The 114,623-nt window shown below is 58.9% G+C and carries 104 protein-coding genes (1 of these 104 cut by a window edge); 48 read left to right on the forward strand and 56 right to left on the reverse strand.

Annotated features, from left to right (window positions below; translation table 11 throughout):
• Positions 1-121: 121 nt before the first annotated feature.
• Genes rpoZ through J5M56_RS09650 form a run of 4 tightly spaced genes read left to right on the forward strand, consistent with a single transcriptional unit; the run spans position 122 to position 3,738 of the window.
• Positions 122-385, forward strand: a complete 264-nt coding sequence (gene rpoZ, locus J5M56_RS09635) for a DNA-directed RNA polymerase subunit omega (protein WP_016394025.1) — start codon at positions 122-124, stop codon at positions 383-385.
• A 59-nt stretch (positions 386-444) separates the two neighbouring features.
• Complete coding sequence (spoT, locus tag J5M56_RS09640) at positions 445-2,553, forward strand: bifunctional GTP diphosphokinase/guanosine-3',5'-bis pyrophosphate 3'-pyrophosphohydrolase (protein ID WP_060477236.1); 2,109 nt, start codon at positions 445-447, stop codon at positions 2,551-2,553.
• A 23-nt stretch (positions 2,554-2,576) separates the two neighbouring features.
• Positions 2,577-2,957 (forward strand): RidA family protein, encoded by a 381-nt coding sequence (locus J5M56_RS09645; protein WP_009684531.1) that lies wholly within the window; start codon positions 2,577-2,579, stop codon positions 2,955-2,957.
• Positions 2,958-3,012: 55 nt separating this feature from the next.
• Positions 3,013-3,738 (forward strand): hypothetical protein, encoded by a 726-nt coding sequence (locus J5M56_RS09650; protein WP_207936616.1) that lies wholly within the window; start codon positions 3,013-3,015, stop codon positions 3,736-3,738.
• A 36-nt stretch (positions 3,739-3,774) separates the two neighbouring features.
• Here J5M56_RS09650 and J5M56_RS09655 read toward each other — a convergent pair whose 3' ends face one another.
• On the reverse strand, positions 3,775-4,632 hold the full coding sequence (locus tag J5M56_RS09655; protein ID WP_207936618.1) for an SDR family oxidoreductase: 858 nt from the start codon (positions 4,630-4,632) through the stop codon (positions 3,775-3,777).
• Positions 4,633-4,823: 191 nt separating this feature from the next.
• On the opposite strand from J5M56_RS09655, the gene exbB reads away from it, so the two are divergent.
• The 6 genes from exbB to J5M56_RS09685 all read left to right on the forward strand — a co-directional run bounded on the left by exbB (position 4,824) and on the right by J5M56_RS09685 (position 11,529).
• Positions 4,824-5,780 (forward strand): tonB-system energizer ExbB, encoded by a 957-nt coding sequence (gene exbB, locus J5M56_RS09660; protein WP_207936620.1) that lies wholly within the window; start codon positions 4,824-4,826, stop codon positions 5,778-5,780.
• Positions 5,781-5,783: 3 nt separating this feature from the next.
• Positions 5,784-6,212 carry a TonB system transport protein ExbD gene (exbD, locus tag J5M56_RS09665; protein ID WP_060477240.1) on the forward strand — a complete coding sequence of 143 codons (429 nt, stop codon included), beginning with the start codon at positions 5,784-5,786 and terminating at the stop codon, positions 6,210-6,212.
• Complete coding sequence (locus tag J5M56_RS09670; protein ID WP_186476162.1) at positions 6,209-6,943, forward strand: energy transducer TonB; 735 nt, start codon at positions 6,209-6,211, stop codon at positions 6,941-6,943. The genes exbD and J5M56_RS09670 overlap by 4 nt, the downstream gene beginning before the upstream one ends.
• A 95-nt stretch (positions 6,944-7,038) precedes the next feature.
• Positions 7,039-7,965, forward strand: coding sequence for a hydrogen peroxide-inducible genes activator (locus tag J5M56_RS09675; protein ID WP_060477242.1), 927 nt, complete (start codon positions 7,039-7,041; stop codon positions 7,963-7,965).
• A gap of 3 nt (positions 7,966-7,968) precedes the next feature.
• Positions 7,969-10,047, forward strand: a complete 2,079-nt coding sequence (recG, locus tag J5M56_RS09680) for an ATP-dependent DNA helicase RecG (RefSeq protein WP_060477243.1) — start codon at positions 7,969-7,971, stop codon at positions 10,045-10,047.
• A 78-nt stretch (positions 10,048-10,125) separates the two neighbouring features.
• Positions 10,126-11,529: an aminoacyl-tRNA deacylase and HDOD domain-containing protein gene (locus tag J5M56_RS09685; protein ID WP_060477244.1), complete on the forward strand. Its 1,404-nt coding sequence runs from the start codon at positions 10,126-10,128 to the stop codon at positions 11,527-11,529.
• Positions 11,530-11,642: 113 nt separating this feature from the next.
• Here the strand turns inward: J5M56_RS09685 and J5M56_RS09690 are convergent, their stop codons facing one another.
• The 4 genes from J5M56_RS09690 to J5M56_RS09705 all read right to left on the reverse strand — a co-directional run bounded on the left by J5M56_RS09690 (position 11,643) and on the right by J5M56_RS09705 (position 13,984).
• Complete coding sequence (locus J5M56_RS09690) at positions 11,643-12,014, reverse strand: hypothetical protein (protein ID WP_060477245.1); 372 nt, start codon at positions 12,012-12,014, stop codon at positions 11,643-11,645.
• Positions 12,015-12,158: 144 nt separating this feature from the next.
• Positions 12,159-12,464 (reverse strand): HU family DNA-binding protein, encoded by a 306-nt coding sequence (locus J5M56_RS09695; protein ID WP_060477246.1) that lies wholly within the window; start codon positions 12,462-12,464, stop codon positions 12,159-12,161.
• A 187-nt stretch (positions 12,465-12,651) separates the two neighbouring features.
• Positions 12,652-13,800, reverse strand: coding sequence for an FAD-dependent oxidoreductase (locus tag J5M56_RS09700; RefSeq protein ID WP_207936622.1), 1,149 nt, complete (start codon positions 13,798-13,800; stop codon positions 12,652-12,654).
• 16 nt (positions 13,801-13,816) lie between these two features.
• Entirely contained in the window at positions 13,817-13,984 is a 168-nt protein-coding gene (locus tag J5M56_RS09705) for a rubredoxin (protein ID WP_060477248.1), read from the reverse strand.
• A gap of 111 nt (positions 13,985-14,095) precedes the next feature.
• Here J5M56_RS09705 and J5M56_RS09710 point away from each other — a divergent pair, with 111 nt between their 5' ends.
• Both J5M56_RS09710 and ubiA read left to right on the forward strand, forming a co-directional pair.
• Positions 14,096-14,653: a chorismate lyase gene (locus J5M56_RS09710; RefSeq protein ID WP_207936624.1), complete on the forward strand. Its 558-nt coding sequence runs from the start codon at positions 14,096-14,098 to the stop codon at positions 14,651-14,653.
• Entirely contained in the window at positions 14,653-15,543 is an 891-nt protein-coding gene (gene ubiA, locus J5M56_RS09715; protein ID WP_186476159.1) for a 4-hydroxybenzoate octaprenyltransferase, read from the forward strand. Before J5M56_RS09710 ends, ubiA begins: the two co-directional genes overlap by 1 nt.
• A gap of 173 nt (positions 15,544-15,716) precedes the next feature.
• Here ubiA and J5M56_RS09720 read toward each other — a convergent pair whose 3' ends face one another.
• Positions 15,717-16,085, reverse strand: coding sequence for a hypothetical protein (locus J5M56_RS09720; protein ID WP_207936626.1), 369 nt, complete (start codon positions 16,083-16,085; stop codon positions 15,717-15,719).
• Positions 16,086-16,260: 175 nt separating this feature from the next.
• Here J5M56_RS09720 and phoB point away from each other — a divergent pair, with 175 nt between their 5' ends.
• From phoB to J5M56_RS09735, 3 genes are all read left to right on the forward strand, one after another.
• The gene (gene phoB / locus J5M56_RS09725) at positions 16,261-16,950 is read left to right on the forward strand and encodes a phosphate regulon transcriptional regulator PhoB (protein ID WP_003253341.1); all 690 of its coding nucleotides are present in this window, start codon (positions 16,261-16,263) and stop codon (positions 16,948-16,950) included.
• Positions 16,951-16,998: 48 nt separating this feature from the next.
• Positions 16,999-18,306, forward strand: a complete 1,308-nt coding sequence (phoR, locus tag J5M56_RS09730) for a phosphate regulon sensor histidine kinase PhoR (protein ID WP_060477252.1) — start codon at positions 16,999-17,001, stop codon at positions 18,304-18,306.
• 127 nt (positions 18,307-18,433) lie between these two features.
• A complete protein-coding gene (locus J5M56_RS09735; protein ID WP_207936628.1) occupies positions 18,434-19,774 on the forward strand; it encodes a hemolysin family protein in 1,341 nt (446 codons plus the stop codon).
• A gap of 39 nt (positions 19,775-19,813) precedes the next feature.
• Here the strand turns inward: J5M56_RS09735 and J5M56_RS09740 are convergent, their stop codons facing one another.
• From J5M56_RS09740 to J5M56_RS09785, 10 genes are all read right to left on the reverse strand, one after another.
• Positions 19,814-20,113, reverse strand: a complete 300-nt coding sequence (locus J5M56_RS09740; RefSeq protein ID WP_060477254.1) for an addiction module antidote protein — start codon at positions 20,111-20,113, stop codon at positions 19,814-19,816.
• Positions 20,110-20,412 (reverse strand): type II toxin-antitoxin system RelE/ParE family toxin, encoded by a 303-nt coding sequence (locus J5M56_RS09745; RefSeq protein ID WP_186476156.1) that lies wholly within the window; start codon positions 20,410-20,412, stop codon positions 20,110-20,112. Before J5M56_RS09745 ends, J5M56_RS09740 begins: the two co-directional genes overlap by 4 nt.
• Positions 20,413-20,453: 41 nt before the next feature.
• Positions 20,454-21,356, reverse strand: a complete 903-nt coding sequence (locus J5M56_RS09750; protein WP_207936630.1) for a M23 family metallopeptidase — start codon at positions 21,354-21,356, stop codon at positions 20,454-20,456.
• 114 nt (positions 21,357-21,470) lie between these two features.
• Positions 21,471-22,370, reverse strand: a complete 900-nt coding sequence (locus J5M56_RS09755; RefSeq protein ID WP_207936632.1) for a response regulator — start codon at positions 22,368-22,370, stop codon at positions 21,471-21,473.
• 164 nt (positions 22,371-22,534) lie between these two features.
• On the reverse strand, positions 22,535-23,305 hold the full coding sequence (phoU, locus tag J5M56_RS09760) for a phosphate signaling complex protein PhoU (RefSeq protein ID WP_207936634.1): 771 nt from the start codon (positions 23,303-23,305) through the stop codon (positions 22,535-22,537).
• Between the two features lie 154 nt (positions 23,306-23,459).
• Positions 23,460-24,293 (reverse strand): phosphate ABC transporter ATP-binding protein PstB, encoded by an 834-nt coding sequence (gene pstB / locus J5M56_RS09765; protein ID WP_207936636.1) that lies wholly within the window; start codon positions 24,291-24,293, stop codon positions 23,460-23,462.
• Positions 24,294-24,366: 73 nt separating this feature from the next.
• Positions 24,367-26,037 carry a phosphate ABC transporter permease PstA gene (gene pstA, locus J5M56_RS09770; RefSeq protein ID WP_186476153.1) on the reverse strand — a complete coding sequence of 557 codons (1,671 nt, stop codon included), beginning with the start codon at positions 26,035-26,037 and terminating at the stop codon, positions 24,367-24,369.
• A gap of 17 nt (positions 26,038-26,054) precedes the next feature.
• Positions 26,055-28,343, reverse strand: coding sequence for an ABC transporter permease subunit (locus J5M56_RS09775; protein WP_207936638.1), 2,289 nt, complete (start codon positions 28,341-28,343; stop codon positions 26,055-26,057).
• Between the two features lie 138 nt (positions 28,344-28,481).
• Positions 28,482-29,480 (reverse strand): phosphate ABC transporter substrate-binding protein PstS, encoded by a 999-nt coding sequence (locus J5M56_RS09780; RefSeq protein ID WP_207936641.1) that lies wholly within the window; start codon positions 29,478-29,480, stop codon positions 28,482-28,484.
• Between the two features lie 225 nt (positions 29,481-29,705).
• A complete protein-coding gene (locus tag J5M56_RS09785; RefSeq protein ID WP_207936643.1) occupies positions 29,706-30,995 on the reverse strand; it encodes an MFS transporter in 1,290 nt (429 codons plus the stop codon).
• A gap of 358 nt (positions 30,996-31,353) precedes the next feature.
• Between J5M56_RS09785 and J5M56_RS09790 the strand changes: the two genes are divergently transcribed.
• Both J5M56_RS09790 and J5M56_RS09795 read left to right on the forward strand, forming a co-directional pair.
• Positions 31,354-31,752: an acyl-CoA thioesterase gene (locus tag J5M56_RS09790; RefSeq protein ID WP_027917060.1), complete on the forward strand. Its 399-nt coding sequence runs from the start codon at positions 31,354-31,356 to the stop codon at positions 31,750-31,752.
• Between the two features lie 71 nt (positions 31,753-31,823).
• Positions 31,824-32,720, forward strand: coding sequence for a D-hexose-6-phosphate mutarotase (locus J5M56_RS09795; protein ID WP_207936645.1), 897 nt, complete (start codon positions 31,824-31,826; stop codon positions 32,718-32,720).
• Between the two features lie 104 nt (positions 32,721-32,824).
• Here the strand turns inward: J5M56_RS09795 and J5M56_RS09800 are convergent, their stop codons facing one another.
• From J5M56_RS09800 to purE, 4 genes are all read right to left on the reverse strand, one after another.
• Entirely contained in the window at positions 32,825-33,358 is a 534-nt protein-coding gene (locus tag J5M56_RS09800) for a DUF3299 domain-containing protein (RefSeq protein ID WP_207936647.1), read from the reverse strand.
• 49 nt (positions 33,359-33,407) lie between these two features.
• Positions 33,408-33,653, reverse strand: a complete 246-nt coding sequence (locus J5M56_RS09805) for a GlsB/YeaQ/YmgE family stress response membrane protein (protein WP_060477266.1) — start codon at positions 33,651-33,653, stop codon at positions 33,408-33,410.
• Between the two features lie 109 nt (positions 33,654-33,762).
• Positions 33,763-34,845, reverse strand: a complete 1,083-nt coding sequence (locus J5M56_RS09810; protein WP_207936649.1) for a 5-(carboxyamino)imidazole ribonucleotide synthase — start codon at positions 34,843-34,845, stop codon at positions 33,763-33,765.
• Positions 34,846-34,855: 10 nt separating this feature from the next.
• Positions 34,856-35,347 carry a 5-(carboxyamino)imidazole ribonucleotide mutase gene (purE, locus tag J5M56_RS09815; protein WP_012312090.1) on the reverse strand — a complete coding sequence of 164 codons (492 nt, stop codon included), beginning with the start codon at positions 35,345-35,347 and terminating at the stop codon, positions 34,856-34,858.
• Positions 35,348-35,617: 270 nt separating this feature from the next.
• Between purE and J5M56_RS09820 the strand changes: the two genes are divergently transcribed.
• A complete protein-coding gene (locus tag J5M56_RS09820; protein ID WP_207936651.1) occupies positions 35,618-36,247 on the forward strand; it encodes a hypothetical protein in 630 nt (209 codons plus the stop codon).
• Here the strand turns inward: J5M56_RS09820 and J5M56_RS09825 are convergent.
• Positions 36,239-37,156 (reverse strand): LysR substrate-binding domain-containing protein, encoded by a 918-nt coding sequence (locus J5M56_RS09825; RefSeq protein WP_060477269.1) that lies wholly within the window; start codon positions 37,154-37,156, stop codon positions 36,239-36,241. The genes J5M56_RS09820 and J5M56_RS09825 overlap by 9 nt on opposite strands.
• 182 nt (positions 37,157-37,338) lie before the next feature.
• On the opposite strand from J5M56_RS09825, the gene aspA reads away from it, so the two are divergent.
• The 4 genes from aspA (at position 37,339) to J5M56_RS09845 (ending at position 42,198) form a co-directional block, all read left to right on the forward strand.
• Entirely contained in the window at positions 37,339-38,763 is a 1,425-nt protein-coding gene (gene aspA / locus J5M56_RS09830) for an aspartate ammonia-lyase (RefSeq protein ID WP_060477280.1), read from the forward strand.
• A 180-nt stretch (positions 38,764-38,943) separates the two neighbouring features.
• The gene (locus J5M56_RS09835) at positions 38,944-39,936 is read left to right on the forward strand and encodes an AraC family transcriptional regulator (RefSeq protein WP_207936653.1); all 993 of its coding nucleotides are present in this window, start codon (positions 38,944-38,946) and stop codon (positions 39,934-39,936) included.
• A gap of 115 nt (positions 39,937-40,051) precedes the next feature.
• Complete coding sequence (locus J5M56_RS09840; RefSeq protein WP_207936655.1) at positions 40,052-41,095, forward strand: histone deacetylase family protein; 1,044 nt, start codon at positions 40,052-40,054, stop codon at positions 41,093-41,095.
• On the forward strand, positions 41,095-42,198 hold the full coding sequence (locus J5M56_RS09845) for a polyamine ABC transporter substrate-binding protein (protein ID WP_186476145.1): 1,104 nt from the start codon (positions 41,095-41,097) through the stop codon (positions 42,196-42,198). Before J5M56_RS09840 ends, J5M56_RS09845 begins: the two co-directional genes overlap by 1 nt.
• 61 nt (positions 42,199-42,259) lie before the next feature.
• Here the strand turns inward: J5M56_RS09845 and J5M56_RS09850 are convergent, their stop codons facing one another.
• Positions 42,260-43,798, reverse strand: a complete 1,539-nt coding sequence (locus J5M56_RS09850) for a PLP-dependent aminotransferase family protein (protein ID WP_207936656.1) — start codon at positions 43,796-43,798, stop codon at positions 42,260-42,262.
• A 90-nt stretch (positions 43,799-43,888) separates the two neighbouring features.
• Here J5M56_RS09850 and J5M56_RS09855 point away from each other — a divergent pair, with 90 nt between their 5' ends.
• From J5M56_RS09855 to J5M56_RS09865, 3 genes are read left to right on the forward strand one after another with little or no spacing between them, the layout of a single operon-like run.
• A complete protein-coding gene (locus J5M56_RS09855; protein WP_186476143.1) occupies positions 43,889-44,518 on the forward strand; it encodes an FMN-binding negative transcriptional regulator in 630 nt (209 codons plus the stop codon).
• Between the two features lie 12 nt (positions 44,519-44,530).
• A complete protein-coding gene (locus J5M56_RS09860; protein WP_186476142.1) occupies positions 44,531-44,977 on the forward strand; it encodes a GNAT family N-acetyltransferase in 447 nt (148 codons plus the stop codon).
• Between the two features lie 7 nt (positions 44,978-44,984).
• Positions 44,985-45,656 (forward strand): GNAT family protein, encoded by a 672-nt coding sequence (locus tag J5M56_RS09865; RefSeq protein ID WP_186476141.1) that lies wholly within the window; start codon positions 44,985-44,987, stop codon positions 45,654-45,656.
• A gap of 175 nt (positions 45,657-45,831) precedes the next feature.
• Here the strand turns inward: J5M56_RS09865 and oadA are convergent, their stop codons facing one another.
• The gene (gene oadA / locus J5M56_RS09870) at positions 45,832-47,640 is read right to left on the reverse strand and encodes a sodium-extruding oxaloacetate decarboxylase subunit alpha (RefSeq protein ID WP_207936658.1); all 1,809 of its coding nucleotides are present in this window, start codon (positions 47,638-47,640) and stop codon (positions 45,832-45,834) included.
• Positions 47,641-47,651: 11 nt separating this feature from the next.
• Positions 47,652-49,067, reverse strand: coding sequence for an acetyl-CoA carboxylase biotin carboxylase subunit (locus J5M56_RS09875; RefSeq protein ID WP_060477607.1), 1,416 nt, complete (start codon positions 49,065-49,067; stop codon positions 47,652-47,654).
• A 204-nt stretch (positions 49,068-49,271) separates the two neighbouring features.
• On the opposite strand from J5M56_RS09875, the gene J5M56_RS09880 reads away from it, so the two are divergent.
• Positions 49,272-50,219, forward strand: a complete 948-nt coding sequence (locus J5M56_RS09880; protein WP_186476455.1) for a LysR family transcriptional regulator — start codon at positions 49,272-49,274, stop codon at positions 50,217-50,219.
• Here the strand turns inward: J5M56_RS09880 and J5M56_RS09885 are convergent.
• Both J5M56_RS09885 and hexR read right to left on the reverse strand, forming a co-directional pair.
• A complete protein-coding gene (locus J5M56_RS09885; RefSeq protein ID WP_186476140.1) occupies positions 50,161-50,379 on the reverse strand; it encodes a hypothetical protein in 219 nt (72 codons plus the stop codon). The genes J5M56_RS09880 and J5M56_RS09885 overlap by 59 nt on opposite strands.
• 140 nt (positions 50,380-50,519) lie before the next feature.
• Positions 50,520-51,386 (reverse strand): transcriptional regulator HexR, encoded by an 867-nt coding sequence (gene hexR, locus J5M56_RS09890; RefSeq protein ID WP_060477609.1) that lies wholly within the window; start codon positions 51,384-51,386, stop codon positions 50,520-50,522.
• Between the two features lie 103 nt (positions 51,387-51,489).
• On the opposite strand from hexR, the gene zwf reads away from it, so the two are divergent.
• Entirely contained in the window at positions 51,490-52,932 is a 1,443-nt protein-coding gene (zwf, locus tag J5M56_RS09895) for a glucose-6-phosphate dehydrogenase (RefSeq protein WP_186476139.1), read from the forward strand.
• On the opposite strand, the gene J5M56_RS09900 is transcribed toward zwf, so the two are convergent.
• A complete protein-coding gene (locus J5M56_RS09900; protein ID WP_347709425.1) occupies positions 52,929-55,256 on the reverse strand; it encodes an EAL domain-containing protein in 2,328 nt (775 codons plus the stop codon). The genes zwf and J5M56_RS09900 overlap by 4 nt on opposite strands.
• Before the next feature lie 273 nt (positions 55,257-55,529).
• Between J5M56_RS09900 and uvrD the strand changes: the two genes are divergently transcribed.
• The 3 genes from uvrD (at position 55,530) to J5M56_RS09915 (ending at position 59,199) form a co-directional block, all read left to right on the forward strand.
• Positions 55,530-57,716 carry a DNA helicase II gene (uvrD, locus tag J5M56_RS09905; protein ID WP_207936662.1) on the forward strand — a complete coding sequence of 729 codons (2,187 nt, stop codon included), beginning with the start codon at positions 55,530-55,532 and terminating at the stop codon, positions 57,714-57,716.
• 109 nt (positions 57,717-57,825) lie between these two features.
• Positions 57,826-58,680 carry a TIM44-like domain-containing protein gene (locus J5M56_RS09910; protein WP_186476137.1) on the forward strand — a complete coding sequence of 285 codons (855 nt, stop codon included), beginning with the start codon at positions 57,826-57,828 and terminating at the stop codon, positions 58,678-58,680.
• Positions 58,681-58,791: 111 nt separating this feature from the next.
• Positions 58,792-59,199 (forward strand): SMI1/KNR4 family protein, encoded by a 408-nt coding sequence (locus J5M56_RS09915; protein ID WP_060477614.1) that lies wholly within the window; start codon positions 58,792-58,794, stop codon positions 59,197-59,199.
• Between the two features lie 18 nt (positions 59,200-59,217).
• On the opposite strand, the gene J5M56_RS09920 is transcribed toward J5M56_RS09915, so the two are convergent.
• On the reverse strand, positions 59,218-60,978 hold the full coding sequence (locus J5M56_RS09920; RefSeq protein WP_060477615.1) for a cation:proton antiporter: 1,761 nt from the start codon (positions 60,976-60,978) through the stop codon (positions 59,218-59,220).
• Positions 60,979-61,311: 333 nt separating this feature from the next.
• On the opposite strand from J5M56_RS09920, the gene J5M56_RS09925 reads away from it, so the two are divergent.
• Positions 61,312-61,797: an acyl-CoA thioesterase gene (locus tag J5M56_RS09925; protein WP_060477616.1), complete on the forward strand. Its 486-nt coding sequence runs from the start codon at positions 61,312-61,314 to the stop codon at positions 61,795-61,797.
• Here J5M56_RS09925 and pdxY read toward each other — a convergent pair.
• Entirely contained in the window at positions 61,794-62,666 is an 873-nt protein-coding gene (gene pdxY / locus J5M56_RS09930) for a pyridoxal kinase PdxY (RefSeq protein ID WP_207936664.1), read from the reverse strand. The genes J5M56_RS09925 and pdxY overlap by 4 nt on opposite strands.
• Before the next feature lie 120 nt (positions 62,667-62,786).
• Between pdxY and J5M56_RS09935 the strand changes: the two genes are divergently transcribed.
• Positions 62,787-63,179 carry a DUF3301 domain-containing protein gene (locus tag J5M56_RS09935; protein WP_060477618.1) on the forward strand — a complete coding sequence of 131 codons (393 nt, stop codon included), beginning with the start codon at positions 62,787-62,789 and terminating at the stop codon, positions 63,177-63,179.
• A 12-nt stretch (positions 63,180-63,191) separates the two neighbouring features.
• Here the strand turns inward: J5M56_RS09935 and J5M56_RS09940 are convergent, their stop codons facing one another.
• From J5M56_RS09940 to zigA, 3 genes are read right to left on the reverse strand one after another with little or no spacing between them, the layout of a single operon-like run.
• Positions 63,192-64,163 carry a CobW family GTP-binding protein gene (locus J5M56_RS09940; protein WP_207936665.1) on the reverse strand — a complete coding sequence of 324 codons (972 nt, stop codon included), beginning with the start codon at positions 64,161-64,163 and terminating at the stop codon, positions 63,192-63,194.
• A 39-nt stretch (positions 64,164-64,202) separates the two neighbouring features.
• Positions 64,203-64,829: a DUF1826 domain-containing protein gene (locus tag J5M56_RS09945; protein WP_207936666.1), complete on the reverse strand. Its 627-nt coding sequence runs from the start codon at positions 64,827-64,829 to the stop codon at positions 64,203-64,205.
• Entirely contained in the window at positions 64,826-66,034 is a 1,209-nt protein-coding gene (gene zigA / locus J5M56_RS09950) for a zinc metallochaperone GTPase ZigA (RefSeq protein ID WP_060477621.1), read from the reverse strand. Before zigA ends, J5M56_RS09945 begins: the two co-directional genes overlap by 4 nt.
• Before the next feature lie 149 nt (positions 66,035-66,183).
• Between zigA and J5M56_RS09955 the strand changes: the two genes are divergently transcribed.
• A complete protein-coding gene (locus tag J5M56_RS09955; protein WP_155500243.1) occupies positions 66,184-66,525 on the forward strand; it encodes a glutamine synthetase in 342 nt (113 codons plus the stop codon).
• A gap of 20 nt (positions 66,526-66,545) precedes the next feature.
• On the forward strand, positions 66,546-67,433 hold the full coding sequence (folE2, locus tag J5M56_RS09960; protein WP_207936667.1) for a GTP cyclohydrolase FolE2: 888 nt from the start codon (positions 66,546-66,548) through the stop codon (positions 67,431-67,433).
• 3 nt (positions 67,434-67,436) lie between these two features.
• Here the strand turns inward: folE2 and J5M56_RS09965 are convergent, their stop codons facing one another.
• Positions 67,437-67,964 carry a DUF3617 domain-containing protein gene (locus J5M56_RS09965; RefSeq protein WP_060477624.1) on the reverse strand — a complete coding sequence of 176 codons (528 nt, stop codon included), beginning with the start codon at positions 67,962-67,964 and terminating at the stop codon, positions 67,437-67,439.
• Positions 67,965-68,093: 129 nt separating this feature from the next.
• Between J5M56_RS09965 and cls the strand changes: the two genes are divergently transcribed.
• Entirely contained in the window at positions 68,094-69,533 is a 1,440-nt protein-coding gene (cls, locus tag J5M56_RS09970) for a cardiolipin synthase (protein ID WP_060477625.1), read from the forward strand.
• Positions 69,534-69,568: 35 nt separating this feature from the next.
• On the opposite strand, the gene cfaB is transcribed toward cls, so the two are convergent.
• Positions 69,569-70,753 (reverse strand): C17 cyclopropane fatty acid synthase CfaB, encoded by a 1,185-nt coding sequence (gene cfaB, locus J5M56_RS09975; RefSeq protein WP_207936668.1) that lies wholly within the window; start codon positions 70,751-70,753, stop codon positions 69,569-69,571.
• 208 nt (positions 70,754-70,961) lie between these two features.
• Between cfaB and lpdA the strand changes: the two genes are divergently transcribed.
• Both lpdA and J5M56_RS09985 read left to right on the forward strand, forming a co-directional pair.
• A complete protein-coding gene (gene lpdA, locus J5M56_RS09980; protein WP_207936669.1) occupies positions 70,962-72,362 on the forward strand; it encodes a dihydrolipoyl dehydrogenase in 1,401 nt (466 codons plus the stop codon).
• Between the two features lie 73 nt (positions 72,363-72,435).
• Positions 72,436-73,344 (forward strand): LysR family transcriptional regulator, encoded by a 909-nt coding sequence (locus J5M56_RS09985; protein ID WP_186476128.1) that lies wholly within the window; start codon positions 72,436-72,438, stop codon positions 73,342-73,344.
• Here the strand turns inward: J5M56_RS09985 and J5M56_RS09990 are convergent.
• Together J5M56_RS09990 and J5M56_RS09995 are read right to left on the reverse strand one after the other, a co-directional pair.
• Positions 73,330-74,100 (reverse strand): substrate-binding domain-containing protein, encoded by a 771-nt coding sequence (locus tag J5M56_RS09990; RefSeq protein ID WP_207936670.1) that lies wholly within the window; start codon positions 74,098-74,100, stop codon positions 73,330-73,332. The genes J5M56_RS09985 and J5M56_RS09990 overlap by 15 nt on opposite strands.
• Positions 74,097-75,395, reverse strand: coding sequence for an MFS transporter (locus J5M56_RS09995; protein WP_186476126.1), 1,299 nt, complete (start codon positions 75,393-75,395; stop codon positions 74,097-74,099). The genes J5M56_RS09990 and J5M56_RS09995 overlap by 4 nt, the downstream gene beginning before the upstream one ends.
• Positions 75,396-75,693: 298 nt before the next feature.
• Between J5M56_RS09995 and J5M56_RS10000 the strand changes: the two genes are divergently transcribed.
• On the forward strand, positions 75,694-77,313 hold the full coding sequence (locus J5M56_RS10000; RefSeq protein WP_207936672.1) for a methyl-accepting chemotaxis protein: 1,620 nt from the start codon (positions 75,694-75,696) through the stop codon (positions 77,311-77,313).
• Positions 77,314-77,507: 194 nt separating this feature from the next.
• Here J5M56_RS10000 and J5M56_RS10005 read toward each other — a convergent pair whose 3' ends face one another.
• A complete protein-coding gene (locus tag J5M56_RS10005) occupies positions 77,508-78,488 on the reverse strand; it encodes a hypothetical protein (protein ID WP_207936673.1) in 981 nt (326 codons plus the stop codon).
• A 27-nt stretch (positions 78,489-78,515) separates the two neighbouring features.
• The gene (locus tag J5M56_RS10010; protein WP_207936674.1) at positions 78,516-79,139 is read right to left on the reverse strand and encodes a glutathione S-transferase; all 624 of its coding nucleotides are present in this window, start codon (positions 79,137-79,139) and stop codon (positions 78,516-78,518) included.
• Between the two features lie 901 nt (positions 79,140-80,040).
• On the opposite strand from J5M56_RS10010, the gene J5M56_RS10015 reads away from it, so the two are divergent.
• Together J5M56_RS10015 and choX are read left to right on the forward strand one after the other, a co-directional pair.
• Positions 80,041-81,203, forward strand: a protein-coding gene (locus J5M56_RS10015) for an IS3 family transposase (protein ID WP_207936675.1) whose coding sequence is annotated in 2 segments (ribosomal slippage) — positions 80,041-80,296 and positions 80,296-81,203 — 1,164 coding nt in all. Because the reading frame shifts where the segments join, the coding sequence is not laid out codon by codon here.
• A gap of 343 nt (positions 81,204-81,546) precedes the next feature.
• Entirely contained in the window at positions 81,547-82,482 is a 936-nt protein-coding gene (gene choX, locus J5M56_RS10020) for a choline ABC transporter substrate-binding protein (RefSeq protein WP_207936676.1), read from the forward strand.
• A gap of 540 nt (positions 82,483-83,022) precedes the next feature.
• Here the strand turns inward: choX and J5M56_RS10025 are convergent.
• A complete protein-coding gene (locus tag J5M56_RS10025; RefSeq protein WP_207936677.1) occupies positions 83,023-83,634 on the reverse strand; it encodes an HD domain-containing protein in 612 nt (203 codons plus the stop codon).
• 6 nt (positions 83,635-83,640) lie between these two features.
• Entirely contained in the window at positions 83,641-84,771 is a 1,131-nt protein-coding gene (locus J5M56_RS10030; RefSeq protein ID WP_243430660.1) for a TauD/TfdA family dioxygenase, read from the reverse strand.
• Positions 84,772-84,860: 89 nt separating this feature from the next.
• On the opposite strand from J5M56_RS10030, the gene J5M56_RS10035 reads away from it, so the two are divergent.
• A complete protein-coding gene (locus J5M56_RS10035; protein ID WP_207936687.1) occupies positions 84,861-85,766 on the forward strand; it encodes a LysR family transcriptional regulator in 906 nt (301 codons plus the stop codon).
• Between the two features lie 903 nt (positions 85,767-86,669).
• Here J5M56_RS10035 and J5M56_RS10040 read toward each other — a convergent pair.
• Positions 86,670-87,722, reverse strand: coding sequence for a N,N-dimethylformamidase beta subunit family domain-containing protein (locus J5M56_RS10040; protein ID WP_207936689.1), 1,053 nt, complete (start codon positions 87,720-87,722; stop codon positions 86,670-86,672).
• Positions 87,723-87,878: 156 nt separating this feature from the next.
• Between J5M56_RS10040 and J5M56_RS10045 the strand changes: the two genes are divergently transcribed.
• Together J5M56_RS10045 and J5M56_RS10050 are read left to right on the forward strand one after the other, a co-directional pair.
• Positions 87,879-88,877 (forward strand): GlxA family transcriptional regulator, encoded by a 999-nt coding sequence (locus J5M56_RS10045; RefSeq protein ID WP_207936691.1) that lies wholly within the window; start codon positions 87,879-87,881, stop codon positions 88,875-88,877.
• 73 nt (positions 88,878-88,950) lie between these two features.
• Positions 88,951-89,874 (forward strand): LysR substrate-binding domain-containing protein, encoded by a 924-nt coding sequence (locus tag J5M56_RS10050; protein WP_207936693.1) that lies wholly within the window; start codon positions 88,951-88,953, stop codon positions 89,872-89,874.
• 37 nt (positions 89,875-89,911) lie between these two features.
• Here the strand turns inward: J5M56_RS10050 and J5M56_RS10055 are convergent, their stop codons facing one another.
• Together J5M56_RS10055 and J5M56_RS10060 are read right to left on the reverse strand one after the other, a co-directional pair.
• Entirely contained in the window at positions 89,912-91,222 is a 1,311-nt protein-coding gene (locus J5M56_RS10055; protein WP_207936695.1) for an OprD family porin, read from the reverse strand.
• Between the two features lie 112 nt (positions 91,223-91,334).
• Positions 91,335-93,044 carry a thiamine pyrophosphate-binding protein gene (locus J5M56_RS10060; RefSeq protein ID WP_207936697.1) on the reverse strand — a complete coding sequence of 570 codons (1,710 nt, stop codon included), beginning with the start codon at positions 93,042-93,044 and terminating at the stop codon, positions 91,335-91,337.
• A gap of 277 nt (positions 93,045-93,321) precedes the next feature.
• On the opposite strand from J5M56_RS10060, the gene J5M56_RS10065 reads away from it, so the two are divergent.
• The 5 genes from J5M56_RS10065 (at position 93,322) to J5M56_RS10085 (ending at position 97,760) form a co-directional block, all read left to right on the forward strand.
• On the forward strand, positions 93,322-94,020 hold the full coding sequence (locus J5M56_RS10065) for an aspartate/glutamate racemase family protein (RefSeq protein WP_207936699.1): 699 nt from the start codon (positions 93,322-93,324) through the stop codon (positions 94,018-94,020).
• Between the two features lie 34 nt (positions 94,021-94,054).
• Entirely contained in the window at positions 94,055-95,302 is a 1,248-nt protein-coding gene (locus J5M56_RS10070; protein WP_207936700.1) for an FAD-dependent oxidoreductase, read from the forward strand.
• A gap of 162 nt (positions 95,303-95,464) precedes the next feature.
• Positions 95,465-96,304 (forward strand): transporter substrate-binding domain-containing protein, encoded by an 840-nt coding sequence (locus tag J5M56_RS10075; RefSeq protein ID WP_207936701.1) that lies wholly within the window; start codon positions 95,465-95,467, stop codon positions 96,302-96,304.
• A 5-nt stretch (positions 96,305-96,309) separates the two neighbouring features.
• On the forward strand, positions 96,310-96,984 hold the full coding sequence (locus tag J5M56_RS10080) for an amino acid ABC transporter permease (protein ID WP_207936702.1): 675 nt from the start codon (positions 96,310-96,312) through the stop codon (positions 96,982-96,984).
• Between the two features lie 2 nt (positions 96,985-96,986).
• The gene (locus J5M56_RS10085; protein ID WP_243430662.1) at positions 96,987-97,760 is read left to right on the forward strand and encodes an amino acid ABC transporter ATP-binding protein; all 774 of its coding nucleotides are present in this window, start codon (positions 96,987-96,989) and stop codon (positions 97,758-97,760) included.
• A gap of 155 nt (positions 97,761-97,915) precedes the next feature.
• On the opposite strand, the gene J5M56_RS10090 is transcribed toward J5M56_RS10085, so the two are convergent.
• The 13 genes from J5M56_RS10090 to atpG form a co-directional block, all read right to left on the reverse strand.
• Entirely contained in the window at positions 97,916-98,305 is a 390-nt protein-coding gene (locus J5M56_RS10090; protein ID WP_207936703.1) for an antitoxin Xre-like helix-turn-helix domain-containing protein, read from the reverse strand.
• An 84-nt stretch (positions 98,306-98,389) separates the two neighbouring features.
• Positions 98,390-100,087 (reverse strand): TnsD family Tn7-like transposition protein, encoded by a 1,698-nt coding sequence (locus J5M56_RS10095; RefSeq protein ID WP_207936704.1) that lies wholly within the window; start codon positions 100,085-100,087, stop codon positions 98,390-98,392.
• 712 nt (positions 100,088-100,799) lie between these two features.
• Positions 100,800-100,931 carry a YHYH domain-containing protein gene (locus J5M56_RS27245; protein ID WP_207936705.1) on the reverse strand — a complete coding sequence of 44 codons (132 nt, stop codon included), beginning with the start codon at positions 100,929-100,931 and terminating at the stop codon, positions 100,800-100,802.
• A gap of 194 nt (positions 100,932-101,125) precedes the next feature.
• The gene (locus tag J5M56_RS10110) at positions 101,126-102,808 is read right to left on the reverse strand and encodes a TnsD family Tn7-like transposition protein (RefSeq protein WP_207936708.1); all 1,683 of its coding nucleotides are present in this window, start codon (positions 102,806-102,808) and stop codon (positions 101,126-101,128) included.
• Between the two features lie 15 nt (positions 102,809-102,823).
• Positions 102,824-104,287 (reverse strand): ATP-binding protein, encoded by a 1,464-nt coding sequence (locus J5M56_RS10115; protein WP_207936710.1) that lies wholly within the window; start codon positions 104,285-104,287, stop codon positions 102,824-102,826.
• Complete coding sequence (locus J5M56_RS10120; RefSeq protein WP_207936712.1) at positions 104,284-106,449, reverse strand: Mu transposase C-terminal domain-containing protein; 2,166 nt, start codon at positions 106,447-106,449, stop codon at positions 104,284-104,286. The genes J5M56_RS10115 and J5M56_RS10120 overlap by 4 nt, the downstream gene beginning before the upstream one ends.
• Complete coding sequence (locus J5M56_RS10125; RefSeq protein WP_207936714.1) at positions 106,446-107,291, reverse strand: TnsA endonuclease N-terminal domain-containing protein; 846 nt, start codon at positions 107,289-107,291, stop codon at positions 106,446-106,448. Before J5M56_RS10125 ends, J5M56_RS10120 begins: the two co-directional genes overlap by 4 nt.
• Positions 107,292-107,573: 282 nt before the next feature.
• Positions 107,574-109,409 (reverse strand): glutamine--fructose-6-phosphate transaminase (isomerizing), encoded by a 1,836-nt coding sequence (gene glmS / locus J5M56_RS10130; RefSeq protein ID WP_207936716.1) that lies wholly within the window; start codon positions 109,407-109,409, stop codon positions 107,574-107,576.
• A 2-nt stretch (positions 109,410-109,411) separates the two neighbouring features.
• Positions 109,412-110,188, reverse strand: a complete 777-nt coding sequence (locus J5M56_RS10135) for a DeoR family transcriptional regulator (RefSeq protein WP_207936718.1) — start codon at positions 110,186-110,188, stop codon at positions 109,412-109,414.
• Between the two features lie 247 nt (positions 110,189-110,435).
• Positions 110,436-111,803 carry a bifunctional UDP-N-acetylglucosamine diphosphorylase/glucosamine-1-phosphate N-acetyltransferase GlmU gene (gene glmU / locus J5M56_RS10140; RefSeq protein WP_207936720.1) on the reverse strand — a complete coding sequence of 456 codons (1,368 nt, stop codon included), beginning with the start codon at positions 111,801-111,803 and terminating at the stop codon, positions 110,436-110,438.
• Between the two features lie 121 nt (positions 111,804-111,924).
• Complete coding sequence (locus tag J5M56_RS10145; protein WP_011536500.1) at positions 111,925-112,344, reverse strand: F0F1 ATP synthase subunit epsilon; 420 nt, start codon at positions 112,342-112,344, stop codon at positions 111,925-111,927.
• 44 nt (positions 112,345-112,388) lie between these two features.
• A complete protein-coding gene (gene atpD, locus J5M56_RS10150) occupies positions 112,389-113,765 on the reverse strand; it encodes a F0F1 ATP synthase subunit beta (RefSeq protein ID WP_060477641.1) in 1,377 nt (458 codons plus the stop codon).
• 27 nt (positions 113,766-113,792) lie between these two features.
• A protein-coding gene (gene atpG / locus J5M56_RS10155; protein WP_054893005.1) for a F0F1 ATP synthase subunit gamma crosses the window boundary here: on the reverse strand, positions 113,793-114,623 show its 3' portion. 30 nt of this gene lie beyond the right edge of the window; 831 of the gene's 861 nt are visible here — the last part of the coding sequence; the start codon falls outside the window, past its right edge; it ends in the stop codon at positions 113,793-113,795.

Raw genomic sequence — 114,623 nt, forward strand, 5'->3', positions numbered from 1 at the left:
AATGGCTTGCGGGAGTCTCGATAAAACAGCGCTTCCCTATTGGCTGGTGATTTTTTAAACTATCGAGTCCGCCTGCCCGTATTGGGCTGCACGCCTATCGCATTTGCTACTGAGGAAGACCATGGCCCGCGTAACTGTTGAAGACTGCCTGGAACACGTGGATAACCGTTTTGAGCTGGTCATGCTCTCGACCAAGCGTGCCCGTCAACTGGCTACCGGCGGCAAAGAGCCACGCGTAGCATGGGAAAACGACAAACCGACCGTGGTCGCCCTGCGCGAAATCGCCGAAGGCATCGTGACCCCTGAGTTCATCGCTGCAGAAGAGATCGTCACCGAGGATCCGGTCTTCGCCGCGTTCGAGGACGAGTCCAACGAGGCTGTCTGATCCATGCCCTGTCGACGTCGCGCGGCACAAGGCCCTCTTGCTCGGCAAGAGGTGAAACCATGCCAGGCATAGAAGCCTTAGCCGAACGGCTGTCGACCTATCTGGGGCCTGAACAGGTCAACCTGGTCCGGCGCGCCTATTTCTACGCCGAACAGGCCCACGACGGGCAGCGCCGCCGCAGCGGCGAGCCATACGTGACCCATCCGCTGGCAGTGGCCAGCATCCTCGCCGACATGCACATGGACCATCAGAGCCTGATGGCGGCCATGCTGCACGACGTGATCGAAGACACTGGTATCGCCAAAGAAGCCCTCTGCCAGCAGTTTGGCGAGACCGTGGCCGAGCTGGTCGATGGGGTCAGCAAACTGACCCAGATGAACTTCGAGACCAAAGCCGAGGCGCAGGCCGAGAACTTCCAGAAGATGGCCATGGCCATGGCCCGCGATATACGCGTGATCCTGGTCAAGCTCGCTGACCGCCTGCACAACATGCGCACTCTGGAAGTGCTGTCCGGCGAAAAACGCCGGCGCATCGCCAAGGAAACACTCGAGATCTACGCCCCCATCGCCAACCGTCTAGGCATGCATACGGTGCGCGTGGAGTTCGAGGACCTTGGCTTCAAAGCCATGCACCCGATGCGTTCGTCGCTGATTCACCGGGCGGTGAAAAGCGCGCGCGGCAACCGTAAAGAGATCGTCGCCAAAATCGAGCAATCGCTGGCCAATTGCCTGGCAGCCGATGGTATTGCAGGCGAGATCAGCGGCCGGCAGAAACACCTCTACGGCATCTACAAGAAGATGCGGGGCAAGCGCCGCGCCTTCAACGAGATCATGGACGTTTACGCCTTCCGCATCATCGTCGACAAGGTAGACACCTGCTACCGTGTGCTCGGCGCGGTGCACAACCTGTACAAGCCGCTGCCCGGGCGCTTCAAGGATTACATCGCGATTCCCAAGGCCAACGGCTATCAGTCGTTGCATACCACGCTGTTCGGCATGCACGGGGTGCCCATCGAAATCCAGATTCGCACCCGCGAAATGGAAGAAATGGCCAACAATGGTATCGCTGCCCACTGGCTGTACAAGTCCAACGCAGACGAGCAGCCCAAGGGCAACCACGCCCGCGCCCGGCAGTGGGTCAAGGGCATCCTCGAGCTGCAGCAGCGCGCTGGCAACTCGCTGGAATTCATCGAAAGCGTGAAGATCGACCTGTTCCCGGACGAGGTCTACGTGTTCACGCCAAAAGGCCGGATCATGGAGCTGCCCAAGGGCTCCACCGCCGTCGACTTCGCCTACGCGGTGCATACCGACGTGGGCAACAGCTGCATCGCCTGCCGCATCAACCGCCGCCTGGCACCACTGTCCGAACCGCTGCAAAGCGGCTCGACGGTTGAAATCGTCAGCGCCCCTGGCGCACGGCCAAATCCGGCGTGGCTCAACTTCGTGGTCACTGGCAAGGCGCGCACACACATTCGCCATGCCCTCAAGCAGCAGCGCCGTTCGGAGTCGATCAGCCTTGGCGAGCGCCTGCTGAATAAAGTGCTAACCGGCTTCGACAGCAGCCTTGAAAAAATCCCTCAGGAACGCGTCCAGGCCATTCTGGCCGAATACCGCCTGGAGCTGATCGAAGACCTGCTCGAAGACATAGGCCTGGGCAACCGCATGGCCTACGTGGTCGCTCGCCGGCTGCTTTCTGCCGAAGGCGAACAGCTGCCGGCGCCGGAAGGGCCGCTGGCCATTCGCGGCACCGAAGGCCTGGTCTTGAGCTATGCCAAGTGCTGCACACCCATCCCGGGCGACCCCATCGTCGGCCACCTGTCTGCAGGCAAGGGCATGGTCGTGCACCTGGAAAACTGCCGCAATATCAGTGAAATCCGCCACAACCCGGAAAAGTGCGTACAGCTTTCCTGGGCCAAGGACATCGCTGGCGAATTCAACGTCGAGCTGCGTGTCGAGCTTGAACACCAGCGCGGCCTGATTGCGTTGCTGGCCAGCAGCGTCAACGCGGCGGACGGCAACATCGAGAAGATCAGCATGGACGAACGCGACGGCCGTATCAGCGTGGTCCAACTGGTGGTCAGCGTGCATGATCGTGTGCACCTGGCACGTGTGATCAAGAAGCTGCGTACCTTGACCGGCGTGGTCCGCATCACCCGCATGCGTACGTAGTCCGCCAACCGCAAGGAGTCATCATGAGCAAGACCGTCATCAACAGCGACAAGGCCCCTGCCGCTATCGGCACCTACTCCCAGGCGATCAAGGCCGGCAACACTGTCTACATGTCAGGGCAGATTCCCCTCGACCCAAAGACCATGGAACTGGTCGAGGGCTTCGAAGCCCAGACCGTGCAGGTGTTCGAAAACCTCAAGGCCGTGGCTGAAGCAGCAGGCGGTTCGTTCAAGGACATCGTCAAGCTGAACATCTTCCTCACCGACCTGAGCCACTTCGCCAAGGTCAATGAAGTCATGGGCCGCTACTTCGAACAGCCGTACCCCGCTCGCGCCGCCATCGGCGTAGCCGCGCTGCCAAAAGGCGCCCAGGTCGAAATGGATGCCATCCTGGTCATCGAATGACGCCCCTGGTGACGGGCGCCATGCCCGTCACTCTCTTTTGCAAGGTTATCCCGTCATGCGACAAGCACTGCCCCTCGCGTTGGCAGCCCTGCTTCTGGGCGGCTGCGCCAGCCACAAACCTGAAGACTTCAACGGTACCTGGATCAACCAGGAGGCCATCAAGGCCGCCAACAAAGGCGGCAGCCTGCGCCAAGCACTGAACGAAAACGGCCCGATCTTCGAATGGAAGCTCGACGTTGCGCATCAGCAGGCCAGCTACAGCAACGGCTTCGAGGCGGCTGACGGCCAGCTCAGCGCCAACCAGAAAAATTGGCAAGCGAGCTTCGAGGGCGGCCAGACCGAACAGCTAGAGCTCGATGGCGACGAGCTCAAAGCCATCAGCCAGAGCGGTGCCGAACAAACCTTCGTGCGCGTCGAACAGCCCGGTAACACGCCACTGGGCGCTAGCTTTGAGAAGGCGCTTTACCAGGCCTACCTCGGTGGTGACTGGAAGGTCCTCGAAGGTCAGGGCAAAGGCGGTATCGTTCGCTTCAGCGATACCGGCACTGTCACCGGGCTGCCAGGCCCGGATCGTTTCGCCCTGTGCCTGGCCGGCGACTGCGCCAGCATGGGTGGCAGCAACGATAGCCTGTGGCTGGAGCGCAACCAGCGCGGCGCGCCGTTCATTTTCAAGCGTGACGGCAACAAACTGACCATCTACCAGGCAGTTAATACCGCCCAGGCAGATGAGATTCCGCAGTTGTCGCCAGGGGCGCAGCAGTGGGTGCTGGAACGGGACTAACGCCCGACTTGAGCCGGGCCGGCGCTGGCTCATCGATCAGCGCTGGCCTGCCAGGATTGCTGCATAGCCTTCCTTGTAGCTTGGATACTCAGGCACCCAACCCAACGCCCGTGCTCGGGCGTTGCTGCAGCGCTTGCTGCCGGTACGCCGCACGCGCTGTTCGTCGGACCACTGGGTGACCCCAAGGTACCCCCGCAACCAGCCCACCACTTCGGCCAGGGGCGCCGGGTCGTCGTCGACACCAATGTAGCAATCGTCCAGCGCCACGCCGTCGGCATCGGCCTGCAAGAGAAAAGCCATCAGGCTTGCCGCATCTTCTGCATGAATCCGATTACCGTACAGCGGCGGCTGCTCGACTACCCGATAGCCTTGACGTACCTGGCTCAGCAGCCACTCGCGGCCCGGCCCGTAGATACCCGTAAGGCGCACCACACTGGCAGGTATGCCACTTGCCAGCGCCAACCTCTCGGCCTGCAGCATAACCTTGCCGGAATAGCCTTCAGGCTCGGTGGCGGCCGATTCGTCGACCCATTGGCCGTCCTTCTGAGCGAATACACTGCTGCTGGAGACGAATAGCAGACGGCGGGGGCGCTGGCCGCGCAGGGCAAGCCACGCCAGCACATGGCGCAGGCCGTCGACGTAGGCCGCCTGATAGCCCGCCTCGTCATGCTGGCTGGCAGCTACACAATAGACCAGATAGTCCGGCGAATGCTGCGGCCAGGCCTGCGGGATGCTCGGGTCCGACAGGTCGGCGGCAATCGGTGCAACGCCCGCTGGAAGCTGCCCGACAGAGCGGCGCAGACCGCTGACCTGCCAGCCTTTGGCCAGCAGCTGGCAGGCCAACCGGCCGCCTACATCACCACATCCCACGATAAGCGCGCTAAGGCCTGACATCGAAAAACTCCCTGAAGCAAAGGGTCAGGCTAGCCGGATTACACGATAGACGGCTAGACCTCGGGTTGATAAAGCAACAATATTACTTTTGTTAACAAGAATTACTTGCAATAATGGCACCCCTATCTGTTCTCGGCCTACCTCGAGGCCTTGGAGAACACACACTTTCTTCTTCATCAGGTCCGGCTAGCATGACACGTACTCAACCCTCCGCTTCGCCAAACCCGTCGCGCGCCTGGCGCGCCATTGCCGCGCTGCTGTTCAGCCTGGTGCTGGCCCCGGTAGCCATGGCCGATGAGCCTGCCGCCAATGCCGCAACGCCTGCAGCCGCAGCCGCTCCAGCAGCACCGGCAGCGCCCGCCGCCGAAGGCCAGGCCACCTCAGCGCCCAATGCACCTGCCGCCGACCCGGCCGTTGAGCAGCTGGTTGAAGATACCTCGCTGGGCATGGCTCACGACCTTTCGCCATGGGGCATGTACAAGAACGCCGATATCGTCGTGAAGATCGTGATGATCGGCTTGGCCATCGCTTCGATCATCACCTGGACCATCTGGATCGCCAAGGGCTTCGAGCTAATGGGCGCCAAGCGCCGCTTGCGTGGCGAAATCGCTGCGTTGAAGAAGTCGGTCAGCCTCAAAGAAGCCAGCGATGTCTCCAATAAAGAAGGCACCCTGGCCCATACCCTGGTCCATGACGCTCTCGAAGAGATGCGTTTGTCGGCCAACACCCGCGAGAAGGAAGGCATCAAAGAGCGCGTCAGCTTCCGTCTGGAGCGCCTGGTAGCGGCCAGCGGCCGGGCCATGAGCAGCGGCACCGGCGTGCTTGCCACCATCGGGTCTACCGCGCCATTCGTGGGCCTGTTCGGTACCGTATGGGGCATCATGAACAGCTTCATCGGCATCGCCAAAACCCAGACCACCAACCTGGCCGTGGTTGCCCCAGGTATCGCCGAAGCCCTGCTGGCTACCGCCCTGGGCCTGGTCGCAGCGATTCCGGCAGTGGTCATCTACAACGTCTTCGCCCGTTCCATCGCCGGCTACAAGGCGCAGGTGTCCGACGCCTCTGCCCAGGTGCTGCTGCTGGTCAGCCGCGACCTGGACCACCAAGGCAGCGAGCGCGCCGCCCCGCACATGGTGAAAGTGGGGTAAGCCATGGGCCTGCATCTGAACGAAGGTGGCGACGACCTCGCCGAAAACCACGAAATCAACGTAACGCCGTTCATCGACGTGATGCTGGTGCTGCTGATCATCTTCATGGTTGCAGCGCCCTTGGCCACGGTGGACATCAAGGTCGACCTACCGGCATCGACCGCTAAGCCGGCGCCACGGCCCGAGAAACCGGTGTTCGTCAGCGTCAAGGCCGACCAGAAGCTGTATATCGGCGACGATCAGGTGCTCGCTCCGGCACAGCTTGGCCCGATGCTCGACGCCAAGACCAAGGGCGACAAGGAAACCACCATCTTCTTCCAGGCCGACAAGGGCGTGGATTACGGTGACCTGATGGAAGTGATGAACAACCTGCGCGCGGCCGGCTACCTCAAGGTCGGTCTGGTAGGTCTCGAGACGGCAGCCAAGAAATGACGAAACCGCGCTCAAACGTGGCGCGCTACGCTGTCAGCCTGGCGATCGTGCTGGGCGTGCACGTGGTCGCCGTGCTGCTGACGCTCAACTGGTCGGTGCCCCAGGCCATCGAACTGCCACCGGCAGCGATGATGGTCGAGCTGGCGCCGCTGCCTGAGCCTGCGCCACCGCCCCCTCCGAAAGCCGCCCCGCAGCCACCGGCACCGGTCGAAGAACCGCCACTGCCGAAGGTGGCCGAGGCGCCCAAACCGAAGATCGCCGTCGCCAAGCCGGTCAAGCCAAAGCCCAAGCCTCAGCCGCCCAAGCCTGTGAAGAAGCCTGAGCCGCCAAAGGATGAGCCACCGGCCAAAGAGCAGGTAGCCGACACGCCGCCAAGCAACACGCCACCGCAAAAATCGGCAGCACCGGCCCCCAGCATCGCCGCCAACAGTAAAGCGCTGCCGACCTGGCAGAGCGACCTGCTGCGCCATCTGGCCAAGTACAAGCGCTACCCCGAAGACGCTCGCCGCCGCGGCCTGCAAGGTATCAACCGCTTGCGTTTCGTGGTCGACGCCGAGGGCAAGGTGGTGTCGTACACCCTGGCAGGCGGTTCTGGTAGCGCATCACTGGACCGGGCGACGTTGGAAATGATCCGCCGAGCTGGCACGGTGCCCAAGCCACCGGCCGAGTTGCTGACCAACGGCACCATTGAAGTAGTCGCACCATTCGTCTACTCACTGGACCGCCGCTGATATTTTTTGTTTCTGTCACAAACCGGCAACTCTGATAACGTGCGTCTATCGATTGCAGCCGCTATGCTGGGCTCGCAACTTCATGGACGCACGTTATGACCCTCACAGAATTACGCTACATCGTCACGCTCGCTCAGGAGCAGCACTTCGGCCATGCCGCCGAGCGCTGCCACGTCAGCCAACCCACCCTGTCGGTTGGCGTGAAAAAGCTCGAGGACGAGCTTGGTGTACTGATTTTCGAGCGCAGCAAAAGCGCCGTGCGCCTTACCCCGGTCGGCGAAAGCATCGTGGCTCAGGCACAAAAGGTGCTGGAGCAGGCGCAGGGCATTCGTGAACTGGCTCAAGCCGGCAAGAATCAGCTCACCGCGCCGCTCAAGGTCGGTGCCATCTATACCGTCGGCCCATATCTGTTCCCGCACCTGATCCCGCAGTTGCATCGCGTTGCACCGCAGATGCCGTTGTACATCGAAGAAAACTTCACCCATGTACTGCGCGAGAAGCTGCGCAACGGCGAGCTGGACGCAGTTATCATCGCCTTGCCGTTCAACGAAGCCGATGTGCTGACCCTGCCGCTGTACGATGAACCGTTCTGTGCGCTGATGCCCGCCGACCATCCCTGGACGGCCAAGAAGACCATCGACACCGCCCTGCTCAACGACAAGAGCCTGCTGCTGCTCGGCGAGGGCCACTGCTTCCGCGACCAGGTGCTGGAAGCCTGCCCGACGCTGAACAAAGGAGGTGAAGGGTCCAAGCACACCACGGTCGAATCCAGCTCGCTGGAAACCATCCGCCACATGGTTGCCTCAGGGCTGGGTGTTTCGATCCTGCCGCTGTCGGCCGTGCACAGCCATCACTATGCACCTGGGGTCATCGAGGTGCGTCCGTTGACTGCGCCAGCACCCTTCCGAACCGTAGCCATCGCCTGGCGCGCCAGCTTCCCCCGGCCCAAGGCCATCGAGATCCTCGCCGACTCGATACGCCTGTGCTCGGTGGCCAAATCACCTGCGCAACAAACGGCCTGATTCATGACGGAGTTGTCGAAGGTTCCGGTCACGGCGCTCAAGGGCGTAGGCGATGCCATGGCGGAAAAGCTCGCCAAGGTGGGCCTGGAAAACCTTCAGGATGTGCTGTTCCACCTACCCCTGCGTTACCAGGACCGCACCCGCGTGGTGCCCATCGGCCAACTGCGGCCTGGCCAGGACGCAGTGATCGAGGGCGTGGTCAGCGGCGCTGACGTGACCATGGGCAAGCGCCGCAGCCTGGTGGTGCGCTTGGGTGACGGTACCGGTGTGCTGAGCCTGCGCTTCTATCACTTCAGCAATGCGCAGAAAGAAGGCCTCAAGCGCGGTACCCATCTGCGCTGCTATGGGGAAGCTCGCCCTGGCGCCTCGGGCCTTGAGATTTACCACCCCGAATACCGAGCGCTCAACGGCGACGAGCCACCGCCACCGGTCGAGCAGACCCTGACACCGATCTACCCCTCCACCGAAGGTCTTACCCAGCAACGCCTGCGGGTGCTTTGCCAGCAGAGCCTGGCCATGCTCGGCCCGCGCAGCCTGCCCGATTGGCTGCCCGATGAGTTGGCCCGCGACTACCACCTGGCGCCACTGGACGATGCCATCCGCTACCTGCACAACCCACCGGCAGACGCCGATCTTGACGAGCTCGCCGAAGGCCAGCACTGGGCCCAACACCGCCTGGCTTTCGAAGAACTGCTGACCCATCAGTTGTCGCAGCAACGCCTTCGCGAAAGCCTGCGTTGCCTGCGTGCACCAGTGCTGCCCCCGGCCAAACGCCTGCAGGCGCAATACCTGGCCAACCTGGGCTTTCAGCCGACCGGAGCGCAGCACCGAGTGGCCAAAGAAATTGCCTACGACCTGAGCCAGCACGAACCCATGTTGCGCCTGGTGCAAGGCGATGTCGGCGCCGGCAAGACCGTAGTTGCTGCCCTTGCCGCACTGCAGGCCCTGGAAGCCGGCTATCAGGTGGCGCTGATGGCACCTACAGAAATCCTTGCCGAGCAGCACTACATCACTTTCAAGCGCTGGCTGGAGCCGCTAGGCATCGAAGTGGCCTGGCTGGCCGGCAAGCTCAAGGGCAAGGCCCGCGCCAGCGCCTTGGAGCAGATTGCCGGGGGTGCGCCAATGGTAGTTGGCACCCACGCACTGTTTCAGGAAGAAGTCCGCTTCAAGCACCTGGCGCTGGCGATCATCGACGAGCAGCACCGCTTCGGTGTGCAGCAACGCCTGGCCCTGCGCAAGAAAGGCGTGGCTGGCGAGCTGTGCCCGCACCAGCTGATCATGACCGCAACGCCGATCCCCCGCACCTTGGCCATGAGCGCCTACGCCGACCTCGACACCTCGGTCCTCGACGAGCTGCCGCCAGGGCGCACGCCCGTCAACACCGTGCTGGTCGCCGATAGCCGCCGCTTCGAGGTGGTCGAACGGGTCCGCGCTGCCTGCGCCGAGGGGCGCCAGGCCTATTGGGTGTGTACCTTGATCGAAGAGTCCGAAGAGCTCACCTGCCAGGCGGCCGAGAGCACCTTCGAAGAGCTGGGCAGTGCACTGGGCGAATTGCGCGTGGGCCTGATTCACGGCCGCATGAAACCTGCCGAAAAGGCCGAGGTCATGGCGCAGTTCAAACAGGGCGAACTGCAATTGCTGGTGGCCACCACGGTGATCGAGGTCGGCGTCGACGTACCCAATGCCAGCCTGATGATCATCGAGAACCCCGAGCGCCTGGGCCTGGCTCAGTTGCACCAGCTGCGCGGCCGGGTTGGCCGCGGCAGCGCGGTCAGCCACTGTGTGTTGCTTTACCACCCACCGCTGTCACAGATCGGGCGGGAACGCCTGGGCATCATGCGCGAAACCAACGACGGCTTCATCATCGCCGAGAAAGACCTGGAGTTGCGGGGCCCCGGCGAGATGCTGGGCACGCGCCAGACTGGGCTGTTGCAGTTCAAGGTAGCCGATCTAATGCGCGATGCCGACCTGCTCCCTGCGGTACGCGACGCGGCTCAAGCCCTGCTGGCTCGCTGGCCGGACCATGTCAGCCCGTTGCTCGATCGATGGCTGCGCCATGGCCAGCAATATGGCCAAGTGTGACGACAGTCCCAGAATGGATCCAGTCTTGCCACCAGACTGGTTATACTTCGCGTTTAAAAGAAATTGTGGATACAGACCATGACTGAAGTTGCCTTGGACACCGCAACCCCACACGCACCGTCTGTTATCCGGCTGTTGCTCGAAAAACTTCGCGTGGGCTTCGAAGAGGTGCCTGAGCACTCTGAGCTGCCGGCCGAGTCTCGGGTGCAGGCGATTCTTCTTGATGACGAGATCGGTGCATTGCTGGTGCTGTTCCCCCATAGCAAGCTGCTGGACCTCAACCGTCTTGAAGAGTTGACAGGCCGTAAACTCAAGGCCGTACCCGTGCCGCGCCTGAAGCAGATGCTGGACAAACACCAGCTCAAGGCTCTGCCGGCCATCCCAGCGCTGACCAGCTCGCCGTGCTTGTACGAAGGCAAATTGCTCGACGCCCAATACCTGCTGATTCAATCCGGTGAAGCCGGTTTGCTGCTGAAAATTCATCGTGACGACTACAAGCGAATGCTCGCCAAGGCTAGCGCCGGCAGCTTCGGTCAACCTGTGCGCGACATTCGCCCCAACCTCGACCGCCCGGATGACGACCCAAAGGAAATCACCCAGGCTGTCCAGGCATTCACTGCCCGGCGCATTCAGAAGCGCCTGGAAGAAACCATCGAAATCCCGCCATTGGCCGATACCGCGCAAAAGATCATCAAACTGCGGGTCGACCCTAACGCCAGCATCGACGACATCACCGGTGTAGTTGAAACCGACCCAGCCCTGGCCGCCCAGGTGGTCAGCTGGGCCGCTTCGCCCTACTACGCGTCGCCGGGCAAAATCCGCTCTGTGGAGGACGCCATCGTCCGCGTGCTGGGTTTCGACCTGGTGATCAACCTGGCCTTGGGCCTTGCTCTGGGCAAGACCCTGAGCCTGCCCAAGGACAACCCGCAGCAGGCCACGCCATACTGGCAGCAGTCGATCTACACCGCTGCCATCATCGAAGGCCTGACCCGTGCGATGCCCCGCGCCGAACGCCCTGAGGCTGGCCTGACCTACCTCGCCGGGCTGCTGCACAACTTCGGCTATTTATTGCTGGCGCACGTCTTTCCGCCACATTTCTCGCTGATTTGCCGGCATTTGGAGGTCAACCCTCACCTGAACCACACCTTCGTGGAACAGCATCTGCTGGGAATCAGCCGCGAGCAGATCGGCGCCTGGCTGATGAAGCTGTGGGACATGCCTGAAGAACTGTCTACCGCGCTGCGGTTTCAGCATGATCCGGCCTATGACGGCGAGTTCTCGGCCTATCCGAACCTGGTATGCCTGGCGACCCGCCTGTTGCGTGCCCGCGGTATAGGCTCGGGGCCGCAAGAACAGATCCCGGATGAGCTGCTCAGTCGCCTGGGCATTAGCCGGGAAAAGGCCGACGACGTGGTGAACAAAGTGCTTGAAGCTGAGGCTTTACTACGAGATCTGGCTTCGCAGCTCAACGCTCCGCACTGATGGCATAGCAGGCGCCTTTGGAGTGGGTTTAGCCGCGAGGACTGTGATCGAACACAGGCGCATTCGCGGGTAGCCCACTAAGGTTGCTCCACCGAGTACGAGGTCGTCGTTGATCAGCTTTTCTTAGGTTTCAGGTATTTCATCAGCCCTTGAAACCACATCACCAGCGCCGGATTGCCCTTGATCTGGATGTTCTTGTCTTGAATGCCCTGCATGAACGCGAGCTGTTTGTTACCGGCCTGCATAGTGGCAAAGCCGTAGGCTGCGTCCTTGAAGGCGATGGCGAAGGCTGGCTGGGGGTAGCTGCCACCCTTGCTGCTGATACGCTCGCCGCTGACGATGAAGTGCCGCGCTACTTTGCCGTCCAGCGTCTGCATCTGGAATACCAGGTCCTTGCCCTTGAGTTGCTGCTGAAACGCTGGGTTGTTGCGGCTGGCCCTGGCCATCAACAGCCCCATGGCCCAGAGAAGAAAGCGAAACTTCATCAACGCGCCTCGATTCAAAAATGACTGAAGCGCGCAGTCTATCCTTTTCCTGGACCAATTATGCAATTTCGAAACAATCAGCCCTGAGAACGCATGACGGGCGCCGTTGGGCGCCCGTCTGGTCAACGCACGGTCAGCCGCAAGTCACTTTTTCTTGGCAGGCTTGGCAGGCTTGGCGGGGGCATTAACGCTGTCGCGCAGGTTTTTTCCAGGCTTGAAGGCAACGGTATTACTGGCCTTGATCTTCACCGGTTCACCGGTTTGCGGGTTCTTGCCAGTGCGGGCGCCACGGTGACGTTTTTCAAAAGTACCGAAACCGACAAGGGTGACCGTGTCCTTGTCTAAGGCACCGGTAATGCTGTCGAGAATGGCGTTCAGCACCTGGTTGGCCTTTTCCTTGGTCAGGTCGGCTTTTTCAGCAATGACAGCGGCGAGTTCTGGTTTACGCATAGTGAAGCCTCTTTGACGGAATTTCTTGTTGTTATGCCGTGCTGCCATTGGAGCAGCGTTCAAGGCACCGCAGGCTCTAATCTGCGGCAGACGCAACTGAGAATGGCATGCCGGCCAAGGCCGCGCCAGTATCGGGGCGGCCATTGTGCTGGGATCAACAGGATAAATCCGACAGAACGCCCGTCATTCACGCCATCACGGGAGGCAGCAACCGATTCAGCGCGAGTTTTTCCATGACTGCGCTGCCGGTCAGGGCGTAGCCGAGCAATTCGCCGTCAGGGGCGCGGCAGAGCACTTTCAGGTCGCTGCCCTGCCCTTCGACCAGCCAATTCCCATCACGCCCCGCAGGCGGTGGCGACACCACCAAGGGGCAAGCTGGAGTCTTCACGGTTATTGGCATAGGCCCATAGGCGACCGCCGTCGGGTTACCGGCAAGGGTTTGGGCCAAAGCGCGGGCGCAGGCCATCAATGGCATGACGTACAGCAAGTTGATGCCGTCCACTTCAGCGCAGTCGCCGAGGGCGAAGATATTGCTGTGCGAGGTGCGCAGCTCGCGGTCCACCACCACGCCACGGTTGGTCTGAAGGCCCGCTGCTGCGGCAAGGTCGATGCGTGGGCGTAGGCCAATGGCCGAAACCACCAAGTCGCAAGGGATCAACTGCCCGTCGGACAAATGCGCCTGCAAGTTGTCGCCAGCCTGCTCCAGACGGTTGAGCACCGACCCCAGGTGAAAGCGCACGCCCAAGCCCTGCAAACCGGCCTGCACGGCCGAAGCAGCAGCCGGATGAAGCAAGGTCGGCATGATTTGCTCGCAAGGTGCTACCACGTCCACCTCGAAGCCACCCAAGCGCATGTCGTTGGCAAATTCGCAGCCAATCAGGCCCGCACCGAGGATCAGCACACGCTGCCTGCCCTTGGCGGCGGCACGAAAGCGTGCGTAATCCTCCAGGTCATTGATCGGGAACACGCGATCGCCAGCCTCGCCTGCAATCGGCACCTGCACGGTCTGGGCTCCCCAGGCCAACACCAGATCTCGATAGACGATGGACTCTTCACCAACCCAAACGCGCTTATGACCCGGATCGATCCCGCTGATACGGGTATGAGTGCGGACTTCGGCTTTCAGTTGCTCGGCCATGGCCCCAGGCTCGGCCATGCACAGGCCATCGGCGTCCTTTTGCTTGGCGAAGCCTGTGGAAAGCATGGGTTTGGAATAGGAGCGACCATCGTCGGCGGTAATCAGCAGCAACGGCGTGTCGCCATCGAGCTTGCGAAATTCACGGGCCAGGTTGTAGCCGGCCAGTCCGGTACCGATGATTACCACGGGGGACGTCATGGCGCAGTTTCCTTTCTCAGCCGATGGAGATCATTTCGAAATCGCTTTTGCCCACACCGCAGTCAGGGCACAACCAGTCTGCCGGCACGTCCTCCCAGCGGGTGCCCGCCGGGATGCCGTCGTCTGGCCAACCCTCGGCTTCGTCATAGATCAGGCCACAGACGATACATTGCCACTTTTTCATCAGGTTTTTCCTCGGTGTAGAGAAGGTTTTGTTGTAGGCCGGCATTATGCAAGCAGTCAGGGCAATCATGCTAAGCTCGCCGCCTCTCTGGCTGTCATCAAGCATACCGACGTGTCGTACGAATCCCCGCAAGCAGCCGCTGTCGCGTGGCTGGCGTATTCACAGCTGGCCACTGACATCGACCGGCCAACCCTGGACTGGCTGTTCGACGAAGGCTCCTTGACTCGCCGTCTGATCCGGCTTTCCCTGGACCACTTCAGTGTCACCCCCCTGTTCGAAGGCTGGCAACCGCTGCGCGAAGACGAATGCCTGGCCCTGAACATCGCCCCAGGCGCCGAAGGGTGGGTGCGCGAGGTGTTTCTGCGCGGGCATGGCCAGCCGTGGGTGTTCGCCCGCAGCGTGGCCAGCCGCAGCGCCCTGGAAAGCGGTGGCCTGGACCTGGAAACGCTGGGTAGCCGTTCACTGGGCGAGATACTCTTCTGCGATCAGGCGTTCATCCGCCATCCCATCGAGGTGTGCCGCTACCCACATACCTGGCTGCCAGCCGATGTCCGGCAAGAGGGGTTATGGGGTCGCCGCTCACGCTTCGCACGTGACGGCCTGGAGCTGCTGGTGGCCGAGGTGTTTCTGCCTGCCCTGTGGCAAGCGGCCGAGGAGGAAAACCGCTGATGTACCTGCACTTGCTCAAATCACTCAACCGCCTGCATCCAAGGGCCTGGGACTTCGTCCAGCTTAGCCGCATGGACCGGCCGATCGGTATCTACCTGCTGTTGTGGCCGACCCTGACTGCGGTATGGATCGCCGGGCAAGGCTCGCCCACCCTGAGCAACGTGCTGATATTCGGCCTGGGCGTGGTGCTGATGCGCGCTGCCGGTTGCTGCATCAACGATTTCGCCGACCGCAAGGTCGATGGCCATGTGAAGCGCACCGCCGATCGCCCGCTTGCCAGTGGCCGGGTCAAGCCGCGCGAGGCATTGGCTCTGTTCGCGATTCTGGTGGGTGTGAGTTTTCTGCTGGTGCTGTGCACCAATAGCCGCACCGTGTGGCTGTCCTTCGGCGCCGTGGCCCTTGCCTTTAGTTACCCGTTCATGAAGCGCTACACCTACTACCCCCAGGTAGTGCTGGGTGCGGCCTACTCGTGGGGCATCCCCATGGCCTTCACCGCAGCCGGAGGCGAGTTGCCGGCCAGTGCCTGGCTGTTGTACATCGCCAACTTGCTGTGGACCGTGGGCTACGACACTTACTATGCCATGGTCGACCGCGACGACGACCTGAAGATCGGGGTGAAGTCGACCGCAATCCTGTTCGGCGACGCGGATCGCACGATCATCCTGACCTTGCAGCTTTTATCATTGGGCTGCTTGCTGCTGGCCGGCAGCCGCTTCGAGCTCGGTGGTTGGTTCCACCTGGGCTTGCTCGGCGCAGCGGCGTGCTTTGCATGGGAGTACCGATCGACGCGCAAGCGGGACCGGGAGTCATGCTTCAAGGCATTTCTGCACAATCATTGGGCGGGGTTGCTGGTGTTCATCGGGGTGGTGCTGGATTACGCACTACGCTAGCTACCCAGATTCGCGGCTAACGCTGCTACAGGGTTGAGGTCATCTGAAAGCTTGCGCATGCTTCCCAGAGCAGCTCTAGCCGCCCACACCGGCGCAGCCGATGCGGTGCACCGCATTGCGTACTTCGCGGCTAAAGCCGTCTCTCAGGGCTGAGGCGGGGTTAAGCGGTGCTCTCAGGGCTTGGCAACGTGCCAGACGTCCTTCATGCCATCACCGGTCATGTCTCCGGCTTTCTTGTCCTTTACGAAGGTATAGAGCGGTTTGCCGTCGTAGGCCCATTGCATCTTGCCGTCGTCACGCCTGATCTGCGTCCATTTGCCTTCGGCCTTCTCGTCCATCCCGGCCATCAGGGGAGGCCAGTTCATCGCGCAGTCGCCATTGCACATCGACTTGCCGTCGGCATCTTTGGCGAAGGTGTACAAGGTCATGCCTTTGTGGTCGACCAACATGCCGTCTTTCTCCATGGCAGGTTGGGCAGACGCCACCCCCGGCAATGCGATTGCAGCGAAAAGGGCCATCCAGCTCAGCGTATGTCGTGTCATTGGAATCACCGTGAATTCGGGGGGTAGAGTGCAGCCTGTTTACCGCCTTGGCGGCCCTGTGAAGCCTAGCGCAGTCATGCAATGTCGCCAGAACGGCCAACGCCCTGTCACACAGCTGCAATAATTCCGTTATCTAATGCGGGCCAAGACACGAATCCTGGGAGAGGTTTTAAGCATGGTTGGCAGAAACATTCTGATCGTCGACGACGAAGCGCCTATTCGCGAGATGATCGCCGTTGCATTGGAAATGGCCGGCTATGACTGCCTTGAGGCGGAAAACTCCCAGCAGGCCCACGCGATTATCGTCGACCGCAAGCCTGACCTGATCCTGCTCGACTGGATGCTGCCCGGCACGTCTGGCATCGAACTGGCACGCCGCCTCAAGCGCGACGAGCTCACCGGTGACATCCCGATCATCATGCTCACTGCCAAGGGCGAGGAAGACAACAAGATCCAGGGCCTGGAAGTGGGTGCCGACGACTACATCACCAAACCATTCTCCCCACGGGAGCTGGTTGCTCGGCTCAAGGCCGTGCTGCGGCGCACCGGCCCAAGCGACAGTGAAGCGCCGATCGAAGTCGGTGGCCTGCTGCTCGACCCGATCAGCCACCGCGTGACCATCGACGGCAAGCCGGCCGAGATGGGCCCGACCGAATATCGCTTGCTGCAGTTCTTCATGACTCACCAGGAGCGTGCCTACACCCGTGGCCAGCTGCTGGATCAAGTGTGGGGCGGTAATGTGTATGTCGAGGAGCGCACCGTCGACGTACATATCCGTCGCCTGCGCAAGGCGTTGGGTGAGGCTTACGAAAATCTGGTACAAACCGTCCGGGGCACTGGCTACCGCTTCTCGACCAAAAGCTGATCGAGCCTACCAGCACCAAGCCGCAAGCCGCTGTACAAGGACCGTCAATTGAACCAGAACTGGCACGCCACCCTGATTCGCCACCTGCTGCTGCTGATCAGCGTCTGCCTGATCGGTGGCCTGGTCAGCGGCTATTACGGCTGGAGCCTGGCCATTGGCCTGGCACTCTACCTGGGTTGGACCCTCAAGCAGCTGTTGCGCCTGCATGACTGGCTACGCAATCACCAACCCGACGAGGCACCACCGGATGGTTACGGGCTTTGGGGCGAGGTGTTCGACAGCATCTACCACCTGCAACGCCGCGACCAGCGGGTGCGCGGGCGCTTGCAGGCGGTGATCGACCGGGTGCAGGAGTCCACTGCCGCCCTGCGCGACGCGGTGATCATGCTCGACAGCGATGGCAACCTGGAGTGGTGGAACCGCGCAGCAGAGACGCTGCTCGGCTTCAAGACCCCCCAGGATGGTGGCCAGCCGGTGACCAACCTGGTACGCCACCCGCGTTTCAAGGAATACTTCGAGGCAGAGAATTACGCCGAACCGCTGGAAATCCCCTCCCCGATCAATGACCGCATGCGCGTGCAGCTACATATCACCCGTTACGGCAACAATGAGCATCTGATGCTGGTGCGCGACGTCACCCGTATTCACCAGCTCGAACAAATGCGCAAGGATTTCGTCGCCAACGTATCCCACGAACTGCGCACACCGCTGACGGTGATTACCGGTTACCTGGAAACCCTGCTGGATAACGTCGAAGATGTGAATCCGCGCTGGGCCAGGGCATTGCAGCAGATGTCCCAGCAGGGCTCACGCATGCAGACCCTGCTCAACGACCTTCTGTTGCTGGCAAAGTTGGAAGCCACCGATTACCCGTCGGACAACCAGCCGGTGGCGGTCGACGCACTGCTCACCGCGATCAAGCACGATGCCCAAGCGCTGTCTGGCCCACGCAATCAGAAAATCACCCTTGAGGCGGCACCAGGCTTGCGTTTGAAAGGTAGCGAGTCAGAGCTGCGCAGCGCCTTCTCCAACTTGGTGTTCAACGCGGTCAAGTACACCCAGGACGAAGGCAGCATTCGCATTCGCTGGTGGGGCGACGATCAGGGCGCGCACCTTTCGGTGCAGGACTCTGGGGTGGGTATCGACGCCAAGCACCTGCCGCGCCTGACTGAACGCTTCTACCGGGTCGACTCCAGCCGCGCATCCAATACCGGCGGGACCGGGCTTGGGCTGGCGATCGTCAAACACGTGCTGATGCGCCATCGAGGCAAACTGGAAATCAGCAGCGTTCCGGGCCATGGCAGCACATTCACCTGCCATTTTTCTACGGCTCAGTTGGCCAGCCGCGAAAGTTGAAGCGTTGAGCCGATCTGGCAGCCCTTTGCTTTTAGAGCCCCAGCGGCTACATTGAACCCCCTGTGCCAGCAAGAGCTGGCACTTTTTTTCTCCCCATTGCTAAGACGGACCCCGTAAAAACTCCATCATGGACCCTTCCCCTGGTTTCAGCCTCGCCTCGTTATTCGCCGATTTCGGCATGATTTTCTTTGCCTTCCTGCTGGTACTGCTCAACGGCTTCTTCGTTGCTGCCGAGTTCGCCATGGTCAAACTGCGCGCTACCCGCGTGGAGTCCATCGCTGAACTGCATGGCTGGCGCGGCAGCATTCTGCGCAAAGTCCACAACCAGCTCGACGCCTACCTCTCGGCCTGCCAGCTAGGCATCACCCTGGCCTCGCTGGGCCTGGGCTGGGTCGGTGAACCCGCTTTCGCCCACCTGCTCGAGCCATTGCTAGCCTACCTGGGCGTGGACAGCGCCGAAGTGGTCAAGGCGGTGTCGTTCTTCGTCGCGTTCTTCGTTATTTCGTACCTGCACATCGTGGTCGGCGAGCTGGCGCCCAAGTCGTGGGCCATCCGCAAGCCCGAACTGCTGTCGCTGTGGACGGCGGTGCCGCTGTACCTGTTCTACTGGGCCATGTACCCGGCCATCTACCTGCTCAACGCCAGCGCCAATACCATCCTGCGCATCGCAGGCCAAGGTGAGCCCGGCCCGCACCACGAGCACCACTACAGCCGTGAAGAGCTCAAGCTGATCCTGCATTCCAGCCGTGGCCAGGACCCAAGCGACCAAGGCATGCGGGTGCTCGCCTCTGCCGTGGAAATGGGCGAACTGGAAGTGGTGGACTGGGCCAATTCCCGTGAGGACATGGTCATCATCGACGCCCATGCGCCGCTCAAAGAGATCCTCGCCCTGGTGCGCCGGCACAAGTTCAGCCGCTACCCGGTGTACGACGCCGCGCGTGAGGAGTTCACGGGTTTGCTGCATATCAAGGACCTGCTGCTTGAGCTTGCCGAGCTCGAACACCTGCCCGAAACCATCGACCTTGAAGACCTGGCCCGCCCGCTGGAGCGCGTATCACGTCATATGCCGCTGTCGCAGTTGCTGGAGCAGTTCCGCAAGGGCGGCGCGCACTTCGTGCTGGTGGAGGAAGCCGACGGCAAGGTGATCGGCTACCTGACCATGGAAGACGTGCTGGAAGTGCTGGTGGGCGACATTCAGGACGAACACCGCAAGACCGAACGCGGCATCCTCGCCTATCAGCCAGGCAAGTTGCTGGTGCGCGGCGATACGCCACTGTTCAAGGTCGAGCGCCTGCTCGGTGTCGACCTTGACCACATCGAGGCGGAAACCCTCGCCGGCCTGGTCTACGAGACCCTCAAGCGCGTGCCTGAGGAAGAGGAAGCGCTGGAGGTCGAAGGCCTGCGCATCATCATCAAGAAGATGAAAGGGCCCAAGATTGTCCTGGCCAAGGTGCTTAAGCTGGATTGACTTGCGGGGCCGCTCGATGGCCCCGCTGGTTTATTCGTATCACTGCGCAGGTTTGCTGTGTCTGCGGGAGGTCAGGTCCAGACCAACCGCTCGCATCACAGCCAACATCGTCTTGAGCGTAGGGTTACCTTTCTCCGAGAACGACCGATACAGATGCTCCCGGGAAACCCCCGCCTCAGTGGCAATAGTGGTCATACCCTTAGCGCGGGCCACTACACCGAGGGCCTGCGCAATATACGCCGCGTCACCCGTCTCAAACGCATCCTCCATGAATATGGCAATGGACTCTGCATCGGTCAGCGCTTCGGCTGGGTCGTAATCATAAAACTGTTCTTTCATTCATCATCACTCCACTGGCTGGCCAGTGATTTCGCTGTCTCGATATCTCGCGACTGGCTGCTCTTGTCCCCACCACATAACAACAGTACCAACTGATTACCGCGTTGCTGATAATAGATACGGTAACCGGGTCCGTGATGGATACGCAGTTCGCTGATACCTTGACCCACTGGCTGGACATCACCAAGCAAACCATGCGCCAGGCGAAAAACGCGTGCAGCAATTATTGCCCTAGCCTGCTTGTCCCGTAGCTTGCGCTCCCAATTCCTGTAGGTGGCTGTCTGCTTGATACTCTTCATGGGCAATTTGTAGCTTATAAATCACACTCTAGCAAGATTACTCACGGGTTTCCGGCCGTGAAGTCCGGCAACCCGCCAAGTGGACGGTCGAATTGAAACGGTATCGACTCCAGCGCCAGCCCCACATTGCGTTGCACCACGAAATGTAGGTGGGGGCCGGTGCTATTGCCGGTATTGCCAGACTTGGCCAGGGCCTGCCCGACCACGACCTGCTGCCCTTCATGCACTTTCACCGACCCTTGCATCAGGTGCAGGTAGACGCCCATGGTGCCGTCAGGGTGCAAGATGCGCACAAAATTGCCCCCTGGATTGGTCCCCCGGCCACTCTGGCCATTCTCCACCTTCACCACCATGCCGCCGCGCGCGGCAATGATTGGCGTGCCTTCGGGCATGGCAATGTCCATGGCGTAGCGGCTTTTCGGCCCGAAGTGGCTAAAGCGGCCGTTAGGCCCCTGTGTCAGGCGAAAAGGCCCACCCTTCCAGGGGAACGGGTAGCGGTAGGCCAGTGAACGCGGGGCCGGGTCGCCCATGGCGTACTGAAAGCGGGTGGCATACTGCAGTTGGCCGCCAGGCGCTGCCAGCACAGAACTGAGCACCTTGCTCGAACGTGGCCCTACCACCATGCGGACATGGCGCGGCTGGTTGCCGCCGAAGGCGTTGTTCAGTTTGTCGATGTACAGCTCCACCTGCATGGGCACGTACGACTCGTTACGCACCATGAAACGCACCCCGCCGGGGAAGGTTTCGGCCTGCAGGCGCAGCTTGCCCTCGATCTGGTCGAGGATCGGCTCGCCAAGTTCGAAGGTTTTGGCGCCAGGGCTGTAGCGCTCGGAATATGACACCACACCGGCATCATCGACGCTCTTGTAGACCGTCACACCCAAGCTCGACGCCGAGGCCGACAGCAAGGCACACAACAACAGCAAGCGGGCGGCGGCTGGCATGATAGTGGCTTTTTGACAGTGACTATCTGTCGAAGACTAGCAGCGCCATTGCACGGCAGTCGTGCAACTGGTCGGAACGCCCCTTTGGAGCGGCGTTGCCGCTCCAACAGCAGGTCAGGCGCCGGGGGTGAAATGCTTCTGCTGGGTGCCGCGGGCGATCAGCCGCGAGAGGTAGTCGAGCTTCTGCGCATCCTGGTCGACGAACTTGAAGGTCAACTGCAGCCAATCACTCTCAGGCTTGGGCTCCAAGGCCGCGATGGCGTGCAGATAGCCGTTCAAGCGAGCCACTTCGGCGTTTTCACCCTGTTCCAGGTCAAGTACCGCACCCTCGAGCACCTGTGGCAGCGCTGCACTACGGCGCACCACCAACAACGCCTCCTTGAGGCTCAATGCTTTGATCACGCAAGACTGAGTGCCACTGGACAGACGCAGTTGGCCCTGCCCACGCCCGGTTTGAGCCGCGGCTGCTGCGGTCTGCGGCTTGGGCGGGTTGAGCAATGGCTTTGCCGGCGCCGCTGCGGGCGCCGCCATCCTGGCGGCTTCCGGCTTGCCGCTGGTCAACGCATTGAGCGAATCGTTGGCGAATGCAGAATTCACCCGTGCCGGCCCACCAGCAATCAAGCTTTCCAACTTGCCGATCTTGGTCAGGGCTTTTTTCACCTTGGTCAGCAACTGCTCGTTGGTGAACGGCTTGCCGACGAAGTCGGAAACACCTGCCTGAATGGCCTGAATCACGTTCTCCTTGTCACCACGGCTGGTAACCATGATGAACTGCAAATCCTTCATCTGCGGCTGTTGACGGCACCAGGTCAGCAGCTCCAGGCCGGACATTTCTGGCATCTCCCAATCGCACAGCACCAGGTCGAACGACTCCTTGCCGAGCATGGCCATGGCCTTGCGACCATTGACCGCATCTTCGATGACCATGCCAGGGAAGGCATTGCGCAAGCACTTTCTGACCAGGTCACGAATGAACGGTGCGTCGTCCACGACCAGCACATTGACTTTACTCATCGATACTCCTCTTGAACCCGACTAGCCTACCGCGCAATGGTGGCCACTTGCCAACTCTTGGTCACGCCGGGACTTCTTCGCATCGTTCGCGGGTGCCTGCCGTTTTGCTCTGCCAGCAACGAAAACGCCCGGCACAGGCCGGGCGTCGATGCTCACGAGCAACTTTATTTATCGTCAGCTTTGCCCAGAACATTAGCGTTTTCACCCGCTTCACCTGCGTTACCTTCGACCTCTGCCTTCATGCGCTTAAGGCCCATATGGCGCACGTCGGTGCCGCGTACCAGGTAGATCACCAGCTCGGAGATGTTGCGCGCATGGTCGCCGATCCGCTCCAGCGAGCGCAGCACCCAGATCACACTCAGCACACGGGAGATAGAACGAGGGTCTTCCATCATGTAGGTGACCAACTCACGCAGCGCGGTCTTGTACTCACGGTCGATGGTCTTGTCGTACTGGGCCACCGCCAGCGCAAGGTCGGCGTCGAAGCGAGCGAAGGCATCCAAGGCATCGCGCACCATGTTGCGTACCTGGTCGCCAATGTGTCGCACCTCAACGTAGCCACGGGGCGACTCGCCTTCCTCACACAGTTGGATAGCGCGGCGGGCGATCTTGGTCGACTCGTCACCAATGCGCTCGAGGTCGATCACCGACTTGGAGATGCTGATGATCAGCCGCAGGTCGGAGGCCGCAGGCTGGCGACGGGCAAGGATGCGCAGGCACTCTTCATCGATGTTGCGCTCCATCTGGTTGATCTGTTCATCGACTTCTCGCACCTGCTGGGCCAGGCCCGAGTCCGCCTCGATCAGCGCGGTAACGGCATCGTTCACCTGCTTTTCGACCAGGCCACCCATGGCCAGCAGGTGGCTGCGCACCTCTTCCAGTTCGGCGTTGAACTGCTGGGAAATATGGTGCGTCAGGCTTTCTTTGTTGATCATCGTTTCGCTCCGCGAAGCAGCTGCAAGCTTCAAGTGGTTCGTATCGGGCCCCGTCGGAGCAGCTCACCTGCGATCGCCGGCAAAGCCGGTGTCAGGCCGCCTGCTTGGTAAGTGAATCCGCTCCAACAGATGCCACGTAGTCATCTGGACTGAATCAGCCGTAACGACCGGTAATGTAGTCCTCGGTCTGCTTTTTCGCAGGGTTGGTGAACAACGTGTCGGTGTCTCCGAATTCGATCAGCTTGCCCATGTACATGAACGCTGTGTAGTCCGAAACCCGGGCCGCCTGCTGCATGTTGTGGGTCACGATGACGATGGTGTATTTGGCTTTGAGCTCGTAGATCAGCTCTTCGACTTTGAGCGTCGAGATCGGGTCCAGGGCCGAGCAGGGTTCGTCGAGCAGCAGCACTTCTGGCTCCACGGCGATGGTACGAGCAATCACCAGGCGCTGCTGCTGGCCACCGGACAAGCCCAGGGCAGACTCATGCAGGCGATCCTTGACCTCGTCCCACAGTGCAGCGCCCTTCAATGCCCACTCCACGGCTTCATCGAGCACACGCTTTTTGTTGATGCCCTGGATGCGCAGGCCGTAGACCACGTTCTCGTAGATGCTCTTGGGGAATGGGTTGGGCTTCTGGAACACCATGCCGACTCTGCGACGCAACTCAGCCACGTCTTCGCCCTTGCGATAGATGTTGTTGCCGTACAAATTGATCGCGCCTTCCACGCGGCAACCGTCGACCAGGTCGTTCATGCGGTTGAAGGTACGCAGCAAGGTCGACTTGCCGCAGCCGGACGGGCCGATGAAGGCGGTCACGCGCTGCTTGGGGATGTTCATCTGCACATCGAACAGGGCTTGTTTGTCGCCATAGAACAGGCTCAGGCCGGGGACTTCGATGGCCACGGTTTCTTCGGCCAGGCGCAGGCTCTGCTTGTCGCGGCCCAGGGCAGACATATCGATGCCGTGGGTATGGGATTCTTGCTGCATGGTCAACTCCATACGCTATCAATTCGTTTCACAGGGCCGCCTGGCTAGCAGGCGGCACGCTTGCACATCAGGCTTAGCTATCGAGCGCCTTGTATTTCTCGCGCAGGTGGTTACGGATCCACACGGCAGACAGGTTCAGCGTGGCGATCACCAGCACCAGCAGCAAAGCAGTGGCGTAGACCAGCGGGCGTGCCGCTTCCACATTCGGGCTCTGGAAGCCGACGTCATAGATGTGGAAGCCAAGGTGCATGATCTTCTGGTCCAGGTGCAGGTACGGGTAGTTACCGTCCAGAGGCAGCGAAGGTGCCAGCTTGACCACCCCCACCAGCATCAGCGGCGCCACCTCGCCGGCGGCGCGGGCCACGGCGAGGATCATGCCGGTCATCATGGCAGGGCTCGCCATCGGCAAAACGATCTTCCACAGGGTTTCGGCCTTGGTCGCACCCAAGGCCAGGGACCCTTCGCGTACGGTACGCGGAATCCGCGCCAGGCCCTCTTCGGTGGCCACGATCACCACTGGCACGGCCAGCAATGCCAAGGTCAGCGAAGCCCAGAGCAAGCCTGGAGTACCCAGGGTTGGTGCCGGCAGCGCTTCAGGGAAGAACAATCGGTCGATAGAGCCACCCAGCACATAGACGAAAAAGCCCAGGCCAAACACGCCGTAGACAATCGCCGGCACACCGGCCAGGTTGTTCACGGCGATGCGGATCAAGCGGGTCACCGGGCCTTGCCGGGCGTACTCGCGCAGGTAGACAGCAGCCAGTACGCCGAAAGGCGTGACGATCACGGCCATGATCAGGGTCATCATCACCGTACCGAAGATGGCCGGGAAGATCCCGCCTTCGGTGTTGGCTTCACGCGGGTCGTCGCTGAGGAATTCCCACACCTTGGCGAAGTAAGTGCCCAGCTTGCTCAACACCGACATGCCGTTGGGCTGGATGGCGTGCACTACCTTGCTCAGATTGATCTCGACTTCTCGGCCACTGCCGTCACGGGCCACCAGGCTATCGCGGGCAAACGCCTGGTGCAGGCTGAGCAGGCGCTCTTCGATGGCCTTGTAGCGGCTATTGAGCTCGGCGCGCTCGGCGTCCATGTCGGCCTGAGCGGCGGCGTCCAGCTTGCCGTCCAGTTCCAGCTTGCGCCCCTGCAGACGCAGGCGCTCCAGGCCATGGTTGATGGCACCGATGTCTTTCTTCTCGAGGGTTTGCAGCTCGCTATTGAGCTGGTTGGCGCGTTTGAGACGAGCCTGCAGCTCGTTCCACGCCCCCGGGCCTTGGGCCACCACGCGGCCGTCTTGCTTGACGCTCACCAGGTAGCCGTAGAAGTTGCCCCACTCGCGGCGCTCAAGGGCGATCAGGTCGGCTGGGTGCTGCTGGTCCGACAACCACTCGCCCACCACCCAGGTGAAGTCGCTGCCGTTGAGGTCGCGGTTACCGACCTTGATCAGCTCTCGGGTCATGAACTCGGGGCCGTCATCCGGCACCGGCAACCCGGCGCCTTTGAGGCGTGCGCGTGGCACTTCTTCCTTTTGCACCACCTCGCCGATAACCACCAGGTCAGCCTGGCCGGGCACCTTGTAAGTGGCCTGAATCAGGTCGGCCGGCCAGAAGTGGCCCAGGCCGCGCACGGCGATCACTGCCAGCAGGCCGACGGTCATGATCACCGCCATGGCCACTGCGCCACCGCTGATCCAGACGCCTGGGGCGCCGCTTTTGAACCAGCCTTTGAGGGAATCCTTTTTCACGGATCGCTACCTTTCTATCAAAGCGACGAGTATTTCTTGCGCAGACGCTGGCGAATCAGCTCGGCCAAGGTGTTCATGACGAAGGTGAACATCAGCAGCACGAGGGCGGCGAGGAACAGCACACGGTAGTGGCTACCGCCCACCTCCGACTCGGGCATTTCCACAGCCACGTTGGCGGCCAGGGTGCGCATGCCCTCGAACAGGTTCAGCTCCATCACCGGGGTGTTGCCGGTGGCCATCAGCACGATCATGGTCTCGCCCACTGCCCGGCCCATGCCAATCATCAATGCCGAGAAAATGCCTGGGCTGGCGGTGAGTATCACCACGCGGGTCAGGGTCTGCCATGGCGTCGCGCCCAGGGCCAGAGAGCCCAGGGTGAGGCTGCGTGGCACGCTGAACACGGCGTCTTCGGCGATCGAGTAGATGTTAGGGATGACCGCGAATCCCATGGCGATGCCGACCACCAGGGCGTTGCGCTGGTCATAGCGGATACCCAGGGTGTTGGTGATCCACAGGCGCATGTCACCACCGAAGAACCAGCTTTCGAGCAATGGGCTGACCGCCAGGGCGAACCAGCCGATGGCCAGGATCACCGGGATCAGGATCGCCGCTTCCCAGCCGTCAGGGATACGCAGGCGGATCGACTCCGGCAGCCGGCTCCAGGCGAAGCCCGTCAGCAGAATGCCCAGCGGCATGATCAGGAACAGGCTGAAGACGCCGGGCAAGTGGCCTTCCAGGTAAGGGGCCAGGAACAGCCCGGCGAAGAAGCCTAGGATCACCGTTGGCATCGCTTCCATCAGTTCGATCACCGGCTTGACCTTGCGGCGCATGCCAGGGGCCATGAAGTAGGCGGTATAAATGGCAGCGGCAATGGCCAGCGGGGCCGCCAGGATCATCGCGTAGAATGCTGCCTTGAGCGTACCGAAGGTCAGAGGCGAGAGGCTCAGCTTGGGCTCGAAGTCGGTGTTGGACGCCGTCGACTGCCAGACGTACTGGGGTGCGTCGTAGTTTTCATACCAGACTTTGCCCCACAAGGCGCTGAAGGAGATTTCAGGGTGCGGGTTGCGCAGGCTCAACGGCAGTAGTTTGCCGCCTTCTTCGATGACAATGCGGTTGGCGCGTGGTGAAAGGGCCAGGACGCCAGCACCCTCGGCCACCGGCTCGACCAGCAAGGTGCGGTGCGCGGTACTGTGGAACACGCCAAGCTTGCCGTCGGCATCCAGAGCGATGAAACCCTTGCGGCGCTCTTCGGCATCGATCTGAGCGATCGCTGCCTTACCCAGCTGGAAGGTACGAATCTGCTTGAAGCGCTGTTCACCATCCGGGTCGCGGGCCATGAACCACTGAGCCAGGCCGCCCTTGGAGTCCCCTATGATCAGCGATACCCCCCCAACCAGTTGGGTAGCGGCGGTGATTTCGGTATCGGCGCTCTCGGACAGCTTGTAGCGGCCGTTGAGGCTCTTGTCCCGCAGGCTGAAGACATCGGCAGTGGCGCGGCCGTTGATCACGTACAGCCATTGTTGGCGCGGATCGATGAAGATGTTCTTCACCGCTTCGGTCATCTGCGGCAGTTCAATGCGGTTTTGCTCGGTGGTGGTTTCACCGGTCAGCATGTTTTCACTGCGCGACAGCTCGACCACTTGCAGGTGCGCACCGGTAGAGCCGGCTAGCATCAGCGTATCGCCGTTGACGTTGACGCTCACGTGTTCCAGCGCGCGGCCCTGGTCATCGAGCACCAACGGTTGCTGGCCATACGGATAGTCGATAGCGGGGCTGATGGTCTTTTTGTTGTTCGGGTAGGTGACTTTATAAGCGTGGTGGAATACCAGTGCCTGGCCATTGGACAAACCGAGCACCACCAGCGGGCTGCCCGGCTGGTCGGCGCTGATCGAGGTGACCTGGGCGCCTGGGGGGAGCGGAAGGTCGACACTACTGAGCTCATTGCCGCTCTTGGTGTCGAAGAAGATGACCTGCCCCTTGTCCGAAACGCGCATGCCCACAAGGTTCTGCTCTTCGAGGGCAATCATCAGCGGCTTGCCAGCACCCTGCTGCAGCCAGGCCGGCGTCAGGGCCTTTTTGCTTGTCAGCTCGGCGCCCTGAAATAGCGGCAGTACGACATAGGCCAAGTAAAAAAAGATCAGCGTAATGGCTGCCAACACAGCAAGCCCGCCTACCAGGACATACCAACGGGTCAGGCGATCTTTGAGGGCGCGCATGCGGCGCTTGCGTTGCAACTCGGGCGTATTGAAGTCAATCCGCACGGGCGGGGAGTTCGGGGTCATTGTGGAATTGGCCAGATCGTTCATGCGCACACCCTAGCGGTCCTGTATGACAAAAACATGACAGTGAGTTGACGCAAAAAAGCCCGCCGCTCAGGAACCCTGGCAACGGACTGGGAAGTCGTGGAAGAGGCCGGTAGCAACGCCGGCCTCAACCCCAATTACTTATTTCTTGGCAACATTGTCCGTATGGGACAGGCCCAGGTCGGCCAAGGTCTTGTCGACCACTTTGGCCGGCAGTGGGATGTAGCCATCCTTGACCACCACCTGCTGGCCGGCCTGCGACAGCACCAGCTTGACGAACTCAGCTTCCAACGGAGCCAGCGGCTTGTTCGGCGCCTTGTTGACGTAGACATACAGGAAGCGCGACAACGGGTACTTACCGTTCAGGGCATTGGTTTCGTTGTCTTCGACGAACTCGCCGCCTTCTTTCTTGGCCAGCGGCACGGTCTTGACGCTGGCGGTCTTGTAGCCGATACCCGAGTAGCCAATGCCATTGAGCGAGGAGCTGATCGACTGCACCACCGAAGCGGAACCTGGTTGCTCGTTGACGCTAGGCTTGAAGTCGCCTTTGCACAGGGCTTCTTCCTTGAAGTAGCCATAGGTGCCCGACACCGAGTTGCGGCCGAACAGCTGCACCGGCTTGTTAGCCAGATCACCCGTCACGCCCAGGTCGGCCCAGGTCTTGACGTCGGTCTTGGCGCCGCACAGGCGGGTGGAGGAGAAAATGGCATCGACCTGAGCCATGGTCAGGCCTTTGATCGGGTTGTCTTTGTGCACGAACACCGCCAGTGCGTCGACGGCGACCGGGATCGCGGTCGGTTTGTAGCCGTACTTCTGCTCGAAGGCCTGCAGCTCGACGTCCTTCATCTTACGGCTCATCGGGCCGAGGTTGGCGGTGCCTTCCGTCAGCGCCGGTGGCGCGGTCGAGGAACCGGCAGCCTGAATCTGGATGTTTACGTTCGGATATTCCTTCTTGTAGGCCTCGGCCCACAAGGTCATGAGGTTCGCCAGGGTGTCGGAACCGACGCTGGAGAGGTTGCCCGACACACCCGTGGTTTTGGTGTAGGTCGGGATCGCAGGATCGACAGCGGCTACCGCGTTGGCAGTTGCAACGCCAGCGGCGGCAAAGGTGAGGGCCGCCATCAAACGCTTCAGTTTCATGCCTTGCTCCTAGCAGGAATATTGGGGTGTTGGATGGAACGGGGCCCAGTATCTGCAGGCCGCATGAATACGATATGACTTAATTGTGACAAATGGATGAAAGGCCATCATTGAAAACAGATTCGGCCTCTTTACGGTCAAAGCCGCCCCTACCAGGCCTTACAGTGGCTGCAAGACTCGGGGGGACGGCTTCAACCGTGAAGAGGCCGGAAACCTTGGTGCAGATCAGCGCTTATTGGCGAGCAGGTACAAGCCCACCAGTAGCCCGACGGCACACAGGCCTGCCACATAATAAGCAGGCGCCATCGGGCTCACTTTGAGCAGCGCAGTCACCACCATGGGCGTAAGCCCACCGAAGATGGCGTAAGCAACGTTGTATGAAAACGACAACCCACTGAACCGCACCACAGGCGGGAACGCCTTGACCATCACGTAGGGCACAGCGCCGATCACTCCCACGCACAAGCCGGTGATGGCATACAGCGGGAACAGCAGGTCCGGCCGGGTCGGCAGGCTGTGGTAGAAGGTCCAGGAACTGGCCAGCAGCAGCAGGCTGCCGATCACGAATACCCGGCCAGCACCGAAGCGGTCGGCCAGGCTGCCAGCGCCGATGCAGCCAATGCTGAGCAGTACGATCGCCAGGCTGTTAGCCTTGAGCGAGTCGGTGGGGCTGACGTGGTAGAGGCTCTGCAGCAACGCCGGGGTCATCAGGATCACCACCACGATGCCGGCGGACAGCACCCAGGTCAGCAGCATCGACAGGATGATTGGGCCACGGTGATCGCGCAGCACCGCGCGCAGCGGCAACTCTTCTGCCAGGGCCTTGCGCTGCTGCATTTCGGCGAACACCGGGGTTTCATGCAGCCAGCGGCGCAGGTACACCGAGAACAACCCGAACACACCGCCCAGCACGAACGGTATACGCCAGGCGTAATCAACCACCTGTTCGGCGCTGTAGAGGGTGTTGATGAGCGTCGCCACCAGCGAGCCCAGCAGAATACCCGCGGTCAACCCAGCAGTCAGCGTGCCACAGGCATAGCCGGTGTTGCGCGCCGGCACGTGCTCGGAGACGAATACCCAGGCACCGGGCACCTCGCCGCCAATGGCCGCGCCTTGAATCACGCGCATCAGCAGTAACAGGATCGGTGCCAGCATGCCAACCTGTGCATACGTCGGCAGCAGGCCCATGATCAGGGTAGGCAGGGCCATCATGAAAATGCTCAAGGTGAACATCTTCTTGCGCCCTAGCAAATCACCGAAGTGGGCCATGACAATGCCGCCCAGCGGACGCGCCAGATAGCCCGCGGCAAAGATGCCGAAGGTTTGCATCAGCCGTAGCCATTCGGGCATGTCCGCTGGGAAGAACAACTTGCCGACCACGGTGGCGAAAAACACGAAAATGATGAAGTCGTAGAACTCCAGCGCGCCACCCAAGGCCGACAGTGAGAGGGTTTTGTAGTCACTGCGGGTCAGCGGCCGCGAGGGCTGCTCGATACTGCTCGGCACGGAGGTCATCGCTCGTTGTTCTCTTGTAGGGCATGCAGGCCGCTTGGCACGCGGCTTCTGGATTAGGCGAGGAGCGAAGATAGCAAATTGCCGAGCCTGGCTGAAAGCGATACAAAATCCATACAGATATTCATGACTACCCAGTCGTCGCTCGGCAACAGGCTATATATACTGCCCGTTCGTAGGAAAAGTTTGCGTCAAGCGTGGGAAGTTGTGCGAAAACGCCGGTCGGAGTGTCAGACGGTTTCGCAGAGTTTCCCTATAGCCGCCCATCTAAACAGATTCGGCGTAGTATGTTGTCAGCTGAATCGTTTTCCCGGCATTGCGCTACACCAACGAAAGCGTCACGGGTCAGAGGCCCCATCGCATGATTGAACTCGAACAAGAAGATCCTATCCCGCAGGGCGATCTGGCCTTGCAGATCACCGCGCTGCCGCGCGAAACCAATGGCTTCGGCGACATCTTTGGCGGCTGGCTGGTCGCGCAGATGGACCTGGCCGGCACCGCCATGGCCAGCCGCGTCGCCGGTGGCCGGGTAGCCACGGTTTCCATCGACCGCATGGCATTTCTGGTGCCGGTGGCAGTCGGCGCGCAGTTGTCGTTCTATACCCAGACACTGGAAATCGGCCGTAGCTCGATCCGCATGATGGTCGAAGTGTGGAGCGATGACCCGTTGTCCAGCGAATGGCGCAAAGTCACCGAAGCGACCTTTGTGTTCGTCGCCATCGATGGCAGCGGCCGCACCCGCTCGGTGCCTCGTCGCTAAGCCTTGCGGGCGGTAAACTCATTGCACGTCACCGGGTCCAAGGCCCACAGGCAATCAATGAGAAGAGCGCAATGGCTACCTTCAAGGTCGAATCCGAGCAACACGGCGAACTCAACTGCTGGCGCATCAGCAACGAGCGTGCCGACCTACTGATCGCCCAGCAGGGCGCCCAGATCCTCAGCTACCAGCGTATTGGTGAGCCGCCGCTGTTGTGGCTGAGCGACCAGGCCATCTTCGCCCAAGGCAAATCGGTGCGGGCGGGTGTACCAGTGTGTTGGCCCTGGTTTGGCAACTTGCAGCGCAACCCTGAGCCGGTGCAGGCCATGTACGGCGGCCAGCAAGCGCCCGCCCATGGCCTGGCACGCACCCGCGATTGGCAGCTGCTCGGTGTCGAGGAACAGGGGGCGAGCTTGCAGATCGAATTCGAGCTGCCACAAGCCCGTGGCCAGTTGCCGGGCTGGCCCCATGACGTTCAGCTGAAACTGCTGATCGAACTGGGCGACACGCTGAGCGTGTCTCTGACCAGCCGCAACCTGGGCGACAGCCCGGTGACCATCAGCCAGGCCCTGCATAGCTACTTCGCCGTCAGCGACGTGCGCCAGGCCCGGGTTGAAGGCGTAGATGGGCTGCTCTACATCGAAACCCTGGCCGACTGGGAGCAGCGCCAACAACAAGGGGCGTTGCAGTTTGCCGGGGAAACCGACCGTATCTATCTGGACACGCCACAGGCGCTCAGCATCGTCGACCCGCACTGGGCGCGGCGGATTACCTTGACCTGCAGCGGGTCACGCTCGGCGGTGATCTGGAACCCCTGGACCGAGCGGGCCAAGGATTTGCCAGACATGGCCGATGATGGCTGGCAGCGAATGTTGTGCATCGAAACGGCCAATGTCTGGGATGATGTGGTTGAGCTCAAGCCCGGCGCCAGTCATTCACTGCAGGTGAAGATCGCTAGTGACGCGCTCTGAATGATGCCTTTGCAGGGCTGGCCTGTTCGCGGGTGAACCCGCTCCTACTGGGCTGCACAAACTCGTAAGAGCGGCTTTAGCCACGAATAGGCCAGTTCAGCCGCTCAGAGGTCAGCATCTTCCACTACCCTGACCTTCGCTGCATCCAGCGCATAAGCCGCATCGACCAGGTCATTGCTGACCTTCTCCACTTTCAGCTTGCCGCTGACCCACAGCGGTGTGTAGATATCCGCGATTTTCAGCCCTTTCGGATACCGCACCAATACCAACTGGTTAGGCGGCGGTGGTGGCACGTGAATGCAGGCACCCGGGTAGGGCACGAGGAAGAACAGCGTGCTGTTGCCCCTGGCATCGCTTTCCAGCGGAACGGGGTAACCGCCCAGGCGGATTTCCTTGCCATTCATGGCGGCCACGGTCTTGGTGGAGTACATCACCGCTGGCAGGCCCTTGCTCTGCTTGAGCCCGCCCTTGGCGGTGAAGGTGCCATTGGCTTCCGGTGAGTTGTGGTCGATTTCGGGCATGGCTTCGAGCGCCTTTTGGTCCGATTTGGGCATCAGTTCCAGCCAATCGGTTTCGGGCAGCTCGGCATGGGCCAGTGTGCTGGCCAGAAGCAGGGGAACAAGAAAAAGGGCACGCATGAAAATGCTCGACAACTCAGAATGAATTGCCGAGCATTCTAACCAGTAATCAGCGTTTCTTGATGAACCCGTAGATCACCAGAAGGATGATCGCACCAATCAGTGCACCGATGAATCCAGCAGCCTGGCCTGCCTGGTAGATGCCCAGTGCCTGGCCGCCATAAGTGGCGAGCAGCGAGCCTGCGATACCCAGCAGAATCGTCATGATCCAGCCCATGCTGTCGTCACCCGGCTTCAGGAAGCGGGCCAGCAGGCCGACGATAAGGCCGATGAAGATGGTTCCAATGATGCCCATGACAGTCCCTCTGAAGTGAAGATGGAACAAGCCAAAGCCTAGACAGCACTTTGGCTTGTTGCCATTTCAGAGGGCAAGCCGCTTGCAGAAGTTCGATCGGGCACGTCGATCAGTTGCTGATCAACGCCTCTACTTCGGCGATTCTGGCCTTGAGGGTGGCCATGTCGTTGCTGCGCAGGGTGGCATGGCCTACTTTGCGACCGGCCTTGAAGGCCTTGCCGTAGTGGTGCAGGTGGCAGTCGTCGATGGCTACGACCTGCTCCACCACCGGGACTTCGCCAATGAAGTTGAGCATGGCGCTCTGGCCCACTTTAGCGGTCGAGCCCAGCGGCAGGCCAGCGACGGCACGCAGGTGGTTCTCGAACTGGCTGCACTCGGCTCCTTCGATGGTCCAATGGCCGGAGTTGTGCACCCGCGGGGCGATTTCGTTGGCCTTGAGGCCACCATCGACTTCGAAGAACTCGAACGCCATTACCCCGACGTAATCCAGTTGCTTGAGCACACGGCCAACGTAGTCTTCAGCCAGGCTCTGCAGCGGGTGCCCTTCGCTGGCCACCGACAGGCGCAGGATGCCGCTTTCGTGGGTGTTGTGCACCAGCGGATAGAAACGGGTTTCGCCATCGCGAGCACGCACTGCCACCAACGAGACTTCACCAGTGAACGGCACGAAACCTTCAAGCAGGCAGGGCACGCTACCCAGTTCGGCAAAGGTGCCGACTACGTCCTCAGGCGCGCGCAAAACCTTCTGGCCCTTGCCGTCATAGCCCAGGGTGCGGGTCTTGAGCACTGCCGGCAGGCCGATGCTGGCTACCGCTGCGTCAAGGTCAGCCTGCGAGAGAATGTCGGCAAACGCCGGAGTCGGGATACCCAGATCGCGGAACATGCTCTTTTCGAACAGTCGATCGCGGGCAATGCGCAGGGCTTCGGCGCTTGGATAGACCGGGACGAACTGCGACAGAAAAGCCACGGTTTCGGCCGGAACACTTTCGAATTCGAAAGTCACCAAATCGACCTGGTCGGCCAGCTGGCGCAAGTGCTCCTGGTCGCCATAGTCGGCACGCAGGTGCTTGCCCAGCGCAGCGGCACAGGCATCCGGCGCTGGGTCGAGGAAGGCGAATTCCATGCCCAGCGGGGTTCCCGCCAGGGCCAGCATGCGGCCCAGTTGGCCGCCACCAATAACACCGATCTTCATGGGTTGAACCTCAAGCCTGGCGGGGGTCTGGATTGTCCAGCACGGTGTCGGTCTGCTCGGTACGGAACTGCTTGAGCGCCGCGTGATACTGCGGGTACTTGGCCCCCAGGATGCTCGCCGACAGCAGTGCGGCATTCACCGCGCCAGCGCGGCCGATGGCCAGGGTAGCAACCGGCACACCGGCAGGCATCTGCACGATCGACAGCAGCGAATCGACACCGGACAGCATCGACGACTGGACGGGCACGCCCAGCACCGGCAGGTGAGTCTTGGCGGCACACATGCCCGGCAGGTGGGCAGCGCCACCAGCACCGGCAATGATCACCTCGATACCACGTTCTTCGGCCTCTTCAGCGTACTGGAACAGCAAGTCCGGGGTGCGGTGGGCGGAAACCACCTTCACTTCGTAGGGAATGCCGAGTTTTTCCAGCATATCGGCGGTGTGGCTAAGGGTGGACCAATCGGACTTGGAGCCCATGATCACGCCAACCAGTGCACTCATCGTCGAGCCTCTCCTGCAAGCGCCTTGTGGCGCGCTAAAAGCAACAAGCCACGCAGGTAGACCGGCGTGGCTCGTCATACGGATTCTGAATCGACCGGGTCGGCCGAAGGCGCGGGATTGTAGCGTATAAGGGGGCGCTGCGCCCACCCCCATAAGCACATGTCGGATCAAAGGGCAAGCTGTCTCGCGGGACAACTTTTCCCCCTGGCACAGGGCAATGGTGCCTCAGACAATTCGCCCTTTCGACCAGGGTCATCGAAGGACGCAAAGATGTACAAAACCCGCCTAATAGCGCTCGTCATGGGCCTTGCCTGCAGCCTGACCTTGTCACCGGCCTGGGCTCGCAGAGCGCTGGTGATCACGATCTACCCACACGACGAGCTGGCAGGCACCAGCGACCAACAACTGCACGATGACTACTTTCGACATTGGCTCGAAGAAATGCGCAGCTTCACGCAACAGCCGATTGAACTGGTCTACCAGCGTGCCATTTCTGGGCTGACGGACATCGATTATCAGTCGATGACCGCTATCCAGGCCCTCGACGCCTTCACACGGGGAGTCGAAATTCAGCGTTCGGTCAGGCCCTTTTCGTTCATGAACAAGGACGTGTTACTGACCAAGGACAGCTATGACCAAAGCGGGATGACCTTCGTGGGCGGCCTTGCACACCTTAGCGGGACAACGGCCATCGCCTCGATGCGCAGCTACGCGATGCCCGGGCATGTCATCGGCCATATGCTCTCGGCCAGCCATAAGGACGCCGAAACCCGCTACAACGGCTGGTTCTGCGAAAGCTACATGGTCCCGGCGCGCATTGCGCTGCGCTCGAACTGCTACCACTACAGCGAAGCAAACCGAGCCGCCATCACCGATTACCTCAACTACCACTCAAACTGATCCCTCGCCTGGGCCACCTGCCGACTCCAGCTTGCGCCACAAAAGCCGCACATTGGCCTTGCGCACCAAAGCACAGCGATACAGGCGGATTTCCAGCGGCACATGCCATTGGCTACCACCGCAGATCATCAACTCACCACGCTCCAGCTCACCGCGCATGGACAACCGCGGTACCCAAGCGATGCCCATGCCTTCAAGCGCCATACTCTTGAGGCTGTCCGCCATGGCAGTTTCATACACGGTGGTGTAGCGCAGGTTGCGCTGGCGCAGCAACAGGTTCACCGAGCGGCCGAGAAACGCCCCGGCACTGTAGGCCAGCAACGGCACGCTGGTATCGCCTTCGAGGTCGAACAAGGCATTGCCGTCGGCGCCCACAGCGCATACCGGCAGCATCTCGGTGGTACCCATGTGCAGCGATGGGAAGATCTCGGCGTCCATCTGCAGCGCGGCGTCAGGGTCATAGAATGCCAGCATCAGGTCACAGCCACCTTCGCGCAAGGCATGCACGGCATCCCCAACGTTGGTCGCCACCAATCGGGTGGCGATGTTCAATCCATCGTTGCGCAATTGTGCCACCCAACGCGGGAAAAACCCCGACGCCAGCGAGTGCGCAGCCGCAACCTGGATAACTTCCCCCTGCCCGCCTTCCAAGTGATGTAAATGACGAAGAACTTCGCTCAACTGGTCGACAACGGTGCGGGCTGTGACAAGAAAAAGCTGCCCGGCCTCGGTTAGCTCGATGGGCGTGCGGGAACGATTCACCAAGGTCAGACCCAACGCTGCTTCCAAGCTGCGGATACGTCGGCTGAAGGCCGGCTGGGTCACGAAACGCCGTTCAGCCGCCTGTGAAAAACTGCGGGTGGAGGCCAGGGCGCTGAAATCTTCCAGCCACTTGCTTTCGAGGTTCATGAAGCAGATCTCCCGGCGCGCACCAAAATGGAACACGCTTGAATGTCAATTGGCGTCACATCAATCACTATGCCGTTTGTGCATAGGTTAGCGTGCATCAGCATTGGCGGCAAAAACGCCTTAAGGCCTAGGATTGGCGCCATTCCGGCATGTGCCGGGTCAAAATCGAGATGATATCCATCATGTCCTCCGCTGCATCGTTCCGCGTTGAAAAAGATCTGCTTGGCACCCTGGAAGTCCCTGCCGATGCCTACTACGGCATCCAGACCCTGCGCGCTGCCAACAACTTCCATCTCTCCGGCGTTCCGCTGTCGCACTATCCGAAGCTGGTCGTGGCCCTGGCCATGGTCAAGCAGGCTGCTGCCGACGCCAACCGTGAGCTGGGTCACCTGAGCGATGCCAAGCACGCTGCCATCAGTGCAGCCTGCGCCCGCCTGATCAAAGGCGATTACCACGACCAGTTCGTGGTTGACATGATCCAAGGGGGTGCGGGCACCTCCACCAACATGAACGCCAACGAAGTCATCGCCAACGTCGCGCTGGAGGCCATGGGCCACCAGAAGGGTGAGTATCAGTATCTGCACCCCAACAACGACGTGAACATGGCGCAGTCGACCAACGACGCCTACCCAACCGCCATCCGCCTGGGCCTGCTGCTGGGCCATGACGCCCTGCTGGCCAGCCTCGATAGCCTGATCCAGGCTTTCGCTGCCAAAGGTAAGGAATTCGACCATGTTCTGAAGATGGGCCGCACCCAGCTGCAGGATGCCGTGCCGATGACCCTGGGCCAGGAATTCCGCGCCTTCGCCACCACCATGACCGAAGACCTCCAGCGCCTGCGCTCGCTGGCCCCGGAGCTTCTGACCGAAATCAACCTGGGTGGTACCGCCATCGGTACTGGCATCAACGCCGACCCTGGCTACCAGGCCCTGGCCGTACAACGCCTGGCCACCATCAGCGGCCACCCGCTGGTACCAGCTGCCGACTTGATCGAAGCTACCTCCGACATGGGCGCCTTCGTGCTGTTCTCCGGCATGCTCAAGCGTACTGCGGTCAAGCTGTCGAAGATCTGCAACGACCTGCGCCTGCTGTCCAGCGGCCCGCGCACCGGCATCAACGAAATCAACCTGCCAGCGCGCCAGCCTGGCAGCTCGATCATGCCAGGCAAGGTCAACCCGGTCATTCCTGAGGCGGTCAACCAAGTGGCCTTCGCCATCATGGGCAACGACCTGGCACTGACCGTCGCGGCCGAAGGTGGCCAGCTGCAGTTGAACGTGATGGAACCGCTGATCGCCTACAAGATCTTCGACTCGATCCGCCTGCTTCAGCGCGCGATGGACATGCTGCGCGAGCACTGCATCGTTGGCATCACCGCCAACGAACAGCGTTGCCGTGAGCTGGTCGAACACTCCATCGGCCTGGTCACCGCCCTGAACCCGTACATCGGCTACGAGAACGCCACCCGTATCGCCCGCGTTGCCCTGGAAACCGGCCGCGGCGTACTGGAACTGGTGCGTGAAGAGAAGCTGCTGGACGACGCGATGCTCGACGACATCCTGCGTCCTGAAAACATGATCGCCCCACGTCTGGTGCCGCTGAAAGCGTAAACCAGGCTGCTGCACACCGTCTCACCAGGTCGAGGGACTAGACACCTCTCAACCTTTCAAAGGCCCGAGCGCAAGCTGCGGGCCTTTTTTTCGCTTCATCCCTGCCACACTATCCGCCCTCGCCCATTTCGGCATACAACTTGCTCCATAATGCCTCCCACGCCCACGGGATGACCGAGCATGCTGCACAGCCACCTGACCACCCTCAACGCAGTTTCGCTGATCCTCAACCTGTTTCAGGAAGAGGGCTGCGAGGCGACGACGTTGCTCGCCGGTAGCGGTATAGCCCCCGCCGATCTAGGCCACAGCGATGCGCGCATCACCACCCAGCAAGAGTTGCAGGTGTGCGCCAACGCCGTTGCCCGACGCGAGGAAATCGGCCTGGAACTGGGGCGGCGCATGCATGTGTCGTGCTATGGCATGCTCGGCTATGCGCTGCTCTCCAGTGCCACTTTGGGTGACGCCTTGCGCTTGGCGCTGCATTATCCGGCACTGCTGGGAACAGTCTTCAAGCTGCGTTTGCTCGACGATGGCCATCGCGTCTGGTTGAGTGCCAGTGACTATCACGACAGCCCGGCCTTGGCTGCCTTCAATGCCGAATTTTGTCTGGTGTCGCTGAAAGTGATCTGCGACGACCTGCTCGGCCGCACACTACCGCTGCTCGGTGCCCGCTTCGAGCATTCGCGTCCAGGCTATCACCCCCTCTATAGCGGGGCTTTCCAGTGCCCCCTTGCCTTCGATGCAGAAGATACCGCCTTCGCGTTCGAGCGGCGCTGGCTGGATACCCCCCTTCCGCTGGCCGACCCCATTACTCACAAGGCCATGAGTGAGCGTTGCCGGCGCTTGAACCTGGAATTCACCGGCCGCCAGGCCTGGCTGGGGCGGATTCGCCAGCTGTTGTTGCAGCAACTGGATGCGGCGCCAGGCCTGGAGGGCCTTGCGCGGCAGATGAACTGCTCTTCACGCACCCTGCGCCGGCACTTGCAGGCTTTGGGCTGCAGTTACCAGCAATTGCTCGATGAACTGCGCTTTGACCGGGCCAAGCAGTTGCTGGCCGATGACCAGATGCCGATCTACCGCATTGCAGAAACCTTGGGCTTCAGCGAGACCGCGAGTTTCCGTCATGCCTTCCAGCGCTGGAGCGGGGTTGCACCTAGCCACTTCCGGGGTTGAGCCAGACTGGCCACAACCTGTGGCCATATCGATCCCCTTTTGGCCGTTTGCGTCGTTCTCCGCCACCGGGTCACCCGTGAAAATGGGTTCACGCCAGTCCCCCGGAGAACAACAAATGCTGACGATTTATTCCGATGATCACCGCCTGCACCACGGCCGCTGCGAGCTGATCGACGGCAAGCTGATGCCGTGCTTCGAGATGCCGTCCCGCGCGGACCATGTGCTCGAGCAGGTCAAAAAGCGCAACCTGGGTGAAGTGAAAGCGCCTAACGACTTCGGGCTCGCTCCCCTGCAGCGCATTCACAGTGCCCAATACCTGGACTTCTTCCAGGGTGCCTGGGCTCGCTGGGCCGCCCTAGGCCACGACGGCGACCTGCTGCCCTTCACCTGGCCCGCGCGTACCCTGCGCCAGGTCAAACCTACCGGGCTGCACGGTGAGCTGGGCTATTACAGTTTCGACGCTGGCGCACCCATCACCGCCGGTACCTGGCAGGCAGCCTATAGCGCCGCACAGGTTGCCCTCACAGCCCAGGCGGCGATTGAGCAAGGCGCACACTCGGCCTTCGCGCTGTGCCGGCCACCAGGGCACCATGCGGCCGCCGAAGTCATGGGCGGCTATTGCTACCTGAACAATGCTGCGATTGCCGCCCAGGCGTTCCTCGACCAAGGCCGTGCCAAGGTGGCTATCCTGGACGTCGACTACCATCACGGCAACGGCACCCAGGACATCTTCTACCAGCGCAACGACGTGTTTTTCGCTTCCATACATGGCGATCCACAAGATGAGTTCCCGTTCTTCCTTGGCTATGCCGACGAAACCGGCGAAGGCGCAGGTGAAGGCTGCAACATTAACTACCCGTTGCCCGCTGGCAGCGACTGGACGGCCTGGAGCACGGCACTGGAAGACGCCTGCCAACGTATCGCCACCTATGACGCCGATGTGCTGGTGGTTTCACTGGGGGTGGATACCTTCAAGGACGACCCGATCTCCCAGTTCAAGCTGGACAGCCCGGACTACCTGGAGATGGGCAAGCGCATCGCCCAACTCGGCAAACCCACCCTGTTCGTGATGGAAGGGGGCTACGCTGTGGAAGAAATCGGTATCAACGCAGTCAATGTGCTGGAAGGCTTCCAGCGCGCCCAGCCAGGAGCCCGATAATGGCCCGACTCAAGCGTCTGCTCGCCCCGCTCATCGCTGCCACCCTGTTCACCGGCGCCCTGCACGCTCAAGCCGAGCAGCGCACCCTGCGCGTGTATAACTGGTTCGATTACATCACGCCGCAGACCTTGAGCAGCTTCCAGAAAGACAGCGGCGTCAAGCTGATCTACGACATCTTCGACACCAACGAGGCGCTGGAGGCCAAGCTGCTGACTGGCAACTCTGGCTACGACGTGGTGGTGCCGTCCAACGTGTTTCTCGCCAAGCAGATCGAGGCCGGTGTGTTCCAGCCGCTGGACCGCAGCAAGCTGCCGAACTGGCAACACCTGGACCCGGCGCTGATGAAGCTGATCGAAGCCAACGACCCGGGCAACAAGTTCGCCGTGCCTTACATGTACGGCACCATCCTGATTGGCTTCAACCCGGACAAGGTCAAGGCCGTGCTCGGCGATCAGGCCCCGGTCGACAGCTGGGATCTGATATTCAAAGAGCAGAACATCGCCAAGCTCAAACAATGCGGCGTCGCGCTGCTCGACTCGCCGTCGGAGATTCTGCCACTGGCCCTGCAACACCTTGGCTTACCGCCCAACAGCGACAAGCCGCAAGACTACAAGAAGGCCGAGGCGCTGATGATGAAGATCCGCCCTTACATCACCTACTTCCATTCCTCGAAGTACATGGCCGACATCGCCAATGGTGATATCTGCGTAGCGGTGGGTTACAGCGGCAGCTTCTCGCAAGCCGCCAACCGCGCCAAAGATGCAAACAATGGTGTGGTGGTGGACATGCGCCTACCCAAGGAAGGGGCGCCGATCTGGTTCGACATGCTGGCGATTCCGAAGAATGCAGCAAACCCGGAAGATGCCCATGCTTTCATCAACTATCTGCTGCGCCCTGAAGTGATTGCGCCGATCAGCGACTTCGTCGGCTATCCCAACCCCAATAAGGATGCCACCGACAAAGTCAGCCCAGCGATACGCAATAACCCGAACCTCTACCCGACCGAGCAGGCCATGACCAAGCTGTACACGCTCAAGCCATTGTCCCGTGAGGGCGAGCGGGCCCGCACGCGAGCGTGGACACGAATCAAATCCGGAACTTGAGTCGCCTCCGTCGCGAGTAATCCGCTCCCACAGAGCCTACGCGGTAGTTGTGGGAGCGGGTTCACCCGCGAAGAGGTCTCCAAGCCTTACGCAGTTTCAGCAAAGCCCCGGCAATCTGCCCTTCCGGCACCGCTGCAAATCCAAGTACCAGCCCTGCCCGCTTATCCACAGACACGTCAGAGTCTGGCAGCCAGTAACCGCTCAGGGGATTGACCTCCACCCCTACCGCCGCAGCGCTGGCCACCAAAGCCTGCTCACGTGCAAAACTATCCACATCCACCTTTACGTGGAGCCCCGCAGCTACTTCCGGCATCTCCCCCAAGCCCTCCACCCCAACAGGCCATCCCGCTTTGAGCACGTTACGGCGGGCGAGCGCCGCCTTGCGCATGCGCCGGATGTGCCGCTGGAAGTGCCCTTGGGCCATGAACTCAGCCATCACGCATTGGGTTCCCACCTCTGAGTGCCGAACTGCCAGCGCGCGGCCTTGACTGAATGCTTGCACCAATTGCGGCGGCAGAACCAAGTAGCCCAGGCGCAATGCCGGGAAGGCAATCTTGCCGAAAGTGCCGACGTACAACACACGGCCTTGGCGGTCGAGCGCAGCTAGCGGGGCCAGGGGCGCACCGCTGTAGCGGTACTCGCCATCGTAATCGTCCTCGATGACCCAGCCATCGTTGCACTCGGCCCAGGCCAGTAATGCCAGGCGTCGGGCCAGGCTCATGGTCACCCCTGTAGGATACTGATGCGCCGGTGTGACATAGGCCAGTCGACAGCCCGGGAGATCCACCAGGCGGTGGCAGTCCATGCCCTGCTCATCCACCGGCACCCCGATCAGCTTGCCACCGGCCACCGCAAACGCCCGCCCTGCGGCGCGATACCCAGGGTTTTCCACAGCCACTGTGTCACCTGGTTGCAATAACAACTGTGCACAAAGGCTGATGGCCTGCTGCGCACCATGGGTGATCACAATTTGTTCAGGCGTGCAGGATAGCCCCCTTGATCGACGCAGATAGGCGGCGATCAGCTCGCGCAAAGCGGGCTCGCCCGCCGGGTCCCCATAGCCCAGTAGAGCCGGTGAAGGGTTACGCCAGAAACCCGCTTGTAGCTTGGCCCACACATCGAATGGGAACAGGTCGAAAGCCGGTATGCCGACGCGAAACGCCCTAGGTGGGCCGCCGTTTTGTGCCGGCAGGTGGTTATTTTTCAAACGCAATAAAGGCTCGCTGGCGAACCTATTGCTGGTTAAATCCTCAGTGTCCGAGGGCGAAAATGTGGATAACTCTGTTGATAACCCTAGGGATAACCCTGTGGGTAACTTTGTGGATAGTTTTTCCAGCCGGCTCACATAGGTGCCATCACCCACGCGGCTTTCGATATAGCCCTCCGCATACAGCTGGTCATAGGCGCGCACTACGCTGTTGCGCGAAAGCGCCAGCACCTTTGCCAGGTCCCGAGTGGCAGGCAGCCGGGTGCCGCTACTCAAGCGCCCATCCAAAACCCTGGCACGCAACGCCTGATACAGCTGCTGACTGAGCCCGCGCCGACGATCAAGCACGATCCCTGCGGGATCGAAAGGCAACACGATGGAGCGCTCGCGCATGAAATTGGCCCTACCAAAACAGTCATTAATGGCTCTTACCTTGATCCAATAGCCTGCCTAGGATGGAGCCATTGGACAAGGACAGCACACATGTACAACAGCAAACCCCACCAAGAACACGACATTGAGCGCCTGCATCAGCATATGCGCGATACCCGTCTAGCGGTGCTGATCAGCCATGGCGATCAAGGCCTGATGGCCACGCACTTGCCGGTATTGCTCGACACCGACGAAGGCCAGTTCGGTACGGTCTATGCCCATCTGGCCCGCGCCAACCGCCAATGGCAGGACTTGGCGCAAGGCGCCGAAGCACTGCTGGTCTTCCCCGGCGCAGACGCCTACGTCAGCCCAAGCTTTTACCCAAGCAAGGCGCAGAACCCCAAAGTGGTGCCGACCTGGAACTACCTGGCCGTACACGCCTACGGCACCGCCGAGGTGATCCACGATGCAGCCCCATTGCTGCAGATCGTCAGCCGTCTCACCGACCGCCACGAGCAAGGCCGCAGCCAACCCTGGAAGGTCAGCGACGCCCCTGCCGGCTACCTCGACGGCATGCTGCGCGCGATCGTCGGCATCCGCCTGCCTGTGGCCCGCCTGCAAGGCGCGCGCAAGCTCAGCCAGAATCGCTCGGCGCAGGATATCGCTGGCGTGCGTGAGGGCTTGAACGCCAGCCCGGACTACCTGGACCAACAACTCGCCGCGCACATGCGCCAACTCTGAAGGAAAAGCCCCATGGCCAACGTCACCCTGCGCCCCGTCAGCCCTCAAGACCACGCCGACTGGCTCGCCCTTTGGCAGAACTACCTGCGCTTCTACCAGACCGAACTCGCCGAAGAAGTGAGCCTTAGCACCTGGCAACGACTGCTCGACCCGAGTGAGCCAACCCACTCGACCCTGGCTTGGGTCGATGGCAAAGCGGTGGGCATGGTCAACTTCATCTACCATCGTTCCAACTGGAGCATCGAGAATTCCTGTTACCTGCAGGACCTCTATGTCGACAGTAGCCAGCGCGGCCTGGGTATTGGCCGCCAGCTGATCGAACATGTATACGCCACCGCAAGGGCTGCCGGCTGCATCAAGGTGCACTGGCTGACCCACGAAACCAATGCCACCGCCATTAGCCTGTACGAGCAGGTTGCCGAGCGCCCTGGCTTCATCCAATTCCGTAAAGGGCTGTAGGCCGCACATGACTGACGCATTGAACTGGAAACCCGCTACAGCACCCACGGCCCAGGTTATCGACGGCCGCTTCATCCGCCTGGAGAAACTCGACCCGGCGCGCCACGGGGACGATCTATGGGAGGTGCTGCAAGGCCCGGCATCGGACCCTGTGTTGTGGGACTACCTACCCTACGGCCCATTCACCGAGCGCGGCGCCTTCGACCGCTGGCTGCAAGGCAACGCCGCTGGCCAAGACCCGCTTTTTTTCACAGTGATCGACCGCAACAGCGGCCAGGCCCAAGGTATTCTCAGTTTGATGTCGATCGTGCCCGACCACGGCCGTATCGAGATCGGCCACATCGCCTTTGGTGCCGCCATGCAGCGCACGCCTAAAGGCACCGAGGCCGTATACCTGCTGGGCAAGCTGGGGTTCGAATTAGGTAACCGGCGCCTGGAATGGAAGTGCAATAACGCCAACGCCCGCTCCAAGCGCGCGGCCGAGCGATTCGGCTTCGTTTTCGAGGGGGTTTTCCGCAAGCACCTGGTGGTCAAGGACCATAACCGCGACACCGCGTGGTATTCGATTACCGATGACGAGTGGCCGCAGGTGGCGGCGGGGTTCGAGCGGTGGTTGAGTGCAGAGAACCAGGGGCTGGGAGGCCAAGTGCGGACACTTGAGGATTGCCGTAGGGGGTGATCTTCTGTACATGAGGGACTGGCACTAGGGCGGCGGCGCCTTTGAGATCGAGCGCCGCCCGCGCGGCGCATCGTGAGCTGCGCTCGGTCTTACAGGCGCCACATACCTGATGCCAGGCAAAAAAAGGGGAGCATCCGCTCCCCAGAGGTTAACCATTTGTAGATAAAGGCTTATCTCAGCCTTCGATCTCGATCAGGATCTCGCCGGGCGTCACGCGGTCGCCTTTAGCAACATGGATGGCCACGACCTTGCCAGCGATGGCCGCCTGCACTTCGGTTTCCATCTTCATCGCCTCGGTAATCAGCACCGCCTGGCCGGCCTTGACCACATCGCCTTCCTTGACCAGTACATCGACGATGTTGCCTGGCATGGTGGTACTGACGTGGCCAGGAGCGCTGGCCTGCTTGCGCTTACTGCCACCGCCACCGACGAACTCGTTGAGCGGCTCGAAGACAACTTCTTCGGGCATGCCGTCGATCGACAGGTAAAAGTGCCGCTTGCCCTCGGCCTTAACCCCTACACCGGTAATATCCACGCGGTAGGTTTCGCCGTGCACGTCGATGACGAACTCGGTGGGTACGCCTTCACCTGCAGGAGAAGCCACGGCACCGGCCTCGGGGATCGGCAACAAGGCTTCGGGAGTGAGGGTGCCCGCTTCGCGCTCCTCGAGGAACTTACGGCCAATGTCCGGGAACATGGCGAAAGTCAGCACATCTTCCTCGCAGCTGGCCAAGGCGCCGATATCGCTGCGCAGCTTGGCCATCTCAGGCTTGAGCAGGTCGGCCGGGCGCAAGTCGATCACGTCTTCGCTGCCGATCGCCTGGCGGCGCAGTTGCTCATTGACCACGCCGGGGGCCTTGCCATAGCCGCCTTGCAGGTAGAGCTTCACCTCGTTGGTGATGGTCTTGTAACGCTCACCCGCCAGGACGTTGAAGAACGCCTGAGTACCAACGATCTGCGAGGTCGGCGTTACCAGAGGTGGGAAGCCAAGGTCCTCACGCACGCGCGGGATCTCTGCCAACACCTCGTTCATGCGGCTGAGCGCGCCTTGCTCCTTGAGCTGGTTGGCCAGGTTGGAAATCATCCCACCTGGTACCTGGTTCACCTGCACGCGGGTATCCACGGCGGTGAACTCGCTCTCGAACTGGTGGTATTTCTTGCGCACAGCGTAGAAGTACAGGCCGATTTCCTGCAAAAGCTCCAGGTCCAGGCCGGTGTCGAATTCGCTGCCTTTGAGCGCGGCGACCATCGATTCGGTACCTGGGTGGCTCGTGCCCCAGGCGAAGCTCGAGATCGCGGTATCGATATGGTCGGCACCGTTTTCCACTGCCTTGAGCTGGCACATGGCAGCCAGGCCGGCAGTGTCATGGGAGTGAATGAACACCGGCAGCGACTGTTCAGCCTTGAGCGCCCGCACCAGCTCGCCGGTAGCGAACGGGGTCAGCAGGCCAGCCATGTCCTTGATCGCGACCGAGTCGCAACCCATGGCTTCCATCTGCTTGGCCTGGGCGACGAATGCGTCGATGGTGTGCACAGGGCTGACGGTGTAGGCGATGGTGCCCTGGGCGTGTTTGCCGGCGGCCTTCACAGCCTCGATGGCAACACGCAGGTTACGCACGTCGTTCATGGCATCGAAGATACGGAACACGTCGATGCCGTTGACTGCCGCCTTGGCCACGAACGCCTTGACCACGTCGTCGCTGTAGTGGCGGTAGCCCAGAAGGTTCTGGCCACGCAGCAGCATCTGCAGACGGGTGTTGGGCAGGGCAGCACGCAGCTTGCGCAGGCGCTCCCAAGGGTCTTCTTTCAAAAAGCGCAAGCAGGCGTCGAAGGTAGCACCACCCCAGACTTCCAGCGACCAGTAACCGACCTTGTCGAGCTTGTCGCAGATCGGCAGCATGTCTTCGGTACGCATGCGGGTAGCCAGCAGGGACTGGTGAGCATCGCGCAGGATCGTGTCGGTTACGTGAATTTTCTTGGACATTATGGGATTCCTCACAGGCCTGCGTGGGCGGCGATGGCGGCGGCGATGGCCAGAGCCAGCTCTTCGGGTTTGCGCTTGATCGAGTAGTTGGTCAGTTCCGGATGGCTTTCGACGAAGCTGGTATTGAACTGGCCGCTACGGAATTCTGGATTGCGCAGGATTTCCTGGTAGTACGCGGCAGTGGTCTTGACCCCTTGCACACGCATGTCGTCCAGGGCCCGCAGGCCGCGGTCCATGGCTTCTTCCCAGGTCAATGCCCAGACCACCAGCTTCAGGCACATGGAGTCATAGAAGGGCGGGATGGTGTAGCCGGTGTAGATCGCCGTATCGGTACGCACACCCGGGCCGCCTGGGGCGTAGTAGCGGGTGATCTTGCCGAAGCTGGGCAGGAAGTTGTTCTTCGGGTCTTCGGCGTTGATGCGAAACTGCAACGCATAACCGCGGTGCTGGATATCTTCCTGTTTCACCGACAGCGGCAGGCCCGAGGCAATGCGAATCTGCTCACGGACGATGTCGATCCCGGTGATTTCTTCGGTGATGGTGTGCTCCACCTGCACCCGAGTGTTCATCTCCATGAAGTAAACCTCGCCATCGGCGAGCAGAAACTCCACGGTACCGGCGTTCTCGTAATCCACCGCCTTGGCCGCACGCACCGCCAGGTCACCGATGTAGGCGCGCTGCTCTGGGGTGAGCTGGGGGCTTGGGGCAATTTCGATGAGCTTCTGGTTACGGCGCTGGATAGAGCAGTCGCGCTCGAACAGGTGCACGACGTTGCCAAAGCTGTCACCGAGGATCTGCGCCTCGATGTGCTTGGGGTTGACGATGCACTTCTCCAGGAACACTTCGGCCGAACCAAAGGCCTTGGTCGCCTCGGAAATGACCCTTGGGAAGTTCTGCTCAAGCTCTTCTCGGCTGTTGCAACGGCGAATACCGCGCCCGCCGCCGCCGGAGGTAGCCTTGAGCATCACCGGGTAGCCGATGCGGTCACCTTCGCTCAGCGCTTCGTGAATATCGGCCACGTTGCCTTCGGTGCCAGGGGTCACCGGCACACCGGCCTGGATCATGGTGCGGCGCGCTTCGGTCTTATCGCCCATGCGGCGAATGACATCCGCTGCCGGGCCGATGAATTTGATCCCGCGTTCGGCGCAGATCTCCGCCAGTTCGGCGTTTTCCGATAAGAACCCGTAGCCTGGGTGAAGGGCATCACAGCCGGTTTCCACCGCCAAATTGACCAGTTTGCGTGGGTTCAGATAACCCGCCAAAGGCTCTGCGCCAATACTGTGAGCCTCGTCGGCACGCTTGACGTGCAGGGCATGACGGTCGGCGTCGGAATAGATCGCGACAGAGCGAATACCCATCTCGGCGCAGGCTCGCACGATGCGAACTGCGATTTCACCCCGGTTGGCGATCAGGATTTTTTTTATCACTGGAGTCTTCCCAAAGCCGTTGGAACAGACGACCCGGTTTTACCGGTCGGCGCGTGACCAGAGCTAGCTGGCCAGTCGCATATTCACCCTAGCGCCGACGGACGATAAACAAAAATCAATATTTGTTAGGGGCTGTATTAGCAAAAGCTTATAGTCTGGTAACAGGGTATTGCCAATGAGACTATAAGAATGCGTAAGTCCTTGATGCGTATGACATTACGCCAGTTGCAGATTTTCAATGAGGTCTGCGATCTGCGCTCATACAGCCGCGCGGCAGAAGAGATGGCACTGACGCAACCGGCGGTGAGTCTACAAATACGCCAGTTGGAGGAGCTGATTGGCCAGCCGCTGTTCGAGTACGTGGGCAAGAAGCTCTACCTGACCGACGCTGCCGAAGCGCTGCAACGCGCTAGCCGTGACATATTCGGGCGCCTGGAAAGCCTCGATATGCAGCTGTCCGATATGCAGGGCTCGTTGCAAGGGCAACTGAAACTGGCCATCGAGTCCAGTGCCAAATACTTCGTGCCTCACCTGTTTGCCGCCTTCAAACAGCGGCACCCGGAGGTCAACCTGACCCTCACCGTGGTCAACCGAGCGCAGGCGATTCGCCGGCTTTCCGATAACCGGGATGACCTGATCATCATGTCGATGGTGCCCCAAGACATGGGCTTGGAGTTTCTGCCGTTTCTCAACAACCCTATCGTCGCAGTGGCGCCGCCGCAGCACCCGCTGTGCAAGCTGGAGCAGTTGCGCTTACAGGACTTGGAACCTCACACACTGCTCGTCAGGGAGCAAGGCTCGGGCACACGCAAAGCCTGCGAGGAGTACTTCAAGGATAAACGCGTGCATTTCAGCCAAACCCTGGAAGTCGCCTCGGCCGACGCCCAACGTGAATGCGTAATCGCAGGCTTGGGTATCGCTTTGCTAACGCGCCATGCGGTGAACATGGAATTAGCCACGGGTGTGCTGACGGAGTTGCCTGTCGAGGAATTGCCGTTGTACCGCAGCTGGTGCGTAGTCCAGGCCAAGGCCAAACGACAGTCACCAGTGGCGTTGGCATTTCACGCGTTCATCCGTAGCGAACGAGCATTGATCAGCGCGCTTGTTGAACGATTTTCTGGGAAGTTGCCGACGATCCCTGCCACACCGTGAGCGCTTGCAGATCGGGGTAATCAGTTAGTTCGCGCAACAATTGGCGCTGGTCGCAGTAACTTTCGATCGCGCGGCGGAACTCCATGCGGCGCTGGTCCTTCTCTTGCTGCTTGCGAGCCTTGGCGCTGGGTTGGTAGGAACCGTCGAAGTCACGAGCCATAGCCTGTCTCCCAGTTTGAATGCGGGAGTTTCAGACTGGCCGGGAGTGTTTACGTTTAGGTTTTGGAAAGGTGACAAAACGGTGAATCTTTGCCGATTACTTCGCGGATTCACCGGTAAAGTCGCCAGCACGATCCGCCATCAGTCCTCGGTAGCCTTGATCGACTTGGGCGACAACCGCAGGCTGCGCAAGCTGCGCTTGACGCTCTTGAGGTGGTTGACCAGGCTCGGCCCACGGGCCATGGCCACACCCATGGCTAATACGTCGATCACCACCAAGTGCGCGATGCGTGAAGTGAGTGGGGTGTAGATCTCGGTGTCTTCATGCACATCGATCGCCAGGTTGACCGTAGACAATTCCGCCAGAGGTGTCGCACTTGGGCACAGGGTAATCAGGTTGGCTCCACTCTCACGCACCAGGTTGGCAGTGATCAGCAAGTCTTTCGACCGCCCTGATTGGGAAATGCACACCGCAACATCCCCAGGCTTCAATGTCACCGCCGACATCGCCTGCATGTGCGGGTCAGAGTAGGCCGCGGCGCTGAGCAGCAGGCGGAAGAATTTGTGCTGGGCGTCGGCGGCCACCGCACCGGATGCACCAAAGCCGTAGAATTCGACCCGCTGCGCCTGAGCCATGGCACTGACGGCCTGTTGCAGGGCCTGCGGATCGAGGTGCTCGCGCACTTCCATCAGGGTGTGCAGGGTGGTGTCGAAAATCTTCAGGCTGTAGTCGGCGACCGAGTCGTCTTCGTGGATCGCGAACTGACCGAAACTGGCACCGGCCGCCAGGCTTTGCGCCAGTTTGAGCTTAAGGTCCTGAAACCCGGAACAGCCGATCGCCCGGCAGAAGCGCACGATGGTCGGTTCGCTGATGCCCACGCTGTGCGCCAGGTCGGCCATGGAGCTATGCATCACGGCTGCCGGGTCGAGCAGCACGTGGTCGGCCACTTTGAGTTCCGATTTGCGCAGCAGGTGGCGCGATTGGGCGATATGTTGCAACAGATTCACGGGCTGGACTCGGTTATGATCGGCTGGCCGGGATGTAGCTTTCTTGTAGTTATACTACATGGACGCCAACCCGCCCAGTTAAACGAACGTGGAGAGTGGTGGTTTGACTATTCCTTGCGACATTCTGGTGTTCGGCGGCACGGGTGACCTGGCCCTGCACAAACTGTTACCGGCGCTTTATCACCTGTATCGCGAAGCCCGTCTGAACAACGCCGTGCGCATCATCGCACTGGCCCGCCGCCACCTCAGCCGCAACGAATACCTCAAGCTTGCAGAGCGCCATTGCCGCGCGCAAATTGCTCGCAACGACTTCGACGAGGAAGTGTGGCGACGCTTTTGCGCACGGCTGGACTACTTCCCCATGGATGCCACGCAAAGCGCAGACTTCGGCCGGCTGGCCCGCTACCTCGGCGAGCCTGGTGGGCTGACCCGCATCTTCTACCTGGCGACTGCGCCCAATTTGTTCGTACCTATCGCCAACCACCTGCGTGTCGCAGGCCTGGCCGACAGCGAAGCGCGCATCGTGCTGGAGAAGCCAATCGGTCATTCACAGGCATCGGCTACCGCCATCAATGAGGCGATCGGTGCCGTATTCGATGAATCGCAGGTATTTCGCATCGACCACTACCTGGGCAAGGAAACTGTGCAGAACCTAATGGCCCTGCGCTTTGCCAATGCCCTGCTGGAGCCGGTGTGGTGCAACGGCCGGGTCGACCATGTGCAGATCAGCGTCTGTGAAACCCTCGGCGTGGAGAACCGTGGCGGCTACTACGACCGCGCCGGGGCGACCCGCGACATGCTGCAGAATCACCTGCTACAGCTGCTGTGCCTTGTGGCCATGGAACCACCGGCGCAATTCGAGGCAGAAGCGGTACGCGACGAAAAAGTGAAAATACTCAGGGCACTCAAACCCATCACCGGCCAGGACGTACAGGACAAAACCGTGCGTGGCCAGTACGGTGCCGGTTACATCGGTGGCCAGGAAGTACCTGCGTACTACTTCGAAAAGGACGTCGACAACGACACCGATACCGAAACCTTCGTTGCGGTGCACGCGCATATCGACAACTGGCGCTGGGCCGGCGTGCCCTTCTACCTGCGCACTGGCAAGCGTATGGCACGGCGCTCTTCGCAAATCGTCATCCAGTTCAAACCGGTGCCTCACGAGTTGTTCAGCGGTGGCCAAGTCAACCAGTTACTGATCCAGTTGCAGCCAGAGGAACGCATCAGCTTGCGCATGATGACCAAAAGCCCCGGCAAGGGTATGCGCCTGGAGCCTGTAGACCTGGACCTGAACCTGGCACAGGTGTTCGGCCAGACCCGTCGCTGGGACGCCTACGAGCGCCTGCTGCTGGATATCCTGGAAGGCGATTCGACGCTGTTCATGCGACGCGACGAGGTTGAGGCCGCCTGGGCCTGGATCGATCCGATCATCAGAGGTTGGGAAGAACATTTCCAGGCGCCCCGCCACTACGCTGCCGGCAGCAACGGCCCGGAACAAGCCAGCAGCCTGATGGCCAGGCACGGCAGACACTGGCACGGCTAACCGCCCTCATTGCCCCATGGCCGGGCCAGCATCTGGCGAAACTCTTGCTCCGGGATTGGCCTGCTGATCAGGTAGCCCTGCACCTCGTCACACCCATGCTCTCGAAGAAACGCCAGTTGCTCCGCCGTTTCCACCCCTTCGGCGACCACCTTCATGCCCAGGCTCTTGGACAACGTGATGATCGCCTGGGTAATGGCGGCATCTTGGCTGCCTTGGTGAAGGCCGCGGATGAAGGCCTGGTCGATCTTCAAGTAATCCACCGGCAGGCGTTTGAGGTAACTCAGTGACGAATAGCCCGTGCCAAAGTCGTCGATGGCCAGTTTCACCCCAAGGGCATGTAACTGCTGGAAGGTCGAAATGATGTGCTCGACGCTGTCGAGCAACTGGCTTTCGGTGAGCTCCAACTCCAGCAAATTCGGCGCCAGCCCGGTGTCTTCGAGCATTTGGCGCACCAGGCTGACCAGTTTGCCCTGGCGCAGCTGGTAGACCGAAAGGTTGACAGAAACCCGCACTTCCAAGCCCTGCCGTTGCCATTGGCGGGCTTGCTTGCAGGCCTGGCGCAGCACGAATTCGCCGATCGGGGCAATCAGCCCAGTTTCCTCGGCCAAGCCGATGAACTCCCCTGGAGGCACCATCCCCCGCTCAGGATGCTGCCAGCGCACCAGTGCCTCGGCGGCATTGACGTGCCCGCTAAGCACGCACAGCTTGGGTTGGTAATACACCATCAGCTGCTGTTCTTCGATAGCCTTGCGCAGCTGGTTTTCCAACTGCAAGCGCTCAAGCGTGCTGGCTCGCAGGCTTTCGGTATAGAACTGGAAATTGTCGCCGCCCAAGTGCTTGGCATGCTGTTTGGCCATGTCTGCCTGGCCAATCATGGCTTCGGCATCGAGCGTGGCATCAGCCAGTACACTGATACCTACCGATGCACTTATCACCACCTCGTGGCCATCTAGCCGCTGTGGCTTGCGCAACTTGTTCAACAAGCGGGTGGTGACCCGTACCAGGCTCGACAGGTTGCTGTAGCCATCGAAGAGCACGGCGAACTCATCGCCAGAAAGGCGCGCCACGGTATCGGCCTCGGGCAAGGTACTGACAATGCGCCGAGCAACCTTTTGAATCAGCTGGTCGGCCAGTTCATGGCCAAGGCTTTCGTTAAGCAGTTTGAAACGGTCCAAGTCTATGTGCAGCAAGGCCAGGCTGCGGCCATTGCTGCGTACGCGCCGTGCGGCGTCCAGCAGACGCAAACGGAACAGTGATCGGTTGGCTAGCCCGGTGAGCTCGTCGTAATGGGCCAGGTAACGCAAGCGCTCTTCGAAGGCTCGACGCGCCGACAGGTCGGTGAAGAAGCCGACTACTTGGCTCAGCTGGCCGCTGGAGTTGCGCACAGCTGTCAGTTGTAGCCACTGCGGATAAAGCTGGCCATGCTTGCGGGCTTCGACCAGTTCGCCCTGCCACCCACCTTGCTGGCGCAGCGCTACCCCAATGGCCTGGCTGTGCCGCCGGGCATCGCTGTGGCAGGGCAGCTCGAACAGCGCACTGGCAAGCGATTCGCAACGTAGATATCCAGTCATCTGGCAGTACGCCTGGTTCACCGCAAGCACCACAAAATCAGCGCTCAGAATCACCACCCCCTCATTGCATGCCTCGAAAACCGTGGAGGCAAGGCGCTGCTGTTCCTCAAGCACCTTCTGTGCAGAAATCCGTTGCAAGTCCTGGTTCAGTGACTGGTTCTGAAACCGCCGCAGCAAACTGCGGTCGAGCAGCCGATTGACCTGCCAGGCCACCACCAGCAGCGTGGCTAGCAGGATCAGGCAGAACCAGCCCCACCCACGCTGCCCTGCGTCGAAAAAGAACAGGAAGAGGATCGGCGGCAGCAGACAGGGCAACGCAAAACTGAGAAAAGCCGGCAGGCTGACAGCATAAGCGATGCTTGCACTCAGGCTGGCCATCGCCAGCAAGCCGAATGCCCAGGCCTGCTGCTCGAAGTTGTGCTGCGGCACCAAAGCGATCGCCGCGCAGGCCAAGGTCATGCCGCTGAATGCCGAACCGACCAGGAACATGCGCCGCCAGACCGGCTCGGCCTGACGCTGCGGGTCGGCCGAGTCGAACGCCGCCACCTGGATCACCCTGAGCGCAACCAGCGCCAGCAGCCAGGCCAGGCAAACGGCCACCATCAGATAGCGCCCAGGGGTCCACAACAGCCAAGCGCACAGCAGGCCGTTGAGCAGCATGAACAATGTCGGCAACAAAGAGCCTTGGTACAGCAGCCGCGTCCGCTCGACGGAAAGTTGAGTGGCAAACTGCCTGCGGACCTTCCTGGCCATCCCAGGCGATACTCCGATCGCCGTGCAGTCGTGGGTCATATCCTGAATTCTTGTAGTGTTCTTATTATGGTTGGCAGTAAACGAGCAGGGATCTTACACAAACGTCCGAGCTGGCCAAACTGCTCCCGACGGGTTTCACCCCCAGCAGTCCAGCCAGGCCCCACATACCTGCACTGGCGAGCTGCGCCTAAAGCCGATGAGCACCCGGGGCACAGGTGAATATTCATACAGTATGCGTTTGCCCGTTGCTCGGCCTGCCCCTAGAATGGCCAGATGCAAACAGACGACCTCTCCCTCCTGCTGAATTCCCTGAACGATGCCCAACGCCAGGCCGTCGCGGCCTCGCTTGGGCGTCAGCTGGTGCTTGCTGGCGCCGGCTCCGGTAAAACCCGCGTGCTGGTGCACCGTATCGCCTGGTTGATCCAGGTCGAGCAGGCCTCGCCGCACTCGATTCTGTCGGTGACCTTCACCAACAAGGCTGCTGCCGAAATGCGCCAGCGAATCGAGCAATTGCTGGGCATCAACCCGGCCGGCATGTGGGTAGGTACCTTCCACGGTCTGGCCCACCGCCTGCTGCGGGCGCACTGGCAAGAGGCGCGCCTGGTGCAGAATTTCCAGATTCTCGACAGCGACGACCAGCAGCGGCTGGTCAAGCGGGTCATGCGCGAATTGGGCCTGGACGAGCAGAAGTGGCCGGCGCGTCAGGCCCAGTGGTTCATCAACGGGCAGAAGGACGAGGGCCTGCGCCCGCAACATATCCAGCCCGGGGGCGATCTTTTCCTGCAGACCATGCGCGATGTCTACAGTGCCTATGAACAAGCATGCGAGCGCGCCGGGGTCATCGACTTTTCCGAATTGCTACTGCGCGCCCTGGATCTGTGGCGCGACCACCCCGGCCTGCTGGAACACTATCAACGGCGCTTCCGCCACCTGCTGGTAGACGAGTTCCAGGACACCAACGCCGTGCAGTACGCCTGGCTGCGCCTGTTGGCAGGCAAAGACGGCGGCAGCCTGATGGCCGTAGGCGACGACGACCAGTCCATTTATGGCTGGCGCGGTGCCAAGATCGAAAACATTCACCAGTACACCGCCGATTTCCCAGACGCCGAAACGATTCGCTTGGAGCAGAACTATCGCTCCACCGGGGGCATACTCAAGGCTGCGAACGCTTTGATCGCCAACAATAGCGGGCGCCTGGGCAAGGAACTGTGGACCGATATGGGCGAAGGCGAGCCACTGACGCTGTACGCGGCCTATAACGAGCACGATGAAGCCCGCTATGTAGTGGAAACCATCGAAAGCCTGATCAAACAAGGCAGCGCACGCAACGACATCGCCATTCTGTATCGTTCCAACGCCCAATCACGGGTGCTGGAGGAGGCTCTGCTGCGCGAGCGCATTCCCTATCGCATCTATGGCGGCCAGCGCTTCTTCGAACGCGCCGAAATCAAGAACGCCATGGCTTACTTGCGTCTGATCGAAGGCCGCGGCAACGATGCCGCACTCGAACGGGTCATCAACGTGCCGCCACGGGGCATCGGCGAAAAGACTGTCGAAGCCATTCGCGAGCACGCCCGCCACAGCCAGCTGTCCATGTGGGAAGCGATGTGCCAGCTGGTATCTGCCAAAGCGCTCAAAGGCCGCGCCGCTTCCGCGCTTGGCGCGTTCATCGAGTTGATCGAGGGCCTGGCCAGCAAAGTGGCCGAAATGCCCCTGCACACCATGACCCAAACCGCCATCGAGCAGTCGGGGCTGATCATCTATCACCAGGAAGAAAAAGGTGAGAAGGGCCAGGCACGGGTAGAAAACCTTGAAGAACTGGTCAGCGCGGCGCGCAACTTCGAAACCAGCGAAGACGATGCGGACCTGTCGCCGCTTTCGGCCTTCCTTGGCCACGCCTCGCTGGAGGCTGGCGATGCCCAGGCCGACGAGCACGAAGACAGCATCCAGCTGATGACCCTGCACAGCGCCAAAGGCCTGGAGTTCCCCTATGTGTTCCTGGTGGGCATGGAGGAAGGCCTGTTCCCGCACAAGATGAGCCTGGAAGAGCCCGGCCGCCTGGAAGAGGAGCGTCGCCTGGCCTATGTCGGGATCACCCGCGCCATGCGCCAGCTGATCATGACCTACGCCGAAACCCGCCGTCTTTATGGCAGCGAGACCTACAACAAGGTGTCTCGTTTCGTACGCGAAATTCCCAGCGGGTTGGTTCAGGAAGTTCGCCTTTCCAATAGTGTCAGCCGCCCGTTTGGTGGTTTAACTGCCACGAGCAGCAACCTGTTCGCCAATGCCAATATTCCGCAAACCACGTTCAACCTCGGCCAGCGCGTGCAGCATGCAGTGTTTGGCGAAGGCATCATCCTCAATTTCGAGGGCTCCGGCGCCCAGGCGCGGGTGCAGGTGAATTTTGCAGAAGGCAGTAAATGGCTCATGCTTGGGTACGCCAAACTCGAGGCCATTTAAGGCGTCGAAACATTCAGGCAAAAGCTGGAAACATCTTGTCGCTGGTCATGTGCACGGGAACCTGTGCACCATGACGCGCGTGCAATCCACAACAGGGGAAATCCCATTTATGCAACGTTTTCTTAGCATCGCACTGGCGCTCTGCGTCGGCCTGACGCTGAGCCTGGACGCCAACGCCAAGCGTTTCGGCGGCGGCAAGAGTTCGGGCTCCGCGCCTATCCACCAGACCCGCCAGGCTACGCCAACCACGCCTGCAGCCGCACCGACTGCGCCTGGCCGCGCACCGGCCGCCACCAGCGGTGCTTCGCGCTGGCTGGGCCCACTGGCCGGCCTCGCCGCCGGTGGCCTGCTGGCTTCCATGTTCATGGGTGACGGCTTCCAGGGCATGCAGATCATGGACTTCCTGATCATCGGTCTGATCGCCTTCCTGGTGTTCCGCTTCATTGCAGCACGGCGTCGCCAGCAGCAGCCGCAAATGGCTGCGCCAGGTCACGCGCCGCTCCAGCGTGAAGCCCATGGCCAGCCTGCTCAGCCTTCGATCTTCGGCGGTTCGGCAGCGCCTGCTGCCACAGCCGCGCCGGTGATCAATGCCCCGGCCTGGTTCAACGAGCAAAGCTTCCTTGCCGCAGCCCGCAGCCACTTCCAGTCGCTGCAGCAGCACTGGGATGCCAATGAAATGGACAAGATCGCAGAGTTCGTCACACCGCAGATGCTCGAGTTCCTCAAGCGCGAGCGTGCTGACCTGGGTGACGGCTTCCAGTCCACCTACATCGATGACCTTGACGTGCAACTCGACGGCGTCGACGATCGTGCCGACCGCACCGACGCCACCCTTACCTTCCGTGGCGTGTCGAAGACTTCGCGCTTCGACCAGGGCGAAGCTTTCAGCGAAAGCTGGCACATGGTGCGCGCCCAGGGCGAGAACCAGCCTTGGCTGGTGGCCGGTATCCGCCAAAACGGTTAACCGACTCACGTTGCACAAAAAACCCCGGGCTTGCCCGGGGTTTTGCTTTTGCCAGAGCGGGCTACTAGGGTATAACCCGCAGCGTTGTCATCAAGGTCAGAGGATGTAACCGTGGAAGAAGTGATCGAACAACTCCGTGAAGCCAATGAACCCGTGCCAGTGCCACTGGAGCTTCCCGATGAGGATCAACTGGTCGAAATCGAAGAACAGCTGTTCATCAACATTCCGTTCGTTTTCAAAGAGTTTCTGCTGACGGTCAGCGATGTGGTTTATGGCTCCCTGGAGCCTGTGACCTGCACCGACCCGCAGTCCCACACCTTCTTGCCTGATGTGGCCGCCAACGCCTGGGAAGCGGGCGTACCGCGCGACCTTATCCCCCTGTGCCAGGACGGCGATAGCTATTACTGCGTCGAGGAAGACGGCACCGTGGTGCTCTGGGATGGCGATGAAGAAGCCATCACTGAAGAAAGCTGGGAATCGGTGTGGCACTGGGCACGGGACGTCTGGCTGGAGAGCTGACGCCCCGTTGTGGCGCTGTCAGTGAGAGTGGTCGCGACTGTTCTCCAGCGTTTCCAGCAAGGCAATCTGCATGCGTGAATGCACGCGGATGAACCAGCGCCACAGCAGTGCCACCACCACCGCTGCTACCACTGCAATCACCAGCAACAGCTCGCTGGTCGGCAGGATGCTCGCCGACAAGGCCGACAGCAGCAGGAAGATCACCAGCAGCGAGAGCAGCGGAATCACCTCGGCCACCACCCGGCGCACACGCTGGGTATGCCGCCCGGCCATTTCCGGCTTGACCCCCATCTCGGCCAGCAGCATGGACAGGGCTTTGAGCTTGCGATAAGCCGCAATCAGAAACGGCAGTGACAGCAGCAATGCTGCGCCCCAGATCAGCGCCTTCTGCTGGCTGACATCCGTCACCCACTCGCTGAGCCAGGCGCCAATGCGCGCAGCGAAATAACCGCCGCTGAAGAAGATTGCGATCACCAGCGCAAGGTTGACACCTACCTGCAACAAGATACGCCGAATCATGGCCGCCAGCATGGCGCCTTCGCCTTGCGGCTGAATACTGCGCAACCATTCTCCATAAAGCGATAAGACCCGTGCCAGACGCCCTGGCACCATATGACCCAGCTTGTGCGAAAGCGGGTCGGCAGCGCGAATCAGGTAAGGCGTCAGCAGCGTGGTAATGGCAGACACCGCCACTGCCACAGGGTAGAGAAAGTCACTGGTGACCTGCAGCGTCATCCCAAGCGCCGCGATGATGAACGAAAATTCGCCGATCTGCGAAAGGCCCATACCTACGCGCAGCGAGGTCCGCCCATCGTTACCGGCTATGAAGGCGCCCATGCCGCACGACAGCATTTTGCCCAGTACCACAGCCAGAGTGATGACCACGATAGGCCAGGCGTAATCGACCAGCACCTGGGGGTCGATCATCAGGCCGATGGCAACGAAGAAAATTGCACTGAACAAGTCCCGTACCGGCTCGATCAGCCGCTCGATCTTCAGCAACTGGCGCGATTCAGCCATGATCGCACCGATCAGGAAGGCTCCCAGTACCATGCTGTACTCGAGCTTCACCACCAGCAAGCAGAAGCCGAAACACAGGCCCAGCACTGTGATCAACAACATCTCGTTGCTTTCGAATTTGGCCACATAGGCCAGCAGCCGCGGCACCAGCAGAATGCCGATGACCAGCGCCACGATCATGAATAGCGACAACTTGCCGACGGTCGAGAACACCTCGCCGGAGCTCACCGAACCACTTACGGCGATGCCTGAAAGCAAGGCGATGATGCCAATGCCGAGAATGTCTTCGACGATCAACACCCCGAAGATCAACTGGGCGAAGCGCTCGTTCTTCATCTTCAAGTCGTTGAGCGCCTTGACGATGATGGTCGTCGAGGAAATCGCCAGGATGGCACCGAGGAACAGCGAGTCCATGGTACTCCAACCAAACCACCGGCCGATCTCGAAACCGATCCAGATCATCAGCACGATTTCCAGGAACGCCGCGATGAACGCCGTGGCACCGACCTTGAACAGCTTGCGCAGGCTGAATTCCAGGCCAAGACAGAACATCAGGAAAATCACCCCAAGCTCGGCCAGGGTCTTGATCGTGTCTTCGTCATGGATCAGCCCAAAGGGCGGGGTGTGCGGCCCGATGATGAAGCCTGCGACGATGTAGCCCAGCACCACGGGCTGTTTTAACCGATGAAAAAGAATCGTCACGACACCTGCGACCAGCATTATTACTGCCAGGTCCTGGATGAAGCTGATGGCATGCATGGCGCGATACTCCTTTTCGACGTTGCTCAATGCCGGGGCAGACCGCTCCTCTGCCAAGGCCGAGCCAAGCAAGAAGCAAGTACATACTGTATTGAATGCAGGAAAGCCCATGTTGCATGGGCGTACTCAGGGTAACATCGCACCCCGTCACAAATTGCCGGTGCAATATGCAGAAACAGATCGGCTGATCAGCCGCCCCAAATGGCAACGCAGGCGTGACGACGCCACATCGGGCAACGTCCCGTAAAAGGAAGGCAAACCTTCAGAAAGGGGGAAACAGAAGTGTCAGCAGATACCCGCCCCGATTCAGCGCAATTTCACCGTGAGCACACTATGGAACCTGGAAACGCCCAGCTGAGCATGACCGTCCTGATGACCCCGGACATGGCCAACTTTTCTGGCAACGTACACGGCGGCACCTTGCTCAAATACCTCGACGAAGTGGCCTACGCCTGCGCCAGCCGCTATGCCGGCAGCTATGTGGTGACCTTGTCGGTTGACCAGGTGATCTTCCGCGAGCCGGTGCACGTCGGCGAACTGGTGACCTTCCTGGCCTCAGTCAACTACACCGGCAATACCTCGATGGAAGTGGGCATCAAAGTAATCACGGAGAACATCCGCGAGCGCTCGGTACGCCACTCCAATAGCTGCTTCTTCACCATGGTTGCAGTAGATGACAACCGTCGCCCGGTGCCGGTCCCTGCGCGCCAGCCGCAGTCCAGCGAAGAGAAACGCCGCTTCCTGCAAGGCCAGCAACGCCGGCAGATCCGTCAGGAACTGGAAAAACGCTACCAGAACCTGAAAACCGATTCGATCTAGACCGCCAGGCGCTGCGCCTCGAACCGTACGCGCGGGTGGGCGATACGATCCTGGGCCCGCACCAGTTGCAATTCGTAGTTGGTGCAGGCCTGGGTTTCCAGCAGCACCTCATGCACCGCCGCTGCGGTGTACTCGAACGCTTGTCGCCAGCTGTCTCCCAGCAGAACCCGAGCCAGGAACAAGCCCGAGGTCAGGTCGCCCACACCTACTGGTTGCCGTGGGAAAGCCAGCAGCGGACGGCCAAGGTGCCAGCTTTCTTCGCGGGTAACCAGCAACATTTCGAACATGTCTTGAGGGCGCCCCGGATACGCCAGGTGCTTGACCAACACGACCTGCGGGCCGCGCGCCAGCAGGCTGCGCGCCATGCTCACGCAGTCTTCGAGCGATTGCGCACGGCGCCCGCAAAAACTGTCGAGTTCCAGTTGATTGGGGCAGAGGATATCCGCGCTGGCCACGGCCTCATCGAGCAGAAAATCACTGACCTCCTGCGGCACGATGCAACCCTTCTCGGCATGGCCCATGACAGGGTCGCACAGATACAAAGCCTTGGCGTTCACCGCTTTGATCCGCTGCACACCCGCGAGGATCGCCCGGCCCTGGGCGGCACTGCCCAGGTACCCGGACAGCACCGCATCACAGTGGCCCAGCTCGCCAATATTGGAAATCCCTTCCACCAACGCAGGAATTTGCGCTGGAGCAAGCACTTCCCCCGCCCACTGGCCATACTGTGTGTGGTTGGAAAACTGTACTGTATTAAGAGGCCAGACGTTGACTCCAACTCGCTGCATGGGAAACACCGCAGCGCTGTTGCCGGCGTGGCCGAACACCACGTGGGATTGGATGGCGAGCAGGTGCGGAGTACGTTTCATGGGAGCGGATTCCAAAGCTGTTTCAAGGTTTGTGCGGCGCGCAGTATGAACTCGATCGCCACCTGTACGACAGGCCAGTGGCGCAGTTAAGCTGGTTCGACCTGTTTGGAGCATACGTAAATGTTGACCCTGGAGAATCTCTTCGTCCTGATGCTGTTGGCCACGGCAGGCGCTTGGTTATGGCATAACCACGGGCTGCGCGAGAAGGCCCTGGAGCGGGTCAAACAGCATTGCGCCAAACTCGATCTGGAACTGCTGGATGACGCCGTTGCGCTCAAACGCATCGCGTTCATCCGTGATGCCAAAGGCAGGAAACGCCTGGCGCGGGTCTATGCCTTCGAGTTCACCGTCACCGGCGAGCAGCGCCACCCCGGCAGCGTGACCCAGTTCGGTGCCCACAGCGCACAGATTGAGCTGGCGCCCTACCCGTTCGAGATCAAGACACCGCCACGGGCCGACAATGTGATTCAGATGCAGCAATGGCGCCAGGAGCATAACCGCTGGCACAACTGAGGCGCGCCGCGTTTATGTGATCAAGCATTGCGCCAGCGCCACCTGCAGAGGTGGTGCTGGCTGAGCCTGCTCAAAGATTAACTCGATGCGCGTATCTTTGCGCCATTCGCTGGGCTGCCACTGCGGCACTTGGCCTTCCAGCCCATTGAACGATTGCCAGCCATGCTGGGTGTGGATAACACCCTTGGCGCGCCGCCAAGGCCAAGCGGCGAGAAATGCCTGCATGCGCTGCGGGTCGAATTGCTGGCTCGGGTGCCAGCGCCACCCGATGCTCCAACCGCCATTCCCTGACAGTGCAGTACAGAGCGGCAGGGTTTTATCTATCCACAGGGGCTCAGGGGCTGTGGACAGATCAGCATCCACCAAATTACCCACAAGCAAACCGAGCGGTTGTGTTGTGGATGAACTGGGCAGGGTTTTCATGTCAACCAGAGCCTGCTGGGTCCAAACACTGTTGATATCTTTTAATCTGTTATTTATCAACAGCTTACCGAAATCATCCACAGTGTCAGCCTTGTTCAGCAGCACCAAGCCTGCCGCCTGCAGAGCCTGTTGTTGAGCTTCGGGCAATTCCTCACCCTTGGCTAACGCCTGGCCATCCAAAACCATGACCAATGGCTGCAACGCCAGCACTCCGACCCATGGAGATTTGCCCAACTGGTTGAGTAACTGCAATGGATGACCCAGCCCGGACGGTTCAATGAATAGCCGATCTGGCCTCGCCTTACGCAGCAGGCGGCCCAGGCCAACCTGAAATGGCATACCGTTCACGCAGCACAAGCAACCGCCAGCCACCTCACCGATGGCGATGCCGTCATCGTTATGGCTGAGCAGCGCCGCATCGAGACCGATTTGACCAAACTCATTGACCAGCACCGCCCAGCGTTCATTGGCCGGGCGCTGGGCCATTAGCTGCCGGATCAGGCTGGTCTTGCCGGCCCCCAGGGGGCCAGCGATGACGTGGGTGGGGATATTTCGCAGCATGCCAGCGCTTCTAAGTGGAATTCAGTCCACTATGCCCCGTCATGCCAGCCAGTCAAGGCTGAGCAACAGTCGCCGCTGCTGGCTGGCCGGGGAGCGGTGGATGAGCCCGGCGCCCTCATTACCGGCCCATTTTTCGCCTTTGACCAATGCAACGTCTCCTACGCCTAGGCTTCGAATGTTATCCACAGGGGCCTCAGCCAGGTGTAAGCCGACCCGTTCCAGAGCGCCTTCTTCAACCCACTCGCTGCCGGGCCCCACGTAGGTCGTCAACAGACGCACAGGCACGTTATCCACATGAAAGCGCGGGCACATCGCTCCTTGCAGCACCCTTAACCGCAACCCCACCCGCCGTGCGCCGAGCAGGCAGGTATAGGCCGACACCAACCACTTCACGTCAGCCACGAAGCTCTCGTAACCTTGCAGATCTGCTGCCTCCTGCAGCAAGCCAGGCAGAGCCGGCGGTTCATGCTCGTTCACATCGATAACGCGCTGGTCAGCCCACGGCTGGCCGAGGCTGACGGCCAAAACAGCGAAGTCTTCCAACTGGGCTGGCAAGCGCCGCTGCCAGACCGCCATGTTTACCCCGTCCTGATAGACCTCGGTAAACACCGATGGCGCCTCACCGAAAACCTGACGAATAGCCGCAGTCTTCAACGCCATGTTCATGCAGCAACCTCGGCATCCCATGCACCGAAGGGGTCAGGCAGCCTGGCCCAGCCTTTTGGCCCGAGGGCCATTTCTTCATCGTTGAGCAGGCAGGCGTCCAGCGCTGTGGATAACTGTGCGAAATCAATGTTCTGGCCGATGAAGACCAACTCCTGGCGGCAGTCACCGGTGTCTGCCTGCCAATGCTTGAGGATATCTGCTGTGCTCTGCTCATCCTGCGGCCAATGCTCACGCGGTACAAACCGCCACCACCGCCCTGCCAGGCCATAGCGCATCATGCCGCCAGCCTGCGACCAGCTACCGGCTTCCTGATATTTACTGGCCAACCAGAAAAAGCCCTTGGAACGCAGCAACCGGCCGTTGCTTCCGGTGTTGTGGATAAAGTCGTAGAAGCGTTGTGGGTGCAAGGGCCGACGAGCTACCCAAGTGCTCGCCGAAATACCGTATTCTTCGGTTTCAGGCACGTGCGCCCCGCGCAAAGTCTGCAACCAGCCGGGCGCCTGAGCGGCCTGATCAAAATCGAACAGACCAGTATCTAGAATCCGTCCCAGCGGGACCTGGCCCATGACCATCGGCACGATCTGAGCGCGGGCGTTGAGGCTGCGCAAGATGGCGATCAGTTCTTCGCGTTCGTGCTGGCTGATCAGATCGATCTTGCTCAACAACAGCACGTCGGCAAACTCGACCTGTTCGATCAACAGGTCAGTGATGGAGCGCTCATCTTCTTCGCCCAGGGTTTCGCCGCGGCTGGCCAGGCTCTCGGCTTGCTGATAATCACGCAGAAAGTTCAGGCCATCGACCACGGTGACCATGGTGTCCAAACGCGCCATGTCGGACAAACTACGACCTTGTTCATCGCGGAAGGTGAAGGTTTCAGCCACAGGCAACGGCTCGGAGATCCCTGTGGACTCGATCAGCAGGTAGTCAAAACGGCCCTCTTGCGCGAGCCGCGCCACTTCCTCCAACAGGTCTTCGCGCAAGGTGCAGCAAATGCAGCCGTTGCTCATTTCAACGAGTTTTTCTTCGGCACGGTTAAGGCTGACGTTGCGCTGCACTTCACTGGCATCGATGTTGATTTCACTCATGTCGTTGACGATAACCGCCACCCTGAGATTGTCGCGGTTGCGCAGTACATGATTGAGCAAGGTGCTTTTCCCGGCACCCAGGAAGCCGGAAAGTACAGTGACAGGAAGACGATTGGACATGGTGAAACCCCTTCAGGCTGCGCATTCGAAACGATGCATTGCACAATGTTATAAAGTAACAATACAATTTCGCCAAGTCACACTCGTCGAACGCATCTCTGGATACGCACATGACCCGGTCATCCATCGCCCTGACACTGCTGTGCCTGATGCCGTTGCCTGCAGTTGCATCAGCGCAAGGCAGTTCACTGGCGCTGTGCACCCGCAGCGCTACCTTGCTGGCGTGCCAGGATAACAAGGGCAGTTACTACAGCGTGCGTACCGAAGGTACCCAGCTCTACCTGCGCGGGTTCGATACCCAAACACGCCGGCTGTGGGCGCAGACCAACAGCCGCTACGGCTCACTAACGTTATTCACCGGCGTGGCAAGCGATGGTGAAGCTTGGTTTGGCTATAGCCGTCGCGTTGGCTGGACCACCTTTAACCGTGTCTCCAGCTCCAGTGGTCAACGTTTCAATTTGCATTGCAGCCTGGTCGGCGGATGTCGCTGACCTCAACGCCTGGTACCCCAATGACTAGCCTGACCCTTCCAGACATCGCCACACAGCCCCAAGAGCAAACCGCACCACTTGATTGGGTCGGGATGAGCGGCATCGCTTTACCCATCCAGTTTGCCGGCCAAACGATGGCGGCCATCGCCAGTGCCGGCGTCAGCCTGGTCGATGGGACAGCAAGGGGTATCCATATGTCTCGGCTCTACCTTGCGTTGGAATCGCTCGAACACCAGCCGTTGACTTCTTTGGCCCTGCGGCATCTGCTGGCAGACTTTATTGCAAGCCACGAAGGTCTATCAGACGCAGCGTATATCGACCTTAGCTTTGACTATCTTCTCAAAAGGCCTGCGTTGATCAGCCCACTCGCCGGCTGGAAGCACTATCCAATCACGCTGCGCGCCAAGATTGAGAATGAAATGTTCCACGTGGAACTATCTGTCGGTGTGCCCTATTCCTCGACTTGCCCTTGCTCGGCAGCGCTGGCCAGGCAACTCATCCAGCAGCAGTTCGAGGCAGACTTCCCGGAGCAATCGCTCGAACGCGAGGCAGTGGTGCAGTGGTTAGGCAGCAGTGAAGGGATTGTAGCCACGCCCCACAGCCAGCGGAGCGAGGCGCAGATCGAAGTTCGTCTGAGGAACAATCTCGCTGCATTACCTATCAAGGAGCTTATCGATCAAGTCGAAGCCAGCCTTGGCACCGCCGTGCAGACGGCAGTAAAACGCGCAGATGAACAAGCCTTCGCGTTGGCGAATGGGCAGAACCTAATGTTTTGTGAGGACGCCGCAAGGCGCTTGCATAAAGCGCTACGTGCGTTGGAGTGGGCCACGGCGTTCAAGCTACGTGTGGTGCATGCAGAAAGCCTGCATGCCCACGATGCGGTCGCCGCCAGCCAATGGCAGTGGTGAATCTCAAGTACGTGGCTTGACCGTTCCACAGTCATTGCCAAGCCACACAGCTCGGGTATTCATGCTGCCTTGCTGCTGAACACCCGAGGCATTGAATGTGCCATTGACCTGCGTAGTGAATTCCTTGTCGCTGAGGAAGGTTGCCTGCCCGGTACCTTGGGCTTTGGGGCAACTGAACTGAAACTTCCAGACATTACCTGTACGGTCGGTGATCTTCTGAGTGCAGCCAGATTTAGGGTCTTGCAAAGGAATGTCGTTGGTCTGCACCTGTTCAGGCGTCAGGCACGAGCGCACACCATTGCCGCCTATGGTGACGCCCTGCTTGGCCAGCATCCCTTCCATCATGGCCCGCTGCTCAGGCGGCAGATTCTTCAACTGGCCCAGCATGAATTGCATGTCAGGTAACGGCTTGCCATCGACCTGCATATTGCTGGTAGTTAGCTCCCACAGGCCAGGTTGCAACATCTGTGCATGTACCAGTGGACTGCTCAGGCCCAACGCCAGAGCCAACAGTGGAAGACGAATTTTCATGAAACAACGCTCCTCGAAAAACCGGCCATCGAGCCGGGCTCAGGGTTAGACGCCAAATCCGCTTTCAGGTTGCAGGCAGACCTGGAACGTGTTCTGTTACCTGCTGTGTATTCGGCAGGCAGGATGCGTATGGATTACCACAGCCCCTACTTCTTCGGCTATGTGCTCGGGCTGATTCACTTGCTCGGGATCATCGCCGCGTTGCATGCGGTGTTCACCGTGCGCACCGCACAAGGAGCAATCGCGTGGGCGATGTCACTGTTCTTCATACCTTATTTCACACTGATTCCTTATCTGGTTTTCGGGGCTCGCTCATTCAACGCTTACATCAAAGCTCGGCGCCAGGCCAACCAGGAAATGCACGTTGCCATGGCCAACCTGAACTGGCGGCCGTGGGTGGAGGAAGCGCTGACCGCCAGAGAGTCAGAAAGCTACGCCGCGTTGCGCGCCATGCCAAAACTGGGACGGATGCCGTGCCTGGCGAACAACCAAGTCAGGTTGCTCATCAATGGTCAGGCCACCTTCGATGCCATATTCAATGCCATCGAGCAGGCTCGCGAAGTCGTGCTGGTGCAATTCTTCATCATCCATGATGACGAATTGGGCCAGGCCCTTCAGCGATTGCTGCTGCGTAAGGCGGCAGAAGGGGTGCAAGTTTTTGTTCTGTACGACGGGGTGGGCAGCCACGCATTACCCGCCAGCTACAGCCAAGTGCTACGTGACGGCGGTGTACAGATTCATGCTTTCGCTACACGCCGCGGATGGTTCAATCGCCTGCAGGTAAATTTCCGCAATCACCGCAAGATCGTTGTGATCGATGGCCTGATCGGTTTTGTCGGGGGGCACAATGTGGGTGATGAGTACCTAGGCAAACACCGAGTCTTGTCACCCTGGCGCGATACTCATGTTCAGATCGAGGGGCCAGTTCTGGCTTGCCTGCAAGAATCGTTTGCCGAAGATTGGTACTGGGCAACCCGCGAGCTGCCTCCTTTGATACTGCCCGATACCTATCCAGACAATGGCGTGCTCTGCCAGGCCCTTGCCAGTGGGCCGGCGGACCCGCAGGAAACCTGCTCGCTGTTTTTCATCGAAGCTATTCAGTCGGCAACCAAGCGCGTGTGGATCACCACGCCCTATTTCATCCCTGATGAAGCCGTGTTTGCGGCGTTGCGTCTGGCGGTACTGCGCGGGGTGGACGTACGGGTACTGATCCCCGCGCGCCCCGACCATAAAATCGTCTACGCGGCATCCAGCCTTTTCGCATTCGAAGCAGTTCGGGCTGGCGTGCGTATGTTTCGATATCAGCCGGGTTTTCTGCACCAAAAGGTTGTACTGGTGGATGACGAAGTTAGTGCGGTCGGCAGTGCCAACCTGGACAACCGTTCATTCAGGCTCAATTTCGAAATCACCTTGCTCACTGTAGACCGTACCTTCGCCGATCAAGTGGAGGCGATGTTGCTGGACGACTTTGCGCAAGCTCGGGAAATCACTGCAGAGGACAGCCGTGACACCCACAGGGTGCAACAGCTGGGTATGCGCATCGCGAGGCTGATTTCACCTATCCTCTGAATGCTCAAGGGGCCGCTTATGCGGCCCCTTCAGGTTCAGCGGTAAAGGTCTTCACGCGTCCAAGGCAGGTCATGGTGCCCATCGGCGTAAGGTTTCACGGCTAGAATCTGATGCAAGTTGATCCAGCCCTTCTCGAATGCATAAGCACAACCGGCCAGGTACAAGCGCCAGATGCGCAGGGTCTTCTCAGGCACCAGTGCGGCTGCCTTATGCAATTGATTCTCTAGGTTCGCGCTCCAGTTATGCAGTGTCTTGGCGTAGTGCAAACGCAGGCTTTCAACGTCCACCACCTCCAGCCCTGCTTCACAGATGCTGGCACTGATCATTGAAAGGTGAGGCAATTCACCATGGGGGAAAACGTACCGGTCTATGAACTCACCTGCTCCACGCCCCACAGGTCGGCCGTCGATATGCTTGGCAGTGATGCCGTGGTTCATCACCACCCCACCCTCGCGCACTGCCCCGAACAGCTTCTGGCAATACAGCGCCAAGTTGGCGTGCCCGACATGCTCGAACATACCAACGCTCACCACTTTGTCGAAGCGGCCGTCCTGAGGAAGGTCACGATAATCGAGAATCTGCAGATCAACTTTGTCCGCCAAGCCCTCGGCCTTTACCCGCTCGCGGCCCAGCTTCAGCTGCTCCTTGCTCAAGGTGATGCCGAACACTTTGGCGCCGTATTCGCGAGCAGCAAAACGCGACAGCCCGCCCCAGCCACAGCCCACATCCAATAGGTATTCACCAGCATCAAGGCGTAGTTTGCGGCACAGATGGTCGAACTTGTCCTGCTGGGCTTGATCGAGTGTGTTGTCCGGCTCGCGGAAGTAGGCACACGAATAGACCATGTCTTGATCGAGCCACAGTTGGTAAAACGCGTTGGAGACGTCGTAGTGGTAAGAAATGGCCTCGGCATCCGTGCTCTTGTCGTGGGCAAGGCGCTGAGGCGGCGCTTGATCCGAATCAACCAGCAACGCTTCACTGAGTTCGTCACACACCCGGATGGCTTCGCCAATATCGCCTTCCAGCTCCAGCTTGCCCTCCACAAATGCGGTGCCCAGCTGGTCCATGCTTGGATGGGTCAACTGGCTGATCAACTGAGGCTCCTTGACCAGGATCGTGACCTGGGGGCTTGGGCCCAGATCGAATTGATTACCGTCCCACAGTTTGAGCCGCAGCGGCAGATGCAGGCTCTGCAGTGCCGGTGGAAGTTGAGCAAGCATGAATCACCCCTCCATTCCCTAATAGGCCACGACGCCTGATATTTCGAACGTCGCCGGAAAAGAGTAGTTCATTCGTGGGATGTTTCCTGTAGTGCAGACCAAAGTCTAGAGCGAGCTGGTCAGTCGCAACCCCTAGATTGTATACAATCCAACCTTCTCAGCTTAATCTTATGCCCCTCTCGCGCTTCCTCATCTGGAGTACACACCCATGAAATCCTACGACGTGGTGATCATCGGCGGCGGTCCTGGCGGCTATAACGCAGCAATCCGTGCGGGCCAATTGGGCCTGAGCGTGGCGTGCGTGGAAGGCCGCCCAACCCTAGGTGGCACCTGCCTGAATGTCGGTTGCATGCCGTCCAAAGCATTGCTGCATGCCTCCGAGCTTTACGAGGCCGCCAGTGGCGATGAATTCGCTCACCTCGGCATCGATGTCAAGCCAACGCTGAATCTTGCTCAGATGATGAAACAGAAAGACGAGAGCGTGGCCGGCCTGACCAAGGGCATCGAATACCTGTTCCGCAAGAACAAGGTGGACTGGGTCAAAGGCTGGGGCCGCCTGGATGGCGCCGGCAGGGTCATCGTCAAGGCAGAGGACGGCAGCGAAACCGCGCTGCAAGCCAAGGACATCGTCATCGCCACTGGCTCCGAGCCTACTACCCTGCCAGGGGTGAACGTGGACAACCAGCGCATCATCGACTCTACCGGCGCCCTTGCCCTGCCACAGGTGCCCAAGCACCTGGTGGTGATCGGGGCAGGCGTGATCGGCCTGGAGCTGGGTTCGGTGTGGCGTCGGTTGGGTGCTCAAGTCACCGTCATCGAATACCTCGATCGCATCTGCCCTGGTACTGATGAAGAAACCGCCAAGACCCTGCAAAAAGCGCTGGCCAAGCAGGGCATGGCATTCAAACTGGGCAGCAAGGTCACCCAGGCCAAGACTGACGCCGAGGGTGTCAACCTCACCCTCGAACCGGCCGCTGGTGGCCCCGCGCAGACCCTTCAGGCCGACTATGTATTGGTCGCCATCGGGCGCCGTCCGTATACCCAAGGTCTTAATCTGGAAAGCGTGGGCCTTCAACCTGACAAGCGCGGTATGTTGAGCAACGAGCACCATCGCACCTCAGTCCCTGGCCTGTGGGTAATCGGGGACGTTACCTCAGGGCCAATGCTGGCGCACAAGGCTGAGGACGAAGCGGTAGCCTGCATCGAGCGCATCGCCGGTAAGCCGCATGAGGTGAATTACAATCTGATCCCTGGCGTGATCTACACCCGCCCTGAAATGGCTACCGTGGGCAAGACCGAAGAGCAACTCAAAGCCGAAGGTCGGTCCTACAAGGTTGGCAAGTTCCCGTTCTCGGCCAACAGCCGCGCCAAGATCAATCATGAAACCGAAGGCTTCGCCAAGGTCATTGCCGATGCCAACACCGACGAAGTGCTGGGCGTGCATTTGGTCGGCCCAAGCGTGAGCGAAATGATCGGCGAATTCTGCGTGGCCATGGAGTTTGCAGCCTCCGCTGAGGACATTGCCCTTATCTGCCACCCCCACCCTACCCGCTCAGAGGCTCTGCGTCAGGCAGCGATGAATGTGCACGGCATGGCCATGCAAATCTGAGGCTGCTGGCTCCGCCGGTTTTTTCGAAATACCATTGATGCACGCTTTCGATCAAACCAGCGGAGCCCACCGGGTGAGCATCAACTTCGATCTGAACGACCTGCAGGCTTTCCGCGCTGTGGTAGAGCAAGGCAGTTTCCGCCGCGCCGCAGAGACCATTCGTATCACGCAGTCGGCACTGAGCCGGCGCATCGAAAAACTTGAATCGGCACTGGGGGTCAAGCTACTCGAGCGCACTACGCGCAAAGTTTCGCTGACCAATGTGGGGCGTGCCTTCCTGCCTCAAGTCGAGCGACTGCTCGACGACCTGGACCTGGCGCTGCTGAGCGTGGGCGACGGTGGCTCACTGCGCACTGGTACGCTGACCATCGCTTGCGTACCGTCAGCGGCCTACTACTTCATGCCACATGCAATCCGCGCCTTCCACGCGCAATACCCTAAAGTGCGGCTCAATCTGTATGACGCTTCCGCCAACGAAGTCAGCGCCGCCGTAGCGTCGGGCGAAGCGGACTTCGGCCTGAGCTTCACCGGCAACCTGGCCCCAGAGATCGAGTTCAGCGTGTTGCTGGAAGAGCGCTACGTCATCGCCTGTCGGCACGATCATCCTTTGGCCAAAGCGCAGTCGGTGACATGGGCGCAGGCCTATGAACACGACTACATCACCTTGAACAAAGCCTCGGGCAACCGCCTGGTGCTGGATCGAGCCCTGGCCGGGATGCAGACCAGCAAAGACAGCGTATGCGAGGCTCGGCACGTAACCACCCTGCTGGGCTTGATCGAGGCGGGGCTGGGTATTGCGGCAGTGCCATCGATTGCCCTGCCGATGGCTCCCCATCCGATACTCGCCAGCGTTGCGCTGGTCGAGCCACAGGTCAGCCGGACGATGGGGCTGCTCCGGCGCCGAGGGCGTACGCTGACACCTGCGGCACTGGAAATGATCAGGCTGATCCGTGAACTGCCTGGCGTTTTACCTGGCGACTGAATCCAGCCCAGTGGCCTGCACCGCAGGCTGGACCTGGGGCGAGGCCAGGTACTGGAGGAACTGCTTAGCTTCGGCGGGGTGCTCTGCGGCTTTAGGGATGCCGGCGGCGAAGCGGGTGACCGATTGCAGGCTTTCCGGAATCTTGCCTACGTAGGTCACACCCGGTACGGGCAGCAGCTCGGCGACCTGCTGGAAGCCCAGTTCATAGGTCCCCTGAGCAACTTGCGAGGCCACAGGCACACGCTCGACCATGGTGCTCTTTGGAGCAAGCTGGTCCTGGATGCCTAGCTTCTTGTACAACTCCTTCTCGATATACACGCCACTGGCGCTGTCCGAGTAGCCAACCGAGCGGGCAGCCAGCAAGGTCTTTTTCAGCTCGTCCGGGGTGCCGATGGCAGGTTTGGCTTGCCCTTGTTTGACCACCATACCGATGCGAGAGTCGGCAAGCTCGACGCGCGATGATGGGTCAACCTTGCCTTGGCGGATCAACTCGTCCAGCGCGTAGCCGACCATGATCACCACATCGGCGTGCTCGCCGCGTGCCAGGCGATTGGGGATAGCCTCAGGCGCCTTACCCATGGACGGGCCCAGCACGGTGACCAAGGTATCACCGCTTTTCGCGGCATACTGTGGCCCCAGTTCTTTGTAGGCGGCGGTGAAACCGCCCGACGTCATGACAGTCAGTTCTGCAGCCTGTGCCAGGCTGCAGGTTGCGAGCAATGTCGCGGCGAGCAACGCTTTCATTGAAGTCCTCATGCGGCCACCGCTGCACGATGCGCCAGGCGACGGTAGAGCATCCAGGTAGCGACGAATGCACAGAGCGCGGCGAACATCATCCAGTAAGCTGGAGCGGCCTTGTCATTGGTAACGTGGATCATCCACGTGGAGATTGCCGGGGTGAAACCACCGAACAGAGCAGTCGCCAGGCTGTAAGCCAGCGAGAAACCTGCCACGCGCACCTCCACCGGCATGATCTCGGTCAGCGCCGGGATCATCGCGCCGTTGTACATGCCGTACAGGAACGAGAACCACAACAGCACTTCGAGCATGTGACCGAAGGTGGGCGACTGCGCCAGATAGGTCAGCGCGGGGTACGCGGTAATCAAGGTCATCAGCGACATCGCCAGCAGCAGCGGCTTGCGGCCTACACGGTCACTGATGGCGCCACCGATGGGTAGCCAGATGAAGTTCGAAACTGCCGTGAGCAGGGTCACCAGCAATGCGTCGCCGGTGCTCAGTTGCAGCACGGTCTTGCCGAAGGTCGGCGCATATACGGTAATCATGTAGAACGCGGTGGTGGTCATGGCCACCATCAGCATGCCGAAGACCACGATACTGGAGTTGGCAGCCAGGGTAGCCAGCACCTGCTTCATGGTTGGACGGTGCTTGCGGGCGGCGAACTCCTCGGTTTCCTGCAGGCTGCGACGCAGCAGGAAGATGACCGGAATGATCATGCAGCCGATGGCGAACGGCACGCGCCAGCCCCAATCGGAGATTTCGCTTGGGGTCAGCCATTCGTTGAGGGCAAAGCCCAGCGCCGCGGCGACGACGATCGCCACCTGCTGGCTAGCCGATTGCCAGCTGGCGTAGAAGCCCTTGTGACCCGGCGTTGCCATCTCGGCCAGATATACCGACACACCACCGAGCTCGGCACCTGCCGAGAAGCCTTGCAGCAAGCGCCCAATCAGCACCAAGGCAGGGGCAAGCAAGCCAATGCTGGCGTAATTGGGCACCAGTACGATCAGCAATGTCCCGCTGGCCATAATCGCCAGGGTGACGATCAACCCTTTGCGCCGGCCAACGTCGTCGATGTAAGCACCCAGGATCACGGCACCCAGCGGGCGCATCAGGAAGCCTGCGCCGAACACGGCGAAGGTCATCATCAGCGACGCGAATTCGTTGGACGCGGGGAAGAACGCCGCCGCGATGTGGGTGGCATAGAAGCCGAACAGGAAGAAGTCGAACTGTTCGAGGAAATTTCCGGACGTTACCCGAAAGACCATACCGGCTTTGGACTTGCCCTCGGAAACCGAGCTTGACGGCAGACTCATGATGGATCTCCAGCGTTTCTTAATAATTGTAAGTGCTTATTTCTGGAATGATCGTCGAAAGCGGCGCTGGAGATAATCGTTCATTTTTCATTAATTGATGCGTGAATGAGATCAATCAGTGTGTGAAGCCTCGCGTGCAAGCGCGGCTTGAGGTGCGAGAACTGCCAAAGGCGGCGCGCTGTCTTGGATCATGGCTAGCTTTGAAGCCAGTTCTTTTAAGCCCTCCTCCCTCTCAAATTTCCGCGAAGCGAACCGATACAACTGGGCAGCCCGCCATCATTTGTCTTGGAGTCCGTCCGTGAACGTTAGAAACCTCAACTTGGCGCCGCGAGCAGCGCTGTTCTTCTCCTTGATCGTGGGGCTCGTTGTTGTGCTTGGGGTGTTTGCAGTCGCCCAAATGAGCAACCTGCGGGACATCGAAAAAGACGTCGAGCTCAACTGGATGGCCAGTATTCGCCAAACCTCGGTGATGAACGCCTCGATGCTGCGTCTGCGCTTGGAAACTCAGCGCGCCATCGCAGACCCCCGTAGCCTTCAGAAAACCCTGGAAAGCTTCCCTGAGTACCGCAAGGAAATGTCGGACGCCGTAGCCAACTACGAGCCGCTGATTGCCAGCGATCAGGAGCGCACCCTATTTTCTGCGGTCAAAACCAGCGCGCAGGCCTATCAGCAGCAGCTCGATCAGCTGGTGCCCTTGATGAGCGCGGGCAACATCGCTGAGGCCGTCAATCTGGTAGCCACCAGCATTCGTCCGCTGACCAGCACCATGGAAGACCAGATCGATCAACTTACCGATTTCAACGACAAAGGTGCCGCACAAGCGGGCCAGACCGCAGCCAACCTCTACTCCACAGGTCGCTGGCTGGTGATCGGGATCATTGTCGGGGTGGTGGTGCTGACCATGGGCCTAGCGCTTCTGCTGACCCGAAGCATCGTCTCCCCCATCAGCGATGCGTTGTCCGTGGCTGAGCGCATCGCCAACAGTGACCTGTCCAAGGACGTGAAGGTCACTGGGGCCGATGAAGCAGGCCGGCTGCTCAAGGCGTTGGCGCAGATGCAAGAGAACTTGCGCAATACCATTGTGCAGATCTCGGACTCCTCCACTCAGTTGGCCTCGGCCTCCGAGGAAATGACAGCGGTGACGGAGGCTTCCAGCCGTGGCCTGGTCGCTCAGAATGACGAGGTCAACCAAGCGGCGACGGCTGTGACCGAAATGAGCGCAGCCGTGGATGAAGTCGCTCGCAATGCAGAATCCGCCTCGCAAGATTCAAAACGTACCCAAGGCTTCACCCAAAGCGGCCAGGAGCGGGTGGCGCAGACCTTGAAGTCGATTCAACGGCTCAGCGGCAACGTGGAGCAGACCAGCGAGCAAATCCAAGGCCTGTCGGATCGCGCGCAAGATATCTCCAAAGTCGTCGAGGTGATCCGCGGCATCGCCGAGCAAACCAACCTGCTGGCTCTGAATGCGGCAATCGAGGCGGCTCGCGCAGGTGAACAGGGCCGAGGTTTTGCCGTGGTCGCAGACGAAGTCAGGGCGCTGGCACACCGCACCCAGTTGTCGACCCAAGAGATCGAACAGATGATCGCAACCATTCAGGCCGACTCCGAGCAGGCGGTTCAGGCGATGAATACCAGCCGTGACCTGGCCACCCAGTCCCTGAGTATCGCCCAGGAGGCGAGCAGCTCATTGGATGAAATCGCCAGTGCGATCACGCAGATCAACGAACGTAACCTGCAAATCGCCACAGCCTCCGAGGAGCAGTCCCACGTAGCGCGTGAAGTGGACCAGAACCTTCTGCGCATTCGCGACCTGGCTTCGCAAAGCGCTGCCGGTGCGAGCCAGACGGCGAGCGCCAGCAGTGAAATGTCGCAATTGGCAATCAACTTGAATCAGCTGGTAACGCGGTTCGTGGTCTGACATCGGAAGGTGGGCTGCATGGGTGGAGCCTGCTCCACCCTATGGCCCGCGTCGTATTTGGGTTTCAGGAACGCTTGGAAAACTGCCTTGCTTTCGACCACAAACGGCTCTCACCTTTAGCCCTGGTTTGGCCGTTAGGCTGCTGATGCTGCGATGAAAGCCGGCATGTTGATCAGGCAAACCAGCAATACTTTTCAAAAGTAATCATCAGTGGCTCTGGCTGCTCTGATTCGTTCATCACGCGCCGCCTCTACTTGCTCAAGCGTCTGCAGCGAGCATGCCTGCTCTTTGTAGCGATACATCTCCCCTGCAGGTTCGGCGACTACTACCCCGCCTTTGGCCAACAGCGCCAGCCGTGTGCCAGCAGGTAACCCAGTCATCGCGCAGTCTTCGGGGCCTAGGTGAAAAGACGCATAAACCAACAATTCGTGTGACGCCCACCGGAGCTTGCTGTTGACTACTTCGGAGAACGCAAGAAGGATCACGGCGGTATAAATCACGCCAAGCACGCACGATGCATTCACCCACTGGCGCCGGAACCCGTCCGAGCTGGGTACGAAAAGATTCCAGCAAATAGCAGTGGTGTGGCTACGCCTTACACGCTGTTTGAAAGCCGGCGCCATCATGCCGAATACCAAGGCACCGATTAACATCACCATCGCCAGGAGTAAACTCGCTGCCAGATACCAGATGTAAACCAAATAGATGAATGTCAGGGTTTTCTGTGCACCGGGAAACTGCCCCGGCTCGATACGCGTCTGCCCAAGGATGAAAGCGTCAGCTTCAGCGCTGGCTACGAGGCCCACCGCTACCGTCAGCAATGCGGCCAGTACCGTCAACCATCCCTTGTGCCGGGTATAACGCTCTACCAGCCGTAGCAAGCGTACAGCCAGCATTATCGACCCCAGACTGAGCACCGCGAATAGCCACTTTGCCAAGGTTTTATCAAGTGTGCTGCCCAACCACTGAAGCATCATCATGACCTGCAAGACAACCGCACAGGTCATAACCATCGCAGCGAGATACTCGTCGACGGCCCAGTGTTTGACATTGAAATTCAGTTTCCAGCGAAAGTGTCGGTTCTGAGTTCTGACGAAAAGCGGCCGATGAATACTGCGATCCAACCAATAGACGCCCGCTGCGAACAGCACATAGAGCGCAATATATCCCCACATAAGCCTAGGTTTCCTTGAACGTGTCCTTCACGGCGTGCCGTTGCGGCCATGCAGGCGGAAGCCGGTACGCTCACTCAGGCGCTCGTAATAGGCACTAACCGCAGGAAAGTCCGGGTGGGTCAGCGGCGTTTCAAACCAGCGGTTCACCGAAAGGCCGATCGGGATATCCGCCAGGGAGAACTCGCAACCACTGACGTACGCCCCCGTTTTGTCGAGCTGTCTGTCCAGAATCGCCATGTGCCTAGTCCATTCACGACACCCTAGCGCCAGAGCTTCTGGGTCCTGATGGGTAGCACTTTTTCTGACTAGCGACATGAACGCATAGCCCCAAGACTTGTTGAAGTCGCTAGCCTGCCAATCCATCCACTGGTCCACCCGGGCTCTGGCTTTCGCCTCTGCCGGATAAAGATGAATGGCATTTTCCCGGTTCGCCAAGTATCGAATGATCGTGTTGGACTCCCACACGACGAACCCCTCGTCATCGACCACCGGCACCATCGCGTTGGGGTTTAGCGCAGAGAATTCGGGTGTATTGGTGCTTCTGAAACCAGAGCCCCAGTCCTGCCGCTCGAAGGGAATCTGCAACTCAACACATGTCCAAACCACCTTGCGGACATTGATCGAAGAAGCCTTGCCCAGTATTTTTAGCATTTCACCTCCTTATGATCGGAGAACGGACAATCCTCATCGATTCCATTCTCGCCAGCATGGAACATACATCGTAGCCATCAACGTACGGGCTTGAAACAGCCGGTTGAAGCTGTAACATCCAGGCATCCAAGTGCCACTGCAAGGCCCTTTACCTCAATCTTTTCGAACACATGTCGCGTCGCGAGCTTATCGAATATCCCATGTTGCCCGCCCACCAGTTTAGGTGCAGGTTGCGTCTGACGTACGAGGCGAGCGATTCATCGGGTTTGATGTGGAGGGGCCTGGATTAGCGTCAACACAAGGTTGCGCTGAGCGCAAAAGCTCAAAGGAGGTGCGCAACGAAGAAGGGAGCCGGTTAAGGCTTCCTCCGTGTGCGACAGTTTTTACTCCTGTGCGACAGTTTCAATTCTCAGAATCCAATCTAGGCCTTCCAATAAAGACTGTACTTTCAATCGGTTATAGGATGATAGCTGCAGACGCTGCTGACATCTTCATCAAGCTGTCATGATCGGCAAAATCTAGGGTTGCAATCAAAAACACAGACAATAAATCCTGTAAAATCACTTAAACACATGATTTTAAATGTTTTTTCAAGCTGACTTAACCACAACGGCTTTTCCTGACCCTTGGATTAAGCCCTCGCTGGAGAGACTGGAGGGCGTGGTTGCAACCTGCTCAAGGATCTTAGGATAGGTTTCCTAATACTTCTGAAAACGCGGACAGTGCGATAGCTACTGAAGGGCGACGAAATGAGCGCGGCTCCAATAATGAACATCGCCTGTGCGCCCATACCTCCTAGGAACGCTCCGAAGCGGCTCGCCTTCGCAATGATCATCATGTAGTGGTCTACTAACCCCGGACACCCATTTAGGCGAGAATGCTCGCCATAGAGAGGTGTCCGATGACCAAGCAACGCCGTACCTTTACCCCTGAGTTCAAGCGCGAAGCTGCCTGCCTGGTGCTCGATCAAGGCTACAGCCATGCCGAAGCGGCCCGTTCGCTCGGCTTGGTCGAGTCGGCCCTGCGCCGATGGGTTAATCAGCTTCAGCAGGAGCGCGGCGGCGTTACGCCGGCCAGCAAAGCGTTGACGCCAGAGCAGCAAAAAATCCAAGAGTTGGAAGCCCGGATCACGCGCCTTGAACGCGAGAAATCGATACTAAAAAAGGCTACCGCGCTCTTGATGTCGGAAGATCTCGAGCGTACGCGCTGATCCGCCAGCTCAGCGACCATGAGCCCGTTGATTGTTTGTGCGAAGTGTTCGAAGTCACTCGCTCAAGTTACTACGCACATCTTCACAGAAGGCGAACTCCGGACGCTGAACGACTACGGTTGCGCAGTCGAGTGAATGAGTTGTTCACGCGAGGTCGAAGTGCGCCCGGCAGCCGTACCATCATGGCAATGATGCAAGGAGAGGGTGAGCAAATCGGGCGGTTCAAGGTAAGCAGCCTGATGCGAGAGCTGGCGTTGATCAGCAAGCAGCCAGGATCACATGCGTACAAAAAGGCCACAGTGGAGCGGCCAGATATACCGAATACCTTGAACCGAGCATTTGATGTCGAAGCTCCAAATCAGGTCTGGTGTGGAGACATCACTTACGTCTGGGCACAGGGCAAATGGCACTATCTGGCAGTTGTCCTGGATCTCTATGCACGCAGAGTGGTTGGCTGGGCCTTGTCAGAAAAGCCGGATGGAGACCTGGTGGTCAAAGCGCTGGACGTCGCCTACGAACAACGTGGAAAGCCTCAAGGACTCCTGTTCCACTCTGACCAGGGATCGCAATATGGCAGCCGTCAGTTCCGCCAGAGACTGTGGCGCTACCGCATGCGCCAGAGCATGAGCCGCCGAGGCAACTGTTGGGATAATGCACCGATGGAGCGAGTCTTCCGCAGCTTGAAATCAGAGTGGATACCGACCACGGGCTACCTGACCGGGCAGCAAGCTCAACGAGACATTGGCCAATACCTGATGGGCCACTACAACTGGATCCGGCCTCATCAGTTCAACGATGGGCTGGCTCCGGCGAAAGCTGAAGAAAAACTCAAAACCGTGTCCGGGATGAGTTGACCACTACATCAGCCCATTGATGAAGATGCGCGCGCTGCCTCACCTATTGAGACATAAAAGACGAAAAACTAGAAAGAGCCTGCCTAGATTCGTGAGCGCCCGCCAAATTCAACCAGTTTAAGACATTAGGGCATCTGGTTGACCGCAACGAAACCCGTTCAGCGCAGCCGTGCATAAGAAAATCGCATGCATCCCATAATCAAATCGCGGTTATGTAGCCCATACGAAAAGCTGATAATCCATTCGGAAAAGACGCACCTATAAGCGTCATCCGCGTGGCCCTTTGAGCCTGCCACTCAGATACGTAATACAGAGTTTTGTGCAAACTCTACAGGGGAGTCGGATGAACAAGTATTGTATAACCGTGATTGCAGCAGCCTTGGCAACCCAGAGTGTGTTAGCTATGGCGCAAGAACCTAGTAGCTGCCAAGTGATCAGAACGGCAAATGTCGGCTGGCTTGATGGGATCTCAACGAATGCGCTGACTCAAGTGGTTGCGCAAGGCCTAGGCTACGAATTCGACGATAAAATGCTTTCCCTTCCAATCGTCTTGAAATCCCTCAGTGAGGGTAAACTTGACACATTCATCAATTATTGGTCGCCTTCGCAAGATCCGTTGATCAACCCTCTTAGGGACTCACTGGCAGTCCTTCAAGCGCCGAATCTGACAGGGGCCAAATACACACTCGCGGTACCCAAATTTCTGGCTGATGAAGGCTTGAGAGATTTCAAGGACATCGAGAAATTCAAAGACCAGCTGGGTGGACGCATTTATGGCATCCAACCTGGCAGCGGCGGCAACACCTTGGTGCAGAAAATCATCACAGACAACTCGTATGGATTGAAGGACTTTAAACTGATTGAGTCTGGCGAGGCAGGCATGATCCAGGAAGTAACCCGCTCGATTCAGCGGAAAAAGCCGATCGTGTTCCTGGCCTGGGCGCCTCATCCGATGAACATAAACCTGGACATTTTTTACCTCACGGGCGGCGATGATTCCTTCGGCCCCGACTTCGGTGCTGCGACCGTCAAAACTATCACTTCGAAGGATTACGCCGAGCGCTGCGGTAACATTGGAAAGCTCTACAGCAACCTGAGGTTCACAGTCGAAATGGAGAGTAGCATGATGAACTCTCTCGACAAAAAAGAGCCGGCTTTGAGTGCGGCGAAGAAATGGCTAGCCAATCATCCCGAGACCCTGGACAGTTGGCTGGATGGTGTGACTACGATTGATGGAAAAGATGGTAAGACAGCAGTTCTGGCAAGCCTCTCCAAATAGATAAAACAGAGCCGCTTCAATGAAGCGGCTTTTCTTCGTCTGAAAGTCAGGATGGACGAGACCTAGACTGCGTGGAGAACAGTTGCTACTGATACGTATCGACGCGGCAATAGCATCGAGGCCGCAAAAAATATCAAACGTACAGCGGACAACCTTTGCAGACATTAAAATCAAGGTGTTGGTCATGACTACTACAGCTTCAGGGACAGAAGAGCTAGAGGATAATGAAACTGCGATGCTTAGAATCGATCTGTCAGCAGCGCTCAAAGTGGACGCAGCTTTTGGGTGGACTGAATCGGTCGTTGGCTGGGAGCCCTATGCAGGCATGACAGGACGATCATTAAAGACCACTTAACTAGCCAGTAGACAGCTGGAATGATGCATACAGCTCACTTACACGACCGGGTAAATCGTACACTCTAGCTTTAGCGCCATTTAGAAACTCAAAGACCAAGAATAGATATTTAACTGCTTTATAAAATCCAGCTCTATTTAGTACCATCCGTCCTCGCAGGCGCCCCACTCGGACGGATGAAATCATTATCTCATCGGTTGATCTAGTGCACTTCGCCCCATTGTCTGATCGCCAACATACTTAGGATCAAATGCGGGGCGGGTGAAAATCCTCCTGACCATCGCTTCAAAATGCTCCAGCGGACGCGTTGGATACTCGGGATCGAAGGACGCCTGATCCCATACCTCGCAGAACCGCACACAGCTGTCGTAGTACGGATGCTGTTTGTACATATCCCGTTCGTTTCGGTCGCCACCGAAAAAATGAACGTAGTAGTAATTCTGAAACAGGCCATGGTAGTTGATCACCCATGTCACTTCAGGCCGAACGTAGGGTCTGAGGATAGACGCAGCATACTGCGAATGATTGTAAGGGGCCAGCTCATCACCTAGGTCGTGGACGAGGGCGGCAACAATCATCTCTTCGTCCGCACCATCGTCCTCAGCCCGGCAAGCGGTCTGCAGCGAGTGATCGAGCCTGCTGACCTTGTAGCCGCTGAGCGAGTGCTCAAGGTCTCGCAGACACTTCAGGATCCGATCGGGCAACTCTTTCGCGAAGTCGGCTTCCAGCTGAGTGAGCATTTCATACTCGGCTTTGGTGCCATCTTTCATCTGAGTAAAGGCTACGGTTTCCATCATCGGTCCTCAGGCTTTCGAATCTTGTCGGGCTTTCAAGCTTCTTTTCATGGCCTTGTAGATGCCCTTTGGGCCATCCATATCCATGTAGCACCCTTGCAGGTGGCGCCGCCCTTGGCTGGTGTCAAAGCTTGTGCGCCCATGGAGAACGCGTGTGTTGTTGAACATTTGAAGCTCGCCCTTTTCCAGCTTAAAGCGGCGCTCAAAAGCAGGGTCGGTAAACAGTTGACCCATACGGCGACGGGCCCGATGGAACACGGCCATGTCGTGCTCGCCCAGCAAAGGCAAATAATCGAGACGTGGGCTGTAGCTCACTCCAGTCATGCGACCAAGAGCATCAGTCATGATGATCGGGCGACGCTCGATCAGCTCGACATCATCATCTACGTGACGATATCGAACAGGCACCTTCATCAGCATGTCGAAGCCTTCCGGATCCTCCAGTTTCAGTTGCTCCGCAACTGCCAGGCTATCAACCAGGGTAGACAGGCCGCCCGATGTCTCGTTGATCAAGCAATGCAGAAGCTGAACGCCTGGCATTGGATCGCGATACGGGTTGTCGGTATGAGGGTCAAGATGGATTGAGCGGTAGGCCAAGTCGTTCGAGTTAGGGCGGGAATAGACCTCGAAATACTTACCAAAATTGGTTTCGCGCACCTGACCAAAAATCTTACCCACGTCCAGCACCGACTCTGTCTCGGTCGGCACATTCTGGATAATAAGAACGCCGTAGGTCAGGAACTTGCTGAATGCTTCCAGACGGTAATCAAACTCAGTCAGTCGATTAAAATCAATGTGGATAAGCTGACTATCGACGTCGCTTTTCCAGCTGATCGGGGTTGGTAGACCATCCAACGGGTCGAAGTCCGCACGGAACTCGCTCAGATCATACAGACCTGCATAGCCATCGCTGAATGACAGCCATGCCTTATCTTCCCCCTTGGCTTCAGCCTCAACTAACTTGAGACCGTCAGGAAGATTGTGAGGGTTGAACAGCCGCTGCTGGGTAGTGACGTCGAGGCTAACAGCGTCTTGGCACCGCTCACGCAACCAGAGTGGTGCCAGCGTGATGCTTTCCCCTGGCAACTGTGCGATCACGGATGCCGGTTGTTGCTTGATTTCGAAAGTGACCTGTACCATGAGAACCTCCAAATAGGTGGACTCAGTATCCTTACGTGATCAGAGGATAAACACCCGTACCCCCCTTATTTGAGGTATGCAGAAACTTTATGGAGCCGAGCGAACAAGACCTTCCGCCACTCAAGTCTTTGGTCGCCTTTGAGGCCACGGTTCGCTTAGGCTCAATGACTGCCGCAGCTGCTGAGCTGGGCACCACCCAACCTGCTATTTCTCAGCGGATCCGCACGCTGGAGGAGTCATTCGGCTGCGTGCTGTTTGAGCGCAATGGGAAGCTGCTGCGCCCCACCTATGAGGGTCAACAAATCTACTCCGGCCTCGCCTCTCCAGTAAGTGAAATCAAAGCTGCGGTGAAGCGTATGCGCCGCCATTTCAACAAACAGAAGCCTACGATTTCCATAGCCGCCAATTTTGGATTTTGTTACTTCTGGCTAATGCCAAAGCTCCCTGCTCTCCAAGGTCAATTCCCACAGATCCAGTTCAAGATTCGTCCGGTGAATTTGGATGACGATCCGATGCTCCAGGATGCGGATATTGCAATCCAATTCGGGTCTCTAGATGGGGACTTCCGGTTTGAGAAGTTGCTGATTCCCGAGACCGTATTTCCGGTGTGCAGTCCAGCGTTAGCTGAGAAGCTTGGGCTAGTCCAAGGATCAGTTATAACCAGCATAGAGGGCTTACCCCTGCTGCACAAAGACAATGACGACTCCCGTTGGCTGGATTGGAACCACTGGTGCCAACAGGCGAAAATCACGCCCCCAGAGGAAGCACCGGTTTTCTGCTTCAATAACTACCCGCTTTTACTGACTGCTGCGCAGGATGGTGAAGGCGTCGCGCTGGGCTGGGCAGGTTTGATTGAAGATCAGATCAAATGTGGAAAACTCATAGCGCTAGGCCCATCAATCCATAGGCCACACAGAGGTTATATCGTACGATCTAACTATCACGAAACTTTTCTCGTAAGAGATATACTTCAGTGGTTGATTTCGGCAAACTGAAACGATGGATAAGTCGATACGTTGTTTAAACTTTCTGCATGGGAAAAGACTTAATTGAACCATCATGTAAACCTGCTGGCTGCTATCTATCGATACCTAAAAAATTAAAATTTGCTTGACTTAATAATGCCAGTGAGTCTTAAGCGAACACGCACTACGTCTTGCGCAAAGGTATCCAGTTATGCAGCAAAAGTGCGTATTCCACGACCATTCGGACACCGATCCCTCGGTCATTCGGACACTTTCAGGTAGACGGCAAGACAAGACTATACACTGCCATCGACCTATTTTATCGAAGGAAATAGGTCGGCTGAGCGTTTTTATGTGGAGCGATCAGCGGCTTCTACCACCATAATGACTGGTGACCGTTGCTGTGGCCAACTGATGTCCTATGATTTTTTAACAACGTAATTCACTGCGAGGGAAGCATGAAGGGAAATCAGCCGATCGAAATCATAGCTGCCACCCCAGTCCAGAAAGGCTGAAATTTCTTTCAGTTCAGATTTGAAGAATCGAACCTTATTTTGAAATTTCCGAATTTCGTAGACAGCATATGAGTCCCAGCAGAGGAACAAAGAACGTTCCAGCTACGAGCGAATTGACTCTTCAGGCTGAATTCGCAAACGCGGTATGGAGAGCATGCTGAGATTGCTTGGATAACGTAACTGAGTGGTGCCGACTCACGCGACCGCGTCCCCTACAGAAGGCCGCGGTCGCGCATGACAGCTTTTATTGTGGCGGTACCGCTTTTATTGTCGGAAACCAATTGTGGGTGCTCGGAACATAGTTTGACACAGAGGCCCGCAGAATCCGCGGCTTCCAGCGCCGGGAGCACTGCACGTAAACAAAACATAGTTTGACACAGCTAAGCGCACCGGCGAAAAGGCCCACTCGGTTTTCGGATTAAAGTTTGTCACAGTCAGCGACCAGCCTATCGGCGGTCTGCTCATTAATCCTCAAAGTCGTCCGCCCCCAATCTCCAGATGCCCTGGGCTCGTCAGCAAATGTGCGAGGAGCTTGTGCTGCGAGTACCTGTTTTCGAATGGGTTGATAAGGTGTCACCCGATGGGTCTCCCATGACCAGTATTCATCATGGCCAACCAGTACCACGCAGCTGTAGTTCTTCAGCAGTTCTGGGTTGGAATGCAAATCATGTTGGGTGGCCATATCCACCGTGTAGTTTTGGCGCTCAGCCCATTGAAGGAAGTGTCGCTCGTAACTTGCCCAGCCAGCGGAGGCGTACTTCTTACTGAAGCCGTTTGCGTAAGCCCATTCCGCATGCAGGTAACGCGGTGCAGCGCCCATCTTTGGCGGAGTGCGCAACGGAATTCGCGGTGCGCCCTCCGGTAGCCAGGCAAAGCCTCTGCTGAAAGGCCGCTGCGTGCTGACGATTGGGCTTGGCTGGTCACGGTCGGGACCGCAGGTACCTTCGTAGTAATTGGATCCGCCCCAGTCGTTATATGCGACCCAAGTTGCGGTGCAGGCGACCAGCAACAGTGCATTCGGCGCGGAGGGCTGGCGCGCTTTAATGATGATGGGAAAGTGGTGCTCAATCCGCTGAGTGGTGTCATAGCCCTCGATATGCAGGATGTAACCACCGCTACGCGTATCCAGGGGAATGTCGAAGGTATTCGACACCGGCCAATTGCAGCCATTAACAGAGCAGTCTTCGGGCGTCTCGTAATACATCCCTTGCTGATGCTCTGCGCAATACACCTCGATCGGCTCGGCACCATCACGGTACATCCGCAAATTGTAGTGGCGCAGGGTGGTGCATGTGTGGATTCGTATCACTTCGCCGGGGAAGTAAGAGAGTCGATCGGTATAGCACCAGGCAGCGGGAGCAGCGCGGTCGCGTGCCGGGACCTCATGGAAATTTTCCAGCGTCGCGCTTGGCCAGGTGCTTTGCACAGTGCTGCGGCGGTGTGGCGTGCGCGTGTTGTTATTTGAATTCATATGCCCTGGCCAACCTGGTTGATTGCAGAATGGGGCCGATTATTGAGCGTTCATGAGGCGCGCACTCCACAGTTGCGGTCGCTCGCTATACATTTTCGGTACGGACATTGCTCAATGTCATACAGGGGCAAATACGCTGTTACGAGGGACACAGAGATGGCAGTTGATATCAGTCGTCGAGAGCCTTGCACGATTACAGTACTGCTACTTGAGCAGTTCGCGATGATTGCACTAGCGTCGACCATCGAGCCGCTCCGCGAAGCGAACTGGATCGTTGGAGGGCATGCCTACGACATCAAGGTCGTGTCCCATGACGGCAACGCGGTTACTTCGAGCAATGGCATGTCCATCAATGTCGATGGTGGGATAGCTGATGTCAGTGCGAGCTCGATGGTCATCGTCTGCAGCAGTTGGGACCCGCACCTGTACATGACGCCCGCAATACTTGCGTGGTTGCGCAAGCTCGCACGGCAAGGTAGCAGGGTCGGCGCTGTCGAAACGGGGACCTACGTACTGGCCAGTGCAGGCCTTCTGGATGGGCACCGGGCGACCATCCATTGGGAAAACCTGGAAGGGTTCACCGAATCATTTCCCAGAGTAAAAATATCCAACGGAATATTCGAGGTTGACCGCACGCGCTTTTCTGCAGCGGGTGCGTCGGCAGCGCTGGACATGATGCTGTACATGATTGAAGAGACCCACGGCCCGGCGATTGCTACAGCGGTCGCTGACGGATTCGTTTACCGGCGCACACGGCAGGCTAGCAGCCCACAGAGGTCGGGGCCCCAGGAACGGCTCAACCTCAGACAGCCGAGGCTTACACGCATTCTCGAGTTTCTGTCGCAGAACCTTGATCGTCATCTCGATGTTGCAGAGATGGCTTTGGTCGAGCAGATCTCAGATCGAGAGGTCAGACGCCTTTTCAGTGTCCATTTGAACAGTACCCCTCAGGCCTACCACCGAAGGCTGCGCCTTGAAAAGGCAAGGGCGCTTCTGAAGCAGACCATGATGAGCGTCACGGACATCTCGGTGTGCTGCGGGTTTAGCTCCAGCTCCGATTTTTCCAGGGCGTTCAAGCGGGAGTATGGAGTACAGCCGGTCGGTGACCGCGGCGCCACGTATCATTCTGACTGGTCGGGTTCTAGCCGTACTTAATTTGGCAAGTTATGGGTATCCTCTCTACTCAAGTACGCCTGTCCACGACAACTGAGCTGTAAAGGTGTCATCCATGCGCCGTTTTCTACCTTCCCTGTCTGCCCTGCAAGCATTTGAAGCAGCAGCACGCCACCTGAGTTTCACCCGTGCAGCAGAGGACCTGCAAATCACCCAAAGCGGTGTCAGCCGGCAAATTTCCAACCTCGAACGACAATTGGGTGTCGAGCTTTTCCAACGCGCCGGATCCCGCCTAATCTTGACCGACGCAGGCAGGACGTACTTGCGCGATGTCGACCAGATGCTCAACCAATTGGAAGAAGTGACCATCGACCTCGTTCGGGGGCGCAAGGCTGACCTCTCACTGATGGTCGGGGGCAATCCAACGTTTCTGTCTCGTTGGCTGATACCCCGCCTTGAAGGCTTCTTTCACTTGGTTCCCGGGGTGCCAATTGACGTCTTCCCCATCTCTGATGAAATTGACTTCCAGACCAGTGCTATCGACATCGCCATTGCCCGAGGTGCCGGCGCCTGGGCGGGTGCCCGTGCCCTTGAACTGTTTGCCGAAGAGTTGGTGGTCGTGGCGGCGCCCAGGCTGATCCCCTTGAACGAGAAACTGGACTATCTGGATTTTTGCACAATCCCTACCCTGCAAAACTCCAGCAGGCCAAGCCTTTGGCTGCAGTGGCTCAGGGCTTCGGGGGTTGCGCATACCGGTCAGATCCAAGGCGCCAGGTTTTCCCAAAGTGAAATGCTGATCAGTGCAGCAGTTGCCGGGTTGGGCCTGGCGGTGGTGCCCATACACTACGTGCAAAAGGAACTGGAGCAAGGTGAGTTGCACTTGCCATTCGGGGCACCAGCACGTTCAAGCGATTCGTACTGGGTTGTCAGCCCCGAGCGCAAGCAGCACAAGAAGCACGCACTAGACTTTCGTGACTGGCTGATCCAGCAGGCGCGCAAGGATACGTCCTTCATGCAGGCCTTGATGCGCGAGGCGTAATGAACGAAGGGTGCCAGGCACCCTTCGCCGGCTGCACTCAGAAAATCTTCAGCGGATACGAGGTAATCACGCGCAACTCGTTCAGGTCGCTCAGTGCATTGGCATTCGAGCCACGGGCGGTGGCATAGCGCACTTGCATCGACAGCCCCTTGGCAGTGCCGCTCTGCACCACATACTTCAGGTCGATGTCGCGCTCCCAATGCTTCACATCGTCGCCATAGCGGTTGGCGTAGAAGCTGTTGGCCTTGGTGCCATCGATATCCCAGCCCCGCACGTAACGCGCCATCAGGCTCAAGCCCGGAATACCCTGTGCCGCAAAGTCATAGTCATAGCGCAGTTGTGCCGACTTTTCGTTGGGCCCGTTGAAGTCCGAATACTGCACCGAGTTCGCCAACCACAGACGGCCATATTGGCCAGGGGTGCCCTGGTGGTCGAACGCCTCGTCACCCTGTACTTGCTGGAACGCCAGGCCAATGCGATGAGCACCAAATTTAAGCCCGCTGGCCAGGCTCCAGGTGGTGTTGGAAATTGACCCGGCTTTTTCGGCACCACTGCTCAGGGTTCGGTACAGGTTGAAGGTGGTGTCCCAGGCCAGGCCGTTACCGATTGGCGTGGCGTAGGTGGCCCCCACATAGTACTGGTGCCAGATGTCTTCGAGCTCCGATCCGTATGCCAGCAAAGACAGCTCATTCACCGGTTTGTAGACGATACCGGCATAGCGCGCCGAGCGGGCATCGATGCTGGCGTTGCTGTTGGTGAAAGTCAGACCGATTGCGCTGTCATGGCCCTGATCCACCCGCGAACTGCCGCTGGTGAAATAGCCCGCATCCAGCATCACTTGCTTGAGTTCGTTGCTCTGCAAGGAGAAGCCGGTATAGCTCTGGGGCAGCAAACGGCTGTCCGAATAGTTGAAGACCGGATTGTCAGGTTGCTGGCTGCCGTATTTCAGCACCGTGTTGGAAATTCGCATCTTGACCACCGGGTTGAAACGCTGCTGGAACGCCTGCGGATGCCCGTCGCTGCCCACCGGCATCAACCCGGAACCAACCCGTCCCGGGCCACCATCGAGGTTTTGCGCCAGATACTCCTGCAAGTCGACCCCAAAACCGACGGTGCCGGTGGTGTAGCCGGAGCGGTAGTTCAGCATCAACGCATGGGCCCACTCCTCCGCATAGTTCTGCGTGCCGGCAGGCCGGTTGACGAAGTTGCGATGGAAGTAGAAGTTGCGGTAGAGGGCGTCGAGGCTCGAGTCTTCGACGAAGCCCTTGGCCTGTGATTGTGCAGATGGCTCGGCCTGGGCCAGCCAGGGAAGCAGCGCCAGCACGGTGACTGCATAAGTAGTTTTCATTCGGGTTCCCGACCTGTGGGTTGGCAGATGTGTGAAGGAATGCCTGGTTATTGTTGGTTTTGACTCAAGGTCGGCCGGGCCTGGTCTGCGCCGGGCCCGCCGGGTAACAGGCTCAGCCCATCCAGGCACTGACTGGGGCCTGTGTTTCGTGGAGCTCCCTGACGCGGACCTCCACCAGGCTCGGGCCATTGAAGTGCAGGGCTTGTTCGATCGCGGCTTGAACGTCTTCGTCTTCGCCAACGCTCCAGGCCCGAATGCCGTGGGCCTCGGCAATGCGCGCGCTGTTGGAGGGGCTGAAATCCACGGAGAAGTAGCGCTCGCCGTAGCTGGCGAACTGCCCGGCCTTGATCCAGCCGTAGTTGCTGTTACTAAGCACGATGAGGGTGACCGGGATACCCAGGCGGCTGATGGTTTCCAGCTCGCTGGACGAGAAGCCGAAACTGCCATCGCCCATGACGGCAACGCACTTCTGTTCGGGGCGCGCGTAGTAGGCCCCGACTACGCCGGGCAAGGAGAAGCCCAGGCCACCGTGGAAGCGGTTGTAGACAATGTTGTTGCCTGCCACTTCGGTATCCAGGTAGGCCGACAGGAATGGGGTGGGCGTGCCGGGGTCGATCACCAGCACGGCGTCGTCCGGCAATGCGGCCTTCAACGCCCGGACCACGATTTCCGGCTCGACCTTGTCGGTTGCGGAACGAATCGGTCGTTCCAAGGCGGCCTTGCGCGCAGCCTTCACCGTTGCCACGGCATCGAGCAGGTCATCGCGCTGAACCTGATCGCCTCGCAAGGCCTCTTCCAGCAACTGGCCAAGGATGGTGCGGGCATCGCCCATCAGCGGGAAACGGGTTTCGTAGTTGCTGCCTATGACATGGGCGTCGATGTCGATATGGCCAATGACTTTTTCGCCGATTCGTGGATTGCACCACTTCTCCGTAACCACCGAACCTGCGCGGGTGCCGATGAACACCACCAGGTCACAGCCGGCCATGAAGGCGCGGGCCTCAGGGGTTGAGCCATTGGTACCGGCCACACCGACAGCAAAGGGGTTGCGGTCCGATACGGCCCCCTGGCCACTGATCGAGGTGGCAATGGCAACGCCCAGGCGGGCACTGACTTGCTCCAGCACCTCGCAGGCATCAGCCAGGACAACGCCACCACCGCAGACGAACACGGGGCGCCGGGCACTGCGCAGGGCCTGGACAGTGTCGCGCACAGTTTGCGGGTCGGCGCCGGGGCGCACGGCCGGGAAGTGGTTGAACTGGGCATAGGCATAGACCTCGCTCGCATCCAGTTCACCCTTCATCACATCGTAGGGCACTGCGATGTGTGCAGCGCCCGGTGCGCCACTGGTCATTTCCAGAAAGGCCGTGCGCAACACCTTGGGCAGCCGCGCCGGGGTTTCGATCACCGCGTTCCACTTGGTAACTGGCTTGAACAACGCTTTCATGTCCAGTTCGGTCAGCACGAACTTGTCACGCCCGGCCACCGGGATGTCCGAGTTGATACCCAGCACACACACCGATGAACCGTTGGCCTCGGCGATCCCTGGCAGCATGTAGGTCGCGCCGGCACCACTGGGCCCTTCGCAAACGCCTACTTTGCCAGTCAACTTGGCATAAACATATGCCATGTAACTGGCACAGCGCTCATCCCTGGCCAGCACATGAGTAATACCGTGATCCAACCGATAAAGGGCATCATAAAACGGCAGGCTGGTATCGCCGGTAACGCCAAATATGTGTTCAACCCCTTGCAGTTGCAACATGCGCACCAACGCATCGCCGCCGCTCATGGTTGCATTCGGGGCACTTTTTTCCGTCATGAAACAGGGTCCTCGCTAAATACGGGCATGCCCCGGAAACAACACCGAGACACAGACAAGTGAATGACGAAAACATTACGCAGCAATAAAAATTGGCAAACAAGCGGATAAAAGTTGTGCGTCGCTGACTTTTCCTCATGCCGGCGACGCCCTGACTAAAAGTAATGAGCAAGCAACTTATACTCGCTTGCCCTGCCCCACAGCGTTCGCCAAGATGCTGAAAAGCGTTGCTCGGACCGCGCCCAGCCCGTCCGGCGAATCATTCAAGGAGTCGTGTGTGTCGAAGCCTGCATACAAACTCGGCGTACTCATGCTGAACACCCGTTTTCCGCGGCCCCTAGGCGATATCGGGCACCCGGGTTCGTTCACCGTCCCGGTTGAATTCCTGACGGTGCCATCTGCCACGCCCGGCACGGTGGTCAGCCGCCAGACCATCGCCCCGCACGTCGTTCAAGGCTTCATCGAGGGGGCACAAACACTCATCGAGCGCGGATGCAATGTGATCACCACCTCCTGCGGTTTCGCCTGCGCAATTCATGAGGAGCTGGAACAGGCGATTGCCGTGCCGTTTGTATCTTCCGCACTCAACTTGATTCCGACATTGGTCAAGCAGTATGGCTGGCATACCACCCTGCCGGTAATTACTTACGATGGGCGTATATTATCCAAACAACATTTCGGTCGATTCTGGTCAAACAATGTCGTTATTCAAGGCATTGAAGGCGGGCAAGAATTGTACCCCGTCATCAAACATGATCGCCCAGCATTGAATACGCAATTGGCCGAGCTCGATGTACTGAACAGTGTCGCCACTGTGCTCGACACCTACCCATCGAGCAAGGCCATCGTATTCGAATGCACCAACTTGCCACCTTATCGTAACGCGGTGGAAAAACGCTTTGGCCTGCCGGTGTACGACATTTTCTCCGCGCTGGCCAGCGTAATGCCCGACCTGCAGTTGCACAACGCACGCTGAACGCGCCCTGTACCTTGCCCATCTGGAATCTGATATGAACGTTATGGTGTTGGGCGCCGGCATCGTCGGTGCCTGTACAGCGATCGAGCTTCTTAAAAGCGGAGCCCGAGTCACCCTCATCGATGCCGGTACACCCGGTGCAGAACAGGCCGCCAGCCATGGCAATGGCGCCTGGCTGAGCCCTGCCTCCATCGTGCCAATGTCCACACCTGGGCTATGGAAAAAGGTACCGGGCTACCTGATGGACAAAAGCGGCCCACTGACCATCAGGCTGTCATCCTTGCCCGGCCTGGCCCCCTGGCTGTGGCGCTTTACCCGCGCCGGCTCGACCCTGTCCAAGGTGGAGCAGACCGCCAGATCGCTCAACCGGCTGCTGCGCGACGCGCCCGACCGGCATGCGGCGCTGGCCCGCGAAGCGGGGCTTGATCACCTGATATGCCGCAACGGCCTGCTGTATGTGTACCCGGACAAGGCGGCATTCGACGCCGAGAGCCTGGCCTGGCGGCTACGCCGTATCAATGGCGTACGCTGGCAGGAATGGGACCAGCAGAAGATCCAGGAAAAAGTGCCGCAACTGGCAGGGAAATACCGCTTTGGCGCATGGGTCGAGGATGGAGCTCATTGCTTGAACCCTGGCGACTACGTGCGCGGCCTGGTCGAACACGCCATCAGCCTGGGTGCCGACTTCATCAGTGGCAGCGTGAGCCATATCGACGCCAAGGGGCAACTGACAGTCGCTGGCCGGATACTGTCGGCAGACAACATTGTGATTGCCTGCGGCATTGGCTCGGGCGAGTTGTGCAAAATGCTCGGCGATGACATACCGATGCGCAGTGAGCGGGGCTACAACATCGTGATCAAGGACCCCGGTTTCGAGCTACCGATACCGGTCATGCCCAGTGACGGCCGCATGGCCAACACCTCGACCAATGCCGGGCTGCGCTTTTCCGGCCAGGTCGAGCTGGCCGATGAGGCGGCGGCGCCCGACTGGCGACGCAGCGACATCCTGTTGCAGCACGCGGCCACGACTTATTCCGCCATCCAGGACACGGTGTTCGACCCGGCGCGGATGACACGTTGGATGGGCAAGCGCCCCTCGGTAGCCGATGGGCTCCCGGTGATCTCCAGGTCCCGCGCGTCAGCGCATATTTTCTACGCATTCGGCCATGGCCACATTGGCCTTGCATCGGCGCCGAAAACCGCGCAGTTACTGGTGGCGTTGATGATGGGCAAGGCTGACAGTGCAGGCTGCGACGATTACGCTGTCGAACGATTCTATTGAGCGCCCCGTGCAGGCGCATGCCCCACCGAAAACAACGTTTGTCATCAAAGGGCACCCAGAGAAAACGAAACGTTCGCAGGGAGCGAAGTCACAACAACAGAGGGTGCGATAACCCTGTAACTGCCTCGAAAATAAATCATCCAAACAACCGAGGGTCAGCAAATGAAGCTTCAATTCCAATCTTTCAGTGCGATGCTGGGCGCCGCCTTGATCCTGTTCGGCAGCGCCAGTCCGGCCTTTGCCGAAACCGAAACGTCTCTGGCCCGGGTGGAGCGGACCAAGACCTTGAGAGTTGGCACGGTCAACGGCGCCATCCCCTACTTCAACAAGAACCTGGTCACGGGCGAGTGGTCAGGCTTCGGGCCGGATTTCGCCAAGAACCTCGCTGACGAGATGGGCGTGAAGGTCCAGTACGTCGAAACCACCTGGGGCAATGCCGTACTGGACCTGCAGGCCAACAAGATCGACGTCATGTTCGGCATGGCCGCAACCCCCGCCCGCCGGGAAATGGTCAATTTCTCGAACCCGATCTTCCAGAACACCTACACCATGGTGTGCAAGAAAGGTTACCCGGAGAAAACCTGGGAGCAGTTCAATGCGCCGGACGCCAAGATTTCCGTCGATGTCGGCTCGTCCATGGACAACTTCGTGACCAGCATGCTGCCCAAGGCCAGCATCTCGCGACTGGAAAGCACCAGTGCAGCCACCATGGCGCTGCAGTCCGGGCGTGTGGACTGCCAGGTACTGGTGGTGCTGCTGGCACAACCGCTGCTGAAAAAAGTCCCTGACATCGGCACCATCCAGGTGCCAGAACCCGTGTTGGCGGCCCCCGTCACCATCGGCATGCAGAAGGAAACCGATACTGGATTCACCAACGTGGTGAACCGCTGGCTGGCAAAAGAACAGAAAAGCGGCGACGTCAGGCAGGTGGTGCTGGCCAACATGCAGAAACTGGCAGGTGTCGCGCCTGAGTCCTTCCCCGCTTCGGTCAAGTTCGAGTAGTCGTCATGCCTTCGTATATCTGGGATTTCACCTTCCTCTCCACCTACAGCTCGCTGTTGCTGACAGGGATCGGCTACACCCTGCTCTTCACCCTGATCTGCGTTGTCCTGGGCATGCTGATCGGTGTATTGACCGCTCTACCACGCCTGTCCAACAGCCTCTGGGTGTGCGCCCCGTTCCGGGCCTACGTGGAAGTCTTCCGCTGCACGCCGGTGCTGGTTCAGTTGGTGTGGTTCTACTATGCACTGCCGGTACTGACCGGCATCCAGATCTCGGCCACGACGGCCGCCATCTTGTGCCTGTCGCTCTACGGTGGCGCGTTCTACTCCGAGATTTTCCGCGGTGGCATCATCTCGGTGGATGAGGGGCAGACCGAGGCGGCCAAGGCCCTGGGCATGCGGCGCGGTCAGGTCATGCGGCGGGTGGTGCTGCCGCAGGCACTCAAACGGATGGTACCGCCATTGGTCAACCAGTCGATCATGCAGCTGAAGAACACCTCGTTGCTGTCGGTTCTGGCGCTGCCCGACCTGCTGTATCAGGGGCAGATCATTGCCCACGACTCTTACCGCCCGCTTGAGATCTACTCTGCGATCGCTGTCATCTACTTCATCATCCTTCTTCCGGCCACCATGCTGTCCAAGCGCCTTGAAACCCGCTTGACCCGCACTGCAGGAGCTTGAACATGACTTCGCCGATCATCAGCATCAATAACCTGAAGAAATCCTTCGGCCAACTGTCGGTGCTCAAGGATGTTTCCCTGGAGGTCAACAAGGCGGAAGTCGTCGCGCTCCTGGGGCCATCCGGCTCCGGGAAGTCCACCCTGCTTCGCTGCCTGAACCTGCTCACCGTACCGGATGGCGGCTCGATCCAGATCAACGACAACACCATGACCTTTACCAACGGCAAACACTCGAAGTTGCCCAAGGACAAAGCGCTTGCACAGTTCCGTGCCAATACCGGCATGGTCTTTCAGCAGTTCAACCTGTTCCCGCACATGAGCGTTCTGCGGAACGTCATGGAAGGGCCCGTGACTGTCAAGAAGATGCCCAAGGCTCAAGCCGAGGCCCTGGCCTTGAAACTGCTGGGCAAAGTCGGCCTGGCCGACCGCGCGGATTATTACCCGGACATGCTGTCGGGCGGCCAGAAACAACGGGTTGCGATCGCCCGGGCGCTGGCCATGGAGCCGGCCGTGATGCTGTTCGACGAAGCCACGTCCGCGCTGGACCCTGAACTGGTGGGAGAAGTACTGGGCGTCATGAAATCCCTCGCCAGCGAGGGCATGACCATGATTCTCGTCACCCATGAAATTGCCTTTGCCCGGGAAGTGGCAGATAAAGTCGTTTTCATGAGAGATGGCGTTGTGGTGGAAGCTGGGCCACCCTCGATCGTCATCGATAATCCCAAGTGTGATGCTACGCGTAGCTTCCTAAGCCACTTTTACGGTAACAACGCTTGATCCTTGAAGTATTCACGTAAATCTGGAAGCACTTTCACTGGGGTACTACTCCTGCGTGACCCATACCCCAGTGAGTGCGGCTTTCTCTAAGTGCTCGGAGATCCTTGCGATAAGGGCGATGGTGTCCACGTATTTTTAGGTGGACACCATCGCCCTTAATGCTGGGATTCTGAAGGTTTGTTGGCTGGCCGCTTACCGTACAGAGAGATCAGGTCTCCTTGGGCCATGATCTCCAGAGGCGTGCGCCCCTCAAAGAATGGATTGGCATTCTTGAACCCTGGAAAGCCCTTCACATTATCCTGGTTGCTGAACGCAGCTCTCAAGAATCCGTGGATACCTATCACCAGGCCAATCCGCTGCTGCTGATCCAAATCCAGTCTTTGTCCACATTCCTGACCCCGCGCAGCGCGGCGATAGGTCGATTGAGAGATTCGTAGGATGCTGCAAGCCTGCGCCGGTGTTGCTCGCCAGGCATTGATGATTCGAAGCGCGACCTTCAAGCCAACCGAACACTGCTCACCGCTGAGGCGCTGTCTGTTGATCATGATTTCAACTCCTACGCTTTTTAATGGGCTTACCGCTGAGCAAGCGGGTGATCAAAGCTACCGCCGTCCTTGTACCGGACTAGATCACTCCAAATCATTGGCGTTTTCCCAAAAACCGCTCGATGGCCTATTGCGGTAGTAAGCGTTTCCACCAAGAACAACGTTGAAGCCGGGAGGTCCCTGCCAATCTCGTGATACGCCAGTGGATCTGAGTAGGGCTTCCGGCTCTACGCCATTTTTTGCGAAGCCCTCCAAATCCCATTCGAAGAAGCTCACTAATACGTGAAATACCGGGTTTGCAACGCTGGAAACCACATGAAGGCTGCCAGTGTTAATCGGAAGGTTAAGTCTAACCATATCGTCAATAGCACAAATCAATCTCCTCAACCGGAAGTGCCAGACCGATTCCAAGAGAAGATCAACCTGCTCTAGAGCTAGGGGGAATTTGCGCTTACGGGTTGCGCAATGCCTCGGCAGATTGATAGGGAGTAGATTTTGTAAATTGGTAATGTTGACTCGCTTCTGTCCTCTCGAAATCCGATACATCTTCTCAGCCCCCTTAATCAAGATGGCAGCAAACTCTTCGTCACGAGGGTCAGTGGCGCTTTCAACCTCAATAGGCGCGGGCTTTGGCTTGCTGAGCTTCGCCATCAGCCACGACTTGTCGTTCTCGTAAAGCCACCGTGTCGCTTTATAGGCATTCTGCCAGAGATACTCCAAGTTGATGTCCGCCCGAACCGCCAGGAGGGTTTCAATTTTTTGACGGAACTGGGCCTCTTTGCCCACGAGTGGTTTACCTTGCAACCCGCGCAGCCTAGCACCTGCAATACTCTGAAGTACGCTTTCTTTCTTCAAGGCACTTTCAAACGCATCAACACTACCGAATAAGTGCAGCGCGATAATCATATGCCGTGCAAGAGGCATGTCCATTTGCCCATTGTGGGAAGTAAACCTTATCCATTGTTCATGTTTTCCCGCGGCGTAGGCGCTGCACATCTGCGACAAGGTTTGATCGCCATATGTATCACGAATGCTGTCGAACAGTTTTGCTGTTCCAGCAAACCTTCCGTGTATGAAGCCCCGTTTTTTGCATTGTCGTAAATAGCTGGAACACAAAGCATCACTACTCATCGGCGGTAAATTGCGCTGTAGCAATTCGTTTGCGAATTGGGCAAATTTCTTTTCAAGCTGAGTACCCTGACTCACCGACGCAAGAGTTAGCGTGCTCCAACCGCATACACACGGCTCAGAAAGGCTCGGTAGCATCCGATTCTTTCTGAAGAACGGGTGAGAGCATCGCGGGCATGCTTGCATCAACAGGTCACCGTGACGCCAACAGACGGACACACCAGGCAAGTGATGCGAGCGATGCCAGTACGCATAACCCAATTCGAGAAGGTCCTGCTGAACGCAGGTTGGACAGAGTTTTGCCTTGCAGTGGACCGTCCCCTCCCTGCGGGGAATTCGGGCTACTCCAGTGAAGCTGTAACCTGTCGAAGGCCCTTCCGCCCTTTCACTGATCCCCAAAAATGGTCGGTAAGCGGGAAAGGTAGTGTTGGCGCAGATCAGCTCGTCAAGATTGCTTGCTGTGACACCTGGAAGCCTGGCAGCAAGCACCTCAATCTTCTTCGGGAGCATACCGACGTTGAAGGGATTCGAGCCAAACAGATCGCGAAAGGTCTCCCCTACGGTTCTGTTACCTGAAAGGAAGTGGTAGCGCGTGATACGAGAGTGCAGCATCTCGTCAGGCATCGACATGGGAAAAAATAGTAGATCAGACATCGGTTACCGACTTACAAGGTAGGGCTCGGAAAGGACGCACATCCAGTGATCGGCATACTTGTAACACACGAAATCCTGTATCGGGGTCAGGACTTTTGAAAATTTACACAAAGCACGACTTCAATTACCACTAACACTTTGACACATTTGCAAGCTATATCCAGGTCAGTATCTATCCTATACAAATCACGTATACATCAGTAACTACGGGGGGGACACGGGAATCCACCATTCCAAGATACCCTCACACCTTTCGCAAAAGTACGCCTGTAGAAACGAACAAGAAGGCTGGCAGGGCGATTTTGCTGCCTATTTGCTGAGCGAGCCGTTGATGTTCGGCTTTTATGGAGTGTTCGTGCCGACAGCTCTGGTGCTCGCGATCAAGCCCCCCGAACTGTTCGCGTTACTGCCCGTCGCACTCTGTGCTGCTGCCAATTCTCGAACTGGCCTGTTCGAGCAAGCAGCGCAACTAGAGCCGTTCGCCATCCTCACACTGTCGACCGCCGCCCTGGCGCCTCTGCTCGGTTTGGCGCTGTTCTGGGCTCCATTGCCGTTCAAAGTCTTACCTGTCACACAGTGGAGTTATTGGTTCTACCCCGGCCACTTGGTGGCGTTGCTGGATATTCGCAACTTGCTTTGGCTGCTGGCTTTACCTCTATGGCTGGCATCCTCAGGGTCAAGAACATCAGCGCTGAAGGACCTGCGGTCTGCCTTAGTGGCAGTGGCGCTCGCCCGTTTTGTGATTGGTGTGACAACCCTTGGAGTCGGTACCGCCGCTGTGTGCGAAGGCAACAACCGAGGAGAACGACAGGACTGCGGCGATCACGAGGGAAATGATTTTCATCAGGCTACTCCATGTTCAGTGTTGTAGTGGCAAATTGCCTCATCAATCATATGACCAAGAGCATCCTGATAACAATCGTAATGGCGGCGAAGCCGATGAAAAGGATTACCGCTCTAAATCGGAAGCGGCGGCTCGTGGCTGTCGCCTTCGACCCTGATCTGACGATAAGGGTGCTTCCAAAAAACAGACCACTATTATTCCTCACGAATCATCTCTGGCCTGATGCAAGCAGTACGGTACAGCGCCGATCGAGTAAAGTTTCTCTGCTCATCCAACAGCTTCGCCTCGGCCCATAACAGGCGCCGAGCGCGAAATTGCCCGACGGACTCACAAGCTTGGTCCAACGCTATCCGGCAAAGGGGCAGCTTTGAGAGCTGTTTCTCGAAGCGAGCTTGGACATGCAGATCTCGCCCAACTCTTGTCCGCGAGATCCAGACAGGCCTTCCTGGTAAAGCACGAAGCCGTTGTGCACAACACCAGACCTGCTCGGCAAGTTTCGCGTCAATTGCGGTGAATCTGTCAGTGCTGTCCGGCCGCCTTGCATGGAGATTTCCGTTTTTAGCTATGCAATCCGAAAGCCATGCGCGGTCACATCGATACAGCCACGCGTAATCCCGGCATTGGTGTGCTGGCAGATGCCGATACTCATCCTCAAAGGATGTCCGGCGCTGCCGGCGTTGCCTCAGCAATCTCGCTTCTCTCCATGTGTTAGGGCCAAGTTTTACTGCGCGAATGACCCGGTACACATAAACCTGAGATACACCCACTGCATCGGCGATCTGCCGTGCTTCGCTCCCCGCAAGAGCCAGCTTCCGAATCTCTGCCGGCAAGCCATCCAATCCCTCGACTACGGGCTGAGATCGTATCGCTTGGGAAGGCCAGGCAACAAATGGTGATGGTCGCTCACGAGCAAGCTCTGATGGCTTCTCGATACAGGGGATGCGCGTCAGGTCTACCTCCAAAGCGCAGGCCAGAACGACGTACTTGAGTGGATGGTGGGTGCCTCTTGGTCGACGAAGCAGCTTGGTGACCCAGGTCGCAGGAAAAACTGCTGAGCAATCGCGAAGAATCGAGTACTCCCAGGCGACCGGGAGCGCTTTGAAAAAGCTGACCATGTGCGTACCCAAACGCCGCAAGTCTAACCGATGCGCTGCACCAGTCGTGAGATCCAGGTATGCAGCGCCTTGCAGAAGGTTATCGCGCACTACATCAGCTTGAAGAGAACAAGGCTGCAGGCCCAGCAGCCGCTGTGAACTCAATGCTATCTGCCGCAGCCGTGGTAGGGTCTCCTCGGAAGCATCGAGCTGGATCGCATGGGCTTGCACGCCGTCATCGTCAGGAAGATTGAGCTGACGTGAATTGCGGCTGCTCCAACTAGGGTCCACAACTTTCAGAAGAGTGCCATGATGGGGACATACCAACACACCAGGAAGCTGGTGAGCTCGGTGCCAGTAGGCGGCACCAACTCGGCGGATGTCTTCTTCAAGGCACTCAGAACAGAACCGGGCTCTCGAAGCCCACTCGATTCGGCTGGCATTGACGCCCAACTTGACCATCAGTCTTTTGCTATCCCCAGCCATCGAGGCTTGAGCAAACTGCAACTGATTGATGGTGAGGAAGGGTGCGTAGTAAGGCAGCAGAGTATGACGCGCGATGATTTGAGACACCGAGAAGCAGCCGCCACAAGGGAGTGCCTCGACCAAATCACCCAATCGACTTGGAAACGCTACGTTCTGGGTGAACGAGGCAGCAGCTCTCTCCCCAATGAACGCTGCTTTGCCACTACTTCCGCCGCAAAGCCGGGCATAGCGGGAGAGGACACTGTGAAGTGTCTCGTCGGGAAAAGCCGTTGGGAAGAAATGGAATTTCAGCTCCATTTCGCCACCTTCGAATCATGGTTTGTGGTAAGCCGGCGAAAACTCAAAGAGATCCATGGTTATCCAACCCGCTGACTTGAGCGCTGCTATGGTGTCAGGCATCTCATTCAGTGCCTTCGCTTGCGATGCCTCCACAGCAACAACTGCAGGTGCAGCGGAAGCTGCGGGTGTACTTGGAGCAGCAGATGAAGGTGAGGCCGCAGGCTTCGTTGGCGACGTCACTCCTCGGAGGAGGGCAAGCCGGTCAGCTCTTGAGAGCCCATCAAACGACATCATGTCGATCAACTGATCCTCGATGGGAAGTAAGTCATCGAACTGGCGCATACGAGCAGGATCCCGGCTGCGCAGAGCTGAAAGCGCTGGCTTGAGGATTTGCATCTTGGCATTGCTCACCTTGATGATCGCTTCGGCAGTTAGGCATTCGGAACCACTTTGAATGGCATAGCGCTGGCTCAGCACGAGCAGTTTCACCAAGAAGTCTGTTACGCCTTGGGTGTGCTCGTACAACGCGTCGAAGATTTCAGGGGTCAGTTCAGTCGTCTGCTTACACCACTGATAGCTCCAGAGGTTTTCAACCAGGAACTGCCACTCCTCATCATCCTTTTCGAACCGTTTGAATTCGACGGTACTCCCACTGCGTCGGGCAACACGCATGACGTCCGAAAACAAACTGATCATCGAATTCGTGCCGATGAACACAACGGGGATGCCGATGTTATTCACAAGGTGGAGGAAGAAGTTCAGCATGCTTTCCTTACCTCCTGTTTTTGCTAGGTGGAGGTTTTGCAGCTCATCTATAAGCAAGGCGCCAATGAAGAAAGTACTGGCTACCTGCTCCATCTGCTGCAGCGCATCGTTGATATTCCGGTGCCGGTGGCGCTTGTGATAATCCTGGTCGCCGAGCGCTTGCCCGACGGCGTGGAAAAACTGCTGGCAAAACCCAGCCAGCGATCCATCGCGCGGGCAATCCAATTTGAGCCAAGTGATCTGGGTGTGGATAAATTGGTTGTCCTCATAGCGCTCATGTCGAATCGTCTGCGGGTAGAGGCTCAGAATGGCGTGGAGCGCTGTGGACTTACCAATACCACTCAGACCTACAACGCTGAAGGAGTCGGCCGTCGATTTGAAAGAGTCATGATATCGCTGGGCCCCCGACAACGAATGCAGGTGCCTGACCGTGTCAGGTGAGGTTGGATTGCGTCCAACGTATCCGCGGCGAACCAGTAGGGAGAACATGGACTCCAGTTCCAAATGCAGCAGGAACGGCTGTACGACAGTCTTCAGTCGCTCAATACAGTGAATGCGTGTGGCTCCGTCGAGCTCAAGCTCTTCAGGCGTTACTGGCTGGGGATAATTCGATATCAACTCGATCGCCGCCGCTTCCGAGAGGATTGGCGGCAAGGCCTCGATCAACGGGTTTCCCGAATATTCAGATATAGTCTGCTTGGAGTAGCTCGCGAAAATTCGTGCGCCTTTCATTTGCTCTGTCCCGGACGACGTCTTCTGAGCAGATCGATGACCTGCGCGCTGCGGGGGCCAGCATACGAGTCGTGTGCAATGGTCGGGGCTTCCACTGCGGGTTGGGGCTCTGCTCGAACACCCTCTGGGACAGTGGCGTTTTCACGCTCCCGCTGGCGCTCCTCAGAACGGTTCTCGCGGATGTTGGCCACCGCTTCAGACTTGCTACTCGCAGGAGGCTCAAGCTTGCGCTCGGCCCTGGCGGTGCTGATGATGTGCTCCACGGTGTCGACCAAGCCTACACGGCTTTCCAGCTCCGCACGTTTATGAGCGGGTGGCGTTTGCCGATACGCTTCCAGTAGATCGTAGATCTCGTCGCAGCGATAACCGGCGTACTTCGCATCCGACTGTCGAAGATCGCAGCGCAGAAACTGCTTGTTCTCACCCTGGATCCAGATATGAGCGGCAGAGTTCGGATCGAACCGGCAATCAATCGACCACACGCCATTGCGGCGAGCTTTGGCAAACCAGTTTTCTTGGATCGCAAACTCACATACATAGTGCATCCCGCGGAACATCACGCCGCCTTTCTGCACCGTGGCTCGTTCGCGAGGCAACAGATGGAGATAGATTAAATCGTCAGGCCGGTTGTTGGGCTGGATCAGATCATTCTCCGAGGCCCACGACCATATGCCCATCGGGGTAGGTTCGACGCCATCCTGCATCATCGCTTGGGTAAGACGTTCAGGCTGTCGATGATAACGGTTGTAGTGCAAGACGCACTCGATGACGATCTGGGTAAACTCCTTTAGGTTTAAAGTGGCGTCGAGTCGATAATCTCGCTCGCCCCGCTCCTTATCCCGTGCGGCCACACCGCCCGGTAACCACCTGACACCGGTTAAATCATTGAGGATCCCGAACCGGCTTTCGACCATGGGCTTCCAATCTGGACGGTACGGAGGCGCCGTGCCCATCTCGATGCCCAAACCAGTTGCCAGTCCTTCCGCTGCCAAAGACAACATCTCACCTCGATCGGCGTAAATGTTCTGCGGCAGGTGATGACAGTCCCAATCCTCAGAAGTGATAGCGACGCCGTTCTGAGCGCAAAAATCCACCTTGGAGGTGAATGCGTTGAACAATGCCTGCCGCGCACCATTCCAGCTCGGCCCCTCTAGACCAACATACAGGCCAACAATCATCCCCGAGTAGCTGTCCACAACGATGTAGACCACAGGCCTGCCAATCAGCATCCGCCGGGAATAACTGTTGACCAAGTAGATGTCAGCAATCGTTGCGTCAATCTCGAATTGGTGACAAGGGCCCCGGAGCCAATCGCGAACGGTGCCGGATAGCGGACGACAATCCTTGAGCCACTTCGTCAAACCCTTACGCCCGCGATCAGTCTCGATTTCGTCAAAAAATATCTTGCCCCAGTAATCGAACTGATTGTAATTGGGTATTTCCGAATCTGGCAGTAAGCGAATAGGATTTGCTGCGTTTTTAGAAAGGTCTTTTACGGAGTAGAATCTCTTAAGCATCTTTTCATAAGCGATACGGATCGAGGGCGCCTTATCGTTAACATAAAGTGCGTAACCAACCCGAATACACCGCTTATCGACGACACTTAGCAACTTGGAAGGCGAGACCAGCTCTCCTTGAAACTTTGGTTTAGGACCGGGTCTTCTATCCTGCGTGTAATTCCTGTTCGCAACACCCACCGCTGAATAGTTTTTCAGGAGTGCATTTTTCACCTGGCCATAAAACCAGTACCTATACAAAAGCCGATAAATAGTCTTTCGCTGCATGCCTAGCTCAGCTGCTCGGACTCCAACGAGGCGCCCCATCTCACCACGAACAAAAATCTGTCCTGGATAGGCTCGGTCCAGAAGCGGCGCAATCACCGCCCACTTTTCATCTCTATCGCGCTTGGTGCTTTCATCGAGATCACATTCCAGGACTAGGAGAAATTCGGGAACGCCCGTAACGACGGACTTGGTGTCGCCGGTCTCCAGCGAGAGCTTGAGTTCATCAAGCCCCAATGGGTAGGGCTTTCTTGCTGGCTCGACCAGATCTATCACGATAGCTGCGTCGTGCTCTTCATCTATATGAAGGACCCTGGCTAAGGTAGTAAGCACCGAATTTTCTGTGACGGGTTCGAATACGTCATTGATAGAAATACTCATAACGATCTCTCACCTAATGTGTTCAGGTCAGAAGAGCAAACAACCTTGAAATCAGGCAGCGGCGACTTGAGATGCAAGGGGGCCTTACTTAAATCAATCAGAATTACTTTGCGCCAGATCAGGTTGAAGAAAATATCCCTAGCATCGCCATAGGCTATTCCTAACCGTGTAGCAATTCTTCTTAGACATTCAGACGTGGCCCATGGGTAAGCTTTGCTAGATTCTAGAAGCTCAAGGAAGTCAGCATGAAGTGCCGAACTCGTTAGCGCACGGGGAAGTTTCGCATACCGCCTGAGAAGTCCAAGATTTTTAATCAGGTCCGGCGTAAACATTTCCTCAGTAATAATGGCCCAGTCCACTCCCTGGCTCATCCAGAATCGTCTCTCGATTTCTAATTTTTCCAGTGTCCGAAGCGAATTAAGGTCTTGCTGATACTTAATTGTCCTAGCTACGGACTTAAAGTCTCCGTTTGGCTGCCTAACGGTCAGTAAGAAGTCTGTCGTCATTACCAGCGGCAGGGCAGTAGATTTGTATCTGGGATAACGGACGCCAATCGCCTTTGCGATGGCTTGAGTCCTCTCCTCAGGCAGCAACGGGTATTGCTCCCGGATGTCCACTACATCTTCAGAAAACTCGCAGACCAAGAGGTAGGCTCGTTCGAGATCGGACAAAAGATGATGTATGCGCTCGATTTTAACGCCTGGAATTTTGTGGGAGCGCCCCATCGAAGGGACATCCTGGACACGTAACCAAGGCACGTAACCAACTCCGGCGCCGGATCCAAATCCGTTGGCAGCGTGCCGTTCAATATCCTGCTTTGACGCAAACCTACGACCGCGCAACTCCTACCTCCTCAGTCCAACCGGAGTGCTTCACCTGATACTCAAAAAATAGTCATAGGAAAATATGCTCCATTCGGCGGCATCGTCGAAGGGACTTCCAGACTACTCTCGCAGCCAAGCAAAGCGGCGCCTCCGGACCAACGGCTTTGCCCAGAAACGGCAAACCCCCGTAAATACGGGGGTTTGCGCGTTGTGTCAAACTTTAATAGCTTGTGTCAAACTTTAACCTTATGTGTCAATCTTTAATCCGCGCAGCCAAATTGATCCTGAACATTATGCGCCCTACTCCACCGTCACCGACTTCGCCAAGTTACGCGGCTGGTCAACATCGGTCCCTTTGAGCACCGCAACATAGTACGAAAGCAACTGCAGCGGAATGGTGTAAAGAATCGGCGCCAGTTCATCGACGATGTGCGGCACTTTGATCACATGGGTGCCTTCGCCATTACTCATCCCGGCGTTCTCATCCGCGAACACCACCAACTCGCCACCACGGGCACGCACTTCCTGCAGGTTGGACTTTAACTTTTCCAGCAGCTCGTTGTTCGGCGCCACAGTGACCACTGGCATGTCGTTATCCACAAGCGCCAGCGGGCCGTGCTTGAGCTCGCCTGCTGGGTAGGCTTCAGCATGGATGTAAGAGATTTCCTTGAGCTTCAGCGCACCCTCCATGGCCACCGGGTATTGCGCGCCACGGCCGAGGAACAGGGTGTGGTGCTTGTCGGCGAACAGCTCGGCGGTTTTCTCTACGGTGCTGTCCATGGCCAAGGCTTCGCCCAGGCGCGCAGGCAGGCGGCGGAGTTCTTCCACCAGCCCAGCTTCTACGCCAGCTTCGAGGGTGCCACGCACTTGGCCAAGGGCCAGGGTCAGCAGCATCAGCGAGACCAGCTGAGTGGTGAATGCCTTGGTCGAGGCCACGCCGATTTCCGGGCCGGCCAGGGTCAGCAGGGTGAGGTCCGACTCGCGAACCAGCGAGCTGATACCCACGTTGCAGATCGCCAGGCTACCGAGGAAACCCAGTTCCTTGGCATTGCGCAGGGCGGCCAGGGTGTCGGCGGTTTCGCCGGACTGGGAGATGGAGACGAACAGGGTATCAGGCTGCACCACCACCTTGCGGTAGCGGAACTCGCTAGCCACTTCAACTTGGCATGGGATACCGGCCAGGCTTTCGAGCCAGTAACGAGCAACCATGCCTGCATGGTAGCTGGTACCACAGGCGACGATCTGCACGTTGCGAACCTTGGCGAACAGCTGCTCGGCCTGCGGGCCGAAAGCCTGAACCATCACGTGGTCCTTGCCCAGGCGGCCTTCGAGCGTGCGCTGCACCACGGTTGGCTGCTCGTGGATTTCTTTGAGCATGAAGTGGCGGTATGCGCCCTTGTCGGCGGCTTCGGCGCCTTCGTGGTACTGCACGGTCTCACGTTGTACCGGCAAGCCGCTCTGGTCCCAGATCTTCACCTGGTCGCGGCGGATCTCGGCGATATCGCCCTCCTCCAGATACATGAAGCGGTCGGTGACCTGGCGCAGGGCCAATTGGTCGGACGCGAGGAAGTTTTCCCCATGGCCTAGGCCGATCACCAGCGGGCTGCCACTGCGTGCGGCCACCAGGCGATCAGGTTGCTTGATGCTGATCAGGGCCAGGCCGTAGGCGCCATGCAGGCGCTTGACCGCAGCTTTTAGGGCCTCGGCGATGTCCGGGTTGCTCTTGAGCGTGTGGTGGATCAGGTGAACGATGACCTCGGTATCGGTCTGCGAGCTGAACACATAGCCCAGCGCTTTGAGCTCTTCGCGTAGCTCTTCGTGATTTTCGATGATGCCGTTATGGACAACCGCCACTTCACTGTTGGAGAAATGCGGGTGAGCATTACCCTCGGTCGGTGCGCCATGAGTAGCCCAGCGGGTGTGGGCGATACCCAGCTGGCCATTGAGCGGCTCGGCAGCTACCGCGGCTTCCAATTCAGCGACTTTGCCGATGCGGCGGCGGCGCTGCAGCTCGCCCTGCTTGGTATACACGGCCAAGCCGGCACTGTCGTACCCGCGGTACTCAAGACGCTTGAGGCCTTCGATGAGAATGGCTGTGATGTTGCGCTCGGCTACGGCCCCAACGATTCCACACATAGTTATTGCTCCTGGCTGATCGCGGCGCAGATCAGGTTGATGCCGCGAGCTTGAATTCGTTCACGCGCCGCTGCGGGCAGGCGTTCGTCTGTAATAAGGGTATGCACGCTGCCCCAAGGCAGCTCGAGGTTGGGGATTTTGCGCCCGACCTTATCGGACTCAACCATCACGATCACTTCACGGGCAACTTCCGCCATCACTCGGCTCAAGCCGAGCAGCTCGTTGAACGTGGTAGTACCTCGCTGCAGGTCGATGCCATCGGCACCAATGAACAGCTGGTCGAAATCGTAGGAGCGCAGTACCTGCTCTGCGACCTGGCCCTGAAACGATTCTGAATGCGGGTCCCAGGTGCCGCCGGTCATCAGCAGCACCGGCTCGTGCTCCAGTTCGCTGATGGCGCGGGCGACGTTCAACGAGTTGGTCATCACCACCAAGCCGGGTTGACGTCCCAGTTCAGGAATCATGGCGGCGGTGGTGCTACCGCTGTCGATGATGATGCGGGCGTGTTCGCGAATTCGGGCGACCGCTGCGCGGGCGATGGCTTTTTTGTAAGCCGACACCGGTTGGGCGGTTTCCACGAGCATCTCCTGGGGTACGGGAACGGCTCCACCGTAACGGCGAAGCAGCAGGCCATTGGCCTCCAAGGCCGCGAGGTCTTTGCGGATGGTCACTTCAGAAGTTTCGAATCGCCGTGCCAGAGCATCCACACTCACCTCACCCTGTTCGTTGAGCAAGGCAAGGATATTGTGACGACGCTGAGGAGTGTTACGTTTCGACATGAGCGCTTAAGTTTCGATTCGAAAGATAATGATCGCAATCAAAACCTAAGATCGTGGCGCCGTCAAGCTGTGGATAAGTTTATTCCGACGAATCGGCCCCGTAGGTGCAGATTTTATCCTTGAATGCTGGCCTGCCGATGCAATGTGAGGCTCATCGCGGATAAATCCGCTTCTTCAAGAATCACGACAACAAAAAAGCCGACTTATTCACATAAGTCGGCTTCTTATCGAACCCGCTGTGTATAACTCAGCCCTTCACGATCTTCTCGGGACGTTTCCAGCCATCGATATTGCGTTGGCGGGCGCGAGCGACGGCCAACTGGCCTGCTTCGACGTTCTGAGTAACAGTCGAACCGGCGGCGGTCGTCGCACCACTCTTGATATCCACAGGCGCGACCAGCGAGTTGTTGGAGCCGATGAATACGTCCTCGCCCATCACGGTCTTGAACTTGTTGGCGCCATCGTAGTTGCAGGTGATAGTGCCTGCGCCGATATTGGTACGTGCCCCCACCTCGGCGTCGCCCAGGTAGGTCAGGTGCCCAGCTTTGGCGCCCTCACCGAGATGGGCATTTTTCAATTCGACGAAGTTACCCACATGGGCTTTGGCATCCAGTACGCTACCCGGGCGCAGGCGGGCGAACGGGCCGGCATCGCTACCCTCGCCCATCACCGCACCGTCCAGATGAGAGTTGGCCTTGATGATCGCGCCCTTGCGCAGGGTGCTGTCCTTGATCACGCAGTTCGGGCCGATCTGTACGTCGTCTTCGATGACAACCTTGCCCTCAAGAATAACGTTGATGTCGATCAGCACATCGCGGCCCACTGTGACCTGGCCACGGACATCGAAGCGTGCGGGGTCGCGCAGGGTCACACCCTGAGCCATCAGCCGGCGGCCCTCACGCAGTTGATAGTGACGCTCAAGCTCCGACAACTGGCGACGGTCATTGGCGCCCTGCACTTCCATGGGGTCGTGGGGCTGCTCGGTGGCGACCACCAGCCCATCGGCCACAGCCATAGCGATGACGTCAGTAAGGTAGTACTCGCCCTGGGCGTTGTTGTTCGACAGCCGGCTCATCCAGTCGGCCAGGCGCGCCGCTGGGAGGGCCAGGATACCGGTATTGCCTTCCTTGATCGCCTTCTGCTCTTCACTGGCATCTTTGTGCTCGACGATAGCGGTAACCTCGCCTTCGTCGTTGCGCACGATGCGGCCATAGCCTGTGGGGTCCTGCAGAGTGACGGTGAGCAGGCCTAGCTGCTTATCGCTGACCTTGGCCAGCAGACGCTGCAGGGTTTCCACTTCTATAAGCGGCACGTCACCGTAGAGCACCAGCACTGTGTCGGCCGTAATCGCCGGCAACGCTTGAGCAACAGCATGGCCAGTACCCAGCTGTTTGTCCTGCATGACGAAATTCAGGTCATCGGCGGCCAAACGCTCACGCACCTGCTCGGCGCCGTGCCCGATCACCACGTGGATGCCTTGAGGCTGGAGCAGGCGCGCACTGTGGATAACGTGGCCGAGCATGGAGTTACCGGCAACAGGGTGCAGCACCTTGGGCAGCGCCGAGCGCATGCGGGTGCCTTGGCCGGCGGCAAGAATAACGATATCGAGGGACATTGACTGGCTACCAATCCTGGGCGATCAGGGGCGTGACCTGAGAAGAAATTCAGAAAAAGAAAAAGGGTAGCCGAGGCTACCCTTTAACTCAATCGCAACGGAAGTAAGCGGCTTGGCCGGATTACTTGCCTTTGCGCAATTGCTGGACGGTTCGCAGTTGAGCTGCAGCCTCGGCCAGGCGTGCGGCGGCAGCACCGTAGTCGAAGTCCGAGCTTTTCGCGTTCAGGGCGTTCTCAGCAGCCTTGAGGGCTTCCTGAGCCTGAGCTTCGTCCAGGTCGGCAGCGCGCTGCACGGTGTCGGCAAGAACCTTGACCATGTTTGGCTGCACTTCGAGGAAGCCACCGGAGATGTAAAACACCTCACGATCGCCACCTTGCTTGGTCAGCGTGATCGGACCAGGCTTGAGATTGGTGATCAGCGGGGCGTGGCCTGGAGCGATACCAAGATCGCCCAGGTTGCCGTGCGCTACTACCATCTCGACCAGGCCGGAGAAGATTTCTCCTTCCGCGCTGACGATATCGCAATGGACTGTCATAGCCATCTGCTTGCCTCAACCTGATTAGCGCCCCTTGCGGGGCGCCGGGATTACAGTTTCTTGGCTTTCTCGATCGCTTCGTCGATGCTGCCGACCATGTAGAACGCTTGTTCTGGCAGGTGGTCGTAGTCACCTTTGAGGATGCCGCTGAAGCCAGCGATGGTGTCTTTCAGGGAAACGTACTTGCCTGGCGAGCCGGTGAAGACCTCGGCCACGAAGAACGGCTGCGACAGGAAGCGCTGGATCTTACGAGCGCGGGCTACCAGTTGCTTGTCGGCTTCGGACAGTTCGTCCATACCCAGAATGGCGATGATGTCTTTCAGCTCTTTATAGCGCTGCAGAACATACTGAACGCCACGAGCGGTCTCGTAGTGCTCGGTGCCGATCACGTTCGGGTCCAGCTGGCGCGAAGTCGAGTCCAGTGGGTCGACCGCTGGGTAGATACCCAGGGAGGCGATGTCACGGGACAGAACGACGGTGGCGTCCAAGTGGGCGAAGGTGGTCGCAGGCGACGGGTCGGTCAAGTCGTCCGCAGGTACGTATACGGCCTGAACGGAGGTGATCGAACCTTCCTTGGTGGAGGTGATGCGCTCTTGCAGAACGCCCATCTCTTCAGCCAGGGTCGGCTGGTAACCTACTGCCGAAGGCATACGGCCCAGCAGTGCGGATACTTCGGTACCGGCCAGGGTGTAACGATAGATGTTGTCGACGAACAGCAGAACGTCGTTACCTTCGTCACGGAACTTCTCAGCCATGGTCAGGCCGGTCAGCGCTACGCGCAGACGGTTTCCTGGTGGCTCGTTCATCTGACCGTAGACCAGCGCTACCTTGTCGAGAACGTTGGAGTCCTTCATCTCGTGGTAGAAGTCGTTACCCTCACGAGTACGCTCACCCACACCAGCGAACACGGAGTAACCGCTGTGTTCCATGGCGATGTTACGGATCAGTTCCATCATGTTTACGGTCTTGCCGACACCGGCACCACCGAACAGACCAACCTTACCACCCTTGGCGAACGGGCAAACCAGGTCGATAACCTTGATGCCGGTTTCCAGCAGGTCGTTGCCGCCTGCCTGGTCAGCGAACGAAGGCGCTGGCTGGTGGATACCGCGACGCTCTTCTTCGCCGATTGGGCCGGCTTCGTCGATTGGGTTGCCCAGTACGTCCATGATGCGGCCCAGGGTGGCCTTACCAACAGGAACGGAAATGGCAGCGCCGGAGTCGACGACATCCAGACCGCGCTTGAGGCCTTCGGTCGAGCCCATCGCAATGGTACGAACCACACCGTCGCCCAGCTGCTGCTGAACTTCCAGGGTGGTTTCCGCGCCTTGTACTTTCAGCGCGTTGTAAACACTCGGTACCGCGTCACGTGGGAATTCCACGTCGATGACGGCGCCGATGATTTGAACGATACGTCCGCTACTCATAGCTGGATCCTCTGAATTTTTGAACCGTTAAACCGCGGCAGCGCCGCCGACGATTTCCGAGATCTCCTGGGTGATCGCAGCCTGACGCGCCTTGTTGTAGATCAACTGAAGCTCTTTGATCAAATCACCGGCGTTGTCTGTGGCGTTCTTCATGGCGATCATCCGGGCCGCTTGTTCAGCAGCGTTGTTCTCGACCACCGCCTGGTACACCTGCGACTCCACGTAACGCACCATCAAGCCGTCCAGCAGCTCTTTTGCGTCGGGTTCGTACAGGTAATCCCAGTGATGCTTGAGATCCTGATCCGGGGTTGCCACCAACGGTACCAATTGCTCGACCGTCGGTTTTTGGGTCATGGTGTTGATGAACTTGTTCGAAACCACCGAGAGGCGATCGATACGGCCGTCCAGGTAGGCGTCCAGCATCACTTTGACGGAGCCGATCAAGTCGTTGATCGATGGCTCTTCGCCCAGGTGGCTGATCGCGGCTACGACGTTGCCGCCAAAGATGCGGAAGAAAGTCGCACCCTTGCTGCCGATCACGCACAGGTCGATTTCCACGCCCTGTTCGCGGTTTACGCTCATGTCCTTGACCAGGGCCTTGAACAGGTTGGTGTTCAAGCCACCGCACAGACCACGGTCACTGCTCACCACGATATAACCGGCGCGCTTCACAGGGCGCTCGATCATGAACGGGTGGCGGTATTCCGGGTTGGCGTTGGCCAGATGACCGATCACCTGGCGGATACGCTCCGCGTAAGGACGGCTAGCAGCCATGCGCATTTGTGCCTTGCGCATTTTGCTGACCGCCACTTTCTCCATGGCGCTGGTAATTTTTTGCGTGCTTTTGATGCTCGCAAT

The organism is Pseudomonas sp. 51_B (assembly GCF_017491595.1).
Lineage (GTDB): Bacteria > Pseudomonadota > Gammaproteobacteria > Pseudomonadales > Pseudomonadaceae > Aquipseudomonas > Aquipseudomonas promysalinigenes.

What these genes read in the sequence shown, in the direction of transcription:
- rpoZ (WP_016394025.1), top strand. Translation starts at nt 122, where the DNA reads ATGGCCCGCGTAACTGTTGAAGACTGCCTGGAACACGTGGATAACCGT.
- spoT (WP_060477236.1), top strand. Translation starts at nt 445, where the DNA reads ATGCCAGGCATAGAAGCCTTAGCCGAACGGCTGTCGACCTATCTGGGG.
- J5M56_RS09645 (WP_009684531.1), top strand. Translation starts at nt 2,577, where the DNA reads ATGAGCAAGACCGTCATCAACAGCGACAAGGCCCCTGCCGCTATCGGC.
- J5M56_RS09650 (WP_207936616.1), top strand. Translation starts at nt 3,013, where the DNA reads ATGCGACAAGCACTGCCCCTCGCGTTGGCAGCCCTGCTTCTGGGCGGC.
- J5M56_RS09655 (WP_207936618.1), bottom strand. Translation starts at nt 4,632, where the DNA reads ATGTCAGGCCTTAGCGCGCTTATCGTGGGATGTGGTGATGTAGGCGGC.
- exbB (WP_207936620.1), top strand. Translation starts at nt 4,824, where the DNA reads ATGACACGTACTCAACCCTCCGCTTCGCCAAACCCGTCGCGCGCCTGG.
- exbD (WP_060477240.1), top strand. Translation starts at nt 5,784, where the DNA reads ATGGGCCTGCATCTGAACGAAGGTGGCGACGACCTCGCCGAAAACCAC.
- J5M56_RS09670 (WP_186476162.1), top strand. Translation starts at nt 6,209, where the DNA reads ATGACGAAACCGCGCTCAAACGTGGCGCGCTACGCTGTCAGCCTGGCG.
- J5M56_RS09675 (WP_060477242.1), top strand. Translation starts at nt 7,039, where the DNA reads ATGACCCTCACAGAATTACGCTACATCGTCACGCTCGCTCAGGAGCAG.
- recG (WP_060477243.1), top strand. Translation starts at nt 7,969, where the DNA reads ATGACGGAGTTGTCGAAGGTTCCGGTCACGGCGCTCAAGGGCGTAGGC.
- J5M56_RS09685 (WP_060477244.1), top strand. Translation starts at nt 10,126, where the DNA reads ATGACTGAAGTTGCCTTGGACACCGCAACCCCACACGCACCGTCTGTT.
- J5M56_RS09690 (WP_060477245.1), bottom strand. Translation starts at nt 12,014, where the DNA reads ATGAAGTTTCGCTTTCTTCTCTGGGCCATGGGGCTGTTGATGGCCAGG.
- J5M56_RS09695 (WP_060477246.1), bottom strand. Translation starts at nt 12,464, where the DNA reads ATGCGTAAACCAGAACTCGCCGCTGTCATTGCTGAAAAAGCCGACCTG.
- J5M56_RS09700 (WP_207936622.1), bottom strand. Translation starts at nt 13,800, where the DNA reads ATGACGTCCCCCGTGGTAATCATCGGTACCGGACTGGCCGGCTACAAC.
- J5M56_RS09705 (WP_060477248.1), bottom strand. Translation starts at nt 13,984, where the DNA reads ATGAAAAAGTGGCAATGTATCGTCTGTGGCCTGATCTATGACGAAGCC.
- ubiA (WP_186476159.1), top strand. Translation starts at nt 14,653, where the DNA reads ATGTACCTGCACTTGCTCAAATCACTCAACCGCCTGCATCCAAGGGCC.
- J5M56_RS09720 (WP_207936626.1), bottom strand. Translation starts at nt 16,085, where the DNA reads ATGACACGACATACGCTGAGCTGGATGGCCCTTTTCGCTGCAATCGCA.
- phoB (WP_003253341.1), top strand. Translation starts at nt 16,261, where the DNA reads ATGGTTGGCAGAAACATTCTGATCGTCGACGACGAAGCGCCTATTCGC.
- J5M56_RS09735 (WP_207936628.1), top strand. Translation starts at nt 18,434, where the DNA reads ATGGACCCTTCCCCTGGTTTCAGCCTCGCCTCGTTATTCGCCGATTTC.
- J5M56_RS09740 (WP_060477254.1), bottom strand. Translation starts at nt 20,113, where the DNA reads ATGAAAGAACAGTTTTATGATTACGACCCAGCCGAAGCGCTGACCGAT.
- J5M56_RS09745 (WP_186476156.1), bottom strand. Translation starts at nt 20,412, where the DNA reads ATGAAGAGTATCAAGCAGACAGCCACCTACAGGAATTGGGAGCGCAAG.
- J5M56_RS09750 (WP_207936630.1), bottom strand. Translation starts at nt 21,356, where the DNA reads ATGCCAGCCGCCGCCCGCTTGCTGTTGTTGTGTGCCTTGCTGTCGGCC.
- J5M56_RS09755 (WP_207936632.1), bottom strand. Translation starts at nt 22,370, where the DNA reads ATGAGTAAAGTCAATGTGCTGGTCGTGGACGACGCACCGTTCATTCGT.
- phoU (WP_207936634.1), bottom strand. Translation starts at nt 23,305, where the DNA reads ATGATCAACAAAGAAAGCCTGACGCACCATATTTCCCAGCAGTTCAAC.
- pstB (WP_207936636.1), bottom strand. Translation starts at nt 24,293, where the DNA reads ATGCAGCAAGAATCCCATACCCACGGCATCGATATGTCTGCCCTGGGC.
- J5M56_RS09775 (WP_207936638.1), bottom strand. Translation starts at nt 28,343, where the DNA reads ATGAACGATCTGGCCAATTCCACAATGACCCCGAACTCCCCGCCCGTG.
- J5M56_RS09780 (WP_207936641.1), bottom strand. Translation starts at nt 29,480, where the DNA reads ATGAAACTGAAGCGTTTGATGGCGGCCCTCACCTTTGCCGCCGCTGGC.
- J5M56_RS09785 (WP_207936643.1), bottom strand. Translation starts at nt 30,995, where the DNA reads ATGACCTCCGTGCCGAGCAGTATCGAGCAGCCCTCGCGGCCGCTGACC.
- J5M56_RS09790 (WP_027917060.1), top strand. Translation starts at nt 31,354, where the DNA reads ATGATTGAACTCGAACAAGAAGATCCTATCCCGCAGGGCGATCTGGCC.
- J5M56_RS09795 (WP_207936645.1), top strand. Translation starts at nt 31,824, where the DNA reads ATGGCTACCTTCAAGGTCGAATCCGAGCAACACGGCGAACTCAACTGC.
- J5M56_RS09800 (WP_207936647.1), bottom strand. Translation starts at nt 33,358, where the DNA reads ATGCGTGCCCTTTTTCTTGTTCCCCTGCTTCTGGCCAGCACACTGGCC.
- J5M56_RS09805 (WP_060477266.1), bottom strand. Translation starts at nt 33,653, where the DNA reads ATGGGCATCATTGGAACCATCTTCATCGGCCTTATCGTCGGCCTGCTG.
- J5M56_RS09810 (WP_207936649.1), bottom strand. Translation starts at nt 34,845, where the DNA reads ATGAAGATCGGTGTTATTGGTGGCGGCCAACTGGGCCGCATGCTGGCC.
- purE (WP_012312090.1), bottom strand. Translation starts at nt 35,347, where the DNA reads ATGAGTGCACTGGTTGGCGTGATCATGGGCTCCAAGTCCGATTGGTCC.
- J5M56_RS09820 (WP_207936651.1), top strand. Translation starts at nt 35,618, where the DNA reads ATGTACAAAACCCGCCTAATAGCGCTCGTCATGGGCCTTGCCTGCAGC.
- J5M56_RS09825 (WP_060477269.1), bottom strand. Translation starts at nt 37,156, where the DNA reads ATGAACCTCGAAAGCAAGTGGCTGGAAGATTTCAGCGCCCTGGCCTCC.
- aspA (WP_060477280.1), top strand. Translation starts at nt 37,339, where the DNA reads ATGTCCTCCGCTGCATCGTTCCGCGTTGAAAAAGATCTGCTTGGCACC.
- J5M56_RS09835 (WP_207936653.1), top strand. Translation starts at nt 38,944, where the DNA reads ATGCTGCACAGCCACCTGACCACCCTCAACGCAGTTTCGCTGATCCTC.
- J5M56_RS09840 (WP_207936655.1), top strand. Translation starts at nt 40,052, where the DNA reads ATGCTGACGATTTATTCCGATGATCACCGCCTGCACCACGGCCGCTGC.
- J5M56_RS09845 (WP_186476145.1), top strand. Translation starts at nt 41,095, where the DNA reads ATGGCCCGACTCAAGCGTCTGCTCGCCCCGCTCATCGCTGCCACCCTG.
- J5M56_RS09850 (WP_207936656.1), bottom strand. Translation starts at nt 43,798, where the DNA reads ATGCGCGAGCGCTCCATCGTGTTGCCTTTCGATCCCGCAGGGATCGTG.
- J5M56_RS09855 (WP_186476143.1), top strand. Translation starts at nt 43,889, where the DNA reads ATGTACAACAGCAAACCCCACCAAGAACACGACATTGAGCGCCTGCAT.
- J5M56_RS09860 (WP_186476142.1), top strand. Translation starts at nt 44,531, where the DNA reads ATGGCCAACGTCACCCTGCGCCCCGTCAGCCCTCAAGACCACGCCGAC.
- J5M56_RS09865 (WP_186476141.1), top strand. Translation starts at nt 44,985, where the DNA reads ATGACTGACGCATTGAACTGGAAACCCGCTACAGCACCCACGGCCCAG.
- oadA (WP_207936658.1), bottom strand. Translation starts at nt 47,640, where the DNA reads ATGTCCAAGAAAATTCACGTAACCGACACGATCCTGCGCGATGCTCAC.
- J5M56_RS09880 (WP_186476455.1), top strand. Translation starts at nt 49,272, where the DNA reads ATGCGTATGACATTACGCCAGTTGCAGATTTTCAATGAGGTCTGCGAT.
- J5M56_RS09885 (WP_186476140.1), bottom strand. Translation starts at nt 50,379, where the DNA reads ATGGCTCGTGACTTCGACGGTTCCTACCAACCCAGCGCCAAGGCTCGC.
- J5M56_RS09900 (WP_347709425.1), bottom strand. Translation starts at nt 55,256, where the DNA reads ATGGCCAGGAAGGTCCGCAGGCAGTTTGCCACTCAACTTTCCGTCGAG.
- uvrD (WP_207936662.1), top strand. Translation starts at nt 55,530, where the DNA reads ATGCAAACAGACGACCTCTCCCTCCTGCTGAATTCCCTGAACGATGCC.
- J5M56_RS09910 (WP_186476137.1), top strand. Translation starts at nt 57,826, where the DNA reads ATGCAACGTTTTCTTAGCATCGCACTGGCGCTCTGCGTCGGCCTGACG.
- J5M56_RS09920 (WP_060477615.1), bottom strand. Translation starts at nt 60,978, where the DNA reads ATGCATGCCATCAGCTTCATCCAGGACCTGGCAGTAATAATGCTGGTC.
- J5M56_RS09925 (WP_060477616.1), top strand. Translation starts at nt 61,312, where the DNA reads ATGGAACCTGGAAACGCCCAGCTGAGCATGACCGTCCTGATGACCCCG.
- pdxY (WP_207936664.1), bottom strand. Translation starts at nt 62,666, where the DNA reads ATGAAACGTACTCCGCACCTGCTCGCCATCCAATCCCACGTGGTGTTC.
- J5M56_RS09935 (WP_060477618.1), top strand. Translation starts at nt 62,787, where the DNA reads ATGTTGACCCTGGAGAATCTCTTCGTCCTGATGCTGTTGGCCACGGCA.
- J5M56_RS09940 (WP_207936665.1), bottom strand. Translation starts at nt 64,163, where the DNA reads ATGCTGCGAAATATCCCCACCCACGTCATCGCTGGCCCCCTGGGGGCC.
- J5M56_RS09945 (WP_207936666.1), bottom strand. Translation starts at nt 64,829, where the DNA reads ATGAACATGGCGTTGAAGACTGCGGCTATTCGTCAGGTTTTCGGTGAG.
- zigA (WP_060477621.1), bottom strand. Translation starts at nt 66,034, where the DNA reads ATGTCCAATCGTCTTCCTGTCACTGTACTTTCCGGCTTCCTGGGTGCC.
- J5M56_RS09955 (WP_155500243.1), top strand. Translation starts at nt 66,184, where the DNA reads ATGCCGTTGCCTGCAGTTGCATCAGCGCAAGGCAGTTCACTGGCGCTG.
- folE2 (WP_207936667.1), top strand. Translation starts at nt 66,546, where the DNA reads ATGACTAGCCTGACCCTTCCAGACATCGCCACACAGCCCCAAGAGCAA.
- J5M56_RS09965 (WP_060477624.1), bottom strand. Translation starts at nt 67,964, where the DNA reads ATGAAAATTCGTCTTCCACTGTTGGCTCTGGCGTTGGGCCTGAGCAGT.
- cls (WP_060477625.1), top strand. Translation starts at nt 68,094, where the DNA reads ATGGATTACCACAGCCCCTACTTCTTCGGCTATGTGCTCGGGCTGATT.
- cfaB (WP_207936668.1), bottom strand. Translation starts at nt 70,753, where the DNA reads ATGCTTGCTCAACTTCCACCGGCACTGCAGAGCCTGCATCTGCCGCTG.
- lpdA (WP_207936669.1), top strand. Translation starts at nt 70,962, where the DNA reads ATGAAATCCTACGACGTGGTGATCATCGGCGGCGGTCCTGGCGGCTAT.
- J5M56_RS09990 (WP_207936670.1), bottom strand. Translation starts at nt 74,100, where the DNA reads ATGAGGACTTCAATGAAAGCGTTGCTCGCCGCGACATTGCTCGCAACC.
- J5M56_RS09995 (WP_186476126.1), bottom strand. Translation starts at nt 75,395, where the DNA reads ATGAGTCTGCCGTCAAGCTCGGTTTCCGAGGGCAAGTCCAAAGCCGGT.
- J5M56_RS10005 (WP_207936673.1), bottom strand. Translation starts at nt 78,488, where the DNA reads ATGTGGGGATATATTGCGCTCTATGTGCTGTTCGCAGCGGGCGTCTAT.
- J5M56_RS10010 (WP_207936674.1), bottom strand. Translation starts at nt 79,139, where the DNA reads ATGCTAAAAATACTGGGCAAGGCTTCTTCGATCAATGTCCGCAAGGTG.
- choX (WP_207936676.1), top strand. Translation starts at nt 81,547, where the DNA reads ATGAACAAGTATTGTATAACCGTGATTGCAGCAGCCTTGGCAACCCAG.
- J5M56_RS10025 (WP_207936677.1), bottom strand. Translation starts at nt 83,634, where the DNA reads ATGATGGAAACCGTAGCCTTTACTCAGATGAAAGATGGCACCAAAGCC.
- J5M56_RS10030 (WP_243430660.1), bottom strand. Translation starts at nt 84,771, where the DNA reads ATGGTACAGGTCACTTTCGAAATCAAGCAACAACCGGCATCCGTGATC.
- J5M56_RS10035 (WP_207936687.1), top strand. Translation starts at nt 84,861, where the DNA reads ATGGAGCCGAGCGAACAAGACCTTCCGCCACTCAAGTCTTTGGTCGCC.
- J5M56_RS10040 (WP_207936689.1), bottom strand. Translation starts at nt 87,722, where the DNA reads ATGAATTCAAATAACAACACGCGCACGCCACACCGCCGCAGCACTGTG.
- J5M56_RS10045 (WP_207936691.1), top strand. Translation starts at nt 87,879, where the DNA reads ATGGCAGTTGATATCAGTCGTCGAGAGCCTTGCACGATTACAGTACTG.
- J5M56_RS10050 (WP_207936693.1), top strand. Translation starts at nt 88,951, where the DNA reads ATGCGCCGTTTTCTACCTTCCCTGTCTGCCCTGCAAGCATTTGAAGCA.
- J5M56_RS10055 (WP_207936695.1), bottom strand. Translation starts at nt 91,222, where the DNA reads ATGAAAACTACTTATGCAGTCACCGTGCTGGCGCTGCTTCCCTGGCTG.
- J5M56_RS10060 (WP_207936697.1), bottom strand. Translation starts at nt 93,044, where the DNA reads ATGACGGAAAAAAGTGCCCCGAATGCAACCATGAGCGGCGGCGATGCG.
- J5M56_RS10070 (WP_207936700.1), top strand. Translation starts at nt 94,055, where the DNA reads ATGAACGTTATGGTGTTGGGCGCCGGCATCGTCGGTGCCTGTACAGCG.
- J5M56_RS10075 (WP_207936701.1), top strand. Translation starts at nt 95,465, where the DNA reads ATGAAGCTTCAATTCCAATCTTTCAGTGCGATGCTGGGCGCCGCCTTG.
- J5M56_RS10080 (WP_207936702.1), top strand. Translation starts at nt 96,310, where the DNA reads ATGCCTTCGTATATCTGGGATTTCACCTTCCTCTCCACCTACAGCTCG.
- J5M56_RS10085 (WP_243430662.1), top strand. Translation starts at nt 96,987, where the DNA reads ATGACTTCGCCGATCATCAGCATCAATAACCTGAAGAAATCCTTCGGC.
- J5M56_RS10090 (WP_207936703.1), bottom strand. Translation starts at nt 98,305, where the DNA reads ATGATCAACAGACAGCGCCTCAGCGGTGAGCAGTGTTCGGTTGGCTTG.
- J5M56_RS10095 (WP_207936704.1), bottom strand. Translation starts at nt 100,087, where the DNA reads ATGTCTGATCTACTATTTTTTCCCATGTCGATGCCTGACGAGATGCTG.
- J5M56_RS27245 (WP_207936705.1), bottom strand. Translation starts at nt 100,931, where the DNA reads ATGAAAATCATTTCCCTCGTGATCGCCGCAGTCCTGTCGTTCTCCTCG.
- J5M56_RS10110 (WP_207936708.1), bottom strand. Translation starts at nt 102,808, where the DNA reads ATGGAGCTGAAATTCCATTTCTTCCCAACGGCTTTTCCCGACGAGACA.
- J5M56_RS10115 (WP_207936710.1), bottom strand. Translation starts at nt 104,287, where the DNA reads ATGAAAGGCGCACGAATTTTCGCGAGCTACTCCAAGCAGACTATATCT.
- J5M56_RS10120 (WP_207936712.1), bottom strand. Translation starts at nt 106,449, where the DNA reads ATGAGTATTTCTATCAATGACGTATTCGAACCCGTCACAGAAAATTCG.
- glmS (WP_207936716.1), bottom strand. Translation starts at nt 109,409, where the DNA reads ATGTGTGGAATCGTTGGGGCCGTAGCCGAGCGCAACATCACAGCCATT.
- J5M56_RS10135 (WP_207936718.1), bottom strand. Translation starts at nt 110,188, where the DNA reads ATGTCGAAACGTAACACTCCTCAGCGTCGTCACAATATCCTTGCCTTG.
- glmU (WP_207936720.1), bottom strand. Translation starts at nt 111,803, where the DNA reads ATGTCCCTCGATATCGTTATTCTTGCCGCCGGCCAAGGCACCCGCATG.
- J5M56_RS10145 (WP_011536500.1), bottom strand. Translation starts at nt 112,344, where the DNA reads ATGGCTATGACAGTCCATTGCGATATCGTCAGCGCGGAAGGAGAAATC.
- atpD (WP_060477641.1), bottom strand. Translation starts at nt 113,765, where the DNA reads ATGAGTAGCGGACGTATCGTTCAAATCATCGGCGCCGTCATCGACGTG.